Raw genomic sequence first — 115,343 nt, forward strand, 5'->3', positions numbered from 1 at the left:
AGGCGACGTGTTTCTGCTCTGCAGCGACGGGCTCACCGGCGTGGTCGACGACTCTCTCGCCGCAAGCCTACTCAGCACGCTGTCCCCGACCGACGCCGCCGAGGCTCTGGTCAATTTGGCGAACCTGCGGGGCGGTCCTGACAACATCTCGGTGATCGTCGCCCAAATCGAAACCGCCACCGGCGACACCGCGTCGGGAACCCCGGCCGCAAACCGACCGAAGCTGCAGATTTCATCGTTCGGGGTGGGGATTGCCGCCGTTTGCGCCGTGGCGTGCGCCGTGTTCTTCTACGGCGGCAACCCGGTCGGCGCCTTGGCGTCGGCGATCGGGTTGGGGGTCGCCTTGGCGCTCTCCTTTGTCAAACGACCGGCGTCGCGACCCGCAGTGCTGTCGCCGCTGCTGGGGGACGCGCTCGGCAACGGGCCTTACCGACGCACCGAATGCGGCGACCATGCCGCGGCGGCGGGGGACCTCCGGGATTTGGTCAGCGAACTCTCGAACCTCAAGTCGGAAGAAGAGACCGTGCGGCCGGAGGACATCCCCTTGCAAAACGGCAACGGGACTCCCGCAGCGGTGATGCTCGATTGGTCGCCTCTGAAAGAGCGGCAGCAAGCCGCCGACGAGGCGTTTGATCGCGGCGACTACGTCGGCTCGATCACACGCTATTCCGAGATCATTGCCCAGGCGATGGCGGCGATCCGCAACGACGACGACACGCACCGTTTTTCGGCGCACACCGAAGTGATCAGCTAGCACGGCAGGCGATTGACGGGCAATCGTTGTTCCCGCGACGCGGGCGGCTTGGTAGGGTTCTCGGTCTCGCTTGTTACAGGCCGTCACCGTCCCTCCGTCGCCAGTCCCGCCACGTCCGTGAAGATTCTCACTCGGTACGTGCTCATCGAGCTGCTGCAGGTCTTCCTGCTGACTCTCGCCGGCCTGACGGCGCTGATCTTCGTCGGTCTGATCGGCAAAGAAGCGGTCGACAAAGGCCTCGGGCTGGGGCCGCTGCTGAGGATGACCCCCTACATGTTGCCGCAGGCGATGCAGTTCGCTGTGCCGGCGACAATGCTCCTGGCGACCACGAGCGTCTACGGGCGGCTCTCGTCGACCAACGAAGTGATCGCCGTTAAAGCGCTCGGCATCTCGCCCTGGGTGCTGGCGCGTCCGACCCTTATTCTGGCGGCGATCACCAGCTTCGGCGCCGTCGCGCTGAACGATCTGGCGGTCTCGTGGGGCCGGATCGGGGTGCAGCGTGTCTTCGTCGAATCGCTCGAAGAAGTGATCTATAGCCAGCTGTCGCTCCACCGCAGCTACGCCGAAGGGGGACTGCAGATCAGCGTCCAACGCGTCGTCGGGCGCAAGTTGGTCCACCCGATCGTTACGGTGCAATCCGCCACGGACGACGAGTCTTGGAAGCTCGAGTCGGCGTCGGCGGAGATCCGCTCGTCGCCCGATAAACGCAAGCTGATCGTCCGCTTCGAGGGGATCCATCTCGAAGGCGAGTTGAACGCGGCGATCGCCTCGACGATCGAACGCGAGATCGACCTGGAGCGGCTCTTCGGCGAGTCGACCAGCGCCCGGAGCCCCTCCAACTACGCCCTCAGCGAGATCAGCCAAGAGCAGAGGCTCGTCGCCCAGCGGTTGGCGGACCTGCGGCGTAGCCAATCGACCGAGCGGGCGATGGCGTTGATGACCGGCGACTTCGATCGGCTGTCGAGCGACTCCTGGTCGCGGTTCGAGCGGGGCGTCGCTGGCGAGACATACCGCGGCCGCCGGCTGTCGGTCGAGCCGTTCCGCCGCTGGGCGAATGGCTTCAGCTGCCTCTGCTTCGTGATGGTCGGCGTGCCGATGGCGATCTGGCGACAGAAGGGAGAGTTCCTCGCGAGTTTCTTCCTCTGCTTCTTACCGATCTTACTGGTCTACTACCCGCTGTTGATGGTGAGCCTCGACCACGCCAAAGCGGGCGATGTCCCCCCCTACGCCGTGTGGCTTGGCAACGCGGTGCTAGCGTTGTGGGGCGTCTGGATGATGCGCCGCGTGGTGCGCAACTGACGGAACAGCGGCGAGCCGGGAGCGTCAGCGACCCGAGTGGTGGCGGTGAACGCGCCGCTACTCCGGTCGCTGACGCTCCCGGCGCTCACCTCTTTCTGTCGTTGCCGCCCGTTCGGTGGTCCTGCTATGCTCGGCCGGTGTGGGGTGAAGGTCGCCCCGCCATCCGCGTTCACGGCGACAAGGAGGTCGCACGTGCTCTCGCATCGATCGATCGGCGTCAAACTGCGCATCGGCGTCGGCCTGTTGGGGGCCAGCACGATCGTGCTGTTCTTCGCCGCGCTCTACGGGCTCTATGCCTACCGCGGGCTGGTCAAGACGCTCAGCGCCCGTGCCGCCGAGCTGCCGCTCGCCAACGAACTGAGCCAGCATGTCGCTGACTTGCGAGTCGTCTTCGGCAAGGCCCGCGAGCGATCGCTCGTCCACCGCCAACAGGCGGACAACCATATCGATCCTCCCTACTCGTTCACCGACGACGACCCGGAGGCGGCTCCCGAAGACGTCGCCGACCCCTACGACCTCAAGCTGCTGTGTGTGGAGTACCGAATCGAGTTTGAACGGTTCGCTGATACGCTCAAGCATTATCGAGAGCGGCTCGACGCCAACCGCGAGGCCGAAGACTCGCGGATCAGCAACGACGAGCCCGAGCGCGAGACGCTTGCCGAAATCGACAAGGTTCTCAAACGCATCCGCCGCGAGGGGATGTCGGACAATCTGCTCTACGACGAACTACGGGTCGAGACCGACTCGCTCGAAGTGGCCTTGGAGCGGCTCCGCGAACTGGCGGCGCAGCTTCCCAGTCACCTCCACAACCGGCTCGGCGATCTCTCCGGCGAAGTCCGCTCGCAGTATCACGTGGCGCTGGTGCTCGCCTGGGTGACGTTTGTCTCCGCCTTGGCGCTACTGGCGGTGGCGATGCAGGTGTTTAGGGAGTCGGTCGCCCGGCCGATCGGTTTGCTTGTTGGCGCCGCCCGCCGCGTGGCCGCCGGCGACTACAACCACCGCGTCGCCCTCGATTCACGGGACGAGATGGGCGAACTCGCCGAAGCCATGAACCGGATGATGGCGAGTTTCAAGCACACCCGCGACGACCTCGACAAGCAGGTGCAGGACCGCACCAACCAGGTGATCCGGAGCGAGCAGCTGGCGAGCGTCGGCTTCCTCGCCGCCGGCGTCGCCCATGAGATCAACAACCCGCTCGCCGCGATCGCCATGTGCAGCGAATCGCTCGAGAGCCGTTTGCTCGACCTCCGCGACGAGGACCCCGCCAACGCGGCCGAGTGGCACATCGTTCAGAGCTACCTGGAAACGATCGGTAAAGAGTCTTTCCGCTGCAAGCAGATTACGGAAAAGCTGCTCGACTTCTCCCGCATGGGCGACCGCGAACGCCGGCCGACCGAGCTGCGTGAGTTGGTCGAGGGCGTGATCGAGATGGTCCGCCACCTCGGCAAGTACAAGCACAAGGAAGTCGAACTCCTCGACGGAAGCCCCGTCGTCGCCGAGGTCGACGCGCAAGAGATGAAGCAGGTGCTGCTCAACCTCGTGACGAACGGTCTGGACAGTCTCGAGGCCGGCGGGCGCGTGACCGTCGACGTGGCCGCGATCAACGCGTCCGAGGGCCAGCGCGCCCGGATCGTCGTGCGCGACGACGGGTGCGGGATGAGCGCCGAGGTGAAGAAGCATCTCTTCGAGCCGTTCTTCACCCGTCGCCGCGGCGGGCAGGGGACCGGCCTGGGGCTCTCGATCACCTACCGAATTATCGAAGAACACCACGGCGAACTGGCCGCCGACAGCCCCGGACCGGGGCAAGGCTCGTCGTTCACCGTGACGCTGCCGACCGAACAACCCGTTGCCGCGATGGCGGCTTAAGAGAGTTGACCACCGAGACACCGAGGGCACTGAGGAAATCACAGAGACTGGATTCTGTAGGAGTCGTCTCCAGACGCCGATGACGCGCACCATACCGTTTCGGTATGGAGACCGTCATCGGCGTCTGGAGACGCCTCCCACAGATGTTGTTCATCTCGTCTCAGCGTCTTCCTCCGCGCCCTCTGTGCCTCCGTGGTGAAGTTATTAAAGCACCGGCCAAGGAAGGCCGCCGACGACCGTAAGGAAGCGTGATGCCCGCCGTCGATAAGAAAAAAACCGCCCCGCTGTCGCTGCTCTTCGCCGACGACGAAAGGTCGCTGCAAGAGCTAATGAAGCTCGAGTTGCCGCGGATGGGGCACACCGTCACCGTCTGCCCCGACGGCCTGACGGCGGTCGCCGCCATCGAGAAGAACAACTACGACGCAATCATCGTCGACCTCGATATGCCCGGCATGACGGGCGTCGAGGTGATCGGCCGGCTCAAGGAGATGTCCCCCGCCACCGAGGCGGTGGTCCTCACCGGCAAGAGCACGACCGAGAGCGCAATCGCCGCGCTCCGCTACGGGGCGTTCGACTACCTGACGAAGCCGTGCAAGTTGGTCGAGATCGAGGCGCTGCTGCGCCGCATCGCCGACAAACGCGAACTGACCCAGAAGTTCCACGCCCTTGAGCGGCGGCTCGAGCGGATCGAGGGGGCGCCGAAACTCGTCGGCGAGAGCCGGCCGATGGCCCGCGTCAAATCGCTGATCGACAAGGTGGCGCCAACCGAGTCGACCGTGCTCATTCTTGGCGAGACCGGCACCGGCAAAGAGCTCGTCGCCCGTGCCGTGCACGACCAGAGCCCGCGGGCCGATAAGCCGTTCGTCGCGATCAATTGCGGCGCGCTGCCGGAGAACCTAATCGAGAGCGAGCTGTTCGGCCACGCCAAGGGCGCTTTCACCGGCGCGGACGACCACCGCGTTGGTCTCTTCGAGGTCGCGTCGGGCGGCACGATCTTCCTGGACGAGATCGGCGAGCTCCCGAAGGCGATGCAGGCCAAACTGCTCCGTGTGCTGGAGAGCCGCGAAATCCGCCGCGTCGGCGAGAACAAGACGCTGACGGTCGATGTCCGCGTCGTCTGCGCGACGCACCGCAATCTGGCCGAGATGGTCGCGACCGACGGGTTCCGTGAGGACCTGATGTACCGCATCAACACGTTCGAGATTCTGCTGCCGGCGCTCCGCGACCGGATCGAAGACTTGCCGCCGCTCGCCGAGCACCTGCTGCGGCGTTTCCGTCCGCACGCTAAACCGATCGAACAGCAGCTGACCGACGACGCGGTCACCGCCCTCAAGGCGCACGTCTGGCCGGGCAACGTCCGTGAACTGGCGAACGTCATTGAGCACGCCACGATCCTCTGCGACGCGGGGCCGATCACCGCGGAAGACCTTCCGCAACACTTCAACCGCCGCCAGCTGAGCGTCGCGGCGCGGACGTCACGTGGCCCGACCACGCTCCGCGACCTCGAGATGGAGGCGATCCACGAGGCGCTCGACCGCAACGACGGCGCCAAGCCGAAGGCCGCCGCCGAACTCGGCATCAGCCTCAAGACGCTCTACAACAAGTTGAACCAAGAAACGGGCTTAAAGGTCGCCTGAGGGTTAGAATGCGACGTAAAGCGTCGGCGCCAGGGACCCGTTGTCAGGAGGCTCTGGTGGCGAGCGCTGAGCACGTCATTCGATCTTGGTAGGCGTTCATGAGCGTACTTCTCGAAAGCCCGCTTGCTGTGGGCGCGATCGGGCTCTTGCTCGTCACGATGGCGGCGATCCCGTTCTTTCAGACACGTTCGCGTGGCGCCTTGGGGCTCCTCGGCGCGGCGGTGCTGTTGACGATTGGCGGCGTCGCATTCGAGCGGGCGTACCTGACGCCACGCGAACAAGTACGAGACGCCCTCTCCGGGCTCTTCGGCGCGATCCGTAGCAACGATCTGCCGGGGGTGCTACGGTCGATCGATGTCGCCGCAACCGACGTGCAGGCCGACGCCCAGACGCTGATGCCGATGTTCCGCGTCGACGGCGCCGGCGAAGGGGGCGAAGTCGCCGTTGATTTTTCTACCGATCCCCCGGTGGACGGGACCATCGCAACGGCGACCTTAAAGCCGCTGATCCGGGTGCGGCACACCAAGTCCGGCGCTACGGGGGCTTATTTTGACAAGCTTGAGATCGACCTTGTACGGCGGGGCGATCGCTGGCTGGTGAGCGCCTATCGGCCCGCCAAGAACTGGCGTGACGGGGCGAGTCAGCTCGGTCGCTGAGCGGGTTGGTGCTTCGACTCCCGGCGCTGGCGCTTAGGGCTCCCGACCCACTTTGGATCAACCACTCCTTAGGCGGGAGCCCTAAGCGCCAGCGCCGGGAGTTGCGCCGCATAGCGTCTCACCACCCGCCGCCCTGATAGTACGACTTCCGCCCGGGACCGTATCCCCACCACGGCTGTTGGTGGCCGCCGCCGTAGCCGGGGCGCCCGCCGTAGCCCGGGCCGTAACCTCCGCCATAGCCAAAACCTGGGCCGTAACCGAAGCCGTAGTAAGGCATCGGAATCGGCGCCACGAAGCCGCTCGGCGGGGCGTAGGGGTAAGCGGTCCCCGGCATGCCGGGATAGGGCGTCGGGGTTGGGGCGTAAGCGGGCGGCGATTCGACGCAGCCTTCCCCTTCGCAGTCACCCGGCTGGGGCGCCGCCAGCGGAGCTTGCCAGGCACCTTGCGGGGCGTAACCGTAGGGGGTCGCGCCTTGCGGGCCAGGGACCGGCGTGCCGGGCGTCGCGGCCGGGTAGCCGGGCGTGCCATACCCAAACCCCTGCATGCCGCCGAAGAACAGATACGGGTTATGCCGGAACGGCGTCAGCGCGTTGAGCGTCTGTAGCTGGGCGTCGAAGCCACGCTCGCGCTGGGCGTCGAAGCCACCGAGCGAGTTGCCGAAACTGCGAACCTCGTAGATCGTATCGCTCGATCCGTCGGCGCCGCGGACATTGGTGCGGGTGCGCCAGTAGCGGCTCACCGTCTGTCGCGGATCGGGCAGGCCCTCGACCGGCTCGTGCTCGGCGTACTGCACGACGCGGACGCCCGACTGCGGGTCGTGCGTGTAGGCGCCCGGCGCGAAGGCCCAACTCGCTTCGGCAACGGCGTCAGCCGCGCCGAAGAGCGAACAGGCCAGTACGATCGCGAGCCGCGGAGGGCTCAGGAGGGAAGTGCAAGTGTTCATCGAAGTGTCGCTGCGAAGAGGAGGGGGCAGCAGGGGAGGAGAAGAGGTGGGAAGTGGGAAGTGGGAAGTGGGAAGTGGGAAGTGGGAAGTGGGAAGTGGGAAGTGGGAAGTGGGAAGTGGGAAGTGGGAAGTGGGAATCGTAGCCGTTGGGCAGCGAGCCCCGAGACGTCAGTCCGGGGAGTGCAGCGGAAAACGCCTTCCTACTCAGCCGTTTCAGCTTTCGCCGCTTCAGCTTCGGCGTTCGCCGCGTCGATCGCCTCTTGCTTAACGACCTTGTAAAGCTGGTGATCTTCGCCGTTGTAGTAGTACTCGTAAGGTTCCTGCAGCGGCTCAAGGACGAGTCCATTGGCCTCAACGATCTTCGCCATGAACTCGTCGTGGTCCTTCGGGTAGCGGCCTTCGAGGCCCCAGAAGAGGTCCAAAGCGTGCTGCACTTGGAACAGGTTCAGCTTCTGTTCGGCGCGGATGCCCCCTTTGAGGACGGTCTGCAAGTAGCCGCCGCGGGTCATCTTGCTGCCGCGTTGCATGTCGTTGGCGCTGACGGCGGACGCGCCCTGGTTGGCGAGGTCCGCCGCCGCGGCCGCTTTGGCGTCGGCCGCGGCCTTGGCGTCGGCGATGGCTTTGTCTTTGGCGGCTTGGGCGTCGGCGTCGGCCTTCTGGTTGAGCTTCTCGGCCATCGCGTCGAGGCTCGACTTGCCGCCGCTGCTGTTCGATCCGCCACAACCCGCCAGCGTCAGCGTCGATAGCACTACAACGCTAAGCGCCCACGAATGAGCGCGAATCAACACGAATGACGATGCGCGTCGCTTCGTGGCGATTCGTGGGCAGTTTTTCAATGAGAGCAGGCTGGCCATCTTGGACTCCGTTCGATTAGTGGTTGGAAGAGGTGGAAGCGCCGGCGGCGAGTCCGAGATTCCAAGCGTGCATCTGGCTGAGCATCGCGTCGCGGGTCCGGTCGACCGCCAGCGGCGAGAGCGAGAGCGCGCCGTCGCGGATGGCGACCACGTCGGTGTCGGCGCCGGGCGGGTCGGTGGGGGGCGTGCCGATCGTCCAGAAGTAACGACGCCCCTTCGGGTCGAGCCGCTCTTCGAACGCCGCATCCCAGCGGGTCGAACCCATCCGCGTGATCCGCACCTCGGGCTTGCCAGCGCTCGGCATCGTCGACGCAGTGGGGATGTTCAGGTTGTAGAGCCGGTGGTCACGCCAGGCGTCACGCTCAAGCATTTGTTCGATTACGGCGACCGACATCGCCGCGGCGGCGTCGAAGCGGGTGTGGTCTTCCCACTCCAGCGACACAGCGATCGACGGCAGGTCGTTTAACGCGGCCTCGGTGGCGGCGGCGACGGTGCCCGAGTAGAGGACGTTGACGCCGACATTGAGGCCCCAGTTGATTCCGCTCACGACAAGGTCGGGGCGGAACGCTTCGCCGTTCTCATCAAGACAGAGTTTTGCCAGGGCGAGCTTCACGCAATCGGCCGGCGAACCCTCGACGGCCCAGCCTTGCGCCGTGTCGCCATCGAAGACTTGGTTCGCCATCAGCGGCGTCAAGAACGTGATGCCGTGACCGACGCCGGACTGCTCGGTCGCGGGCGCCACGACATGGACCTCGCCCAATCGCTCCAGCGCAGCCCGCATCGCCGCCAAGCCGGGGGCGTAGATGCCGTCGTCGTTGGTGAGCAGGATCCGCATGGAAGGCTGCGGCCTCAATGGTTCTTGTGGGAGGGGTCTCCGACCCCGATTACGTGCTGCCAACCGCCAAGGCTTGGTCCGCGTCATCGGGGTCGGAGACCCCTCCCACACAGGACGAATGCCTAGGGGTCATCATAAGCGCGTCTTGCCAACGGGCGAAACCATCCGGCGACCGCTGCTGGGCGGGGCCGGCTGTGGCCGTTAGAATCCGCCCTTTCGACCGCACAACCGGCGCCACCCCAACCGGGGTGCCGCCCGATCGTCACGGAACGACCGCATGGCAGCGACCACGGACCCCCACGTGAACTACGAGACTCCCGCCTCGGGCGGCAGCGCCCTGGCCGCCGAGAAGGTCCTGGTGCTCGATTTCGGCTCGCAGTTTGCGCAGTTGATCGCCCGCCGGGTCCGCGACGAGCACGTCTACTGCGAGATCGTCCGCCACGACCTGACGGCCGACCGGATCGCCGAACTGGCGCCACGCGGGATCATCCTCTCGGGCGGGCCGAGCAGCGTCTATGAGGCGGGCGCCCCGCGTTGCGACCCGAAGATTTTTGAGCTCGGCATCCCCGTGCTCGGCATCTGCTACGGCATGCAGCTGGCGTGCGAGGCGCTCGGCGGCCGCGTTGAGAGCCACACCGTCCGCGAATACGGCCGCGCCCACTGCGAGGTGGTCGACGCGGGCGACCTGTTCCGCGACGTGCAGCCCCAGACCGAAGTCTGGATGAGCCACGGCGACCAGGTCACCCAAGTCGCCGAGGACTTCTCGCCGCTCGCAAAGACGAGCACCTGCCCGTTCGCCGCGGTGCGGCACAATCGCCTGCCGGTTTATGGCCTGCAGTTTCACCCGGAGGTGACGCACACCGTCGAAGGCAAGACGATCCTCGGCAATTTTTTGAGGGAGGTGTGCAAGACGACGGGGCAATGGCGGCTGGGCGACTTCGCCGACGAGACGATCGCCGCGGTGCGCGAACGGGTCGGCACGAGCCGTGTGATCTGCGGCCTGTCGGGTGGCGTCGACTCGGCGGTCGTGGCGGCGCTGCTTGCAAAAGCGATCGGCCCGCAGCTCACCTGCATCTTAGTCGACAACGGCCTCTTGCGCAAGGACGAAGCGACGGCCGTCGTCCGTGAGTTCACCGAGCACTTCAAAGCCGACCTCCACGTGGTCGACGCCGAGGAGCGTTTCCTTGCCAAACTGGCCGGCGTGACCGAGCCGCAGACCAAGCGAAAAATCATTGGCGGCGAGTTCATCGAGTGCTTCAAGCAAGAGGCCGCGAAGGTCACCGACGCGCGGTTCCTCGCCCAGGGGACGCTCTACCCCGACGTGATCGAGAGCGGCGGCAGCCCCGACGGCCCGGCCGCCTCGATCAAGCTGCACCACAACGTGGGCGGCCTGCCGGAAGAGTTAGGCTTTGAGCTTATCGAACCGCTCCGCGACCTCTTCAAAGACGAGGTCCGACGGCTCGGCCTGCAACTCGGCCTGCCGGAAGAAATTGTCTGGCGGCATCCGTTCCCCGGCCCGGGGCTCGCCGTTCGTTGCCTCGGCGAAGTGACCGCCGAGAAGTGCCGCACGTTGCGTGAGGCGGACGCAATCGTCGTTGGCGAGATCAAGGCGGCCGGCCTCTATCGCCAAACCTCACAAGCGTTCGCCGTGCTGCTGCCGGTGCAAAGCGTCGGCGTGATGGGCGACGGCCGGACCTACGAGAACGCCCTAGCGGTCCGCTGCGTGAACACGGACGACTTCATGACCGCCGACTGGAGCCACCTGCCGCACGACCTGTTGAGCCGCATCAGCACACGGGTGATCAACGAGGTGAAGGGCGTTAATCGGGTGGTTTACGATATTAGTAGTAAGCCGCCGGCTACGATTGAGTGGGAGTGACGCGATGCTTATCCGAATGCTGCTCGGAGCTTTTCTTGGAATCGTGGTTGGCGTGGCAATTCCGATTGTTTGGAGCTCTGTTGCGGGGGGAGAAGGAGCTATCAATGTTGCGGGATGGTTCTGGTTCGTCACAGTTCCCGGCGGGTTGATGCTTGGGATCATTCTCGGGGCGGTTAGTTCGCTCTTCGAATAAATTCAAAGGCGAGCCGACGACGCAAGTCGTCGGAGGAACCCTGGTGCCCGCGTCACTCCGACGACTTGCGTCGTCGGCTCGCCACTAACCGTGGTGGTGAGAATCGCTCCAGGTGAAGAGTGGGTTGGGTTGCTTGTGGAGGACGTAGTTGACCGCTGCTGTGACGGCAGCTTCGTCCTTCAACTTGCGTTTGGAGCCGCTCTTGGTCCACCACGTTCCCGAAGCCGGCTTTGGGAACTTATGATTCAATGCACGACTTCCATTTCCTTTGAATTCTTGCAGCATCTTGGCGGGGTCGAAGTCGATCGCGATTGCGACGACGAGGTGGAAGTGGTTCGGCATGATCGCGACGGCGAGTAATCGCCAATCACGGAACGCTGCCGAAGCCTTGAACTGCTCAAGAAGTATGTCTGCCTGCTCGACCGTTAGCCACACTGCTTCGCCTTTCATCTGCGCGATGGCGCTACGCTGCAATCCTGGAACCGGCGCCTCCCATGCTTCGCCGAGTTGATCGTGCTCGACACGAATGCGAGTGTTAGTGTCGGTGGACCGATAGTCACGCACCGACGTGACGCTACCTCGCGCATCGCCCGGGAGCCACGTGCCGTAAGTCGTGCTAGTCAGAAGCCAGTGCCACATGCTTCGCACGCTAATTCGGAGCGAAGCGCGATTCCAGCCACATTTCCAGACAGTGGCGAGCCGGCGACGGCAGTCGTCGGTGGAGAGTGGGTACTCAGCGCCCACCGACGACTGCCGTCGCCGGCTCGCCAATTCTGCTACACTCCAGCAGTCCGCTTCTCTCACTCGTCCACGGAGGAACCCACGCTATGTCGGACAACCAAGGCGTCGCCTACGTCAAGCCAGGCGTCGTTGAGATCCAGTCGATCGACGACCCGAAGCTTGAACTCGAGTACCGCGGCAAGACCCGCAAGTGCAACCACGGGGTGATCCTCAAGATCGTCTCGACGAACATCTGTGGAAGCGACCAGCACATGGTCCGTGGCCGCACGACCGCCCCGGCCGGGATCATCCTCGGCCACGAGATCACCGGCGAGGTGATCGAAGTCGGCAGCGATGTTGAGTTCATCAAGAAGGGCGACATCTGCAGCGTCCCGTTCAACATCGCCTGCGGTCGCTGCCGCTGCTGCAAGGAACGCGACACGGGCGTCTGCCTGAACGTGAACCCCGATCGCCCGGGCGCCGCCTACGGCTACGTCGACATGGGGGGCTGGATCGGCGGCCAGGCGCGCTACGTCATGGTGCCGTACGCCGACTGGAACCTGCTGGCGTTCCCGGACCGCGACGCCGCGCTGGCGAAGATCCGCGACCTGACGCTGCTGTCGGACATCCTGCCGACAGGCTACCACGGCGCTTGGACGGCGGGCGTCACGACCGGCAGCACGGTCTACGTCGCCGGCGCCGGACCGGTTGGTTTGGCGTGCGCCTATAGCTGCCAGATCCTCGGCGCTTCGGTTGTGATCGTCGGCGACATGATTCAGGAGCGGCTCGATCAAGCGAAGTCGTTTGGCTGCGAGACGATCAACCTCGCCAAGCACGGCGACCTGGCCGAGCAGATCGAGCAGATCCTCGGCGTGCCGGAAGTGGACTGTGCGGTGGACTGCGTCGGCTTCGAGGCCCGCGGCCATGGCGGCGACGCCGACACCGAGAAGCCCGCCACGGTGCTCAACAGCGTGATGGACATCACCCGCGCTGCGGGCGGCATCGGCATCCCGGGCCTCTATGTCACGGGCGACCCGGGCGGCGTCGATGAGAACGCGAAGATTGGCATGCTCGGCATCCGCATCGGTCTCGGTTGGGCGAAGAGCCATCACTTCACGACCGGCCAGTGCCCGGTGATGAAGTACAACCGCGGCCTGATGATGTCGATCCTCCACGACAAGGCCCACCCGGCCAAGGCGTGCAACGTCGAGGTGATCTCGCTCGAAGACGCCCCCAAGGGCTACATGGACTTCGATAAGGGCGCGGCGAAGAAGTTCGTCATCGACCCACACGGGATGATCCCCGCGACTTCGGCCTAACGCGACTTAGGCAAGTAAAAAGAGGGCCCACGAATCGAACGAATCCTCGCGAATCATTAAAGGATTCGTGTCGATTCGTAAGATTCGTGGGCTCCTTCTTTACTCGCCCGACACGTCGAAGCTGAACAGCAGGTCTTGGTCGCGGAGGTACATGCGGCCATCGACGATCACCGGGTGAACCCAGATCTTGCCCTTATCCTTGCGGATCTCGGTCTGGGGCTCGAGCGTGAAGCGGCCGTGCTCGGCCCAGCCGGCGGGCGAGGCCTCGATGAGGACCAGGTCGCCTTCGTCCTCGCTCTGACAGTAGAAGCGGCCGTCGGCGTAGGCGATGGCGCCCTTGCCGAGCGCGCTGCGCTCGCGCCAGACGCGTTCGCCGGTGGCGAAGTCTTGGCACAGCCAACCGACGCCGTCCGAGTGGCCATAGAGCTTGTCGCCCAGCAGCAAGACGCCGCCGTGATGGTTCTTCATGAGTTTGTTGTCGTAGACCACCGTGGCGTTGTTGTCGGCGTCGATCTCGACCAGCATGCAGCCCGCGCCGTAGCCGCTGGTTACATAGACTTGATTGTCACGGACGATCGGCGTCGGGATGACGGCGACCTTGCCCGGCCAATCGACGCTCCAGAGGACCGAGCCATCGGCCGGATCGACGCCCACGAGGTGCTCGGGCAGCAGTTGGACGTACTGCTTGTTGCCGTGCGGTTCGGCGATGACGATCGACGAGTAATTCGCCCCGTCGGTGGCGCCGGTTGACTGCCAGAGCAATTCGCCCGTCGACTTGTCGAGAGCGACGATCGCTCCTTGGGGTCCGCCGGGAGTTACGATCACTTGATCGCCGTCGACGAGCGGCGATTCGGCATAGCCCCAGCTGGGGATGCTGCCGCCGAAGTCTTGCATCGCGACCTTCCAGACAACGTCGCCCGTCTTAGCCGAAACGCAGGCGAGCGTCCCCTTGGCGGCCAAGCAGTAGACGCGGTCGCCATCGACGGTGGGCGTATTGCGAGGCCCGTTGCCCCAATCGTTGGTGTACTCTTCGCCGAGGGGAGCGGACCAGATCTCCTTGCCCGACTCGGTGTCGATGGCGATCAGCTGTTCGGTCCCGTCACGCGCGCCGAGGATATAGAGCTTGCCGTCGGCGATCGCGGGGCCGCCGTAGCCGGCGCCCGTGTCACTAAACAGCCAGACCCGCTCGGGGCCCCCCTCGGGCCACTCCTGCAGGAGGCCCATTTCCGACGTGAGGCCGTCCCGGTCGGGGCCGAGCCACTGTGGCCATTCATAGGCCGTCGCCACGGAAGTGATGAACAAGGCGAAAACGGCGAGTGGTGTAGCGAACCGTGGCATCGGGCAAGTCTCGCTGGGGTCCGGGAGGAAGCCGCTGTGTCGAGCGCGGCCCGACCGAACTTAGACCCCGACGCCACCGCCGGCAAGCAACCGCGACAGCCTCAGGACGAGTTTTTGTTCTGGGCGCGGAAGGCGTCGATCGCGATGACGGTCGCTAGCACCACGGCGTCGAGCGACGGGTCGTGCACCTCAATGCCGTAGGTGTCACGGATCGACCACGCTTGTCGAGCGACGACGGCGACCACCTCTTCGCCCCGCCGGAACTGGTAGTTGTGCTCCCAGAACGATCCGGTGATCGCCAACGGCTGGCCGTCGGCCAGATCGATGCTGTAGACGGGCCGCAGCGTGAAACGCCGCATTACGGTCGCGAGCGGCTCGCCCTGCTGAGTGATGTCGAACCGCGGGCGGAGCGACCACAGCTTCTGCCGCAGCCGGACAAACTCGCGGCCGTCGAGCGCGCGGATCACGTAGTCGGGCCGCAACGCCATCAGCCGGACCGCTACGAGGATCGGTTCGCCCGCCTCGTTGGCGATGTCGAAGCGGGGGGTCAGGCTCAGGAGCCGCTGTTTGACTTGGTATCGCATGGCGGCTATTCGCTACATCGGTCGTGGTCTTGCCCGATTATTTCAACCGAGGCCGGTGGGGCCCGCCTGCCCAGAAGCGGCCGGACCGGTAATAATCGGCGATCTGCCGGCGACGCCGCCGGTCCCGCCCCCTTTCGCGACGCGACTCCCCCCAAGCGTATGCCGCCCAATCAGAAGTACATCTACCAGATCGCCGGCCTCAACAAGAAGCACGGCCAACGGGAGATCCTCAAGGACATCGACCTCGCCTTCTACCCGGGGGCGAAGATCGGCGTGCTGGGCCGCAACGGCGCCGGCAAGAGCACGCTGCTGAAGATCATGGCCGGCTTCGACAAGGAGTTCGAGGGCTCCGCCAAGTTGAGCGAAGGTTTCACGGTCGGCATGCTTCAGCAAGAGCCGCCGCTGAACGCCGACAAGGACGTTATGGGAAACGTCATGGAGGCGGTCGCCGCGACCCAGGCGTTGCTCGACGAGTACAACGCCAGCTGGGAAAAAATGGCCGAGGTCGCCGACGACGAGGCGGCCACCGCCAAGCTGATGGCCCGGCAGGCCGAACTGCAGGACAAGATCGACGCGGCCAACGCCTGGGAGCTCGAACGGCAGATCGAGATCGCCATGGACGTCATGAATCTGCCGCCGGGCGACGCGGGCATCACCAACCTGTCAGGCGGCGAGAAACGCCGCGTGGCGCTCTGCAAGCTGCTGCTCGAGAAGCCCGACCTGCTGCTCCTCGACGAGCCGACCAACCACCTCGACGCCGAGAGCATCAATTGGCTCGAACGGTACCTGGCCGATTACAACGGCACGATCGTCGCGGTGACGCACGACCGGTACTTCCTCGACAACGTGGCGAGCTGGATCCTTGAGATCGAGTACGGCAAGGCGTTCCCGTTCGAGGGGAACTACACCGCCTGGCTCGAGCAGAAGGCCAAGCGGCTGGAGATGGACGAGAAGAAGAAGTCGGCCCGCCAGAAGACGCTCACCAAAGAGCTGGAGTGGATCCGCAGCTCGCCCAAGGCCCGTCAGGCGAAGAGCAAGGCGCGGATCAGCTCTTACGAGAAGATGGCGTCGGAGGAGTACGAAGAGCGTCCCGAGGAGCTGGAAATCCAGATCCCACCCGGCCCGCGGTTGGGCGACAGCGTTATCGAAGCGGTCAACCTCTCCAAGAGCTTCGGCGACAAGGTGCTGTTCGAGAACGTCAACTTCCGCCTGCCTGCCGGCGGCATCGTCGGCATCATCGGCCCCAACGGCGCCGGCAAGACGACCTTGCTCAAGATGTTCATGGGCAAGGAGGAGCCGACCAGCGGTTCCCTCAACTTTGGACCGACCGTGGCGCTCGGCTACGTCGACCAGAGCCGTGACCACCTCGACCCCGACAAGACGGTCTGGCAAGAGATTTCGGACGGCCTCGACCTTATCGAGATGGGTAAGAAGCAGGTCAACAGCCGCGCCTACGTCGCCAAGTTCAACTTCCAGAAGGCGGACCAGCAGAAGAAGGTCGGCGTCCTCTCCGGCGGTGAACGCAACCGCGTCCACTTGGCGAAGCTGCTACGTGGCGGCTCGAACGTGCTGATGCTCGACGAACCGACAAACGACCTCGACGTCGACACGCTGCGGTCGCTGGAAGAGGCGGTCGCGACGTTCGTCGGCTGTGCGATCGTGGTGAGCCACGACCGCTGGTTCCTCGACCGGCTGGCGACGCACATCCTCGCCTTCGAGGGGGACGGCTACGTCCACTGGTGTGAAGGCAACTTCTACACCTACGAGCAGCAACGCCGCGAGCGTCTGGGGATCGACGCCGACCAGCCGCACCGCTTCCGCTACAAGAAGCTCGATCAGAGTTGATGTGAGTTCTTGAAAGGAGATAGTGGGATGTTGGTGAGAGGGGGGATCGCAAGCGGACGGCACGTTGTGTTGTTGTTGCGAACCGTCGTGTCGCAGGATGTCCTCCGTATCGCCTTTCAAGAGATCTCGCACTGATCTGGGTCAGGCACCGACCTGCGTCAGGCACGGACCTGTGGGAGGCGTCTCCAGACGCCGATAACGCGCTCCACGCCATTTCGGTAGGGAGCGCGTAATCGGCGTCTGGAGACGCCTCCCACAAACAACAATAAAACCACAAGCAACAATAATTTTAAGGTGATAGCCCCCTTCGCCGCGTCGCGTCGCCAATCACTGACGGCGTCGGCATCGCCCGCGATCGCCCCCTATCACCAACATCCCCCTATCTCCTTTCAATAAGCGAGCCCCAAGTGAGCGTTATCCGCGTCGGTTCCAACGAGAAGTACGCCAGCGGCTGGGACAAGGCCTTCGGCGGCGGCAAGAAGGCCGCGTCGAAGAAGTCCACCAAGAAGTCCACCCCGAAGAAGGCCGCTAAAAAGAAAGGGAAGAAATAGCCCCGTCTTTACGGTCATTCCGGAGCCCCCGTCGCCAGTCGGCGGAGTGCAGCCCGAAAAAAGAGTTGCAAACCAAGCGGCGATTCGGCCACAGTTGGGGTACGGAAATCTCTCTTCTCTCCGGTGGAGGTGACCACGATGCGCCATCGTTTGACGGTCTCAGTGCTGGCCCTACTTCTGACCGCGGCCGTTCCCACCGCCGGTTGGGCCGACCCACCCGATTGGCTGAGCCACTACCGCATCGTTCCGCGTAAGAGCACGCTGATCGAGAGCGGGGGCTTCACCGGTTGGACGCAGCGCTACCGGGTGCACGGGCAGTTCGACTTCCTCCAGCTTTGGACCCCCGGCGTTCCGGGGGACCCCCAGCAGCGGGTCGTCGAGTTCGACAACGCCAACGTCTACGCCCCGTTGGGCGAGATGCTGCCGGCGTTCTACGACGTCGACGACCTCTTCAATCTGGAAGGCCTCGCTGGCAAATTGCTCCCGCTGGGCGCGCCGTTCGATGTCTACCACTTCCAAGGCCTGGGAAACACGAGCGCCGCCGCGTCGCCGCTAGAGCAGTCGACGGTCAATCTCTATGCCGCACTGCTCGGTCCCTGGATGTACCTCTACGGTGAGACCACGCCGCCTCCCTACTCGGCCGACTACCCCGTCTACCAGTTCCAGGCGCTTGCCTACCAGGGCCGCTGGGCCGACTGGAACGAGGACGGCGTCGTCGACGCGGCCGACTACACGGTGATGCGTGATCAGCAAGCAACGCTGGCGGCGTCGGACTTCGACGAGACGGTCGCCATAGATGACTGGCGCAGCCAATACGGCGAGCGCGAGCCGGACGTCGCGGCGTTCCAGGCGGCGTTCAGCGCCGCGCGGGCGACTGCAGTGGCGGTTCCGGAGCCGGGTTGCGCCGTGCTCGTAGCGATCGGCATCGCGTTACTCCCAGCACGCCGCGGACGCACCCAAACGGCGCGGCACCAAGGTGACCTGAGCCCCCGGCGCGAGCCGGGGGAGTGACGTGACGCGACTCCCCCGGCGCGAGCCGGGGGCTCAGGGCCGATCGCTAGAAGAAACGCTCGTGTCGTTACGCCCGTCCCAAGAAGTCGCCGGTGCGGGTGTCGACTTTGATCGACTCGCCCTGGGACAGGTACTCGGGGCCGTGGACGACGGCGCCGGTCTCAAGCGTCAGCGACTTGGTGCGGCCCGTGGCGCTGTTGCCTTTCACGCCCGGCTCGCACTCGGTGATCTTGAGGGTCGCCGAGGCGGGGATCGTGATCCCGACGCACTCGTCGTTGTAGATCATCGCGATGATGCCGGTGGTCCCCTCGGTGATCCACTGCATCTCGTTGGCGACGTCTTCGCGGTCGACGGTGTACTGCTCGAACGACTCGGCGTCCATCAGGTGCACCGACTCGAGGTCGCTGTACATGATAGTGACGTCGCGGCGGCTGAAGTCGGCTTCGGCGAGGGGCTCGGTCCCCTTGAGCGTGATGTCGACCTTGTTCTTGGTGACGACGTTGCGGGCGCGGAACTTGTAGAGCGTGGCGCCGCCGCGGGCGGAGGGCGACTGGACGCTGATGTTCTCGATCACGCAGGGGGCGTCGTTGTAGACGACCATGACGCCGGTCTTGACTTCTTTGGCGAGCATCGGAGAGGAGTTTGAAGTGGGAATTCGGAAGGGGGATGTCGGAAGACGGGAGGGCCAGAATCGTACCTCATGGGAAGCCATTCCAACTATTCCCCCCTCGTCCCCAGCCCCCCGTCCCGAATCCCTCAGATCAGCACTTCGCCCGCTTCGGGATCGATCGGCAGGCCCCCCGTCAGGTGCGCCAAGGCCTCGACGACGGTGATCAGGGTCGCCGGGTCGAGCCCGCCGGGGCCCAGCAGGTCGTCCTCCGGTTCGGCGTCGTCCCCGTCGGGGGAAGCGGCAACCCGCTCGAAGTGCATGACCTCAAGCCATGCGTCGGCCAGCACGAGGCGCCCCATCTGATCCTCGTCGAGCTCGTCGCGGAGCTTCTTCGCCAAGGCCATCGCCCGGTCGCTGACCGCTTCGCCCGCCTCGAAACGGATGTCGAGGGCCGCGTTGTCGTCGGGCGCTTGGACTAAGACCGACTTAAAGAGCCCGTCGTCGTCGGCCTTGAGGCGTTCCATCCGGAGACGCGGACCGGCGTTGCCGATCGCCGCCTCGACCTGGGTCAGCGTCGGCCGGTCACCCGCCTCGAAGAGGACGACATAGGTCTCGCGCCAGGCGAGGTCGTCGCCCGTCGGGGCGTTATCGAATCCGAAGGGATCATCCATGGCGGAGGGGGGAGGTTCCGAGGTTGGCGGTTCGTTGGGCGTCCGATTCTACCAGTTTGGGTCCTGCTCGGGACCGAGTCCGCCCTGCCAGGTCTCGAGCATGGCGATGAGGTCGTCCCGCTCGGTGACGCTCGCCCAGACCGACTCGTCCTGTTCGAGACGCACCTCGTAGAAGCCTTCACGGAGGCAGTCTTCTTCGCCGCAAAAGTGGGGCGTCGCGGCCACCCACATGACGCGATAGAGAGGGATGTGTTTGTCGTCGACCCGGCAGAGTATGGACATCGACGGGGCTCCTGTAAAAGGAAAGATAGGGAGAGGGAGGTCAGGACTTCCCGAGTTCTGCCGAGCGGCGCGCCGCGGTGGTCACCGCCTCGATCAGCGCCGAACGGACGCCGTGACGCTCGAGCTCGGCCAGCCCGGCGATGGTCGTGCCGCCGGGGCTCGCGACGGCGTCGCGGAGCGCGGCGGGGTGCTCGCCGGTGGTCGCCACCATGCCGGCGGCGCCCGCCACCGTGTGGGCGGCGAGCTCGGCGGCGAGGGCCCTCGGCAGCCCCGCCCGGACGCCGCCGTCGGCGAGCGCTTCGATGATTGTGTAGACGAACGCCGGCCCGGAGCCCGAGAGGCCCGTGACCGCGTCGAGCAGCTTCTCGGGCGTCTCGCTGGCGAAGCCGACCGCCGAGAGCAGCCGCTGGACGTCGGCGCCTTGGTCGGCGGTGGCGTGCTCACCAAGCGCGTAGCAGCAGGCGCCCTTGCCGATCAGGCACGGCGTGTTGGGCATGACGCGGACGATCGCCGCTCCCTTGGGCAGCGGTTTTGCTAACGCCTCGAGCGTCACGCCGGCGGCGACCGACACCAGCAGCTGTTTGTCCGATTGCCATTCGTCTGCCGCGGCGGCGAGCGCTTCGGCCGCGTTGTACGGTTTGACCGCCAGGAAGACGATCCGGGCGGACTTCACAACCTCCGAGGCGCTCGCCGCGCGCTTGGCTCCGGGGCCCACGGCGGCTTCGAACGCCTCGCTAGCAGCCGGCGACGGGTTGTAGGCGATCACCTCGGCGGGGGGGACGAGCCCCCCCCGGACAAAGCCGGCCGCCAGCGCCTGGGCCATCCGGCCGGCGCCTAAGAAGCCAATTCCGCCAGTGATTGTCTCGTTTTTCGGCACAAGGAGCCTTGTTGGGAGCGGTCACGGTTCTGTCGAGCAAGCTTTGATGCTAGGTCAACGCCGCCCGGGCCTCAATCCAAGCCCCGAATTGATGTAGGGACAGGGCGGCCGGATCGGGCCGGTTCGCTATGGACACGTCACCGGGAATCTGGGAACTCTCCCCACGGACTGAAAGCTGCGGGCATGTGCCCTTTGGCCTCGACCCAATCTGAAGAAGATCCAACCTTACGACGTGGAGCCGACGCACGATGCGAGCCCTTCGCCTCAATCGTCCCCAATGGCTGGCGATGGCTGTCGCCGCCTTTTTGACGCTGACCGGCGCCAACGCCTTCGCCGAGGGCTTTTGGCCCGGGGGCGATAAGGACGAAGCCACGACCGAAGCACAAAGCGACGAGGCGGCCCTGGTCGACTCGCCGATGTTCAAGCTCGGCTGGCCGAAAATCGAGATGCCCAAGTTTGCCTGGAAGCCCGGCTTCGGCGGCGGTGAGGACGCAACCCCCTCGGCCGTCACGCCCGAGGGGAACCCGATCTCACGGGCCCTCGACAAGGTCTCCGACTCGTCGAAGCGGGCCGCCGACAATGTCCGTGGCGCTTGGGGCGCCGCCCTCAATAAGCTGTCGTTCGGCGACTCGAAAGAGACGCAGCTCGCCCAGAAGGAGAAGCCCGGCTTCTTCTCGCGTCTGTTCACGCCGGTGGAAGAAGGCGACGACGTCGAGACCGTACAGCAGTTCATCGCCCAGGATCGCGTCGGCACAACTCGCTAATCGCGGCGATGGCTAGGACAGCGGGGCGGTGGGGTCTACAACCGAGAGAGATCGGCTAGCCGTCTCCTCGCAGGACCCGCGCCCCTGATGTCACGCCCCGACTTTCTGTCGCAGCTCCCCTCGTTGGAAGAACTGCTCGAGCACCCGCGCGTCGCGTCGACAATCGACCGCCTGAACCGCTCCACCGCCGCGGTGCAACTGCGCGGCGCGATCCAGAGCCTCGGCGCCGAAGTCTCACGCCGCGCCGAAGGGCTCCAGTCGCTTGGCGCTGGGGAGCTCCTCGACCGGTTGATCCGGCAGCTGGAGTTTCCACGGCCGACCACGCCCAGCCGCTGCGTCAACGCAACGGGGCAGTTCTTCTTGGCGCCGACGCTGCGGCCCCCTTTGGCCGCAACGGCGATCGACGCCGCCCGCGCCGCCTCCGAAGGCTTTTGCCAAGCGAGCGAAGCCGCCACGAAGACCGCGGCCACGCTGCTCGGCGCCGACGCCGCGTGGGTAGGCTGCTCGCACCCGCGGGCTCTCGCCACGGTGCTCGAAGCCCTCGCCGGCGGCGGGACGTGCGTCGTGGCGCGTGGCGACATGACCGAGGTGGCCCCCGGACTGCGCCTCGACGAGATCGCTCGACGTGCCGGGGTGACGCTCCGCGAAGTTGGCGCCGCCAATACGGCGACCGCCGACGACTTCGCCGGGGCGCTGGCCCCGCTCCAATCGGCCCAGCTCCAATCGGCCGACGCGCCGCGACTTGCCGTCTTGGTGCGTGACCGAGTCGGTTCGTCCGACGCGGCGCTGCTGAGCAGTTTGGCCCAGACGGCCCACCACGCTGGGGCGAAGCTCCTCTTCGACTGCGGTCGCGCTCGGCTGCGAAACGACACGCCCGCCTACGGCGACACGGCCCTGAGTGTCGAAGCGTCGCTCAGCGCCGGCGCCGACCTTGTGATCTTCGACGCCGCCGGGCTGGTCGGCGGCCCGGTCGCGGGCGTCGTCGCCGGGCGACGGGCCGCGATCGAGGCGGTCGCCTCGTCAGGGGCGGCGAAGCTCGACACGATCGATCCGGCCGTCGAGGCGGCGCTCGCCGCCACGCTGCAGCTGTTTCAGCGTCCGGGCGATCTGCGGTTCAACCATCCGTTGCACCAGCTTCTCGACGCGCCGATCGAAAACTTGCGGACGCGGGCCGAACGGCTTGCCCTGCGGATCGCCGCGGGTCAGGGGGTCGGCGCCGCATCGGCCGTCGAGCGCCCCAGCGCCGCCCGCGGCGGGGCCAGTTGGGCCATCCGTGTCGAGCCTGCCGCCGGGACACCGGCTGAGGTCCGTGAGCGGCTGGCCTCCTTGGAGCCGGCTCTGTTGGTTGAAGTCGAAGCGGACGCCGTCCTGCTCGATTTGGCCACCGTTTTCCCGCGTCAGGACGCGGTCCTGGTCGACTCGTGGGGGGGAGAGCCGGCCGCTGAGATGGATCCCCCCTGATTCTTCGCAACGCGAAAATGCGGAGGGCGCCTCGCTGCCGCCTCAACGGCGGGGCCGGGGGCGGGTACAATGCGGGTTTCAGGTAACCGCACACGCATGGCCGCGATGCGCCGAAGTTTCGCTCTCACCGCCAGCTATCGACTCGCGTTCGTCGGCGCCCTCGGCGTGACGGCGCTGGCGACCCGTGTGGTGTTCGGCGTGACGGACGCCGATGCGTCGAGGGATGTTCCTAGCGAAGCGCCCGCCTTTCAGCCGGCGCCGCTGATCGACCCGCAGCCCGCCTCTGCGCCTGCCCTCGGCCTCAGCGATTCGCTGCCGGGAGACGTGATTCCCAGTGAAGGGGGTGGGCCCGATGACGCCTTGTCGGACGAAGAGATCGCCCCACCCGAAGTTCCCAGCGAACTCCTCGACCAACTCCGTGCGGGGCATCCGTGGGCCCGTTTTGAGCGGGGCGCTTGGCGTCGCGTGCGGGTGATTACCGAGTCGTTCGACGCGGCGGGAGATTTCGCCGGTCGCACCAACACCGAGCGGGTCGAACGCCTCGAGGCGACTGACGACCGCTCCTACACGCTGCAGTCCGAGAATCGTGTCGCGTTCGCCGGCCGTCCCGCGCCGGGCGCCGCCGAGACCCAACGGCTCTGGCTGCTGACCGATCGGCCGACCGACCTGGGCGTTCCCGCGGCGATCGAAGAAGAACCGACGTCGATCAGCCTCGGCGAGGTCGTGGTCTCTTGCCAGACGTGGCGCGTCACCACCGAGTTCGAGGGGGCGCTGGCCGATGAACGGATCTGCGTCGCTCCCGAGAGGGTCCCGTCGGTGCTCCGCCGCCAACTCGTTTCAACCAGCGGCGAGGGGCCCGGTACGATTCAAACGCAGGCGGTCACCCGCCTCGACTTGCCGGCGATCTACGGGGAGGAGCTCACGCGATCGTGGCACGTCTCGACGACGATCACCCAGCCGGACGGCTCCCGCACCGAGCGATCGGCGGTCTACTCGGCGGACGCCCCGGGCGGCCTGCACTGGGAGGCGACCTCCGTTTACGACTCCCAGGGACGTCGCACGCACTGGTCGGTGGCCGAACTGGTCGAATCGGGCCGGACGCCGATCGAGCGGATCGAAGTCAGCGAGGCCACCGGCCTGCCGGAAGTCGCGATCGAAGTGAGGCCCCGGCGATTCATGCGGTTACTGCGACGCGAAGAAAGACGCGACGAAGACGCCCCCGCCGAGCAGCCCTGACGAACCACCCGCCGCACCGCGGCGTATCGCGGGGGAAGGGGTCGCCAATCGAGAGCCAGCAGAATCGCTAAAGTAACGCGATCTTGCCCCGTTTGCCGAGCCCCGATAAGCTGCAAGTCGTTTGTGCGTTTTGGCTTAAGTCACAAGCCGTTGGGCGCAAGCCGATGCAAGGATCTGCTTGGCGTGGCGATCCACGCTGATGCCCCTCCCGGGGGGACGCCGAAACAGACCTTTACGCCCTGTGCCTCTTCCCCGAATTGGCTTTTCGAAACCCTTCGAGTTCCTCGGAATGACCGACCTCGCCCGCCCCGTGACCACTTCTTCTTTCTCCAAGTCACTCGCGGCTGCCGCCGCTTCGTGGTTCCGGCGATGCGGACACCTCGGCGTCGTCGCCGCGATGCTCGTTGCGGTCGCCGCGCCCGCTTGGGCCCGGCCCAACGCGCCCTCTCGGACCGATCACACGATCGCGATCCTGGTCCGTCGACTGATGGAGCAGAAGCACATCTCGAAGCACCCGATCGACGACGAGATGTCGCAGCGGTGCCTCGAGGCGTTCCTCGACACGCTCGACCCGTTGAAGCTGTACTTCTACCAGTCGGACGTCAACGAGTTCGCTCAGCAGCGCAACCAGCTCGACGACCTGTTCCGCGACGGCAGCGTTGATTTCGCCCATCAGGTCTTTGCCCGGTTCCTCGCCCGCGTCGAAGAGCGCGCCGAGACAGCCCTCAAGTGGGTCGACGCGGACCACGACTTCACCGTCAAAGAGAGCATGGTGACCGATCGGGACGCCGCCCAGTACGCCAAGGACGCCGCCGAGGCGGACGAGCGCTGGCGCAAGCGGGTCAAGTTCGACCTGATGCTCAAACTCGCCGAGGCGGAGCCCGAACTCATTGACGTTCCTGACGTCGGGACCCGGCGGATTGGTTGGAACGTTGGCGACCACATCAAGTTCCCGGAGGACGCCGGCCCCAAACTCACCGAAGCCAAGGACCGTCTCCGCAAGCGTTACAGCAGCCTGCGGAAGCGTTGGAACCAGACATCGAGCGACGAGCTGCTTGAGCTCTACGTCACGGCGATGACCAGCGGCTTCGATCCGCACTCCAGCTACATGTCGCCGGAGACGCTCGACAATTTCAACATCCAGATGCGGTTGGAGCTGGACGGCATCGGCGCGTCGCTCCGTAGCGAAGACGGCTACACCGAGGTCGCCGACGTCATCGCCGGCGGCGCCGCTGACCAGGAGGGCTCGCTCAAGAAGGGAGACGTCATCATCGGCGTCGGTCAGGACTCGGACGGGCCGATGGAAGACATCGTCGACATGAAGCTCAACGAAGTCGTCAAGCTGATCCGCGGCAAGCGGGGCCGTCTGGTCCGCCTGCAGGTCAAGCCGGTTGAGAACCCGAACAAGATCGTTGAGTACATCATCACGCGCGACCGCATCGAACTAAAGAACCAAGAGGCGCGCAGCGCGATTATCGAGACCGGCGAGAAGCCGACCGGACAGCCTTACCGGATTGGCGTGATCGACCTGCCGAGCTTCTACCTCGATATGGATGGCGCGCGTCAGGGCCTGCCCGATTTTAAGAGCGCCACCCGCGACGTCCGCCGGCTGCTCGACGATTTCGAGCGCGAGCGCCAGGCCGGTCGCCCGATCGACGCGGTCGTCTTCGACCTCCGCTTCAACGGCGGCGGGTCGCTGACCGAAGCCGTGACGCTCACCGGCCTGTTCATCGATCAGGGCCCGGTCGTCCAGGTGAAGGGAACCGACGGCCGCACCGTTCCGTACGCCGACGAGGCCCCCGGCATGATGTGGGACGGCCCGCTGGTGGTCCTCACCAACCGCTTCAGCGCCTCGGCGAGCGAGATCTTCGCCGGCGCCATCCAAGATTACGGCCGCGGCCTGGTGGTTGGCGACGAGTCGACCCACGGCAAGGGCACCGTCCAGCAGCTCTTCGACCTGGGGGACCGCCTCATGGGACGCTCCAACCTGGGCGCGCTGAAGATGACGATCCAGCAGTTCTACCGCCCCGGCGGCGACAGCACCCAGAACCGTGGCGTGCTCGCCGACGTGAAGATCCCGGCCCTCACGGACCACCTCAAGGGGATCACCGAGGCGGAGATGGACTACGCCCTCGCCTTCGACCGAGTCAATCCGCTCCGGCACGACTTCCACGGCATGTCCGGCTCGGAAATCGCCACCCAGCTGCAGCGGATGTCGAACGACCGCGTCACCAGCTCGAAGGAGTTCAACGAGGACATCCGCCAGATCGATCGCTACGAGACTCAGAAAGACCGCACCTCGGTGACGCTCAACCTGGAAGAGTTCCTCACCGAGCGCAAGCAGCTCGACACGGAGAAAGAGACCGAGGAGATCAGTGAAGAGCTGAGCGACTCCGACCGGCCGGTCTTCGACATCGAGGATCACTACAACAAGGAAGCGATCGCGATCACGGTCGATTACATCCGGATGCTGCTAGCGAGCAAGCTGGCCGTGGCTCGGTAGGTTTTTCATGCTGACCGCACCACGACGAGTCGACTTGCCTACGAAGCCGCTGCTACGCCTTAATTTCACGCTCCTCATAAGTGCGGCAACGCTTGCGGTCGTTGCCGTGTTGGTTGTTGCCTGGGCGAGAGAAGCGGCAATCCAGCATTCTTCAGTTACCGAGATCAAACGCCTTGGCGGTTCGGTCTATTACGATGATGGGCCATGGTTTCTTCCCGGCGGAGTAACCGTGGCATTGGGGGAGTGGCTAGGAGACGATTATGTCCGAGCAGTGGTTGTTGTATGTCCGGATGAGAATCGACTCGCAGATTCGATGCCCCAACTAAAGCGTCTGCGTCATTTGCGAATGGTGTATTTTTGGGCCATCACTTCAGGCGAGACAATTGATTTGATTAAAGCGTCGCTCCCTGGCGTTGAGCTCAGCGCGAAGATGATGCGGTGACGGCAGGTGGCTGACCTTACGACAGCGGGATCCGCAGGCCGTCGTAGGCGAGGTCCATCCCCTCGGGTAGCGCGGCGCAGGTCGCCTCGTGTTCGAGGTCGTGGGCCATGTGCGTGAAATAGACCCGCTTGGCGCCGAGCTCCTCGGCGAGCGACACCGCTTCGGCGAGATTCAAATGCGTCGTGTGTCCCTTCTCTCGCAGGGCGTCGAGCACCAGCACGTCGAGCCCCTGGAGCCGCTCTTTGCTCTCGTCGGGCATCGCGTTGAGGTCGGTGCAGTAGGCGACGTTGCCGAAACGGAATCCGAGCGTGCTGAAATTAGGGCCGTGCTGCTGGCGGACCGCCGTGATCCGGGCGCCGAGCACGTCGATCTCGGGCCAGCCGCGGTCGGCGGGACCGATCCGCTCGAACCGCAGTTCGGGCACAGCGCCGCGGTGCAGGTTCGGGCGGCGCTCGAACGCGTAGTCGAACGACTTACGGATCCGCTGTTCGGTCCATTCCTCGCAATACAGCGGGACCGGACCGCCCAGGTAGAACTGCATCAGCCGCAGGTCGTCGAGCCCGAACAAGTGGTCGGCGTGCTCGTGCGTGTAGAGCACCGCGTGCACCAGGCCGATCCCCTCACGCAGCAACTGCTGGCGCATGTCGGGCGCGGTGTCGATCAAGAGGTTGCCCTCGGGGAGCCCCAGGATGACGCTGCAGCGGGTCCGCTTGTTCTTCGGGTTGGTGCTTGTGCAGACGTGACACCCACAGCCGATTGAGGGCACACCGACGCTCGTGCCGGTGCCCAGGACCACCATTTGTCCGGTGATGTCAACGGTGGCGACTTCGAGTGACACGGCGGGTGTAGCAGAGGCGAGCGGCGAGGGGGAAGGGCTGCCAACGAGTCTGGTTCATCGTACCGCGAGCGTCCAGGTCGGCGTCTTTTTTCGCGGAGGGCTGTAACACTTCGTCAGTTCGCGCCATGTTCTGGTAGACCGACTTCGCCCTCGGCGCCCGACGCATGCCCGATCCGACGCCAACCCGGCTAACGCCCCTCGGGGACGGTCTGCCCGACCCGCTCCCCAAACCGCTGGTGGTTCGAGCACGGTCCGATCGCGAGGCTTTCGGCGAGCTCTACGACCGCACGCACGGGGCGATCTACCGCTATTGCCGCCGGCGGATCGGCGAGCGGGCCGCCGCGGAGGACGCCTGCTCGGCGGTCTTCCTGGCGATCGCCGAGCAGATGCCGAGCTTCTCCGGAGACTCCGAGGTCGACTTCCGCCGCTGGGCTTTTGCGATTGCTCGCAAGCAGACGGCGTCGCTGCTACGCGGGACCGGCCGACGCGCCAGACTGCTCGCCGCTGCTGCGGAGGGTGGCGTCGTTGGCGCCGCCCCCGCCGATGAGGCCGAGACGGAGGGCGATGCGTTGCGCGCTGCTCTGGCGCATCTCGGTGAGCGAGAGCAAACACTAATTGACCTCCGCTACACGGAGGGGATGACCCACCAAGAGATCGCCCGCGTCCTCGGCTTGCGGAGCGGGGCGGTCCGCACGGCGATCAGCCGCGCGATCGCCAAGCTTCGGCAAGACCTAACGCCCTCCCACTCAGCGACACGATGACGGACATCGAACAATTGCTAAGCGGCGATGTCAATGCCGCCGCCGGCCCCGAAAGCGCAGAGCAAGAGTCGCACCGACTCGCCGCGCGGGGGAGCATTCTGGCCCGATACAACACGCCGTCGGCTTGTGCGGCGACGGAGCGTCTCGATTCCAATTGGTCCCTATGGAGGTTTATCATGACGCACCCCGCGCTTGGTCTATCGGCGGCTTCGCTCGTTCTGTTGTGCGGCGTCGCGGCCATGTGGAGCGTTCTGGGCGGCCCCGCGACGCCCGCTTACGCGCAGCTGGTTGAGCCGCTGCTGGAGGCAAAGAGCGGAAGTTTCTCGCTCGTTGTGCTGAGTCGCGGTAAGGAGGTGGCACGCGGCAAAGGATACTTCCGTGGTCCGATGTCACGCATCGAGAAGCCTGGCGACGCGGGGTCGTTCACCATTTTCGACGGCGTGAACGGGAAAAGTCTCGACCTTTCCTCGACTGAAAAGACGGCGACTCTCGCCGACATCCCCTTCTTCGAAAGGGACAAGAAAGTGGCGCCCGAGCTGATGAAAAAGTACGGGGGAGGAATGCTCGGCGCTTTCCGGATGTACCTCGATCCGGCTTGCAACCTCAAAGCCTTCGGAGCGGGGTGCTCGCGCGACGTCGTTGAAGAGTCGGCGCCGGGGGGCGGTAAGCGTCGCGGCGTGAGGCTATCCACCCCCGGAATGGTTCAGACCCTCTGGGCGGACCCGGAGACAGGCGAGCCGGACCGCGTCGAGATCGAGATCAAACGGATCGACGGCGTGAAGACGGTGCTCGCCGACTTCGATTTCAATGCCGAACCCGAAGAATCGCTCTTCGAGATGTCGCCGCCTGGTGGCTACACCCTCGACGACCGTACGGAGTAAAGTCGGTCGGTTAACGGGTCCGGACCCGTTCCGTCCGCAACGTTGACTGCGAGCTCAACGTCTTTCCCCGAGTGAAGCGGGGGACGACCCAGCCGTTCCGGTCGAGCGGGATGCTGACGGAGACCGTCACTTGCTGCGTATCGCGGGTGATCGTCGCCGGGTTGAAGTTGATCTGGGCGCCCCGGGCGCCGACGACGGTCAACAGGCGCTGCCCTTCGGCGCGGGCGTCGGCCGTGGTGGCGCCGGGGACGATCGCGGCGCGGGCCGCCTCGTAAGCGGCGTTGTCGGCCGTGTGGCGTAAGACGTTCAGCCGGCTGAACTCGAACATCGCCATCAGCACCAGGAAGAAAACCGGCGCGACGAGGGCGAACTCGACGGTCGTGGCGCCGCGGCGTGAGGCGGGGCGATGTCGAATCATGCTATTCGGTAACCAGGACAGGGAGCGTGCGGGCGATCTCACGAAACGCCTCCGCTAAGTCGGCGGCGGTGTCGGCGTGGAAGCTGCGGCCGCCGGTTGCGTTGGCGACGGCCCGCATCCGGTTGATATCGGCGTTGGGGCTGAACGTGACGGTGTGGACCGTGACGTCGGCGCGCGACGCCTCCGGGGCGACCGTCTCGGGGGTGACGCCCAGGTTGTGCCGGCCGTCGGTCATCAGGACGATCGTCTTGACGGCGAAAGGCCTGGCGTTGCGTAGCGAGTCGATCCCCTCACGAAGACCCTCGCCAATCGCGGTGCTGCCGCCGATGCCGTTTTGGAGGAACGCGTCCATCGAGCCGGAGATCCGCGCGTAATCCGATGTGAGCGAGTTGTGCAGTTGAGCGGTCCGATAGTTGAGCCGGACGCGTCCGCAGTTTTGCCTGAAATTGCTGCTGTAGCTCGCCAACGCGACCCGTTCGTCAGGGATCGTGGTCTGCAATTCAGCGAGGAACGCGTCGACTGCTTGAGCAAGCGCAAAGAAGCGGGTGTTGGACGGCAGGGGGCCGCAGTTAATGCCATTGCCCGTGCCGCTGAAATTGATGTTGAGCCCCATCGATCCCGAGCGGTCGATCACGAGGCAGATGTCACGGTCGAGCACCGTCGAGGTGGCTGACAGCACCGGTTGGAAGGTGCGTGTGCCGAGGACCGACCCAAAGAACAGGTTGACGCTGCCCGAGGCGGAGCCGGCGTCGCGGCGCCCTTGGACCCGGACCGCATTGCTGGGCGACCCGCCGGTTGCAAAGACGAAGCGGGCGTCGGAGTTGGCTTGTGTCGATTGGCCGAACGACACGTCGTTGCGAGCCAGTTGCAGGGGGGTCCCCGCGACTCGATTGCGTGAGGCGGCGTCGATCGCGGCGGCGAGGGCGGCCGCCTCGCTCTGTCGGAACGAGAGCGTCTTGGCGCCGGCTCGCGAGGAAGAGTCGGTGGCGGTCCGTAGTTCGGTCCGCACCAGCTGCATCCAGGCCAGATCGATCGCGAACGCCGCCATGATGACGAAGACGGGCATCAAGACGGCGATCAGCACGAGGATGGCTCCCCGGCGGTCGCGACGGCGTATCAGCGGGCGGCGTTGCACTGGCAGGCTCATCAGATCTCTTTCATGAAGACGGCGGACGCACTAAGCTGCCGGCCGCCGAAAAAGCTGAGCGGCAGGATGCGGTTGGCGTCGGTTGGGGCCGAGACACGGATTTCGAAGTACTCGCCTTCGTCGATCGATTGGATGCCCCCGGGGAGCACCTGGATGGCGCCGTTCTGTATCCGTCGGTCGGTCAACACGCCCTCGCCCGCCGTGCGGATATCGCTATCCGTGGCGTTGGGCAGTAGCGCGGTGTGGCCCGCCTCGTAGGCGGCGATCGATAGCGACTGCTTGAGGAAGATCATCGAGCAACTCTCGAGGGTCCCCAGCAGCAGGAGCATCAAGACCGGTAGGCAGATGGCGAACTCCGTCGCCGCGACGCCGCTGCGGTCGTTGGATTGATTTCGAAACACGGCGGGGGACCTCGTCGCGACGTAGAGGGGAGCGGACTTCAGGACGGCTGGTCGTCTTCGGCAGACGCTTTGTCGGCGTAGAGCCGATCAACCGCTTGGTTGAAGTTCTCGGCGAGGTCCTTCCAGAAGTCGCCTTCACGCAAGGTGATCCGCTCGGGCCTCTCGCCGGCGGCGAGCTGGCGCGTCGCGGCCCGGAGTCGCAGCATCGGGCCGGTGAAGCGGTTGCTGAGCCGGATCGCGTCGTGGATGAACACCGGCGCGAGGCAGAGCAGCACCAGCAGCACCGGGCCGTAGGTCCACCACGCCTCGGAGAGGTGGTCGCCGACCGGCATAAACGGTTGCGACATCCACTTCAGCCCAACGAGCAGCGAGCACGCCAGGACGGTGAACAGCAGCCAGTGGACCGAGAGGCGACGCGCCAACGCGCCTTGCACTTCGGGATCGATGTATTCGGCTTTCCTGCGTTGCTTCTTCACGACAGAGCCTCACGCTCGCGGTGGAGTCGGCGCGGCGTGGAAAAAAACCGCAGCGCTGCCTGAAACCTAGCTCAGCCTTGGCTTCGCTACGGCAGGACGCAGCCGCCGGCTTCGAACTAGGGACGGTACGACCGATACAATCGGACCGCTTACACCCTGAGAGCCGTCGGCGCTGGCCGCGGGCGGCGCCGCGAACGATCCACGCCCGTCTCAACCGCCAGCGCTGATCGGCAGTTCGGCGAAGTTCTTCAACAACCGCAACCCGGCCGCCTGGCTCTTCTCGGGGTGGAACTGCGTGGCGTAGAGATTGTCGCGCCAGACGCTCGAGCAGAACGGCCCGCCGTAGTCGGTCTCGGTCGCGACGCACGCCGGGTCGTCGTTAACGACGTGGTACGAGTGCACAAAGTAGAAGTAGGCGCCGTCGTCGATCCCCGCGAAAATCGGCGGCCGGTGGGCAAAGCGGACTTGGTTCCAGCCCATGTGGGGCACCTTGAGCCCCGCGGGGACGTCGAACCGCACCACTTTGCCGGGGAGGATCCCCAGGCCACGGTGCTCGCCGTCCTCGTAGCTCCAGTCGTAGAGCATCTGTAGCCCAAGGCAGACACCCAAGAACGGCCGGCCCGAGGCGATGAAGTCCTTGAGCGGCCCCTCAAGCCCTTGCGCCCGCACCGCGGCGAGGGCGTCGGCCGAGGCGCCCACGCCCGGCAGGATCACCCGCTCGGCCCGGGACAATTCGGCCGCGTCCGACGTGATCGTCGCGGCGTGCCCGACCTTCTCCAGCGCTTTCTGCACGCTGCGGAGGTTGCCGAGACCGTAGTCGACGATAGCGATCAAGAGAGACCGGAGGCTAGAGACGCGAGGCCTGAGGACACGCCGGGGCGTTGCTTGTGCCGAACAGCCGAAGGACCGCTATTCTGGCCGGCGGTTCGCCTGTTTGCCAGACGGCCCCGCGTCAGCGAGCTGCCGTGCGATCGTAAGAAGCCGCCGAAGCGACTACCGACGCCGCAGTGTCTCGGGATAAACGACCATTTCGAGCCGGCGGTTCTTCTGTCGGCCCGCTTCGGTGGCGTTGGAGACCAGCGGGTGGTTGGCGCCCTGGCCGACCGTGAAGAGCTGGGCCGCCGGGACGCCGGTGCGTCGCAGGGCGTCGTAGATGGCCGTCGCCTGGGCGACCGAGAGGTGCAGCGGCGTCGGGTACTGGGCCGACGCCACCGGGGCGCCGTCGGTGTGCCCTTCGATGCCAATCATGTGGCCCGGGTAGGCCTCCATGAGTTGCGTCGCGACGCTGGCGGCGAGCCGCTCGCCGGTCGGCTGGAGCTGGGCCGAATCGGAGTAGAAAATCTGATCGGCGGGCAGGGCGACACGGATCACGTCGCCGTCCTGACGGATATCGACCCCCGTGAGCCCGCGGAGCTGGATCGGCTCGAGCAGGGAGCTGTTCGGGGCGAACCCAATCGTGCGGGTTTGCTGCGTCGAAGCGAGCAACTTCTCGGTGCGGTTGCGGAGGTCGGAGTTGTCCGACTGGGTCGAAGCGAGCTGGTCGGCCGTCGCCCGGAGCTGCTGCTGCGTCGCCGTGACTTGGTCGCCGAGCAACTGCACCTGTTGCCGGGATTGGGCGAGCAGCGACTCGAGCTCTTGGTTGTCGCGGTCCATCTGCTCGGCCCGCCGCTGCAGGTCCTGCTCGCGCTGGGCGATCTGCTGCTGCTGGTCGTAGTTGAGCGTCACCGGCTGGGGCTGGCCGGTCGGGGTCCCGCTCGGTCGGAACACAACCCGACCGCACCCTGTTGAGAGCAACAGGCCAACGAGCAGGCAGTGGATCAAAAGGCGCGGCATAACGCTCGGGGGGACCGGCGACGGGGAGCGAGCGGCGCGAAGACTAGCAACCGTCCGCCGGGGGGCCAAGAGCGGTGCGTTGTGAGGCTTGAGGCGTCAGTCCTGAGGGTTGGTGTTGCTAGCAATTCCCTCCGGACTCACGCCTCAAGCCTCACGACGCGAAGCGTCGAATAAAGTTCCGCCGCCCCCACATCGGGGCGTGCGGCTCCCAGCCCATCCGCCGCATAAACCGCTCCGAAAGTCGCTGGTTGGCGGCGTCGCAGACAAGGGCCCGGCTTCCCTTGATGGCGGCGATCTCGTCGAGCGCCCGCAGGGCGGCCCGAAAAGTTGCGTAGCTGGCGCCAGCGGTGCAGGCGACGTAGCGGAGGGCGAGGAAGTCCTCGTGCCCCTGCGGCTGGTTGTAGTAGAGCCGGCAGCGGTCGGGCGGTCCGGCAGGCCGCCACGCGTCGCCCAGGGGCCACAGCTCGCGTAGTGACACGAGGTGCGGCCAGGGACGCAGGGTGACGCTCACCAGCTCGCCGGCGTGGGTCTCGATCACCCCGTATCGCCGCTGACGCAGGGCGTCGTCGGCGGCGGCGATGTCGGTGATGGCTTCTAGCAGGGGCATCGGCAACAGGGGCATCGGCAGCAGCGGCATCGGCGTCGCGGGGGGGTCAGGCGTCTTCGTCCGCCCAATCCTCGCTCATGCCGAGCACACGGAGCTTGAATTGCCGCCAAATCGCCAGCAGGACCCCGAGCAGCAGCAGGCAGATAATCAGCACGGCCGGCAAAACCGTCCCCATCCCGAACAGCCCTTCCGCCCGTGGCCAAACGTCCGCCCAGCGGACGACCACGAACGAGACCCCCAGGCAGAGGAACGGCCCGTAAGGGATCACGTCGTCGCGCCGCAGCACCAGCTGCAGCACCCCGATCACGAGCGCCGCGAAGGGCGCCAGGAAGAACACCAAGAGGCCCGCCTGCCAGCCGAGGAAGGCGCCGACCATCATCATCAGCGTCACGTCGCCGAAGCCCATCGCCTCTTTGCCAAGGGCGAGCGACCCGACGATCCGCACGGCCCAGACCATGCCGCCCGCGACGATCATCCCCACCAGCGCCGAGAGCAGCCCCCGCCACGCGTCGCCGCCGGTGAACCAGGCCATGGTGACGCCGAGCACGCCCAGGATCAGGATCTCGCGCAGCGGCCTCCGCACCAGCTCGCGACCAACCCGTTGGAGCAGCATCCCGAGCCCCTGCAGCACGCCGTGACGCGTCCGCCAGATGCGGGGCGTCAGCGCGAAACACCACAAGCCGAAGCAGCCCAAGCCGAGCAGCAGCGAGCGGTGGTTGTTCGGACCGCCCTCGAGCGACACCGGCCAATCGTTGGGCGCGGCGACATGGGTCGTCTCGAGCCAGACCGGAGCGAATGGCCCGACGAGTTGCCGCCCGTCCACCCCCTCGAGCGCCACCCCCGTCGTGGGACGGAGGTCGCGTTCTTCGACGTTCGGCAGCAGTCCCATCGGCAGGAGCGTGGCGAGCACCAGCCCGAGCAGCGTGCCGGGGACGGTGATCTCGTCGGGGATCGTCTTCTCATCGAGGTCGATCAGGGACGCGACCAGCATCAGCCACGACAGCACGAAGTGCAGGACGAACGTCGACCACAACCAGCCCTCGGGTGGGGCGGCAATGAGCGGGGCGATCTGGCCCGCAAGGAGCCCCTGACGGTCGACTTCCCACCAGCAGAGCGCGGCCATCGCGGCGGCGAACAGTAGCTCGACCGCCATCGGTCGGACCCAGAAACCGCGGCCGAGCGCGCCCGCGTCGCGGCGCAGACGCAGCCAACCGACGATCGGGAGCCGGTCGACCCAGCCGCGTGGGCGGACGCCGTCGGGGGTCGGCTGCCACGGCGAGAACCGGCGTTGGTTCCAGGCCCACTCGTAGGTCGCCGCGTTGGCGAGCGACGCCGCGACCGCCGCGACGACAAAAACGATGGCGAGCGGGAGGATCACGCGGCGTGGGGACGAGAGGGAGCGGTTAGTTACGAGAAAGATTGTGGGAGGGGTCTCCGACCCCGATAACGCGCACCCTACCGAGGCGGCTAGGATGCCGGAATCGGGGTTGGAGACCCCCCCCACAAGCAGCCAGCCGTTTATCGGCCGGCCAGCAGCCCGGCGATTTCTTCGGCGATCACCTCGGGCGAGCGGCCGTCGGCGTCGACCGAAAAGTTAGCACACTCTCGGTAGATCGGCTCCCGGGCGGCCAGAACCCGCTCGACTTCGGCCAGGCCGGTCAGGTCGGTCAGGTCGGTCAGGTTGGGGCGGCGGCTGGCGCTGGTTGCATCGCCGGAGATCCGGGCCGCGAGCGTCGTGGCCGGCGCCGTGAGCCAGACCACCGGCCCGGCTACGGCGAGTCGCGCGCGGGTCGCCTCTCTCAAGACGGCCCCGCCGCCGAGGGCGACGACCGTTCTCTCCAGGCCGCAGAGTCTCGTGACGACGCCTTCTTCGAGGTCACGGAACGCCGGCTCTCCGTCGTCGGCAAAAATCATCGCGATCGACTTGCCTGCGGCGTGTTCGATCTCGTCGTCCGAGTCGACGGCGTCCCAGCCCAGACGGTCGGCGAGCCGACGCGCGACAGTGCTCTTGCCGCACCCCCGATAGCCGATGAGGAACAGACGCGTCATCTAAGTTCCGCCATCCGTTGGGAACGCCCTCCGCGGCGTTCCATGATTCGATTCCATGCTCCGCATTTTATCACGCTGGGAACGCCACGGAGGGCGTTCCCTACGAGCCTCGCTAGTACTTCACGGGCCCGATGGCGCGCTTGAGCGTCTCGCGCATCACCTCGAACGGGGGTTCGTGCCCCGTGAACAGCAGGTACTGCAGCGACGCCTGGCGGATGAACATCTCGACGCCCGTCACCACCCGGCAGCCGTGCTCGCGGGCCTCTTTCACCAGCAGCGTCGACTCGGGGTTGTAGACCGTATCGAACACAACCATCGACGGCCGCAGGTGGGCCTTGCCGTAGGGGGACTCGTCGACGTTGGGGTGCATGCCGATCGGCGTGCCGTTGATGAGGACGTCGACATCGACATTGTGCCGAGCGGCCCACTCGACGGCGCGACCGCCAAACTCCTTGGCGAGCGCTTCGGCGCGCCCCTTCGTGCGGCTAGCGGCGACGACCTGCGCGCCCCGTTTCTGCAGCCCGTAGAGCAGCGCCCGGGCGACCCCCCCCGCGCCGAGCACCATCACCCGCTTGCCGTGCAGCGGGCTCGCGGCGCCGGCGACCGGCTGCTCGTTGGGCCCGCGGAGCCCGTGCTCGAGGGCGTCCATGGCGGCCTTGTAGTCGGTGTTGTAGCCGATGACCTGGCCGTCCCGGAACACGACGGTGTTGACCGCGGCGATCCCCTTGGCGGCGGGGTCGATCTTCGTCAGGTGGGCGGCGATCGCCTCCTTGTGGGGGATTGTCACGCTGAGCCCCTTCAGACCGAGTCGCGGCGCGTCCTCCATGAACTCCGCCAGCGAGTCGGGCGGCACGCGGAACGGCGTGTAGACGGCGTCGATCCCGTCGGCGCGGAACGCCGCGTTGTGGATGTGCGGGCTGAGGCTATGCGCCACCGGGTCGGCGACGACGCCGTAGACCGCCGTCTCGGCGCCGATCTTCTCATAGCCGTAGACCTCGCGCATCTGGTCGAAGCTCAGCTGCCCCGGGGCGAGCGTCCGCTCGTGGTGGAACGTCGCGTAGGTGAACGGCGCGCCGAACTTGGCGCCGAGGATCCGCGACGGCGTGCCGATGTCTCCCATGCACATGCCGGCGGTCGGCACTTCGGAAGACTTCACCAACTCGAGCATCCGCAAATTGTCGTGCGGCCGCTGCGCCATCGTGGCGATCTTGATGACGTCGGGGTCCATCCCCGCCATCCGGGCGTGGAGCTCCTCCAAATCATCCGGCGTGTTGCGGAAGTTGTGGTAGCTGACGATCCGCTTGGTCTTGCCGAACCGCGGCACGTTGGCGGCGATGTCCTCTTCGAGGTCGACATAGTCGGCCCCGAGGGCGATCGCCTCGCGGATGAACATCATCCGCTGCTCCTCCGAGCCGGCGAACTTGCCGCCGTCCTGCTCGCGGCGGTAAGTGACGATCACCGGCGTCGGCCGTTCGTTCAGCAGCCGGGCCAAGTTGACCCTTGAGCTGATGTAGTCGAGCCGTAGCTCGACCAGCTGGGCTCCCTGCTCCGCCAGGTGCTTGTGCTCGGCCAGCATGTGTTTATGCCGGCTGCGGCCGACGGAGACGCAGATCATGGGGGAGGGGCGAGGGGCTAGGGACGGGGGACGAGAGGGGGTGAGTCGCGGAACTCTGACGACGGATTGCCGGAGAAGGTTCACCAACCGAACCGTCGGAGCCTCGGGCGCTAGCCCGGGGAGTGACCCAACCCGCAGCTCCCCATTCTGTCTACCGCCCGACGATGTCGCCAGTCGCCGCCACCCGGCGCCAAAACTCCCTCATCCGCCGTCCCCTCGCCTCGAAGCCCTAGGGGCGTCATCTCCCCCGTCAAATCCGCTGGAACCGGCGGTCGAGCTCTTCCCGCGTAAAGATCAGCGAGGTCGGGCGGCCGTGGGGGCAGTGGTGGTGGTTCTCGGTCCCGGGGCGGGCGTCGAGCAGGGCGGCGATCTCGCCGTCGGTGAGCGGGTCGCCGTACTTGACCGCCGCCTTGCAGCTCATCGAGTGGAGCAGCTCGTCGAGCACGTCCCGCGCATCGGGCGCCTTGCCCGCCTCGGCGGCCAGCTCGCCCGCTAGCCCGCGGAGCGTTTCGCCCGGCGTGAGCCGACGGAGCATCGCCGGGAACGAATGGACCAGCACCGTGTCGCCCCCGAAGGGACGCACGTCGAGGCCGATCGACAGCAGCAAGTCGCGGGCGTCGAGCACGGCGGCCGCCTCGGCGGGCGACAGATCGACCGGCTCGGGCACCAACAGTTTCTGCGTCTCGAGCGGCCCGGCCAGCACCCGGGCGCGGAGCTGTTCGTAGAGGACCCGCTCGTGCAGCGCGTGCTGGTCGATGACTTCCATGCCGGCGTCGGTCTCGACGACCAGGTAGCGATTGTGGAGCTGCAGCGCGCGGGTCGGCGCAGCGACTTCAGTGCCGTGATCCTCGTCAGTGCAGGAGAGAGCCGCGTCGTCCCCGACCGCGGCGCGCGGAGCGACCGACAACGCATTGCCCGCGGTCGGGGACGACGCGGCTCTCGATCCGTCAAAACGGTGCATCGATAACGACTCACCCCCTGAGGGGAACGGACGAAACGCCGGCGCGCTGCCGCCGGTGTGCCGAGCGTAGGAGGGTGTCGCGGCGCCTTCGTCGAAACGCCGCTGCCGCTCGCCGAGTTCTCCCTTCGCCCAATCGACTAGTTGGGTGGTCGAGTCGCCCAGCGCTTCGTCGTCTTCGCTCGGGGCCTGCTCCGGAGCGCCGACCCGCAGGTCGGACGACAAGAACCGCGACCGCAGGGTCCCCAGCAGCTGGCTGTAGAGCGGCCCCGAGTCGGCGAAACGCACCTCGAGCTTTTGGGGGTGGACGTTCACGTCGACCAACGCCGGCGGCATCTCGAGCCGGAGGAAGCAGATCGGTTTGCGGCCGGTGAGGATCAGCCCGCGGTACGCCTCGCCGAGGGCGTGCTGCAGCGACCGGTCGCGGATGGCCCGGCCGTTCACCAGCAGGTACTGCATCCGCGTGTGGGTGCGGGTCTGTTTGGGGTCGGCGACAAAGCCCGAAAGCCGGATGACGCCCTCTTCGCGCTCGTCGCGGCTCTCTACGGCGATCAACGCCCCGGCCAGGTCCTCGCCAAAGAGGGCGGCGATGCGGTCGCGCCACGCCCGGTCCTCGCCTTGCGCTGGCGGAGCGGGGCAGGGGGGCAGGTCGTGCAGCACCCGGCCGTTGTGCGACAGCGTGAAGTGGACCGCCGGGTGCGCCAGCGCCACGCGGGCGAACGCCTCGCTGGTGTGCCCCGCCTCGGTCTGGGCCGTCCGCAAGAACTTGCGCCGCACCGGCGTGTTAAAGAACAGGTCGCGGACCTCGATGGTCGTGCCGACCGGGCAACCGGCGGGCGAGGCCGCCGCCTCGGCCGAGCCGGCCATCGACAGCTCGGCGCCCTCGGCGCCCTCTTGGCGACTGCGGATCACGAGGCGGCTCACCGAGGCGATCGACGCGAGCGCCTCGCCGCGGAACCCGAGCGTGCCGACACGGAACAACTCTTCGGCCGACGCGATCTTGCTGGTGGCGTGGTTCGTCACCGCCAGCGGCAGCTCGTCCGCGGCGATGCCCGAGCCGTTATCGACGACCCGCACCAGCTGGGCGCCCCCTTGCTCGATGGCGACGTCGATCCGCGTCGCGCCCGAGTCGACGGCGTTCTCGAGCAGCTCCTTCACGACGCTCGCCGGGCGCTCCACCACCTCGCCAGCGGCGATCTGGTTGACGACAAGGTCGGGGAGTTGCTTGATCGCGGGCATCGAACCGTCCTGTGGTTCGAAGTCGGAGGCTGGAAGTGAGAAGTGGGAAGAACGCCTGCATGGCGACCTTCCGACTTCCCACCTCCTACTTCCCACTTCAATTCAATCCGTACTCTTTGATCTTCCGGTACAGCGTCCGTTCGCCGATGCCGAGCATTGTGGCCGCCTCTTCGCGGTTGCCGCCGGTGACTTTGAGCGTTTCGGCGATGAAGATGCCTTCGATATCGGACATGCTCTTGCCTACCAGCTCGGCGAGCGAGCCCCCGACGGGGGCCGACGCGGCCGTCTCGTCGCCGGCGAAGCCGCCCGTGAACTGTTCGGGCAGGTCATCGAGGTCGAGCACGCCGTCGAGGTCGACGACGACCATACTCTCGATCGCGTTCTTCAGCTCGCGGACGTTGCCGGGCCAGTCGTACGCCAACAGCCGCCGCCGGGCCGCCGGCGAGACGCTCTTCACCTTCTTGCCGTGCCGTTTGCTGTGCAGCCGCAGGAAGTGCTCGATCAAGAGCGGGATGTCCTCGCGGCGCTCCATCAGCCGCGGCAGCCGCACGGTCACGACCTTCAGCCGGTGGTAGAGGTCTTCGCGGAAAGTCCCCGCGGCGATCGCCGCCTCGAGGTCACGGTTGGTGGCCGAGAGGATCCGCACGTCGACCTTCTTGGCCTCGTTCGAGCCGACGCGGGTGATCTCGCCACTCTCGAGCACCCGCAGCAGTTTGATCTGCGTTGGGAGGGGCATGTCGCCCACCTCGTCGAGGAACAGCGTGCCGCCGTCGGCGTACTCGAACTTGCCGATCCGGTCGTGCGACGCGTCGGTGAAGGCGCCTTTGATGTGGCCGAACAGCTCGCTCTCGAGGATGTTCTCGCTGAGGGCGCCGCAGTTGAGGGCGACGAACGGCCGCGTCTTCCGCGGGCTGTTCTGGTGGATCGCCTGGGCGACCAGTTCCTTGCCGCTGCCGGTGTCGCCCTGGATCAGCACGGTGGCGTCGGTCGGCGCGATGCGGCTGAGCCGTTCGATGGCGCTGCGCATCGCCTCCGACTCGCCGATGACCCCCTCGAAGCCGAACTTCTCGTCGAGCCGCTTCCGCAGCTCGGCGTTGGCGCGGCGTAGGTGCTGGCTGCGGGCCGCGTTGTCGACCACCGCCCGCAATTGCCCCAGGTCGAGCGGCTTCAGCAGGTAGTTGAACGCCCCGCGGCGCATCGCCTCGACGGCCGACTCGATCGTGCCGTGACCCGTGACGAGGATCACCTCGGCGTCGGGGAGCCGCTCGCGCGACTCGGCCAGCACCTCGAGACCGCCGGCGCCGCCCGGCATCACCAAGTCGGTGACGACGATCTCGTAGCCCCCCGTGTCCATCCGCTCGACGGCTTCTTTGCCGCTGTGGGCCGTGTCGCAGGCGTAGCCGATCTTGCCGAGCGACTCGCTCATCGCCTCGGCGTGGCCATGGTCGTTGTCGACCACGAGCACGCGGATCGGCGGTCCGGCAGCGGCGCGGGTGTTGGGGCTCGGCATGCCGCAAGTATGAAGGGGGAAGGGGGATGTCGGAAGTGGGAAGGCCGGTCGCCGAGCCGCGACCGTCAGGGAGCGACCGAGCGGGTTCGCTAGCCGTTCTGGACGCTCCCTGACGGTCGCGGCTCGGCACAGGTCCCACTCCCGACTTCCCACTTCCCTCAGGCGATCGTATCGACGATGCCCCCGTCGACCCGCAGGGCGGCCCCGGTCGTCGCGCTGGCCCGCTCCGAGCAGACGTACGCCACCAAGGAGGCGACCTCGGCCGGCTCGGCGAAGCGCTCGATCAGCGAACCGGGCCGGTTCCTGGGGACGAACTCTTCCTTCATCTGCTGTTCGCTGATCCCTTCGGACTCCGCCATTTCGCGGACAAACTGCTCGACCCCTTCCGACCAGGTCGGGCCCGGCAGCACGCTGTTGACCGTCACCCCCGTGCCGCTGAGCGTCTTCGCCAAGCCGCGGGCGACCGACAGCTGGGCGGTCTTCGTCATGCCGTAATGGACCATCTCGACCGGGATGTTGAGGGCCGACTCGCTGGCGATGAACACGACGCGGCCCCAACCCCGGTCCTTCATGCCGGGGGCGAGCAGCCGGCTCATCCGCACGCCGCTCATGACGTTCACCTTGAACATGGTTTCCCAGTCGTCGTCGGTGATCTCGAAGAACGGCTTGGGGGTGAAGACTCCCGCGTTATTCACAAGAATGTCCACTTCGCCGACTCGCCGGGCAGCCTCGACGACCTGCTGCGCGCCCTCGGCGGTCGAGACGTCGCCCGCCGCGGCGTGGGCGTCGCCGTAGGCCTTTAGCTTCTCGGCCGCCTCCGCGGTCCGCGATTCGTCACGACCATTCACCAGAACCGTCGCTCCCTCTTCGAGCAGCGTCTGGGCGATGGCGGCGCCGATGCCGCTGGTGGAGCCGGTCACCAGGGCGATGCGGCCCTTGAGTTTGAGATCCATGGGAAGCCTCGTGGGGATCGAGGGAGGGACGTTCGCCGGTCGGCGGGAAGCCCTAAAGAGGTGGGAGCCGTTGTTACGCAGCTACTCCGGCGGCAGTTCGCGAAGGAGAGGCTCGCGGCGTCATGGAAGCGGCGTGGTGGCCGACTTGTCGCCCTTCCCACTCCCGCCTTCCGACCTCGCCAATCTCGCCACGCCCGGCAGCTCGATCGCGAACCGCGTGCCGCGGCCCAGTTCACTCTGGACGCTGATCGCCCCGCCGTGGGCCTCGATGATCTTCATCGTCATCGGGAGGCCGAGACCCGAGCCGCCCGACTTGGTGCTGAAGAAGGCCTCGAACATCTTGCCCGCCGTGGCGTCGTCCATGCCGACGCCGGTGTCCGTCAGGTAGACCGCCGCCCGATCGCCGAGGGCGCGGGTCTGGACGACGATCTGACCCCCGTCGGGCATCGCCTGGACGGCGTTGAGCAGCAGGTTGGTGAGGGCGCCGCGGAACGCCTCGCGGTCGAGCCGCACCGTCGGCAGGTCGGGGTCGAGGTACGGGACGATCTCGACGCCCGCCTTGTCAGCCTCGGGCTCGAAGAAGTCGAGCGCGTCGGCGATCTCGTGGTTGAGGTCGCGGGGCGTGAGCTCGACGCGCCGCACCTTGGCGTAATTGAGGAAGTCGTCCAGCAGGTCGTGCAGCCGCGTACACTCCCGCTGCACCGCCGCGATCCGCTTGGCGGCCCGTTGCTGCGGGGGGCTGAGGATCACCGGTTCCTCGCCGTCGTCCGCCGGGTCGGGCAGCACGTCCTCGGCGAGCAGCTGCATGTTGAGCCGGATCGTCGAGAGCGGGTTCTTGATCTCGTGCGCAAGCCCCCCGGCGAGCCGAGCGATCTCGGCGTACTGGTCCATCAACCGCTGGACCGTCTCGTCGGTGGTGGGATCGGCCATGGGCTTGATTGAACCGCCAAGACGCCAAGAGCGCCAAGGATCGCCAGGGAATTATGAAGGGAGGGGCCGTCCTGTCACCATCTCGAAGTGATGCGCCAGACAAAGGACGCTTTTGTCCACGCAGCCACCCTCACAACCCTCACGGCGGCAATTTCGCGCAGGGTTCTCGGGACCCAATTTCGCGATAAGTTCCCTGTCGTTCCGCAATTGCTGGCTCTCTTCCTCCGGTGGGTCGGCCGCCCAGAGGATCGGCATGCTTGCGACGCCGCTCGGATGCTCGTCGTCGTTAAGCGAGGCGAACGCTGTCCCAACCGCGACGGGTGGTAACCCAAGCTCTTTTGCCATGTCCCGATGCCTATCGGTCTCGAACGCGTACTTTGTCGATGAGAGGATTCGTTCGAGGTCTTTTGGACTGCCATGATCAAAGATTTGGCAGAGCGCATGAGCATCGACTCCGCTGGGGCTGGGCCGGCGCTTTACTTTAGGATCAAAGTACGACGAGTTCGAGTTGTACTCCGCGATCAGTCGCCCTGATTCGTAACATAGATGCCAAAAGACATCGTCGTCGTGCACCAACACCGCTAGGGCGACGCACCCGAGCTCTCGGGAGAGTACTTCGGTGAGTTTCGATATCGACTCCGTGTCTTGCTCGTCACAGACCTTGTCGTAAGCAACACCTATCTTGGGGCCTGCCGGCACAACTGCGGCGCGACGTCTCGCCAGTAGTTCAACGACTTTATCTCCGGTCGTTCCCTTGAACGTAATATTTCCGTAGAACGCGCCCATTATTGCAAGACCTGTAAATCCTGTTGATCCAGTCTCAACCTTCTTGGCGACCCCTGGCGCTCTTGGCGTCTTGGCGGTTCCAAATAAGAAGAGCCGGGCCCCGCAAGCGGGACCCGGCTTCGATTGGTTAGCAACTCACCGCTTCGCTCAGGCCTTCGAGTCGGCCGGGGCGGCGTCGCCCGCGGCGTCGGCCATCGCGGCCTTGCGGCTGAGCTTCACACGGTCTTGGTCATCGACGGCGATCACCTTCACCTCGAGGATGTCACCGACCTTGCAGATGTCGCCGACGCTGGCGACGTAGCCGTCGGACAGCTCCGAGATGTGGCAGAGGCCATCCTTGCCGGGGAGGATCTCGACGAACGCGCCGAAGTCCTTGACGCTCGAGACCTTACCCTTGTAGATGCGGCCGACTTGGACGCTGGCCGTGAGGGCCTCGACGCGGCCGAGGCCCGCCGTGACGGTCTCTTGGTCGGGGCCGGCGATCGTGATCGTGCCGTCCTCGTCGACGTCGATCTGGACGCCGCAGTCCTCTTGGATGCCACGGATCGTCTTGCCGCCGGGGCCGATTAACAGGCCGATCTTCTGCGGGTCGATCGAGGTGCGGACCAGACGCGGCGCCGACGCGGCGGTCGCTTCACGCGGCCGCTGGATCGCCGAGAGCATGCTGCGGAGGATCTCGATGCGGGCCTCGCGGCTCTGCTGCAGCGTGGCGCGGATGATCTCCTCGCTGATGCCCATGATCTTCAGGTCGAGCTGGATGCCCGTGATGCCGTTTTGGGTGCCGGCAATCTTGAAGTCCATGTCACCGAAGTGGTCCTCGTCGCCGAGGATGTCGGTGAGCAGCGTCCAGTCGTCGCCTTCCTTCACGAGACCGACCGAGATGCCCGCCACCGGGTTGGTGATCGGCACGCCGGCGGCCATCAGGCCGAGGGTGGCGCCGCAGACCGAGGCCATCGAGCTCGAGCCGTTCGACTCGAGGATGTCCGAGATCACGCGGATCGTGTAGGGGAACGTGTCGTGGTCCGGCAGCACCGGGTTGACCGACCGCTCGGCGAGCATGCCGTGGCCGATCTCGCGGCGACCGGGTCCCCGGATCGGGCGGCACTCGCCGACCGAGAAGCTGGGGAAGTTGTAGTCGAGCATGAATCGCTTGCTGTACTCTTCGAACAGCCCGTCGACACGCTGCTCGTCGCGGCCGGTGCCCAGGGTGATGGTCACCAGGGCCTGGGTCTCGCCACGCTGGAACATGGCCGAGCCGTGGACGCGGGGCAGCAGGTCAACGGCGCACTCGATGCCGCGGAGGTCCTTGCCGCCACGGCCGTCGGGACGCTTGCCTTCGAGGATCGTCTGGCGAACCACCTTCGCTTCGAGGTCGTGCCAGGCGGTCTTGAAGGCGCCGATCGAGATGGCGTCGTCGGCCTTGGGGTCGGGGATCAGCTCGGCCATCGCCTCGGCCTTGAGGGCGCCGCACTTCTCGGCGCGGTCCTGCTTGCCGGGGGTCTGCTTGGCTTCCTTGAGCTTGGCGCCGTAGGCGGCGTCGAGCTTGTCGAGGATGCCGTCCGACTCGGGCGAGACGAACGACGTGGCCGGCGTGCCGACCTTCTTACGCAGCTCCAACTGCAGGTCGCACAGCTCGCCGATGAGCTTGTGGGCGTACAGCAGGGCCTCGGTCATCTCGTCTTCAGGCATCTCGCGGGCGAAGCCCTCGATCATCAAGATCGCGTCCTTCGTGCCGGAGACCATCAGGTCGAGCTCGCTGAACTCGAGCTGCTCGGCCGTCGGGAACGCGACCAGCTTGCCGTCGATCTTGCCGACGCGGACCGAGCCGAGGGGGCCTTCGAACGGCAGCGTCGAGATCGTGAGCGCGGCCGACGCGCCGTTCATGGCCAGCACGTCGCCGTCGGTCTGGCGGTCGCTCGACAGGACGAACGCCTGGATCTGGACTTCGTCGTTGAAGCCCGGGGCGAACATCGGGCGGATCGGGCGGTCGATCAGGCGGCTGGTGAGCGTCTCCTTGGTGGTGGGACGCCCCTCGCGCTTCATGAAGCCGCCGGGGAACTTGCCCGCCGCGGCGGTCCGCTCGCGGTAGTCGCAAGTGAGCGGGAAAAAGTCGATGCCGGGACGCGGGTCGCTGGTCGCCACGGCGGTCAGCACGACCGTGTCGCGGAGGGTGACCAGCACGCAACCGGCGGCTTGCTTGCCGAGGATGCCGGTCTCGATCTTGATCGTCTCGCCGCCGATCTGCTTTTCAACGATGTGTTTCTGCAACTTAGGATTTCCTTGTAGTGACGGGCCGACGACGCGGCCCCAGTGGCGGGCGATTCGCTGCGCAGGGGCTGGCGGGCACGCCGAGGAGCAGTGGCAGCACCGATACACCACGTAGAAAAAGCGTCCCACACGGGCGTGGGCGCCGACTTCGTGGCGTGACGACAGGGCGCGGCAGAGAACATGACAGCGCCCGGGTGGGGCGTCGGTCGGCCGCTGCTAAGAAAGAAGACTTTCGGCGAGAGAAGCCGCGCCCCGCGGTGGGGCGACGACCGGCCGTAGCAACAAAGCTACTTCCGGATCCCCAACCGCTGCAACAGATCGAGATACATCTGCGGATTCTTGCTCTTCACGTAGTCCAACAGACGGCGACGGCGGCTCACCATCCGCAGCAGACCACGACGGCTCGAGAAGTCCTGCTTATGGACTTGCATGTGCTGCGTCATCTGCTGGATGCGATTCGTGAGCAGGGCGATCTGGACCTCGGGCGAACCGGTGTCGCCGCTCTTGCGGCCAAACTCGGCCGCGACTTCGCTGGTCTTCTCGGTCGTCAACGCCATTGCCTGGTACTGCCTGCGTGTCTCGTGTTGGGCCGCGACGCCCGGAACGGGGGTCGCTGTCGCCGCGTGTCTCGGTCTGGAGCCTGCTTCCCTCCGCGGCCTGGTTCCCTACTCGGGATGTCGGCGAGGGCTGCACCTGCTCCTGGGCGGGGTCCACCGTTGGCCCCGGCTCCTACGAACCTTACGGATGTCAATAAACGCTTCGCAAGCCGCGTAGGGTAGCAGAAGGCCTGCGATTTGCAACAGGGGTTGAAGCTTGTTTGCGCAGAAGGAGCTTTGGCGAGCCGGCGATGTTAATCGTCGGTGGGAAGCGGGCAACCGGCGCCCACCGACGATTAACGTCGCCGGCTCGCCTTTCCCTCGTCCCTAACCCCGCGCACCTAGCCCCTCCCGGCCGTCAGGCCGGCGGCGTCCCCTTGGGCATGTCGCGGAGGCGGACAACGTTCCAGGCCAGCCCGACCTTCTCCATCGCCAGGATGAACCAGTAGGTGACGTCGACCTCCCACCATTTGTGGCCCTGCGACGCGATCCGCTGGTAGGCGTGGTGGTTATTGTGCCACCCCTCGCCGAACGCCAGCAGAGCGACCCACCAGAGGTTCTTGCTGTCGTCGGTCGTCTCGTAGTTGCGGTAACCCCAAATGTGGGTCGCCGAGTTGATCAGCCAGGTCACGTGCATGACGTAGACCATCCGGAGGGCGAGGCCCCAGAAGAACATCGAGCAGCCGTACCAGACGGCGTGCTCGCCCCCCATGCCCAGCGCCGTGCCGTAGTAGCCGATCGCGAAGAGGATGGCTCCAAGGGCGAAATGCGAGGGGAGGAACAGCTTGTGGAGCAGCACCATGCCGCGGTCTTTGGCCATGTCGGGCGCGTAGCGGGCGAGCAGCTCTTTTTGCCACTTCATGCCGCGGTTGGGCATGAACCAGAACATGTGCGACCACCACTTGCCGTGGCGGGGGGAGTGCGGGTCGCCGTCTTTGTCGCTGAATTTGTGGTGCTTGCGGTGGTTGGCGACCCACGTGAGGGCCGACCCCTCGCCCGATAGACCGCCCAATAGGGCCAGCAGCCAGCGGACCGGCTTGTAAGTCTGGAAGGCGCCGTGCGTCAGCAGCCGGTGGTACCCCATGCAGATGCCGAGGGAGCCGGTGGCGACGTAGAGCACCAGGAAGGTGACAAACGCCTGCCAGCTAAAGAAGAACGGGGCGGCGAGCGCCGCGATATGCGCCACGCCGATCCAGATGACGGTGGGCCAATCGACGCCGCGGCGCCAGAGAGCCCAGCTGTTGGCTGGCGGGACCTCTTCGTCCATCGAGCACTTTGCTTTACGGTCGCTCGCCGGGCGGGCGACGGGACGAGTCTTGGGGCGGGACGGAGGAGAGACAACGGTCGCTTCCACCGGGGGGAGATCGGAAGACTGCAACGACATGCGAACAAACCTTCGCGGGGGTGTTGTGATAGAGGCAGTCCCGCCTTCGTGGCGGGAGCGACTTCTGTAGCTACGCAGAAAACAGGCGTGTTTCTTGAGACAAGCTCTCAAATAGTAGAAAACCTCACGTAAAGCTAGGCACGCCGGCTTCGGCTGCCTACCCCAACAAGGCCAAATGCGGCGATTGGTCGCACGTAAGGACCATCCTGGCCGCTCAGGGCGTGAAAGCCGCCACCCGCACCCCGCCACGGCTGATTGAGGTGGTCACCAGCCCCACCTGGTGGGTGCTCCAGACTCGGGCGCCGGCGGCCATGTACGACAGCCCGGCGGCGTTGCGGGGCTCGCCGCTGCTGACCACAACCTGTTCGGGCCGACACCAAGCGGCAAAACCGGCCGGGTCGCTGCGGCGGCTGCCGTGATGGGGCGCCAGCAACACGTCGCAATCGTAAGGCTCCTGAGCGAGGAGCAGTTCAATGCCGGGCGACTCGAGATCGCCTGGCAGCAGCACCCGCCGCCCGGCGTGCTCGATCCCCAGGACCAAGCTGTTGGCGTTGTCCGACCCCACGACGCCGATGTCGTCGGGGTGGAGCACCTCGAACTCGGCTCTGCCGACACGCCAGCGATCGCCAAGTTGAACCGACCGCACCGGGATGCCGGCCGTGGCGAGCCGGCGTGACAATTCCGCCGGACCGCTAGCGTCTTGGGGGTCGTCCCACGACGGAAACATCAGCGTCGTGGTGAGGACCGCTCTGATCGGCATCCGCTCGAGCAGGCCCGGGACGGCGTTGTAATGGTCGGTGTCGGGGTGGGTGAGCACAACGGCGTCGAGGCGATGGACGCCGCGAGCCCACAGCGCCCGGGCGATCACGTCCGCGACCCGCTCGGGGGCGGTCAGCGCGCCGGCGTCGACCAGCACCGCCCCGCCGCCTGGCGTCTCGATCAACGTTGACGAGCCGTGACCGACCGCGATGAACGAACAACGGAGTTCGTCGCTGGCAGTCGCCGCCTCCCAAAGGGTGGGAACAAAAGCGGCCGCGACGAGGGCCAGCCCCAGCCGCCATACCGCCCCCGCAGCACGCGGCCAGTAGGCGCCGCTCGCCGCGGCGAGCGCGACCCACCCGGTCCAGGCGGCGACCCACCACGGCGCCGGCCCGCCGGTCCAGAAGCCGGCGCCCGGCGACGCGGCGCCGAACTCAATCGCGTCACTTAGCGCGTTGGTCGCCAGCGAGCTCACGCCGGCCGCCCCGTCGGCGAGCGGTCCGAAGACCCCCCAGAGGCCGTTGAGCATTTCGGCAAAAAGCGTCGCGAGACCACCGCCGATTAGCAGCATCAATAGCGGCGAGACGCAGAGCGACAGGGGCGCCGCGGCCGGCGAGACGAGGTGGAACTCGCTCGCCACGAGCGGCCCCGTCACGAGTTGCACCGCCAACGTGGCGCCGACGCCCCAAACGGCCCATCCGGCGGCGCCGCGGGCGATTCGCTCGCGTGGCGACCGCGTCGATCGGACGAGCCGCTCGAGCGGCGGCGTCCACGCGGCGCGCCGCTTGGCCGCGAATCCGGCGACGCCGAGCAGGGTCGCCGCGGAGAGGAAGCTGAGTCGGGTTCCCGCCGCTGCCCACGCCCCCGGCGCGACGGCGAACACCACGATCGCCGCCGCGGCAAGAGAGTTCGCGCTGATCGGTCGCCTCCCGGCCAACGCCGCCACACAAATCGACGACGCAACGATCCCCGCCCGCAGCGCCGGCGGCCGCGCTCCGACGAGGGCTACGTAGCCGGTGACCAACACCAAGCTAAGGGCCCAAGCGCTCCGTCGCGGCAGCAGCCCCAACGCCGCGAGCGCAATCGGCGCCGCGGCGACGAGGCCCACATGGAGCCCCGAGACGACGAGCAAGTGCACCGTCCCCGTCCGTCGAAACACGTCATAGTCTTCGTCCGATAGCCCCGACGCGTCGCCGAGCAACATCGCCCGCACCAGCGGCGCGGCGCGGGGGGAGAGCCGCTGATCGATCGATTGGATGGCGCTGTTACGGACACCAGCGAGCGTTCGCGACACGGGCCGCGGTGCGCCTCCGCCCCGCCGTGTGACACAGGCGGGGGACGCACACCAGACGGTCGCCAGCCGGCGTTCGGAGCGTTCCGCTGCGGCGGCGTCGCGCTCGCCCGGGTTGAGCGCCGGGTGTGGTTGCCGGAGCTGCCCGAAGACGGTCAGCCGGTCGCCCGGTGCGATGTCTTCAACGCGGCCGGCGATGGTTACTTCGCAGCGGCCGCTCGTCGCGCGCCACGACTCGGCGTCGCGGAGCCGGTTCGCCTCGACTTCGATCACCGTGCGGTCGGTCGAAGGAATCGCACGGAACGGTGTCGGCGCGGCGGCCGGGTAGTGGACGGGCGCCGTCACGGCGATGGCCTCAAGGCAAACCGGCTCGGCGTCCCGCGGCGCCGAACGTCCGAGGTCGTCCACGGCAAACAACCGCCAAGCGGCGCCCGACCAAGCGGCGCTGCTCAGCGCGACCGCGGCGAGCAACCAGCCGACGGCGAGATGGTTGGTGCGGCGCCGCCAAGCGAATCCCCAGCTAGCAAGGGCGACGAGCGCCGGCGCCATCGCCGCCTCAGCGGGCAGCCCGGCAAGCAGCGGCGCGACCACAGCACCCAACGCAACCGCCGCGGCGGTCCAGACCAGCGGCGTGTCGGCGGGGCGGGCCGGCTGCTGGCGCCGCGCGGCGAGCCGCTGCTCGGCGGCGCGGCGGCTGGGTGTAGGGCGGCTCGGTGCAGGCTGGCTGGGGGCGGCGGCGGGCGGGCTAGCTGGCATCGCAGCGGGCAGGGTAATTCAGGGGCTTCCGGGAAGCTACGAACTTGTGGGCCCAAGCTCGCGTAGCCAAGTCGGGCCAATCGGCGGTAGGATCGCTAGCGTCGGACTCGTCAGTCGGTAGCCCTACCCGCAGACGATCGACGCCGTCCGCTGGACCCATCTTCGCGGCGGTCAAGGAAGACCCGCTCTCACACAACGCCGCCGGCCAAGAAGGCCCCCAGCGCAGCCCGCCGCTTCAGGGAGGACTTTCTCGCCATGTCTCGCCGTCCCGCTCGTAAACCACGCCGCCGTGCGTCTTCTTCTATGCGAACGCTCACCGAACTCGCTTTTTTTGTCGCCCTCCTCGCCATCTTTGCGTCCGGCTGTGACAGCTTAGGGGTCGGAGTTTACGACCCCGAGATATCGAGCACGCCGCCCAGCGCGAAGGCGACCCAGAAGGCTCCTACCCAGAACCAGGTCGCCGCTGTGCGCGAAACAAAGAACGACGCCGCCGCCTCGCCGCTGATCCCCCGCGACGTGCTGTTCGGCAACCCCGACCGGGCCCAGGCCCGTCTGAGCCCCGACGGGAAGTTCCTCAGCTACCTCAAGCCGGTCGATGGCGTGCTCAACGTCTGGGTCGGCCCCGCGGACGACGTCGACGCCGCCAAGCCCGTCACCGACGACAAGCTCCGCGGCATCCGCTCGCACGGCTGGGCCTACAACAGCCAGTACATCGTCTACACCCAGGACAAGGGGGGTGACGAGAACTGGCACGTCTACGCCACCAATGTCGAGACCAAAGCGACCCGCGACCTCACGCCGATCGACGGCGTCCGCGGCGAGCTCGCCGGCGCTAGCGAGCGCTTCCCCGATGAGTTGCTCGTCGGCTTTAACGACCGCGACCCACGCTTCCACGACCTCTACCGCGTCAACCTGCTGACCGGCGAGAAGACGCTCGTCCAAGAGAATCCCGGCTTCGCCGGTTTCGTCACCGACGACGACTTCAAGGTGCGCCTGGCGGTGAACTTCACCCCCGCCGCCGGCCAGGTGTGGCTCAAGCCGAAGACCGACGAGCCGGGCGAGAAGGGCTACGCCGAGGGCGACTGGGAGCCGATGGAGGAGTTCTCGAGCGTCGATGCGATGACTAGCGGACCATCGGGTTTTGACAAGGCCGGCGCCGTGCTCTTCTTCGAAGACAGCCGCGACCGCAACACAGCCGGCCTCTTCTCCCGCAACCTCGAGACGGGCGACACGAAGCTCGTCGCCGACGACCCCCGCGTCGATGTCGGCGGCGTCATGTCGCACCCGACCGAGAAGACTTTGCAGGCGGTCTCGTTCACTTACAGCAAGACCGAGTGGAAGATCCTCGACGAGGCGATCCGCGCCGACATCGAGTTCCTTCAGCAGTTTCCCAAAGAAAGCGGCTCGGACGGCGAGTTCGTCGTCAGCGGCCGGACGCTCGACGACTCGAAGTGGACCGTGGCCTACCTGCTCGACGATGGTCCGATGAAGTTCTACATCTACGACCGCAAGGCCGAAGATGGCGAAAAGATGCGGTTCCTCTTCAACAGCCGCGACGACCTGTCGGGCTACAAGCTGGCGAAGATGCACACGCCCGTCATCGAGAGCCGCGACGGGATGAAGCTCGTCAGTTACCTGACGCTCCCGGTCGGCAGCGACCCGGACGGCGACGGCGTGCCCGCCAAGCCGCTGCCGATGGTGCTCGACGTGCACGGCGGCCCGTGGTCGCGCGACGGCTGGGGCTTCAACGCGTCGCACCAGTGGCTCGCCAACCGTGGCTACGCCGTGCTGAGCGTCAACTACCGCGGCTCGACCGGCTTCGGCAAGGCGTTCCTCAACGCGGCCAACGGCCAGTGGGCCGGCAAGATGCACGACGATTTGCTCGACGCCGTCCAGTGGGCGGAGGACCGTGGCGTCGCCGATCAAGACAAGGTCTGCATCATGGGCGGCTCCTACGGCGGCTACGCGACGCTGGTTGGGCTGACGTTCACGCCCGATGTCTTCGCTTGCGGCGTCGACATCGTCGGCCCGTCGAGCCTCGTGACGTTGATGAACAACGTGCCGCCCTACTGGTACCAGTTCATGCCGGTGATGAAAGAGCGCGTCGGCGACTGGGAGACGGAGGAAGGCAAGGCGGGCCTGCTCGCCAAGTCGCCCCTCTCGAAGGTCGATCAGATCGAGCGACCACTGCTCATCGGCCAGGGCGCCAACGACCCGCGCGTCACCCAACTCGAGGCGGACCAGATCGTCGAGGCGATGCAGGAGAAAGAGATCCCCGTCACCTACGCCCTCTTCCCGGACGAGGGTCACGGCTTCGCCCGCCCCGAGAACCGCATGAGCTTCAACGCGGTGACCGAGATGTTCCTGGCCAAGAACCTGGGGGGCCGCTACGAGCCGCTCGCGGCCGAGGACCTCAAGGGCTCGAGCCTGCACGTCCCGGCCGGCGCCAGCGACGTGCCGGGCCTCGCCGAGGTGCTGCCGGCGGAGCGGAAGGAGATGCCGAAGGTGGAGCCGGAGCCAGCAGCCGACGCGTCTTGAGACGGCCGAGTGTCCGATCGCTCGTCCGTCGGCGTGGCGACTCTGGTTGCGAGACCGCTACCGGTTTAGCGATCATACGGCGATGAAAAGCGACTCTCCTCGCCGTCTGCGGATTCTCCTGTTGGGCGTGACGTTCGGCGCGCTGGCGACGCTCGCCGCGCGCCAGATTGTCACGCATCTGGCGCCCGAGCCGGCGCCGAAGGTCGCTGCGAGCCAAGACGACACGCCGCCCGCCAAGGTATGGCCGCCGGCTGAGCTGCGTGCCGACCCCAACTGGCAGCTTCTCCGCTACGACGCCGAGGGGTGGTCGACGCAGTATGTCGGCACCTACAAGAACCTCGGCGAGTACCTCGGCCCTCCCCCGGCAGGGGTCACCCAGCTCGCGATCCCGATCCTGCCGACCGTCTACCAGCCCGACATCCAAGACAAGCTGTACTACGACGCGATCGCCCAGGGAGAGATTGCGGAAGGGGACAAGGTGTTGGTGATCGGCGCCGGGTCGGGCGCCGACTCGTGGGCGGTCTCGCTAAAGACGCGCGCGAAGGTCTACGCCGTGGATATCAACCCCCTGGCCGTGATGAACGCCCAGGTGACAGCGCGCCTTGGCGGATTCGAGATCGAGGCCGTCGTCGGCGACTTTCAAGAGATTGAGTTGCCAGACACGTTCCGCGACTTCGACTACGTGCTCTGGAACATGCCATTCGTCGAAGCGGGCGCCACGGCGGAGAACTTCCAAGACCGCAATTTCTACGACGGCGACGACGGGACGGTCGCGACGCGGTTTCTCAAGCGGCTGCCCTCTCTGCTAAAGCCCGATGGAAGAGCGATCGCGCTCAACTACGCCTTGGCCAAGCGGTACCTCACAACGCCCGGGACCGAGACGCGGGTCGCCTCGGGTGACGACCCGGCAGACCCGCTTACCTACATGCTCTTTGTGATCCCCAACCCGGCGACGGCCGCCGCGGCCGATTGACGCCCGAGAGGTGCGCGGAAGTTCGCTGATCCGGCAATCCTTGCAGGATGCGAACTCGGGTCCGATCAGCGTCCGCAGCGTGGTTGATTCATCGGGCCCTCTTGGGAGTCGAGGGGGGATGTCGAAAAAGCCAGCTTGACTGGTTCTCCCGCAGGCAGACTGGTTCCTTTTCCGCCATGACGGATCGCCCTGCAAGGCTGTGGGAACTGCATGCTTGATCCGATGTCGCATAAGCCGCCCTGCCAGGCTTCTTTGGCGGAGCGATCCACATGGGCACGCCCTTTGCTTTCACTACGGCGTCGCCAAGCCGTCGGCTTGGCGTCGGGCCCGTCGAGCGGCGGCGCCGTTTCGATGCGTAAAGTGCGACGGCGGTTTCTTGCCGCGTATGGCGTGTCGTCCCCCTCAACTCACGAACAGGAATCTTAATCATGGCCATGGAATCCCTCGCCGACGCATTCTATGACGAGCTACGCGACGTCCTCAGCGCCGAGCGTCAGCTCACCAAGGCGTTGCCGAAGATGGTGAAGAAGGCGACGTCGCCGAAGCTTCGTGACGCCTTCCAGAGCCATCTGGCCGAGACCGAAACCCACGTTGAGCGGGTTGAGCAAGCCTTCGAAGAGACCGGCAAGGCGGCCCGCGCCAAGACGTGCGAGGCGATGAAGGGCCTGCTCAAGGAAGCCGAGGAACTGCTCGCGGAAGACGCGACGGACGAAGTCAAAGACGCCGTGATGATCGCCGCCGCGCAGAAGGTCGAGCACTATGAGATCGCCACCTACGGCACGCTCTGCTGCTGGGCCGAGGCGTTGGGCTATGAGAAGGCGCTGAAGCTCCTGAAGCAAAATATCGCTCAGGAGGAAGCCGCCGATAAGAAGCTCACGCAAATCTCCAAGGCGGTCAACGCGGCCGCTGCCGAGGATGCGGTCGCCGCGAAATAACGGGAAGCTCCGACCACTAGCTGACCGGCCGACACGCGTATACGGCGGGCGTTTTCTCTTTGGAAAGCGCCCGCCGTGTCGCTGCGCGGCAAGCCATAGAGATTCGCCACTTCGCTATTGTTATCTTGCTTGTCGCGGTCGCCTTCGGTTCGGGAGTCGAGACCGAGTCTTCGTCGTCGTCGGCAGGTTATCGCGACGACGATTCGTCGCTGAGGACGCGGTTCAGCAGGGACTTGATCTGCGCCGACCACAACTCATAGCCCGGCCGGTTCAGGTGCAGGCCGTCATCGCGGTAGACGTCCGAGCGGGCGTCGCCGTCGGCGGTGAGGTAGGCGTCGGCGGTGTCGAGATAGAAGACGCCTTCACGCTTCTCGCATTCCGCCTGGAGCGCGGCGTTGACCGCCTTGGTCTGGTCCCAGACGTGTTGCCGTAGCGGCGTCGGGCGGACGTCGCAGCAGATAACGACAGCGTCGGGCTGGTGGCTTCGTAGCAGGTCGGCGACGTAGCCAAACCACTCGGCCACTTGTTCCGGCGAGCGGTCGTCGTCGCCGCCGGTGACGTCGTTGGCGACAAAGACCACGGCCGCGCGGTAGTGGTGCGGCGTGATCAGCCGCTTGGCGTAGTGGGCCAGGTCGCTGAATCGGGCCCCGCCAAAGCCGCGGCGGATGACGGGATAGGGCGCCAAGTCTTCCGCCGCGTTATCCCAGAGGCGGATGCTCGAGCTGCCGATCAGCAGCACGGCGCCTTCCGGATCGGGCTCGGCTTCGTCGAGCGCCTCAAGCCGTGATATCTCTGCTTCCCAGCCGGCGATCTGCTCGGCGTAGGGGCTTAGGTCGGGCAGGCGCGGCTCTGCGGCCGAGGCGGCGACGCCCGTCATAACGAGGGCGGTCAGGAGCAGTCGAAGAGTCATGACAAGGCAGGTCTAGCAGGGAAACGATGTTTGAGCCGCAGGCACGGCCGTTCGATCAGCCGATAGCTTAACACGCCCGCTAGCCAACAAAGGGGGGCACACACCGCTAGAAACGCCAGCAAGGCGGGCAGCTGTGTCCCCGCGACCTCGGGGAACGCGATCCAGGGGGTGGCTCCGCCGTCGCCTGGCCCATAAACGTAATCGCGCACCACCGCCCGCACCGGGCTATGCGTCAGGTAAATGCCGTAGCTATAGAGGCCGAACGATCGCAGCCAACGCGCCTCGAACCAGCGCGTCAGCGTTGGCGCCGCGGCCGGGTCGGCGAGGAGCAGCAGCACGGCGCCGCCGGCGATCGCGCCGAGCGTGATCCCAGGGCCGAGCGACCAATCGGTGACCACATCGCCGCCGGCGAGGGTCTCGACAAGGTCGCCCCCCGCCGCGAGCCCGAAGGCGACCGCCGCGGTGGCGATCAAGGCCGTCCGCCACCGTCGAGGGTCGAACCCGTCGCGGGTCGCGACCGCCGCGGCGGCGCCGATCGCCAACGCGTCGAGTCGGGTCGTCGTCAGCACGTAGAGCGCGATCGGGTTCCAGCCAAGCTGTTGCCCGGCGAGTCGTGTTCCCAAACAAGCAAGCCCGACGATGAGGCAGAACATGGCAAGCCGGCGACGGTCGCGGAACCAACCAACGACCCAAGGCCACACCAGGTAGAACTGCTCTTCGATCGCCACGCTCCACGTGACGGCGAGCGGGCCCACGAGGTAGGAGCCCGCCTCGGCCATCGTCCAGTTGCCCAGCAGGAGCCAGAAGCTCGCGGCCTGCAGCGTCGTCAAGGTCTCGGCGCCCAGCGCGCCGCCGGCGAGCGCCGAGACGCCAAAAACCGCCGCCACCAAGACGAAGTAGAGCGGCAAGATCCGCAGCGCCCGACGGGCGTAGAAGCTGCTGAGTCGGTTCGGGGCGTCCCGCGTGTCGAGGAGCACCCCCGTGATCAGGTAGCCCGACAGGACAAAGAAGAGCGTCACCCCGTACCAGCCGAACTGCAGCGGCCACAGGGCGAGGCGTTCCCACGTCGATGACGCCGGGATCACGACCAACTGGTGCAACAGCACCCAGACAATCGCCAGCCCGCGCAGGCCGTCCAATGCGGCGACGCGTTCGCGCTGGCCGCCGGCTCGGGGGGGGCCGCCGCTCAGCGGATCGCGTCCTCGGGCGGACGCCGCCCGATTGGCACCATCGCATGGATACGGGCGCCGTTGCGGATGAGCTCGATATCGACCCGATCGCCTACCTCGGTGAGGTTCACCAGATTGAACAGGTGGTCGAAGTCCTCGATCGGCGTGCCGTTGTAGGTGAGCAGGATGTCGTCCTCGCGCAGGGCCGCTTGCTGAGCGGGAGAGTCGTCCTTCACGACGGTGATCCGGGCGCCGAACAGCCGCGGCAGGCCGGCGGCGCGGGCGCGCTGCTCGTTGAACATCGGGTCGAACTCGACGCCGAGGTAGCCGCGGGTCGCCTCGCCATTCTCGATCAGCTGGCCGGCGATGCGAGTCGCCAGGTTGATGGGGATCGAGAACCCGATCCCCTCGTTGCCGCCGCTCGAGCTGGCGATCGCTGTGTTCAGGCCGACGACCTCGCCGCGGAGATTCACCAGCGGCCCGCCCGAGTTGCCCGGGTTGATGGCGGCGTCGGTCTGCAAGAAGTTCTGCAGCTCGACCTCGCCGTCACCCAGGTCGAGGTTGTAGCGGCCTTTGGCGCTGACGATGCCGCGGGTGACGCTGTGGCTGAGTCCGAACGGGCTGCCGAACGCCAACACCTGTTCGCCGATCTCGAGTCGCGAGCTATCCCCCAGGACGGCTGGCGCCAGGCCGACGCTGTCCGAGGCGGTGATTGACATCACGGCCACATCGGTCTGGCTGTCGCTCCAAAGCCGGTCGGGCCGGAAGGGCCGGCCATCGACCAGTTGCACGCGGATGTGCGACGGCGACGAATGCTTAATAACGTGGCGGTTGGTGAGGATGTACGGCTTGCCACGGAAGTGAACGATCACCCCCGAGCCGGCTTCTTGGCCGCCCGAGCGGATGCGGTGCTCGCGGATGGGGCGCGCCTCGATGTGGACGACACTCGGCGCCACCAGCCGGGCGACCCGCTTGTAGATGCCGAGCTGGGCTTCGAGGGCGGCGACATCTTCCGACAGGGCGCGGAACTCGGCGGCCCGGTTCTCGAGCGTGAGGGGCTGGAGGCCCGGGTCGCCGGCGTCGACCGCCACCAGGCGGGGCGACTCGGCCGGCTGGGCGAGCGACCGACCGGCGGCCAGCAGCGAAGCCGCGACCGCGGCGACGAGGAGCGGCGTGCGGAGGGGACTCGTCATACAGCGTTGGTCGGCGGTCGGGCCCCCCGCGGAGGGCCGGTTAAACGAAACGGGGCCGAGACGCTCAGGCGTCCCGACCCCGTAAGTTTAGCGGATCATCGGTGGCGGTTCACTCTCGAGACGCGTTACTGCAGCTCGAAGTCGTTCGCCCGACTGTTGGCTTCGGAATAACCGGTGTCGACGACGCGACTCCAATCCTCCGGCATCCGGTCCTCGAGGGTGCCGTCCTCGGCCGCCTGCTGGCATTCGATACACATCGTGGCGTAAGGCAGGGCGTTCAGCCGAGCCATCGGGATCGTCTTGTTGCAGATCTCGCAGTCGCCGTAGGCGCCCGAGCGGATCCGCACCAGGGCCTTCTCGATGCTGCCCAGTTCGCGGCTCTCGACCTCCGCTAGCTGCGAGCTGATCTCGTCTTGGGCCGTGTCGAGGGCGGCGTCGACGACGTCGCTGCCCGATTGCTCACGGAGTTGCATCAACAGGCTGAGGTCGCCCTCAAGTGCTTTGCGTAGCGCGTCGCGGCGCGTGACCAGCAATTGCTGGATCTTTGTAATGGAGTCTTTACGGGCGCGGGACATGATCGTGGGGCCTCATCAAAATGCTCGGTCGACGCCGCCGCGTGGGGCGGAGGGGCGTCTTCTCGAGCTGCCAAGGTCTGCTGTTCCGGGTGCGGGGCGACCCGTCGGCAGCCGCAGGGGACCCGCCGTGTCGCTTTGCAAGCTTAGTACGCGAAGACCCGCAATCCGGTTGCCGAGTTCGGTTCGGAATCTGCAATTCCGTTTATTCCCCTCCTGAGGGTGGTAGGGAGGGCAGGTACGGCCTGCCGTGTGCCGACCCGTTGATCCCGGTGGGATAGGGGGTTTGGGCCCATTTGGGCCTGCTTTGTGCTTGAACTCGCGGGGCGTTCACTTTGACCGACCCCCATCGGCGAGCTACATGCTGGTGGCCGTTGTGCCCCGACCCAACCCGACGGAACCGTCTGCACGCCCGTCTCAACGGCCCGACTCGCTCCCCGAAACTGCACCATGTCGACAACCACCTTCTGCGTCGCCGAAGCCAAAACTGGCCCAACCCCGCCCCGCGACTGCACCGATCCGGTGCTGGCCCGGCTGGGATTGTTGGGCCAAGACGGGTCCTGTGTGGCGTACTTGGACGAGTCGGCGCACACGATCGGCGGTGGCCCCCGGTGCTCGGTGCGTCTCGACGGTCCCGGTCTGCGGCCGCTGCATTGCGTCGTCACGCCGGGCGAAAGCGGCCCGGTTGTCCGTCGCTGGGCGTCCGAAACCCGGCTCAACGGCGCCGATTTCAGCGAGGCGCGTCTCGCCCCCGGCGACTGCCTGCGGGTTGGCTCGGTCGACCTCGAGGTGGTTTCGATCGATGTCATCGAGAAGACCGAACCGACCGAGCCGGCTGCCGCGGTCCCCACGACCGCCGACTTGCCCGCTGACGCCGATTTGCCCGCCACGGCCGAATTGCCAGTCGCTCCGACCGAAATCGGCGACGAGCTTGTTGTCGTTTCCCCAGAAGTCGATGCGCCAACGTCACTTGCCGAGGTCACTTCGGAGTGGCTCGACAACAGCGTCGACCTGCTGGAAAAGGCGCGGGCCATCGATTTGGCGTCGGGGGATGACCCAGCGATCCCAAGCCATTTGCTAAAGCCTTGGACCCCGGCTGCGACTGCCTCGACGCCGCCCGCGGAGGAAGTTGACGACCCCTTCCGGTTGGACGAGCCCTCCCCGTGGGACGCGTTGCTCTCGACGCCCGAGACCTCGACGCCCGAAGCGGAGTTGCCGTCCGATCCAAACGAACTCAACGAAGCGGCCGCGCCGCGGCTGCCTGGCTTTGTCGAAGCAGCGCCGGCATCGGAAGAGTCCGACCCGTGGCGATTGGAGGCGGTGACGCCCCATCCTGTCGAACCGACCCCGTCGTTCGACCCCAGCGCGGCGGCCTTGTTCAGCGCCGCTGCGGAGGAGAAAGACGTCGTTGACGAGTCGCTCTTCGACTCGCTTCCCGTCATCGAAGAATCGCTGGAAGAGGTGAGCGCGGTAGAAGACGCCGACTCCGTCGAGACGGCGGCTATGCCGGCATTTGCCGCAGACGGACACGCCGCCGATGTCGCCCGGCTACGCCAGCGGCTCAGCAGCTATCGACCACGCGTCCGCCGTATGGTCGCGGCGCTACGCAACGAGCGTCAGCAAGCGGACGGCCTCGGCGCGACCCTCGCTGAACTCCAGGAGCGGGCGGAGCAGGCCGTCGCCGCAGCGGATGAGGCGAACGGCGAGACGGAACGACTCGCCGAACAACTCCACCTCTCGCAGACGAAACGTGTCGACGCCGAAGCCGCCCTGCAGAACGCCTTGCAGCGCGCCGAGGAACTGCAATACCGGGTCGATGACCTCGAAGCCGCCCTCGCCGAAGCGAGCTTTGCCCTCGCCGAACAAGTTGAATCGTCGGTCATTGCGCCGTCGCCCGAACCTCTCGCCGCGCCGGAGCCCAGCGCCCTGCTTGAGGCCGACGTCGTTAGCGCTCCGTCGAATGCCGAGGACGAGCCGACCGACGCTGTCTGGCCGGAGCAATCCGATAGCCCCGCGTCATCGAGCCCGTGGGCTAGCACGGAGACGATGAACGCGGCGTCCGAACCGACCAAATCGGCGACCCGATACGAGGACGCCGAGTCGTTCATCGAGCCGGCGCCGGAGGCCACGGCCGAGTCCCTGTGGGGCATCGAGCGTCTCGGCGGCGAGTCGGAAGAAGTGGCCCCCGAATCGCTCTGGGAGACTTCACTAGAAGCGTCGGTCGAGGCGCCGTCAGATCCACTCGAAAGCCCCGCGACGCTGCTGGACCTCGCCGACACGGCCCCGAGCGAAGCCACGGCAGAGACCGAGCCGCAGTCCCTGGCTGCAGCGGACGGAAACGACTCCGACGAATCAGCGGAGGCGCCCGAACCTGGGCTCGTGGCCGGACTCGTCAAGGACCCGTTCGCCGCGCCGGTGAGGGACGAGGCGGAAGCCGCGGAGGCTCCCGAGCCCGAGTCGTTCATCGATCGCTTCGCGCACATGGTGCCCGACGAGGACGAGCCTGTGGAGGCGCCCGCTCCGCTCGCCGATCCCGAGCCGACCGCTTCAAACGGTTCGGTCGAAGACGAGTCGATCGACGACTACATGCGGAAGCTCATGCAGCGTGTCCGTGGCGGGTCGGAATGTGAGCCCCAGAGCCTGAGCACCCCGGCGACACAGCAGCCGACCCGTCCCTTGGCGGTTGCTCCCGTCGTAGCGGAAGCCCAATCGAATGCCGAACTGGAAGTCATCGCGCCCGAGCAACTGCTCAGCGACTTGTCCGAAATGCGACGCGAACCGACGCGAACCGTGACAACCGACATGGACGCGTTGCGGCAACTCGCCAACCAGTCGGCCCGCCACGCGATCGACGTCGCCGAGACCCGCACCAGCCGCGAAAAGGCGACGCTCCGCTTGACGGTCTCGGCGGTCGCCTTGGGATGCGGCGCGTTGTCGGCGATCACCGCCGCCAGCCCGTTCGATCTGCAGTTCGCCGGTGGACTCACTTCGGCCCTCGGCGGCGGCTGGTTCGGCTTCCGGACGCTCCGCTCTTGTCAGGCGACCGACTTCGACACCGAGCTGAAGGCGGCGGTGCACGGCAAGCGAGCGCGCTAAAGCGAGCCGGTCGCTAGATCCCCGAACTGGCGAACTGGGCGGTGACGGTCTCGGTGATGCCGCCGCGCGCATTGAACGCGATCTCGACCTTCAGCCACTGTGGGCTGACAACCGCGACGAGGTCATCGAGGATCGTGTTGGTGACGTGCTCGTAGAAGATGCCGTTGTCACGGAACGCCTGGAGGTAGAACTTCAGGCTCTTCAGCTCGACGCACTTCTTGCGCGGCGTGTAGGTGATCGTCACCACGCCAAAATCGGGCTGCCCCGTCTTCGGGCAGAGCGACGTGAACTCTGGCTGGCGGATCTCGATCCGGTAGTCGCGATCGGGGAATTGGTTGTCGAAGGTCTCGAGCAGGTCGCGCGACATCGGTCGTGATCGGTGGGAATGGGGGCGGGGCGTTGTGTCAGGGCACGAGTTTGGCATGATGGGTTGCGGCGGGGTAGGGGAGCCATGCGGGGCTTCCGCCGCCGACGAACCCACCCACCCCACCGCCGACTTGCCGTCCCTGTGCCCGATTCCCCTCCCAAAGCGGTCGTTCTCCTCTCCGGAGGGCTCGACTCAGCGACGGTCGCCGCGATCGCCAAAGCGGCAGGCTTCGACGTCTACGCCCTCAGCATCGATTACGGCCAGCGGCACCGCTTCGAGCTGCAGTCGGCGGCCCGCGTCGCCGCCGCGGTGGGGGTCGCCGAGCACCGCACCGTGGGGATCGACCTGGGCTCGTTCGGCGGCAGCGCCCTGACGGCCGATATCGACGTTCCCCAGGACCGCAGCGACGAGGAGATGGCCGGCGGCGTCCCGATCACGTACGTGCCGGCCCGCAACACGGTGATGCTATCGCTGGCGCTCGGCTGGGCCGAGGTGCTGGGCGCCGTGGACCTGTTCGTCGGCGTCAATGCCGTCGACTACAGCGGCTACCCCGACTGCCGGCCCGAGTTTGTCGAGGCGTTCGAGCGGCTGGCGAACCTCGCCACCAAGGCCGGGGTCGACGCGGCCGCGGGCGTCACGGGCGCCCGCCCCCTCCGGGTCCACGCGCCGTTGATTAAACTGACGAAGGCCGAGATCGTCCGCCGTGGCGTCGAGCTCGGCGTCGACTACAGCCTGACGCACACCTGCTACAGCCCCAACGAGAACGGCGTCCCCTGCGGCCGCTGCGACGCGTGCCAACTGCGGTTGAAGGGCTTCGCCGACGCGGGGCTCACCGATCCGGTTGCATACTCGGATTGATTTACCGCGGAGACGCGGAGAACGCGGAAAGGGGGGAGGCAAATTGAATAGGGAAGAAATCGATCGGATAGCTGGCGAAATCGTTGATGCTTCGATCGCCGTGCACAGAGCTCTGGGTCCGGGCCTTCTAGAGTCGGCCTACGAGGTTTGCCTAGCTTATGAGCTGCGTGAACGTGGTTTCGGAGTGGATCAACAGATTGAGCTTCCCGTCAACTATCGTGGCATGACACTTGATGCTTCTTACCGCCTCGACCTGCTAGTTGCGGGGGAGGTAATTATTGAGTTGAAGTCAGTCGATGAGCTTGCGCCAATCCACACCGCTCAACTGCTCTCGTACTTGCGGCTGAGCGACAAGCGGCTTGGCTTGCTGATCAATTTCAACGTCGATCTGCTTAAGAACGGCGTGAAACGTATTGCGAATAAACTCTAACAAACTCTGCGTCCTCCGCGTCTCCGCGGTGAACCTTCATGCGGATTGCTGAAGTCTACAAATCGATCCAAGGCGAAGGCCTCCTCACGGGGACGGCTTCGGTCTTCGTGCGCGCCAGCGGCTGCAACTTGCGCTGCTGGTTTTGCGACACGCCGCACGCCTCGTGGGCGCCAGAGGGGCAGGACCTGTCGGTCGACGAAATCGTCGCCGCGATTGAGGAATGGGACTGCCGGCACGTGGTGCTCACCGGCGGCGAGCCGATGCTCTTCGCCGAGTTGATCCCGCTGTGCGAGCGACTGCGGCGGATGCGGCGGCACATCACGATCGAGACCGCCGGCACGCTGTTCCTCCCCGTGACTTGCAACCTGATCTCGATCAGCCCCAAGCTGTCGGGTTCGACGCCCGATATCGAGCAGCACGCCCACTGGGCCCGCCGGCACGAGCGGTCGCGGCTGCGGGTCGACATCGTGCGGCGGTTGATCGCCCGGCACGTCTACCAACTCAAGTTCGTCGTCGACGCGCCGGAAGAACTTCCGGAGGTCGAACAGTTCCTCGGTGAACTGGGTGAGATCGATCCCGAACGGGTCCTGCTCATGCCGCAGGGGACGACGCCGGCGGAACTCGACGAGCGGGCCACGTGGCTTCGACCGCACTGCGAAGAGCGGGGCTATACGTACTGCCCGCGGAAGCAGATCGAGTGGTTCGGCGCGGCGCGCGGGACGTAAGCGGTTGGGTTGCGATTCGTGACGTCACCCGCGGCTAGCGCCGACGGCTCACGCGCAGCGATCTATTTGAGCCGTCGGCGCTAGTGTCCCGAGTTAGAAGTTCGTTCCCAAATTGGGCGGCTTTGGAATGAGGCTGGGATCAGAGATTTCACCACGACGGACACGACGGACACGACGGACTGCTCGCCGGGGCTTCGTTGAATCAAGAGACAATCCGTCGTGCTCTTTGTGCCCGTCGTGGTTCTCACTACTTATTACTCATCCGAGTAGCGGCAAGCACTCTGAGTGGGTAAGAACTTCCAACTCAGCACGCTAGCCGCGGGTGGGGCTCACTTCAGAATTCAGACCGTGAACCCGGTGTCGATCATCACGAAATGGCTTCAGCGGGCGGCGTCTCTTGCGGCTTGACGACAGGCTCCGCGACGGGCTTGGCTGGCGGCGCTCCCTTGGGCGCGAAGACCAGCACGATCGCCGCCCCGACGATCACCAGCAGCAACCCGGCGAAGAAGCCGCCGAGCGTCACCGACGAGACCCCCTCGAAGCCGCCGCGGACCCAGAGCGCTTCGAGCGTTGTCACGACCGGCGCCCCGCCGAACACGAGCGGCATGACGTACATCGGTTTGCCGCCGTAGTTGAAGGCCAGGATGATCCCCAGCGCGCCGATCGCCCCCGCGGCGCCGCCTGCGAGGCTCCAGAACGCGCCGCTGAAGTTGTACGTGCTCGCTTCTTCGAAGCTGCCGATGAGCAGCAGTTGCGGCACCACCACGGCGATCGCAAAGTAGGCGAGGCCGACGCACAACAACGGACGGAGGCGGCTGTGATGCATCGCGGCTTGGCCCTGGTGCAGGACCGGGCCGTAGGCGCCCCAGCAGGCGATCACGCTGGCGATCGATAGCACTTGCAGCAAGAAGTTGCCGCTCGCGGCGCCCGCCTTCTCGACGTTGCTCTCGACCGCTTCGGCGAGCGTCTCGTCAGCCGGCGCCTCCACCGCAGGCGTTTCGTCGGCCTCGACAGCGGCCGCCACGGGGGGGGCGTGCTTCGCCGGCGCCGGCTTGCAGACGAGCACCGTCACCGCCCCCATCACCACCATCAGCAACCCGGCGATGAAGATCGGGCCGATGTCCTTGAGCCGTTTGGCCCAGTAGATCGTCAAAAACGAGTTCACGACCGGCGCCCCGCCGAACACCAGCGGCATCACGACCGACGGCTTGCCGCCGTACGTAAAGGCCATGATGATCCCCAGCGCGCCGATCGCGCCAAAAACGCCCGCCAGGAGGCTCATCACGGCGCCGCGCGTTGTCCAGTTCCCTTTTTCGCCCTTAGTGTAGAGCAAGACCGCCGGCACGATGACGCCGATCGCAAAGTACGCCAGCCCGACACAGACAAACGGCCGGAGCCGGGCGAACTGGCCATCGACCAGCGACATCGCCGCTTGGCCCCGGTGCAAGACCGGGCCGTAGAGACCCCAGCTGACGACGGTGAGGGCGATCGAAGCGACGACTAGCAGCAGGCCACGCATGGCGGGTCTCACGGGGGGCGGTGTCTGTGGAGCCTCACTCTAGACGACGGCTCGCCAGCCAACCACCTCCGCTGAGCGCTGGGCGAGCCGGCAAGCGTCAGCTCCCGGAGGGCGAATGGATTCAACTAAACAAAGAGCCGGGAGACGTAAGTCCCCGGAGTGAAGTGGGTACCCGCCGCACTCCGGGGACTTACGTCTCCCGGCTCTTTGCGTTTTCGTCTACTCGCCACGGAGGGCGGCGGTTAGCGGAGCCGAGAGGGCGCGGCCCGAGGCGATCCGTGACGCGACGAGGCCGATCGCAACTGTTGCCGCAATGAGGGCGATCGCCATCAGCCAGGGGAGCTGCGCGTCGCTCTGCGCCGAGAGCGGGCCAAGGGTCGCCGCCGCCGCGATCGCCCCGGCGGCGAGTCCCGCCGCGAGGAGCGTGAGGTTCTCGAGCAGCACCAGTCGGCGGAGCCGGTCTTTGGTGAAGCCCGCGGCCCGGAGCAGGGCGAGCTCGCCGCGGCGTTCCAGCAAGTTGCGGAACTGTGCGACCGCGAGGCCAATAGCGCCGAGCGCGAGGCCCAACCCGCCGAGCGCCTGGAACGTCGAGAGGTAGGTGTTCTGCACCGCCAAGAAGTCGGCAAGCCGCGCCGAGGCGCTTTGGGCGTCGAAACCGTAGTCGGCGAGCGTGTCTTCGAGTCGATCGGCGAGCGCCGCCGGGTCGTCGCCGGCGATCAGGAAGAACCGGTAGCCCGACGCCGAGGGGAAGAGCCGCAAGAAGTCCGCCTCGCCCATCAACAAGTCGCCCTGCAGGACGCTGTTTTTCAGCAGCCCGGCGACCTCGACCGTCACCTCCTCGCCGACCTCGTCGCGAATCGTGAACTGCGAACCGACGCCGCCGTAGAGCTTCAGCGAGTACATCGCCGTATTGAAATCGAGAACCACGGGGACCGGCATATCGGCTGCCACGGCGCGGTTCGCCAGGACGGTCCAGGGCGCCGCGGGGTTGGCGTTGTCGGCCCACTCCATCGGCGTCGGGCGGTTGTCGGCCACTTCGGCGAAGCGTGGCGTCACGCCGAGCACGCGCGGCTGCTTGGTTTGGTAAAGGTTCCGGCAACTGGCGTCCTCGCCGTCCTGGACGCGGAAGCCGTAGACCGTGGCGCCGGCGAGCGCCGCTTCGCCGTCGCTGGAGAAGCCGAGCTCACGCCGGCCGTCGGCGGTCGCCAGATCGTAGTGCAGTGGCTGGTCAGACTGGGCGATGAGATCGAAGCCGCCCGTTCCCGCATCGGTGGGAGGCAATCGGAACGCGCTGGTGGCGAGCAGCAGAAAACTCGCGGCGGCGACGAGGCCGATCGTCAGCAGCGACCGCCCGGGGCGGCGGCGGACGTTCATCGCCGCTAGACGGGGTAGGGCGAGGCCGGCAGAGTTCGCCCCTTCGCGGCGGCTGAACCGATAAATCGTCGCCAGCAACGCAACGAGCGTCAGCCCTCCCACCGCGAAAAAGACGCCGGCGGCTGCTTCCCCGCGGAGCGAGCCGCCCGACATAGCCGCAACGCCGGCAAGCGTCGCGCAACCGAGCGCGACGCCAGTCGCGAGGCGTGACTTGCCAGCGCCTCCCGACGGTGGCTGTGCGGAGCCCCCTGCCAACAGCGTGCGTGGCGGCGTCTTCGTGGCGCTGCGGACGGCCCAGGCGATCGTCGCGATCGCCACCACCCAAGCGCCGACGGTGGAAGCGACCAGCGTCAGCGGGCCGACGTGTAAGCGGAGGAACGGCGCCCCCACGGCGGCGACCCAAACGGTCCGCAACAGGTAGAGCAGCCCGGCGGCATAGGCGACGCCGACCGCGGCGCCAACGAGCGCGCCCAACCCTGCGACGGGCGCCATCTCTCGCAGTTGACCGCGTCGCACCCGGCGGCGGTCGAAACCGATCGCCCCGAGCAGGCCGACCTCACGCCGCCGCTCGTCGATCGCTAGCCACACCAACAGCACAATCAGCAGCAACGCGGCGCCGATGAGGAACATGCTGAATAACAGAAATAGCACGTCGAACGGCGTGCTGCCCGACGACGCGGCGAGCCCCTGCGCGCGGATCGCTAGCGGCGCGAAGCCGAGGTCGGCCGGATCGATCGTGTCGAGCAGTCTTTGGGTGAGGTCGGCCCCATCGGCTTCGGGCGCAGCGACTCGTAGCAGGCTGACATCGCCCCAGCGTGAGCCCCAGAGCTTCTCCGCCAGCGCGAAGCTGACGAACGCCTTGGGGGTCGTTCGGTAGTCGTCCCAGTAGGTCTCGTCTTGGTCGCGGATCGTCTCGGTGAGCTCGAACGGCAGGTCCCAGTTGTCGATCGACTCGGCGTCGGTCACCCCCTCGAGTTGCGGCGTCCAGCGCGGGTCGTTCGCCGCGGTCGACTCGCCGTCGGCGTCGCTCAGCTCGACGATCGCCGACAGCTTGAGCGTCACCGGCGGCGCTTCGCGCAGCTCGCCGTGGGTGCTCTCGGGCTCGTAGTAGGTGAGCGTCACCGGGTCGCCGACTTTTGCATTGAGATCGTCCGCCGCCCAGCGGTTGAGCACGATGGCGCCGTTGTCGGTCGGAGCGATCGACGGCTGGGCGGGCGTCGCTTCGATTCCCGCGACGGTCGAGTACGGGATCGTCCGGTCGCCGACGCGGATCGTGTCGGCCAGGTAGGTCGTCGACGCGGTGACCGGCAGCGTGGCCCACGCGCGCCGCGCCGCGGCGACGACCTGGTCGGTGAGCACCAGCTCGCGCGACTCGAGCTGCCAGACGTCCGGACGCGGCTGGTCGAACGAGAGGCCGTAGTCGGCGAGCTTCGGCGCAACCGTTGGCGTCGTTTCGGCGTCAATAATCAGCGCGGTGCACTCGCCTTCTAGGCCAATCAGCCGCTGGGCAACGGCGAGCGGCACGAAGGCGTTGCGGGGTGCGCCCTGCGTCGGCGCGAGGCCAAATCGGGCGAGTCCCTCGGCGGGAAGCACCGCCGTCACGCGCAGACGCTGTGACGCGACGGTGTCGGCTTTCTCCCCCAACGCACTGTCGGCTGGCAGGGCGCTGGCGGACTTGGTGCGGAGCAGCACCGAGTCGCCCGCCACGACGCCAAGCTCGGCGGCGACCGCCGCGGTTAGCAGGACGCCCCGCTCTTGGAGCGGCCAATCCTCGGCGCCCATCGCGAGGAACCGCTCGTCGCAGCCGACGAGCGTCAGCCGGCTCGCGTTGCGGGTCTTGCCGTCGACCCGCACCGAGACCGACGCGGGGGCGAGCAGCAGCGGCGCGACCCGCGCGCCGTCGTTCTGCTGCTGCATCTCGTCGGCGAGCTCTGCGCGGAACGAGCGGCCGGGGGCGAGGGCGTAGTCAATGGCGCCGAGCCGCTGGAGCGTGAGATCGCGGAGGCTGCCGCGGACCGAATCGCCGACCACCAGCGCGCCGACGAGCACCGCCGTGGCGATGGCGACGCCGGCGGCGGTGGCCGCATGAGCGCGGCGCCAGCCCCAGAGTCCACGTCGGGCGAGTCGCCAAGGGGTGAAAGCTTCCATCCCCGCAGCAGAACATGGCGTCGAGCGCCGGGCCAGCCCCGCCACTGCGCACTAACGAGCCCTGCCGCGCACGGAAAAACCCCCCGGCCCGTGGGGGGCCGAGGGGCTCGTCATTTCTCAATCGCAAAGCGGTTGTGCTTTAGAGGGTGTCCGCCAGAGCGGCGGCGTCACCCGAGCAGCAATCGCCCGCTTCGCAGCAGCCGCTGGTGACGCAGCAGCAGTCGTCGCCACCGGGGCACGTCGAGTCGCACGTGCAGTCTTCGCAGGTGCACTCGTCGCCACAGCAGCAGCCGGCGCTAGCCGACGCAGCAGTGAGCTTCGCAGCGCAGCAGGCGCCAGCCGCGAGGCCCGCTTCCGCTTCGCAGCACGCGCCGTCCGAGCAGCAGTCGCCCTCGGCACAGCACTCACCGCTGACGCAGCAACAATCGTCGCCACCGGGGCAGGCCGCGTCGCACGCGCACTCGTCACACGCACAGACCTCTCCGCAACAACAGCCGGCGTCAGCGACAGCGACCTCGGTCGTGACCATCTTGCCGGCAAAAGCGACTGCGGCGGTCAGGCCGAACAGAGCAATAATTCGTAACATGGATTGATCCCCTTAACGGGGCTCCTTGTGAAGGTCCGCCGCGCCCAAGAAGGCGTCGGCGTAGAAATGAATCGCAGAAAGAACCGGATGCCGCGACGCCAAAGGGGGCGTCGAGACGGGTAATTCAACCGCGACGCCAACGGCGTCGGGGCGGGCGATTCAAATGACCCACACGCAGAATAGCGCCTGCCGGTCGGGTGGCGGGCGGTTGAGAGAGACCCGTTCGATAACACCACGAGGCCCATCGAGCGAGCCGGCGTGCGGTGGTTCGAGGGGGCCGGCGCCGAAGGCCGGCGGGAGGTCGTCAGGGTGGGGCGCTTCGGGAACCGTCGGGGGGCCTGCCAGCGGGCTCGCCGGTTTGGAGGAGAGGCAGCCGTCGCAGCCGCACTGCGTTGGCAGCGGGGCCGTCTCGACGCTCGTCTGGGCGTTCCGGCAGCAGGGGGGGAGGGCCGCTTCCGTCTGGCAGCAGGCGGGCTTGTCGGCCGCTTCTTCAGCAATCCGACAGGTAGAATTAGCCGCCAAACAGCAACAGGGTGGCGCAACGATCGCCGGGACGGCAAGCGTGAGCGTCATCAGCAGGGCTAGCAGCCGATCGAACAACGAGGGGGGCTCCAGAAGAAGGCTCTCTCAATTCTAACGCAATACGCAGGGGGTCTCGCAACAGTTCTTGGCCGATTCGCCGCAAAAGGGCTCAGCGGGGGGCGATTGCGATCGTCAATTCGTCGTGGCCGATCTTCTCGCCGAGGCGGTCCGTCACAAACAATTCGAGGCGATAATCGCCCGCCGCCAGCGACGCCGGCAGCGTGACGCCGTACTGGATATGGAAGTCGCGCCGCATCGTCAGGCAAAGATCGTCGACGTCCGGGAAGTCCCCCGAGGCGACTTCCTTGCCGGTCTCGTTCACGAGGCGGTAGGTGCTCGAGAGCATCGTGCGGTACCCCTCGGAGGAGGCGTCACTGCGGTAGTTGTCGATCTCCGCATAGAGGATCACCTGGTCGCCGGGGGCGTAGCGGGCGTCGGAGAGCGGGTCGTAGGCGCCGAAGCCGTAAACTTCGCGGCACGTCACAAAGTTGCGGACCTGGAGGCTCCCCATCGCGCGGAGCTTGGCGGTCGCCTCGGCTTGATGGCGGGCGGCGGCGTCGATGCGGGCGCGTTGGTCGTTCGAACCGGTCTCGTCGAGCATCGTCGAGAGGGCGTAGATCTGATTCGACCAGTATCCCTGCTCGGCGGCGGATAGACCCGGCGCGGGGGCGACCGCGCTGTCGGTCTTGCCGGCGACCAACTGCAGCAGTTGCAGCCGGAGCCGCTCGCGGGCCTCATCGACCGATTGGGGCGGCGTCGAGTTCGCTTCGCCCAGCTGCGTGATCGCCGAGTCGACGTGGCCACGCCAGTCGGTCGGCGGCGGGGGAGTCGGCGGGAACAACGCCTTCGCCTGCGGCGCGCCGTCGACGGCGGCGGATGTCGCGGCCGGCGCTTTGGCGGCGGCCAGCATGTGTTGGTTCTGGATCATCGCCGGGGGCTCCGAACCGCCGATCACCATCGGCAGCGACGGATCAGGCGGGGCGATATCGACCGACGCGCTCACTTGCATCACGCGGCTCTCCTCGGCGGGCGCGGCGACCAGCGGCGGGGACGCCGGGGCGGTCTTGGCGACCTGCGAGGCGGCCGGCTTCGCTTCGACGCCGGCCAGCTGCCGTTTGTAAGCGAGCGTGTGCTGCGCCCGCTGCACGGTGAGCGACCACATCGACGGCTTGGTGGCGGCGAGTTGCTCGAGCACCTCGGCGTGCAGCACGGGGTCGGCGATCGCCAGATCGGCCAGCTGCGGCGCGACCTCGGCCATCGCTTCTTGTTGCGACTTGTCGGCGTAAGGGCCGGCGTGGGCGGCGACGGCGGTCACCGGCGTCGTGTTCGGGGAGCTGGTCGCGTCGCGCAGCGCGGCCGGCGTCGGACCGAGCGACGCGCAGCCGGCGGCCGTCAGCAGCGTCAACGGCGCCAATCGCATAAGCATGGCCAATCCTTGGCGTTACGAAACTCCGGGGCAGCGGGCGTCCCGTTGCTAGCAGTCGGGTGCCCGTCAAGCGGCGGGATAGTAAGCAACCGGGGCCTCGGCTAGCAACGGCAGTCGCGCGGCGACACGCAATTCCTTCGTCGCAGACACCCTCGGCTCGCTAGCAGTGTAGACGGCGAGCCGTGAGCGTCAGCGACCGGAGCAGCGCCACAGTTGGCTTCCTCCACCTACCGCGCTGCCGCCGCCTCGCGCGACAACCGCAAGAGCAGGCGTTCGAGCTCAATCCGGGCGCGGGCCGGGGCGCTGTTGTGGCCCTTCATGGCGAGGTCCGCCTCGAGCACCCAGTCGGCGAGCTGTACGGCGCGGGCGCGGCCAATCTGGCGGAGCTGTCGCTCGGCGTCGCCGAGTTTGAACGGGGCGAAACCGGCCGATTTGAGCGCCGCCGACAGCGAGGGCCGTTGCCCAGAGCGCTCCGCCGCCTCGATGTGCGACGCCGCCGCCGAGAACTTGCGGAGTGTCGAGCCGAGCTGCGCCAGCACGCCGATCGGTTGCTCTCCGGCGAGTAGCAAACGGTCGAGCTGCGCCAACGCGTCGGCGGCCCGGCCATCGGCGGCGGCGTCAACCAAGTCCCAAGCCGTCCGCGTCCGCCAGCCGCCGACGTTCTCCTTCGCCAGCACGCCGTCGATGCGGCCGCCATCGCCCGCCAGCAGGGCGAGCCGGGCGACCTCTTGGTCGATCACGCCGAGGCTCATCGGCAAGAGGTCGAACAGCACCTCGACGGCGTCGGCCGAGATTTGCGTCTGGTGAACCGACGCGGCGCGAGCGGTGAGCCACTTGGCCGCGTCGCGCCGGTGCTTGGCGACCTCCGGACCGCGGTCGGGCGTTTTGCAACTAACGACCAGCCCGCTCGCGGCGACCGCCTTCGCGAGCCGCGTATTGCCGGGCAGCGTCTTCACGTCGAGCACGACAACACCGGCCGACGGCGCGGCGGCGAAGTCCTCGAGCTTGTCGCGGTAGCGCGTCACAAATGTGTCGGCGTCGTCAACGAGAGCGACCTGCTTGCCCCCCCCGCCGAACAGCGACCGCTGGCCGACGGCGTCGATAATGTCACGCCATTCGGTCGCGGGGCCCTCGAAGGCGTGCCAGTCGAGGTCGCCGTCGGCGCCACAGAGCTGGGCGCGGACCGCGCCAAGGACCTCGCGTTTGAGGAATCCGTCGTCCCCCACGAGCGCAACGACCGAGCCGGCCGGCTCGCTGGGGGCGAGCAGGTACTCCAAGCCGGTGGTTGTCGCGGACGTTTTCGCCATGGGGGCAAGTTTATCGCGACGAAGGTCCGGGCGTCAGCGGTCTTCGCCTTGCTCCAATCAGCCAGGAGGGTTGCTCGACCCGTTTCACAGATCTTGCGGCCGCGTGGCGCCGTCGAGTCGCCGATCGACACGAAAGCGGTCACTGCCAGGAAGCTTTGAGATAAGTTCGGTAGCGGGCTGCGGTAATGATGATGCAGTGTAGAGGCAGCCGAATTCAAAGCGACGAGTTAGCAGCCCATGAACGACTTGAACGAGAAGCGAATCGCCATTGCCGGGGGTAGCGGGTTCCTTGGAACTTCCATGGCGGCGCACTTCGCCAGCCGCGGCGCCAAGGTAACCGTTCTCTCGAGATCGACACCCCCGGTATTGGGAGATTGGACCAACTTGCTTTGGGACGGCCGAACTCTCGGCGAATGGGCGAAGGCGATTGACGGCGCCGACGCGGTTGTGAATCTGGCGGGTCGGACGGTCAACTGCATCAAGACGCCCGATCACCAAGACGAGATTCTGCGGTCACGCGTCGAATCGACCCGCGTCCTTGGCGAAGCAATGCGAGCCGCTAACTCGCCGCCGCCCGTTTGGGTGCAGATGAGCACCGCCCACATCTACGGCGATCCTCCGACGGCGGTGTGTGACGAAGACTCCGCCGAAGGCATGGGTCTCGCTCCGACAATCGCCCGCGCCTGGGAGTCAGCCTTCGCCGCCAGCAAGTTGCCGGACCAACGCGGCGTGATCCTACGAACCAGTTTCGTCATAGGACGCAACCGCGGCGCCGGCGGGGGAGCCTTGGGCACACTCGGTTGGCTCGCCCGTCTCGGACTCGGCGGCCGCGTCGGCGGCCGCGTCGGCGGCGGCGCCCAAGGCATGTCATGGATTCACGAGACCGACCTCAACAATCTCTTCGCCCGAGCCATCACCGACGAATCGATGTCCGGCATGTATATCGCCTCCACCCCCAACCCGGTCGCGCAAGCCGACTTCATGCGGACGCTGCGTCGCGTCGTCAAAATGCCGCTGGGTCTACCCGCGTACGAATGGATGGTGAGAATCGGCGCGCCGCTCTTCTTGCGAACGGATCCCGAACTCGTTCTCTACGGGCGCTATGTCGTATCGCGGCGACTGGCTGCCGAAGGCTTCGATTTTCAGTTCGCGGATCTTGAGCCGGCGCTACGGGACCTTTATCGCAAAGCAAACTGAGACGACGTCGTACCGCGGTCGTCGCCAAATTTTAAAATTGACAGCGAGCCCCCGATGTTAATCGGAGGAGTTATTGCGCTGCACACCCCCGATTAACATCGGGGGCTCGCCAGAGACGCGAGCTTAGTTCCCGCTCGGGCGCACGCCCTTCAGCGACCCGCTCGCCACCGCCACGTCGACCTCGATCGCCTGCGGCGTGGTCATCGCGGCGACATTGCCCGCTTCGTCGCGGGCCTCGGCCCGCAAGAAGAGCTGCCGGGGCAGGTGCCGTTGGAGGCGCCACGAGTGGCGGCCGTTGTTCGGCAGGTTGGTGGCGATCGGGATCCAGGGCCCCGTCTCGCGATTGGAGTAGAAAAGGTCGATCGGCCGCTCGGTGAGGTGCTCGTCGTTGGCGCGCCACTCAATCACCAGCTGGTCGGCGAAGTAGCCGACGCCTTGCCGCACGTCGCCGAGCAGCACCTGCGGCTTGGTGAGGTCGACGCCGACGACCGCCTCGGGGGCGTCGCCGGGGCGCGGCGTCGTCGCTTCGAGGCCGCCGATCGATTCGACGACCAGGCGGAATCCGTAGGTCCCTTCGCCCGGCGTGGTGACGTGGATCGGGCTCTCACGGTCGCTATCGATCGCGAAACGCCGCCAGCTGCGGCCGCCGTCGTCGGTCCCCCACAGCTCAACCTTCGCCACGCCCCAGCGGCCGGTGCGGTTGAGCTCGTAATCGAAGTCGAATTCGGTGCTGTTGACCATCCGGCTCGGCGGAGCGGCGTCGGGCGATGACGCGGCGCTCTCTCGATCGGCGAACGGGTCGGCCGGCGAGCGGCCGAAGCTGGCCGAGCTAAACGGTGTCGAGCTGAAGGCGGGTTGCGAGCGATCGACGCTCCCCGTCAGACCGCCGGCGACCAGCGGTCGTGACGCGGCCGACTCCGAGGGCCACGGCGTCGACTTCGCCATGGAATTGATACCCGAAGAGTTGAAACCCGGCGTGGCGGCCGAAGCGAAGGGTGGCGCGGCGAACGGCTTCGCTGCGGCCGGCTGGCGCCGCTCGGCGTCGGCGAACGGATCGAGCGACGGCGCGCCGGTGGCCAGCGGGGCGGGCGGCGTGGCGGTTGTCGAAGGCCAAGCCGTACCGAACGCGGCCGGCGCCGCCGGCGTGCGGGGCGCCAGCGCCGCTAAGCCTTGCGCCGCTTCGGCAGTCGCCGAACGCTCGACGCGGTTGCCGGCGCGGTCCTCAACGGTCGCCCGTACGTCGATGCGTGTCACCCCAGCTGGCGGACGCCACTGCGCGACCACGCGCGCCGATCGGTTGTCGGCCGAGGGCTGGGCGGACGTCACCGGCACGGGGGTCCAACCGGGCTGGCCGGTGGGTTGGGCGTAGAGCGTCAGCGGCTGAGCGGCGAAGCCGGTCGTGTCGCTGAGTTCCAACTCGACGGTCAGCAGGCCGGCGTTCAGCTGCGCGTCGAGCCGATCGATGGTGGGGGCGGCGGTATCGACGACGACCCGCATCTCGGGCCCCAGCGGTCCCGGCGGGGTGGCCACGCCGGCCCGGTCGTAGGTGCGGACCGCGAACCAGTGCTCGCCATCGGCCGGCGCTTGGAAGCGGAACGAGCGGACATGCGGCGCCGCCGAACCGGCGACCCGCCAGGCGCGCCCCTGATCGGAGGAGTGGTAGAGGACCACCTCGGCCGCGCCGGTCGCCGTCCCGGCCCAGCGGTAGGGGATCATCAGCTCGGTCCGCGACCAGAAGACGGGCTCGGAGGTCGGCGCCTGGGCCCTGGCCGGGGCGATCGGCGCGCACAGCAAGACCAACGCGACGAGGCGTCGCGCCGTTCGAGTTAGGCCGGCTGGTGGCTGAAGGCCCGGCATTCGCTCCCGCTGCGTTCCTGGGCTGACTAAAAAAGCGCTGGCGAAAAAAAGCTGGTCGTGGGGCCGCTGGCTTCCGAGGAAGAACCGACCGCCCCGTCTCGATCGGTATCGACGCGGCCGGCCTGCCCGCTTGACCGGGTACGCTTGCTACGATGATTGGGTAAGGTGGGTGGCGTGTGGGAAGGCCCGTTAGCAGGGTTTCCCAAGCCGATCCGACCGGGCGACTCCGGAAGGTCGCGCGAATAATCGGGACTGGTCTGCACGATTGGGCAGGTGTCGGGCTATGCTAGCCCTGTCGGGCCCGATGTGAGATTTTCCCGATCGCGAGGCGTCACGCGTGTCGATTCCCCCGCTCGCTGCCGCCACGTTTTGGATCGCCTTGATCCTGGGGATCACGGCTGGGTTCTTCGTAGTGGTGCGGAAATGGGCGAAGCGGCGGCAGCGGAGCTACGCCCGCAGCGCCAACGACCTGATGGCGGAGTTCCGCGAGCTGCACGCCCGCGGCGAACTGACGGACACGGAGTTTCAGCGGATCAGAGAAAAACTCGCCCCGGCGCTGACGTACGAGCTGCATCGGCCGGGTGAGGCGGCGAACGTCACCGAAGCGGCGGAGGTCCTGAAACAGACGGCCCGTACCCTGCTGGCGGGATGGAGCGGCACGGAGGGTGAGCGAGACACGAACGACGCCGCGGGCGGCGCCGCCCAGGAGGGTTGTGACGCGAAGCCCCCCATAGGTGGCGATAGCACAAAAGAAAGCCGATGAACGATTCTCGTCGGCGCACCGTATCCACGGACGCTTACACTGCTCGAACTGATGAGCGTGGACAAGGAAGCCCCGCCTGGCGTGAGGTGAGCAATTCGGAACGGACTGGCTGCAGCGAGACAACAGTGTTCGGGGCTTGGCGTCGGGAAGAACGCCGCCGCCACCCGGGCGCGATCGCGGCCAATCCGTCCCGAGGAGCGAGCATCGAGCGGCACCACGAGTCGCGGCTGAAAGACCTACCGGCTAACGAGCCTGGTGTCTGACGTCGCCACGCATGACGGGTTAAGGAGAATTGTCCATGCCTTCGGGTAAAGAGATCACCGGCACGCGGCGCACCGGCGCCACGAAGAAAAACGCCTTCTGTTCGTTCTGCCGCAAGAGCTATCGTGACGTCGGTCCTCTCGTCGAAGGACCGGGCGACGTCTATGTCTGCGGCGAGTGCATCGAGCTCTGCCAGAGCATTCTGGATCAAGAGCGGAAACGGCGGGGCTCTAGCCAGCAGCTGTTCGCCAAGGTCCCGTCACCCCGGGAGATCGTCGCCCAGCTCGACAGCTACGTCATTGGCCAAGAGTCCGCCAAGCGGGTGCTGGCCGTCGCGGTGCATAGCCACTACAAGCGGCTGATGGCGGCCGAGGACGAGTCCGACGTCGATATCGACAAGTCGAACATCCTGCTTGTCGGCCCCACCGGCTGTGGCAAGACGTTGCTCGCGAAGACGCTCGCCCGCAGCCTCAACGTGCCGTTCGCCATCGGCGACGCCACGACCCTGACCGAGGCGGGCTACGTCGGCGAAGACGTCGAGAACCTCCTGCTGAAGCTGCTGCACGCCGCTGATTTCGATGTCGAGTCCGCCCAGCGGGGCATCCTCTACATCGACGAGATCGACAAGATCGGCAAGACGAGCCAGAACGTCTCGATCACCCGCGACGTGTCGGGCGAAGGCGTTCAGCAGGCTTTGCTGAAGATGCTCGAAGGGACCATGGCGAACGTCCCCCCGCAAGGCGGACGCAAGCACCCCGAGCAGCAGTACATCCAGATCGACACGACCAACATCCTTTTCATCTGTGGCGGCACCTTTGCCGGCGTCGAGGACGTGGTCCGCAAGCGGCTCGGCAAGCGCTCGATCGGCTTTAGCCAAGACGGCGAGCGGAACGAAGAGGTCTCGTTCTCCGAGGCGATCGGACAGGTCACCGCCGACGACCTGGTCGAGTACGGCATGATCCCTGAGCTGGTCGGCCGTCTGCCGGTCGTCAGCAGTCTCCGTCCGCTGGACGAATCGGCTCTCGTTCGGGTCCTCACCGAGCCGAACAATGCTTTGACGCGGCAGTACCAGCGGCTGTTCAGCATGGAAGAGGCCGACCTGCAGTTCACGCCGGGCGCCCTCGACGCGATCGCCCGCCGGGCTCACGAGCGAGAGACCGGCGCCCGCGGCCTGCGGTCGATCATCGAGAGCGTGATGCTCGACATCATGTTCGAACTGCCCGACCAACCGCGTGGCCAACGCTACACCGTCAGCGAGGCGGTGGTCGACGGTCGCGAGAAGCTGTTCACCGAAACGCCGGAGAAGAAGTCGGCCTGACGGCCAATGAGGCTTGAGACCTGAGGGAGTGAGGGGCGCGCTGGCGAACCGATTGGTTTTGCCCAACGTCCCTCAAGCCTGTCACCTCAAGCCTCATCCCTTTCACAAGGCGACGTTCAACCTCGGGGCGGGGGCGCTAGACGCTGCCGCCGCTGGGGGTCCAGTCGCCTTCTTACGACACGGGCCCGGCGAACCTCGTTCGCCGGGCCCGTTTTGTTCTTGTACACCGCTTGTTCTTGTACACCGCTTGTTTTTGTACACCGCGCGGACAAGCCGCTGCGCCGGCTTCCGGTGCCAGAGCAACCGTCAGCAAAGCACAAGAGCAAGAGAGCACCGCCGCAAAAGAAGAACAGGGCCCGGCGGAGCTGATGGCTCCGCCGGGCCCTGGGGTGGGCTTTCTTAAGCTTTCGCGCGGATCAGGCGTCTTCGCCCGAGCGGCGGCGGCTGCCGACCTTGACGAGGCCAAACGCCGTCGCGAACCAGACCGCGGCCAGCGGCTCGGGGATCGCCGCGACGGTGTAGCTCAGTCCGGAGAAGTGCGTCTGGTCGCCGCTAAAGGCCGCGTTGTAGTCGAACTCGATCGTCGGGTTCGAGACCGCCGAGGCGAAGGTCCAAACGATCTCACCCTGGATCGAGTTGCTGGCGTTGCCGGTCACGTCGGAGCCGCTAAACGAGAGGCCACCCGTCACCGAACTGGGAACGCCGGCCGATGTCGACGACGAGAACGACAAGGCGCCGGCCGTCTCGAGGTCCGCGACGCTGAGGCGGATCTCCGTGACGGGATTCGCTGTGGTGAACTGGATAGTCGTCGTAGCCGAGTTATTGAAGAACCCGGCGAACATCGTGACGAAACCGGGGATTGACGCCGGGCTACTGGTGCCGCGGAAGAAGCGTCCGTCCGTCGAAAAGCCGATCGAATCGCCGGCGGGGACGCTATTGCCGCCGCTGGCGACGACGTCGAAGCTCGAGACCGGGCTGCCGAAGAAAATCGCCACGTCGTCTGCGTGGTTCGGCAGCGGCGCGCTGAGGTTCCCGTTTGAAAAGTCACTCGTGTAGGTGTCGGTGACGAGGACAGCGTCTGCGTTCGAGCAAACGATCAAACCGGCGCCGAAGGCCGATAGCAGCAGTGCAAAACGCATCATGTGATTCATCAAGGGGGGTCCCGCCTGGGCGCAAATCATGTTGTGGGTCATCGGCCTCCCGGAGACGCCTGCGACGGTCGCCGGGGAGATGAGCAACTGGGCAAGCTAAACGCCCCGCATGAGTTGTTCAACCAAGAAATTCAAAAAAGAGCCGCCGTAGCGCTTGGCGACGGACGGAGCCATCCCCCAGCACGGAACTGGTGTGGGCACCGCGAGGCCAGGGAGCTAGCCCTTGGGTCGGGAGACTACTTCGCGAAGAGCTGCCCCGCGATATCGCGGAAGGCCTTAAACTCGATCGCCGTGCCGCTGGGGTCGCGGAGGAACATCGTCGATTGCTCTCCCGGCTCGCCTTTGAAACGGGTGTAGGGCTCGATCACCCACGCCACGTGGTGCGACGCCAGCCGGTCGCGCAGCGCCTCCCAGTCGGCCATCTCGAGCACGACACCGTAATGCGGGATCGGCACGCCGTGGCCGTCGACGGCGTTGTTCGCCGCGTCGGCCTTCGCCGGGTCGCGCGACGGGTCGAGGTGGACGACGAACTGGTGACCGAACAGGTCGAAGTCAATCCACTGCGCGGTGCTGCGTCCTTCGGGACAGCCAAGAACGCCGCCGTAGAAGACCCGGGCGGCGTCGATGTCGTGGACCGGAACGGCGACGTGGAAGGGAGTAAGGCTGGGCATGCGCATTCCGTGTACTGAAAGGGGGGGGCGGCGCGGGACTGACGCCAACATAGCGTTTCGGTGGCGGTGTGTTCGCTCGAGTTCTCGCGAACCTTTCAGTGGGGCCCGCTGTCGGTCCCTGCGAGAGGGGCCGCCACCGATGCATTCTCGCGTGATTCAATCATTGCTCGGTAGAGCGATCAACTCAGGAGGTGGGAGTGATCCGCGTTTACGAGGCATCCGACCTGGAAGACTTGCTTGACGTGTGGATGGCGGCGTCGCTGGTCGCGCACCCGTTCTTGACCGCAGATTTTCTCGCGTCGGAGCGGGAGAACATCCCGAAACTCTATCTCCCCAACGCCGAGACCTGGATCGACGAAGCCGCGGGGCGGGTCGTCGGGTTCATCGCCCTGATCGGCGCCGCGGTGGGTGCTCTTTTTGTTCACCCTTCGCAACAGCGGCGAGGGATCGGCCGCCGGCTGATGAACAAGGCGAAGGCGTTGTACCCGGAACTCGAGGTCGACGTCTTCACGGCCAACCCGATCGGGCGGGCGTTCTATGCCAAGAACGGATTCCAACCGGTGAAAGAGAGCGTTCACGAACCAACCGGTCAGCGGGTGATGCGACTCCGCTTCGCTCCGAAGCGTGGATCGGAAGCAGGTTAACCTCGCTGACTGGTCTGGGACCGACGCCAATTCTCAACGCTTTGCCAGTCGCCGTAGCACCTCGAGCCCGCGGTCGAGCGTCGCCATCGGCGCCGCGTAGCTAATACGAAAATGCGTGTCGCGACGGCTGAAGATGCCGCCGGGGATCACCAACAACTCGTGCTCGATCGCGCGGGCGACGAACTCGCTGGCGGAACCTTGGCCGGCGGGCGCCTTGGGGAACACATAGAACGCGCCGCCGGTGGGGGCGACTTCGTAGCCCGCGTCGCGGAGGCCGGCGACGACGTGGTCGCGGCGCTCGCGGTAGGCGTCGACTTGGGCCGACATGTCGGTGTGGAACGCCTCGATCGCCGCGTGCTGCAACGGGTGCGGCGCGCAGACGAACGTGTACTGCTGCAGGGCGGCCATCTTGTCGATGAGCGCCGACGGCCCGTGGATCCAGCCGATCCGCCAGCCGGTGACGCCATACGATTTGCTGAAGCCGTCGACGACGATCGTCTGATCGTTCCAGCGCGCGGGCGAGGGGAGGGCGCCGTCGTAGCAGAACTCGCGGTAGATCTCGTCCGAGAGCAACGCGATGTTGTGCTTCTTCGCCAGTTCCGCCAAGCCGCGGGTCGACTCGGCGCTGGCGACGACGCCGGTCGGGTTCGCCGGGCTGTTGAAGAGGATCAGCTTGGTCTTCGGTGTGATGGCGGCCTCGACCTTCGCTAGGTTGATCTGAAAGTCATCCTCGTAGGTGTCGATCACCACCGGGACGCCGCCGACCATCTCGCAGAGCGTCGGGTACATGACGAAGTAAGGGTCGAAGACGATCACCTCGTCGCCGGGGTTCACGAGCGCCCACATCGCGAGGTTCAGCGCGCCGCTGGTGCCGCTGGTGACCAGCAGCTTGCGGCCTTCGTGGCCCCACTCTTCATCGACGCGTGCTTGCAGCCGATCGCGCAACGCCGCGGCGCCTTGCGTGGGGCTGTAGCCGTTGAGGTCGTCGTGGATCGCCTTGCAGGCCGCTTCTTTCAGCGCCGGCGGCGCGGGGAAGTCGGGCTGGCCGATCGACAGGTTGATCGGGTCCTTGAGCTTCGCGGCGAGGTCGAAGACCTTACGGATTCCGGACGAGTCGAAGCGATCGGTGCGGTCGGCGAGCCAAGGATGGGCGGGCATTGGATTGCGGAATTCGGATTTCGGATTGCGGAAGGGCACTTAACCACAAAGGAACGAAGGAACCAAGGACACCTAATTGACTCGTCCTTTGTTCCTTTGTGGTTCAGAAACCTTGTTGTAGGAAGAGTTAGGCGTCGACCGGGAGCGGTTCGCCGCGCCAACTTTCGTCGTCGGCGAGCGTCTCCGTTGATGTTTCGACGGGCTTACGGGACGGGGCTTGGACGAGCGTCACCATCGCCAGGATGCCGGCGATCGCGATGATTTGTTGCGTGGTGATCTTCTCATTGTCGAAGAGGCCCCACAGCATCGCGATCACGGGGACGACGTAAGTCACCATCCCGGCGAAGAGCGGGCCCTGCGACTGCACCATGCGGACGAACGCCCAGATACACGCGCCCGTGCCGGTGACGCCGAGCATCGTCAGGCCCATCGCAGCGAGGGCGAAGTCGTGTCGCGGCTCGGGCGGCGTGGCGCCGAGCGTCGCTTGCAACGCCGGCGACGCAGCGACCGGCCCCAGCAGCACCGTCGAGGTCGCCAGCATCAGGAATGCCAGAGCGGTCGGCGGCGTGTCGTTGAGGCTGCGTCGGATCCAGGTGTTGCCGATCGCGTAGCTGAGCGGCACCGTGACCGCCGCCGCCAGCATGCCGAGGTGGATTCCGCGGAGGTTGCCGTCGTACATCAGCAAGAAGACGAACGCCAGACCGCCGAGCACGCCAATCAGCTGCCGCTTGGTGGGTTGGATCCCCAGCAGCGGGATCGAGACGAGGATCGTCAACAGCGGGTTTAGCGCGACCGTCATGCCGAAGAAGCTGTGGCCGAAGCCGCTGGAGATAAGCGTCGGCTGGACGACGTACGGATAGCCGTTGGCGAGCACCCCGATGGCGAGAATCGCCGGCAATTCGCGCCACTTCACGCGCTGACGGCGGTCGATCGTCATCCACAACAGGCCCAACAGCAGCGCGGCGCTAGCGACCCGGCCGAACCCGACCTCAAAGGGGCCGAACCACCGTGTGGCCCGGTCCATCAGGATGAAGTTGGAGCCGAAGAAGAGGCAAACGAAGGCGAACTGGACGTAGGCCATGCGGCGTGGGGAAGGCGGGGGCGAGGTAGGAGCCCGATTGTAGGCCCGTGGCCACTGCCTGGACATCGCCCCATGACGCGAGGTTCAGGGGAACCGCCAAGACGCTAAGAACGCCAAGGAGATCTTAGTCAGGATTTACAGGATCGACTGGATGATCATGGGGGAAGGCAATTCTTCCTCGAATCCTGTCGATCCTGTTCATCCCGTCAAGAAATCTTATTGGCGAACCTTGGCGTCTTGGCGGTTCCTCACCGCACGCGGCACTTGAACGTTAGCAGGCCCCCTTCGCCGGCTTCCACCTTGCCGTCGATCGCCCAGCGCAGCACCAGCGAGCCGGCGTCGTTGCGGGCGGTCGTGAAGTCGGCGTCGCGCGACGACTTGGCGGAGCCGTCGACATACTCCAGGCGGGTCGTCAGGTTGTCGAGCAGCACGAGGTCCTCGAGCGCCGAATCGCCGACATTGTCGTAGCGGAGCGTGAACTCGACCTCTTCGCCCGGTTGGGCGGCGTCGGTCGACGCGCACTTCACCAGGCGGAGCCGCGGGCAGCCTTGGTCGACGTGGTAGAGCAGGCCGGGCTGCTTGGGCGAGAAAACGGCCGAGGCCGCTTGGCCGGAGATCGCGACCTGCACCTCTTGGTCGCCCGTCCAGGTGATCGCGGCGAGCGACAGCTCGGCGACGATTGGCCCTTCGGACATGACGACCTCGCCAAGGTGCATCAGCTGCAGGTTCACGTAGGGGCCGACGAGGCTGCGGATCTCGGCGGCGGCCAGGTGACGTTCGATGCCGCCCGCCTGTTGGCGACCCTTGTAGAGCCCGGGCGGCAACGGCAGCACCTGGCCCTTGAGGGCGAGGTTCTGGAGCGAGGTGGTCGCGACCTGGGTCCGGTCGGCTTGCGCGGCGCCGAAGAGGTCGCCGACAGCGTCAACGAACGTCCGCTGCTGGGCGCCCATCGGGTGGACGACTTGCCGCACCGAGGCGAACCGCGGCGCATAGATGCAGACCCGCGTGCTCGGCGCGACAAAGGTCTTGCCTTCGCAGCCGGTGTAGGTGGCGACGGTGTCTTCCTGATGCAGTCCGATGAGCCCGCCGTCGCGGAGCACGCCGGTCGAGTACTCGCCGTCGCCGCCGTCGCACAGGTATTCGTCGCCCGGCCCGGCGTAACGCTGGGGCTGGCAGACGGGGCAACCGACGACGACGCAGCCCCCGGCCGGGCAGCCTTGATCGCAAGCGCCCTGATCGCAGCCATCGCTATAGCCGTCGCCGCCGAGCGGGCACGACGGGCAGTCCTGGCCGTAGGCACGGCACGAGCACATCAGCAGCGCCGCGACGACGATGAGCGTCCGCCGGAACCAGGTCGGCATCAGCGGCGAGTTGGGCGGCGTGTCCACGGTCGTTTTTTTCCTTCAGAAGGTTAACCACGACGAAACGACGGGCACGACGGATCGTTCGTCGTGCCCGTCGTGTCGTCGTGGTTCAATTCTTTCACCTAGTCAGCGGCGGACGCCTGTCGTAGGGCGGAGTCTTTTGTGCTTGAAGCCAAGGGCGTTGGCGTGGCGTAGCAGCCGTTGGCGAGGACGCCCGTGTCGCGGGCGCCGATGCGGAGGATCGCCACGGGTCGGCCCAGTTGGTCGGCGAGCACCAGCGGGTCGTCGCCCGGGCGGGCCTCGAACCACTGCTGTCCGCCGGCTTCTTTCTCGCTGACCGGCAGCGCCGTCTTCGGGTCCTCGACATAGACAACCCGGGTGACGAACGCCCCTTCGGCGGCGAGCCGGAGGTCCTGAAGCGTCAGCTCGATCGCGATCGGGAACTCTGTTTCTCTGCCGTAGGGCGGGTAGGTCCGGTCGATCAGTTCGACGGTCGGGTAGACCGTCACCTCTTCCAGACCGGGGACGCCCTCGGCGCGGAACCGATAGAGCTGGCCGACGAGCAGGCCGACTTTGAGGCTTTCCGACCGGGCGGTCGTTTCGCCGTGGGCGCCGGTCGCCGCGATGCTCGTGCCCGAGGGCATCCGCAACTCGACCGGCTGGTTGTAACCGTGCAACGGTCCGCCTCTCAGAAGCCGCTGGCTTCCAATCGCTCCCGGAGGCATGGCGCCGGCATGTAGCCAGTGCTTGGGCGTCTGTGCTACGGAGCACTGAGGCGTGCTCAGCAGCAGTCCGCCCAGCGTCGCCATTAGCATCACGCTGCCGGCGGCAAGGCCCTGCTTACGCAAGGCACATCTGAGAGGGCGGACCGTTGTCATGGTTTCGTTCGCGTCTCGTACAAGGAGTCGTTCCGTGGTTGACCGACGCCGTGATCAATCGCAGTACTCTTCGCAGTCGCCGCCGCCGTGCGGGTACGCCTGGGCGCCCTGCACCGCGGTGCGGATCCCGACGCCTGGCTTCACCGTGCCGTGGATCAGGTCGATCGGAGCGCGGTTCACTTCGTCGACGTGGATCTTGTTCACCGGACGCGGGTAGTTCAGGCCCGGACGCTGCTTGACCGACACGTGAACGGCGTTGGTGGGCGGCGGCAGGTGAACCCGAGTGCGGTTCTTGATGGTGTGCTTCTGCAGGCCGGCGGGCGAACCCATCGGCAGGTGCGGCGGCCCGGGGATGCCGATCGGCGTGCCCGTGTGGGGCATGCCCCACTGCGGGGCGCCGGCCAGCATGTGCGGCGGCATCGGCTGCGGGGCGAAGCCGGCGGCCGGCATGCCTATCGGCATGTTGGCCTGTCCGCCGCCGCCGCCGTACATCGGACCGCTGAAGCTGGGCGACGAGGCGCCGCCGCCGCTCGGACCGCAGTTGTCGCACCCGGCGCCGTAGGCGGCGGGCATGACCTGATCGCCGTACGAGCCGCCAGCCGTGCTGAGGTCCTTGCTGCCCATCCGCAGCACCGCCAGGATCGAACCGCGACGGTCCGCCTCGGCGACCGGGTCCACACCCGGATCGAGCCGCGTGCTGACAAGCGTCTCGACGCCCGACAGAGCGAGCTCTTGGAACTCGGGGTCCGGTAGGTAGATGACCTTCGTGACGAAGTTGCCGCTCATCACCTGGTCGAAGTCTTCCTCGGTGAACTGGACCGGCACCGCGGCGTGCGCCAAGAAGGCGTCGGTGCGGGCCGTGACCGGGGCCACCTCGAGCGTCGGGTAGAGCGTCACGCCGGCGCGGCCGGGGATGTTGCTCACCTTCAGGCGGTAGATCGCGCCCTGGGGGAAGTCCTGACGGTCCGGCACAAAGAGCGGAGCCGAATCGAACATCCCGGGGCTCGCGACGTCCCAGGCGATGGTGAGGCCGTCCTCACCGACGAACTGGACCTGCGAGGTCGGGCCCGAAGCGGCGCCGCCACCCGCATAACAACCGCCGCCGCCGTTGATCGAGCAGCTACCGTCTTCGCAGTACTGGCACTGCTCGCCTTCGTAGTTGCATCGGCAGGCGCCGTAGTTGGCCGGCGGCGTGCCGCCGGGGCCGTACTGGGCCGGCATCGCCGGTCCCATCATCTGGTTGCCCACCGGGATGACACCCGGTCCGGGGCCATCGACCCCCGGGCCTGGATGCATCAGGCGTGAGGCGGGCGGCAGGTTGTAGGCCATTCGGCCTGCGCAGCCGGTGGCCGCTACAGCGGCTCCTAACAACGTGTTCACGATCAGAGTCTGGACACGCATCGCTTCCCCCCTCGGCGTGTTCGTCGCGCCCGTCGTCGCCGGCGTCGTGCCCGCGCGTCCGTGCGTCCCGTAATTGGCTTGTGTCTTTGCTTTTTTTGGCGACGCCCCAGTTGGGCGACAATTGCCGTGGACGCCTCCCGTAGGCGGCGCCTAGACTCCCGCCGCGACGCGTCGAGACGTGACGCGCGCCGCGGGGCTAGTGTTTCCCCAGGCTTAGGTTCGGCCCCGCACAACGCGTTTCTTTGGTGAAAGCGTCAAAACCCGCGTATGACGAGCAACCCGCCTAGCCCGACCCCCACGCGTCGGGCCACCGGCTGGCTGCTCCGCGGCGTCGTGCTGCTAGCAGTCGGCGTCGGCGCCTACTACGGCCTGGAAGTGGCCGACCGCGTCGTGATGGATCGGATCGCCGGTCCGGCCTCGGTCGGACCGATCGAAGTCCTCGACGTCCCGCCGCTGCCCAACACGCCGGCCCCGCCGCGGGTCGCCGTCTCGTCCGAGGGGCCGGGCAACCTCCTCCTCCGCCGCGCCGCCGTCGCCATTGAGGGGCACGGATCGATCGGCGTAAGGCTTGACCAACACGGCGTGATCGACGGCCTCGCCATCGACACCAGCGGCCGTTACTACCAACTCGGCGCCGGCAGTCAGCGGCAGTTCCTGCTTGAGCAGACCGGCCAGTTGGCCGGGACGCCGGCGAGGCTGCTACGCGTCTCCGACAGCCGGTTCCTCTGGACCGACATGGCGTGGGGCGACCCCTCGCAGCCCGAGCGGGAAGTGACTCGCATCGACCTCCGCCAGGTCCGCCGCGCAGTGACCCAAGCCGACGACGAAGGGGGCCCCCCGGCGGCGACCGATCCCAACGCATGGTCGCGTTTTGGCGGCCTGCCGATGCTGCTCAGCGGCCTCGACGAGTCGTTCACCTTCGGCGCGCCGCGGGTGATGCAGTTCCGCAACGAACGCGTCGCCGCGATGGTGGGACGCTGGCGTCCCGAACGCATGGCGGCGCTCGTCGGCGACGACCAGACGACGCTCCCGGAGCGCGTTCCGCAGCACGTTGTGGTCGCGCTAAGCGAGGCGACGCTGTTCCCGCTGCTGGTCGAGTACCGCAACGCCCAAGACGCCCTGTCGGCCCCCGGCCTCCCCGACGAGGCGCTGCTCACCGACAGCGCTCAGCCGCTGCTCAAGATGGACATCGGCGTCCCCGAGTTTGGCGAACGCCTCGACGCCCGACTCTTCTCGTACCGCCCGTCGGGCGACGACTGGGCCGACCAAACCGAGCGCGAAGTACGCCTCGCCAACCCGTACGACGCCGCGATACGGAAGTAACGCTGTTCGACACGGCCGACGCTAGCGTCAATCGAGCTGCCCGCTGCCCGACAGCAGCCGCCCTTCGATGAGCTGCGACATTTCGTTCATCTCACGCAGCAGGGCGAGCCGCTCGAGGCTCACCTGGAAGTACGTCCGCTGGACGGTGAGGAGTTCGAGGTAGCTGACCTCGCCCGCCGCGTATCCCTCGGTCGACAGGCCAAGGCTTTCCTTGGCGCGGGGGAGGACCTCGCTAGCAAGCGTTTCGGCCTGGGTCTTGGCCCGTTCGTAGCGGCCGAACGCGTCGGCCAGCTGCCGGTGGAGCGTTTGCTCGGTCGATTCGAGGCGGCGATGGGCGGCGACCAACTCGGCCTGCGCGCGGCCGACGCCCCCCTGGTTGCGGTTCCAGAGCATCAACGGCACGCCGATCTGCACGCCCGCAACCGTGTCGTCGGTGCTGTCGTCGTACTGCACAGAGACTTGCGCGGTCACGTCGGCGACCGCCTGCGACTTCTGGAGGGCGATATTGCAGCGTGCCCGCTCGATCTCGGCGACGCGGGCCGCGATCGCGGGGCTCGCGGCGATGAGGCGGCTGGCCGACGCTTGCCAGTCGGTCTGGCCGAGGAGCGCCGTCAGGTCGGCGTCGACCACCTGCGGCGTCTCGGCCGGCAGACCCGTCAGCGCGGCCAGACGGCGCCAGCCGGCGTCGCGACGGACCGTGGCCTGCCGTTTCGAGGCGCCGGCGCGCTGCGATTCGATCTCTGCCTGCAGGACGTCGGTGCGGCGACCCTCGCCCGCTTCGATCAGTTTGTTCGACGTATCGACGCCCTTGAGGCTCAGCCCCAACAGCTGGTCGGCGAGCTCGATTTCGAGCTGCGAGAGGTAGGTGTCGACGAAAACGGTCCGCACGTCGGTGAGCAGCCGTAGCCGCTCGACATCGTAGAGCTGTTCGCGGACCCGCGCCTCACGGGCGGCGACCGACTGGGCGTAGTCGAGCTTGCCACCACGGATGAATTGCTGCCCCAGGTAGGCGCCTTGCTGGCCAGCGCGGCCGTCGTTGCCGACCTCGCTCGCCAAGTAGCCCCCCGTGGGGTTGGGCGGCAAACCCGCCTGGACGCACTCCCAGCGGGCGGCCGTCACCTCGGCCCGTAACGCGGCCAGCGACGGGCTGATCGAGAGCGCACGGCTCTCGGCGTCCGCGAGCGTCAGAACGTTGGCGCCCGTCATGTCGGGCGTCAGGTCGTCCGGGAACGTCATAACGGCCGGCAGCGCTCGGACCGACGTCGGCTCAAGGAGCGGCTCCTGTCCCCTTGTGGAGGCCGCCGCCGCGCAGACAAGGACAAGCAGGATCGAGCGGATTGAGACCATGAGACGCCGATGCAGACGGGTAGCGGGTTGTGCCGAAGCTGCCCTTAGAATCGGTTGCACCGGCGAGGGACGCCCCCTTCGTCGAAACCACCGTTACAGTTTGTCAGCCGGAGCCGCTAGCATGCCGGGCTCGCTTAGTAGCCGGGATCGCTGGTCCCAGCCGGCAGGAGTTCGTCGCTAGCACTCCTTGCAGCGACTCGGGGACGCGTAAGATGGCGAACCTATGATCGACCTTCTGCTCGAAAACGCCGTCCTGCCGCTCGCCGATGCCCCCGCCGATGCGGTGGCGATCACCGCGGGGAGGATCGTGGCGGTGGGCCACGGCGCCCAGCTGCGGCGCGAGCTGGCGCCGAAGCGGACAATCGACCTTGCCGGACGCACCCTGCTGCCGGGCTTCAACGACGCCCACCTCCATGTCTGGAAGGTGGGACATCTGCTCACCTCGCTCGCCGACCTCCGCGACGCCGAGTCGCTGCCCGAAGTGCGCCGGCGGCTCACCGCCCCGATGCGTGCGGACGGTGAATGGGTGCTCGGCCGCGGCGTCAACGAGTTGCGACTCGCCGAAGGCCGGCTGCCGACACGCGGCGAGCTCGACGGGTGGTTCCCCGACCGGCCGGTCTGGGTCACCCGCGTTTGCAACCATTTCGGAATCGCGAACAGCGCGGCGCTACGGGTCGTCGGCGTCGATCGCAACACTTCGGCGCCGGCCGGAGGCGAGCTGCGGCGCGACGCCGCCGGCGAACCGACCGGCGTGCTGACCGAGACGGCCATGCGACTGGTGACCGACCGCCTCCCGCCGCCCAGCGACGCGGCGCTGCGCGACATGGTCCGCGCGGCGAACCAGCGGCTCCTGAGCCTCGGCGTCACGGCGGTGACCGACCCGGGCGTCGACGACCGGCTGCTTGCCGTCTACGAGGCGATGAGCGCCGCCGGCGAACTCGTCGGACGGTTCAACGTGATGCGGCTCGCGCCCGAAGACGCCGCTTCCGACGCGATGGCGGAGTGGACGCCGCCCCGCTGTGACGAGCGATTGCGTATCGACACGGCCAAGTTCTTCATGGACGGCGGGCTGAGCGGCGCCACGGCGGCGCTGTCGACGCCTTACCGCCACGCCGACACGCGCGGCGTGCTCCGCTACGACCGGGACGCCTACGCGGTGCTCTGCCGCAAGACCGAGGCGGCCGGCTACCGCACCGCGACGCACGTCATCGGCGACCGGGCGATCGCCACGGCGCTCGACGCCTACGAGGCGTTGCCGCGGATCGCCAAGCGGGCGCGGTTCGAGCACTTTGGTTTGCCGACCGGCCACGACCTCGTGCGGACCGCTCGGCTCGGGATTGGCGTCGCGACACAGGCGATCTTCTTGCCGGAGTTGGGCGCCAACTTCCGCGAGTATCTGCCGGAGGATTTTCCGGTGACGCCGTACCCGATCCGGACGATGCTCGAGGTGGGGCTCAACGTCGCTCTCTCGACCGACGCGCCGGTGGTCCGCGACGAACGCCCTCTCGCCGGAGTCGCCGCCGCGGTCGGCCGGCGGTGCGGCGACGGCGCGCCGATGGGGCCCGACGAAACGATCACCCTCCGTGACGGCCTGTTGGCCTACACGGCCGCCGGCGCCAAGCTGTCGGGCGACGACGACCGGTTCGGCGCGATCCGGACCGGCTTGTTGGCCGACTTGGTGGTGCTTGATCGTTCGCCGCTCGAAGAACCGGTCGATTCGTTAATGGAGATTGGCGTAACAATGACGCTCGTCAACGGCGAGGTCGTCTTTGAACGCGAATAATTAATTGTGGGACTACTAATTGTGGATTGTGGGAGGCGTCTCCGACGCCGATGACGGTCTCCATGCCGACGACGCAAGTCGCGCGTTATCGGCGTCGGAGACGCCTCCCACAGAACGAGATGCGATGTTCTTCTTCCAACTGCGAGCGGGGCTTTATGCTTGACTGTCGTAACCAGCAACTGATCGACGGCGAATGGGTCGACGCCCTCGGTGGCGATGTCGCGGACGTCGTCGATCCGGCGACGGAGAAAGCGATCGCCTCGGTCCCATTCGGCGGCGCCGCCGACGCGCAGGCCGCTATCGACGCCGCCGCGACAGCGTTCCCGGCCTGGTCGGGCAAGACCGCGTATCAGCGCGCCGACGTGCTCCGCACCGCCGCTTCGCTTCTGCGTGAGCGCCGCGACTCCCTCGCTTCGGTCACTACTGCCGAGAGCGGCAAGCCGCTTGCCGAGTCGAAAGGGGAGTGGACCGTCGTCGCGGACCTCTTCGACTGGTTCGCCGAAGAGGCTAAGCGCGCGTACGGCCGCACCATCCCCGCAAAAATGCCGGGCCGGCGGTTGATGACGATCGAGCAGCCGCTGGGCGTGGTCGGCGTCATCACCGCATGGAATTTCCCGGCCTACAACCCGGCCCGCTCGGTCGCGGCGGCGCTGGCGGCGGGCTGTACGGTTGTCTGCCGGCCCGCCGACGAGACGCCGCTATCGGCGTTCGGCCTTGGCGAAGCGCTCGTCGATGCGGGGCTTCCCGCTGGCGTCGTCAACGTCATCAACGGCGACCCCGCCGCGATGGCCGGCGCCATGATGGACGACCCGCGTTGTCGCAAAATGAGTTTCACCGGCAGCACCGAGGTCGGTCGCTTGTTGATCCGCCAATCGGCCGACACGGTGACCGGCGTGTCGCTCGAGCTGGGCGGCAACGCGCCGGTGATCATCGAGCCCGACGCCATCGAGCGTGCCGGCGCGGCGGCCTTCGCCAAGACGGCGGTGCTCGCCCGCTTCCGCAACGCGGGGCAGGTTTGCGTCGCGCCGCAGCGGTTCTATGTGCATCGCGACGTGTACGACGCCTTCGTCGAAGCCGCGACGCCGCTGGTCGCCGCCTACCGCGTCGGTCCCGGCGCTAACGCGACCAGCGACATCGGCCCGCTCATCAACGCCGCGCAGCGCGACCGGGTCGAACGCCTGCTCGCCGAGCCGCACGGCGGCCGCGTCCTGGCGGGCGGCAAACGCCCGGCCGACCGCCCCAAAGGCTTTTTCTTCGAGCCAACGCTGGTTGCCGATGTCGCGACTGATTCGGCGTTGTGGCGTGAGGAGACGTTCGGTCCGGTCTTGGCGGTGACGCCGTACGACGAACTCGACGCGGCGATCGCCGACGCCAACGCGCTGGAGAGCGGCCTCGCCGCGTTTGTGTTTAGCCACGACCTCGCCCGCGCGACGCATGCCTACGAGCGGCTCGAGTACGGCATGGTGGCGGTCAACGGCTGGGTTCCGCACGCCACCGAAGGGCCGTTCACCGGCTGGAAACAGAGCGGCGTCGGCGCCGAGTCGGGGCCCGAGGGGCTCAGCGAGTACCTCGAGACGAAGCTCGTTAGTCTTTTCGTGTAGCAGGCGGTTTCTATCGATCGCGACCAGTACGTGGCGCTGCCCGAGGCTAGCGCCTACGGCTCATAAAAAGCGATCGAATCTTGAGCCGAAGGCGCTAGCCTCGGGCAGCGCTACGAAAAAAGAAAAAGCTGGTGACCCGCGTCAACGTGCCGACGGCGGCGCCTCAAACAGCCGGCAAGCGTACGTCCCGTCTCGCAGCACCCGGCCGTCGTGGCCCGCGGCGCCGGCGAAGTACTCGGTCCGATCGCCGATACCATCGGTCAGTTTTTGCGAGCTGCGGTAACGGAAACCGACACGCTCGCCCTCTTCTTCGACCCAGTGGAGGAAGATGACGCTGTGCCCCGAGCCCCCTTCACGCCAGAGCTGAACAAAGTCGCCCGGCTGCGCTTCTTCAAAGGGGACCGCTCTGCCGATGCCGAGGTTCTCGACGGCCAGGACGACGAGGGTCTTGTCGCCCCCCGGCGCGCCGTACCAGTCCTTCAGGAACTGGCGCGCGTCCTCGACCGACTTGTCGGCGAGCAGGCCGCGCTCTTCGGCTGTACGCATCGCGACGGCAAAGGTGTAGCCGCAGCAAAAGCTGCCGTCGGGGTTGGCTTCGAGCAAGCAGGCGTCCTTAAAGACGACCGGCTCCTTCACCCCTGTCGCGCCAGCGGTCCAGTCGTAGCCACCGCCATCGGGGAACGACCGGGCGATCTCGATGACATCCGCCGCCGCAGCTGTGCCCGCACCACAGGTGATTTCTGCCGCGACGAGTAGTAGCAAAGCGAAGGCGATACGCATCAATCCGAGTGGGCTGGGGGCCAAGAGCCGTGATCTTTCTCCCAGCCTACTCTGAAGCGTCGGCCTTAAGCCAGCAGGTCGAGATGGTGCTCGTCTTCATCCGGTGGGCCGTTGTCGGGCGGCTCGCCTGCGGACGAGGCTTGCTCGGCGGCCGCTTCCTCCTCGGGCTCTGCCGACTCGTCGTTGCTGCGTTCCCACAGGCGCCGGCCGTCGGCGTCGCGGTCGGCGGTTCCTTGGTCCTCTTCGGTCTGGCCAATGCCGGCCGACTTCTCGGCCCGCAGGTCGAGTTGATCGGCGGTCTCCTTCACCGCAGAGTCGCGCGCCGCGCGCTCCGAGGTCGCTCCCTTGGTCTGCGACAGCGGCGATCCGGCCGTGCTGCCGATGATTCCTCCCAGCGGTCCCATGCTCATAGCGATGGTGGGGGTGAAGTGGCGACGTGTCTTGCGGGGTGACCTCTCGGTGAAGGGTAGCTTTCTTTAGACGCGGGGCGGCAACTTAACAGCGTCTTATCGGCGGGTTGCCGCCGGGGTGCGGACGGCGTTGGACGCGGCGGCGCGGGCCCCCAGGTCGGATTGGAGTTGTTCGAAGACGTTGCCGACGGCCGGGAGCACCTCACGGCGGACCTCGGGCGAGTCGATCGGCCCGACAACCCTTAGCCGCAGCAGTTGCTCGCTGGCGGAGCTGACGAACGCCTTTAGCACCGGCACCGCGAATTCGGTGCGGCCGACAATGCTGGCGAACGTCAAGTCAACGTCGCGCTGGAGCGTCGCCGTGCCGCGGCCGTAGAGGCTGACGGCGTCGCCCTTGAGGTCGAAGTTCTCGAAGTGGATGTCGTTCCCTTCGAGGCGGAACTTGGTCGAGAGCTGGTTGAACGCCGTGTTGTCGGGCGCGCGGTTCCGCAGGTACTTCAGCAGGCTGAGGAAGAGCGGCAGCTCGTAGAGGTCGGCGTCGTTGACCTCGAGGGCGCCCTCGCCGGTGAGGCCATAGATCGACGCGCCAACGCCTTGGAACTTCAGCTGCCCGTCGAGGCTGCCGTGCAGCGTCTCGGGGCGGCGGAGCCACTCCGTCGAGAGCCGCGTCACGTCGATGTTGTTCAAGCCGATCGCCAGACCGTAGCGGGTTTGGCCGCCGTGGCGGATCCAGCTGTTGAGCTCGACCGCGCCGCCGTACGCCTTGGCCTGGAGGGTGCGGGCTTCGCCGCTCTGTAGCTTCCGCGCCGCGCCCTCGCCGAGGAAGCAGTCGGAACCGTCGGCCCAGATCGGGCCGCGGACCTGCGTCAGCTGCAGGTCGTTCCAGAACAGCGAGTCGAGGTCGAGTTCGCCGGCGGTGGTCGCCGACGCGCCGTCGCTCTGCCCGCTCAGCCGGACGACCCCCGACACGCCGTCGATCGGCACGCCCGGGTTGAGCGACGCCTGATGACAATTGAGGCCGACCCGCCACCGCGCGGCGACCGGCCCGTTGGCGCCGGGCCCCTTGGTGACTTCGAACCGGCTGTCGAACAGGCCGAACGCCCCTTGGGGCTCGATCTCTTCGATCACGGCCCGCAACCCGGCGGGGGCGGCGAGCAAGAAGTCGCGGTTGAAGTCGAGCCGGTCGACGTTGAGTTCGGTGAGGTCGAGCTTCCACGCGCCCGCTTCCTGCGCCTCCCACGCGCCGTTCGCCATGTAGATGGTTCGGCCATGCTCGGCGCGGGCCTGCTGCATGGTGAGGCGGTCGTCGGCCCAGTAGAAGTCGCCGTCGACCCGTTCCAGGCGGTAGCGGTTGCCGCTCTCGGAGAGGGGGGGTTCGACCGCCAAGTTCTGCTGGTGCGGCGTCATTTTGAGTCGCACCGTCGGTTCGAGCTGGCCGCACTCGCGCGCGATATCGGCGACGAAGTCGATCTGCCCCCGCGGCCGCATCAAGGTCCACGCCTGTTGGGCGTTCTCGGGCAGGGCGTCGTACAGCGTCTGGTCGAGCGGCGCCGCTTCGCCGGAGAGCTGCAGGTCGAACCGGCACGACCCTTCGCGCGGTTCGAGGGATCCAAACCCTTCGGCCAGCGTACGCCCCTGGGTGTCGCGGCTACGGAGCTCGTAGAACTTCCATTCCTTGCCCCGCTGCTCGATCCAACCGGTGACGTGGCTCAGGGGGTAGGGAAAACGGTCGTAGAGCATCCGGCAATCGACGAGCCGCATGTTGAGGGCGATCGCCGGTTCGAGCTCTTCCTCGTTGATTCGCTCAGCGCGCCAGCGGACATCGATCCGGCCCGTCGGGTGGAGCGATTCCACGAAGCGGCGGGCCTCTTCGTCGGGGATCGCCGCCACCAGACGCTCGGAGATCGGCACGCTATTGCCCGCCACCTCGACCCAGCCGGGCGGCATCTTCGGCGGGGGGTCGGTCGAAGCCGACCGGCCGAATGAGACGCCGTGGAACGCGGCGGTGATGACGACCGGGGCGCCGTCGGCTTGGCCTTGCAAGCGGACGTCGATCGTCGCGTCGCCGGGCGCCGGTGGGGTGGGGTCCTCGCTGACGCCGCCGTTGACCAGGATTTGCCCCGTCGCGTTGGTGAGCCGGTAAGGGAACTTCTCGGCGTCCTCGAACGAAGCGTCGCGGGCGGTGATCGTAGCGCGGGGCGCCCACACGCGGCCATCAAACGAGACATCGACCGCCACGTCGGCGCGCCCCAGCGGGCGGAACCGCTGCCAGGCGTTGGCGGCCTTGGCGGGCAGCATGCCGGTAGGCGTGGCGGCGAGGTCGAAGTCGTCCATCCGGCAGCGGACGGCTAGCGGGGCGAAGAAGCCCCAGCCTTCGCGCCGTCCCGCCAGACGAATCACCGAGTCGCCCCAACGGGCGCCGGCGTTGTCGATCCGCAGGCCGCCGGGCGTCGCTTCGCCGACGATTTTGACTTCCGTGAGCGGTCGTTTCAGCGCGGCGAGTCGCGCCTCGCCGCCGGCGAAGTTGAAGGCGGTCCGCCAGTCGAGCTTCCCGCCGGCCGGCTGGCTCACTTCGCCGCTGAACGACACCGCGCCGCGGAGCGGCAACGCCATCGGGCGGATGAACCCGAAGTGCGCCAACGAGCCCATCAACTCGCTCGTCGTCTGAACCCCTTCGGCTTTGTACTCCAGGCGGAACTGCGACCCGTCCGCCGCGACGACGCCCCGCGCTTCGACGGTCCGGGCGATCGTGTCCCGCGCCGTGATAACGACATTCAGCTGTTTGTTGGAGTCCGCGACGGGGTCGATCGTGGCGTGGAGGTGGTGCAGGCCGAGCGTCTGTCCCTTGCCGCGCGCCTCGCTGGTGAGCAGCACGGTGGCGTTCTGCAAATCGACGCGCGGTATCGGCGCGCCACCGCTCCGGCGGAACTGGAAGTCGGCGACGTTCCACGTGCCGTCCTCGCGCTTGGTGATCGCGAGCCGCGGCGCCTTGGCGACGATCCGCGTGATCACCGGCTTGCCACGCATCAGCGAGGCGACGTCGAACTGGCCCTGGACGTGGAGCTCGTCGATCTGCAGCACGCCCCGCGGCGGGCGCCAGTTGAGCCGCTCGACGATCTCGACGTTGTACATCGTGACGCCTTGGCCGGGCGTGTACCGGGCGGCCCCGACGCGCGCCACAAACGACGGCTCACAGTGCCGGTTGAGCGCCGCCTCGCAGAGGCGCTGGGCCTCGTCGTCGAGGCGGAAGTAGAGAAACACCGCCAGCGCAGCGGCGAGCACCGCCACCAGCGTCAAGACGCCGCGGAACAACGACCAGCACGAGTTGACTACGCGTCCGAAAATAGCGAGACGTCCGTCCTTGGAGCGGTCCCGGCGTCGCGAGTCCCGACGATCCGTCGCCAGGCAGGAGTTCGCGTCGCTGGAGAGTGGCTTCCTTGCAACTCTTTTTCGACCGCCAGAGGGTAGGCCGCCCCTAGGAATACGGTCAACACGAGCCTTCGCTCGGCGGCCGTGCTAGCGTGAGCCGGTCGTCACGGCGTTCGACACGGACTTTGCCGGGGAGAATCACCGCCGCGGCGGGCGCGGATTGGGTCGCCAGATCGGTTAGCTGGCGCCAATGCCGCGCGGTCATCGCCTGCTGCGGCCACCGCGCGCGACGCCAGACGGCCCGCAGAGCCTCGGTGACTAAAGGCCGTGGGCTTTGGGCAAAAAGGGCGGTCTGCAGCGTGACGCTGTCCGCCGCGTTCTCCGCCATGGCCTCCGTCTCTAGCTCCCCCACCAGCAAGGCCCCGTCGAGCAGCGACTCGGCCAGCGTCGCAACGAGGTCGGCCGTCTCAGCGGCGCGCGTTGCGAACGCCGCCAAGTCCTGCCGCACGGCGGGAAATCGCTCTGCCAGCAGCGGCAGCACCGCGCCACGCAGCCAGTTGCGTGTGTAGGCGTCGTCGGCGTTGGACACGTCCTCACGGTATGGCTGGCGTAAATCGGCAAGATAGGCAAGCACGTCGTCACGCGTCGCCCCAAGTAGCGGCCGGACCAGCGTGCAGCTCTCCGACAGGGGCGCCGTCGCCCGGATGCCCGCCGCGCCACGGGGACCGGCGCCGCGGAGCAGGCGGAAGAGGACCGTCTCGGCCTGGTCGTCGGCGGTGTGGCCGGTCGCCAGGTAGCGGGCGCCGAGCTCGTCGGTCGCCCGTCGGTAGAAGCCGCGTCGCTCGTCGCGGAGCGCTTCCTCGCTGCGGGGGCCCACGATCGGGGCGGCTTCGGCAACGCAGCGGGCATCGTGGGCCGCCGCGAGTTTGGCGACCCAGCTAGCGTCGGCCTCGGATTGGTCGCCGCGGACCCGGTGGTCGTAGTGCAATACGACGACATCACCCCGACCGCCACCCGCCTGCTTTTCAGCGAGCAGCCAGCGGAAAAGGGCGACGCTATCGGCGCCTCCCGAGACGGCGACCGCGACCCGCACGTCACGCCAGAGTTCCGGTGGAGAAGCCTCCGCCGCTAGCGCCGACAAACGCGGTGACAGCAGCGTGTCACTGCTCGCGGAGAGGCTGGCCTGCGGCCTGGTTGGGGACGCCCTATCTTGCATCGTGCCAAGAGTTTCGGTAAACACGCGGGCTAGCCAAACCGGGTTGTCGCCACGCGGCGACCGGTGACTGGCAGCTTCGAGATAGCAGCGGCAGCGGCGTTGTTCCCCGGCGGGCAAGTGGTCTCGATTGCCCGGCGAAGCGACGCGGCGTCGCCATCACCAATACACCAAACCGCGTCTTCTCTCACCCCAGCGCGGGGCGTCGCCGTCCCGAAGCGTAATCTCCGCATCGCTGCAGGTTTAGGGATCGACCGCGGACCAGCAGGGCCCTCCATGGCAGGGGACGCCCGATGGGACTTGCCGATCCATGCAAAACTTGATCTATGCCGCGATAGCCCTTATCGCCGCCCTGATGGGGATGGGCGTGGTTTTGTGGCTGGGTCGACTCCGCAAGTGGGACGCCGAAAAGGAAGCCGCCCAGATCCTCGAACGGGCCGAGCTCGAAGCCAAGAGCCGCCTGAAAGACGCGGCGATCGAGGCCAAAGAACTCGCCATCGTCGAGAAATCGCGGATCGAGCAGCAGCTCTCCGACTCGCGCGAGAAGCTGCACGAGCGCGAGCGGCTGCTCGACAAACGCGACGACTCGCTCGCCTCGCGCGACGATCAACTCTCCAAGCAAGAGAAGATGGTCGAGAGCAACCAACGCCGGCTGACTGAAAAGCTCGCCGACGTTGACGTCCGCGCCAAAGAGCTCGAGAACCTGCTGGACGTCCAGCGGCAGGCCCTCCACAAGGCGAGCGGCCTCGGCCCCGACGAGGCCCGCAAGCTGTTGCTCGAACGGCTCGATTCGGAGCTCTCTCACGAGCAGGGCGTCCGCATCATGGAGGCCGAGAAGCAGCTGGTGCAGAAGGTCGACGCCAAGGCGAAAGAGTTGCTGATCACCTCGATACAGCGCTTCGCCGCCGCCCACACCGCCGAATCGACCACCAGCACGGTCGACATCCCCAGCGACGAGATGAAGGGCCGCATCATCGGCCGCGAAGGCCGCAACATCCGGACCTTCGAGAAAGAGACCGGCGTCGACGTCATCATCGACGACACGCCCGGCGTCGTGATCGTGAGCTCGTTCGACCCGGTGCGGCGGCAGATCGCCCAGCTGGCCCTGACAAAGCTGATCGCCGACGGCCGGATCCACCCCAGCCGCATCGAAGAGCTCGTCGCGGAGACCGGCGCCGAGGTCGAGAAGCTGCTCGTCCGCTACGGCGAGGAAGCCGCCCAAGAGGTCGATATCCGCGGGCTCCACCCGAAGGTGATCCAGCTGCTCGGCCGCTTGCACTACCGCACTAGCTATAGCCAGAACGTGCTGCGGCACTCGATCGAGGTGGCGTTCGTCACCGGCATGCTGGCCGAGGAACTCGGCTACGACGGCGACCTGGCCCGCCGCGCCGGCCTGCTGCACGACATCGGCAAGGCGGCCGACCACGACACCGAGGGGGGCCACCCCAAGATCGGCGCCGACCTGCTCAAGCGTTACGGCGAGAACGAGGTCGTCGTCCACGCCGCGCTCGGCCACCATGACGACATCCGTCCCGACATGCCGTACACCGTGATGTGCGCGGCGGCGGACGCCTGCAGCGCGTCGCGTCCCGGCGCCCGGCGCGAGACGCTCGACCGCTATATCAAGCGGATGCAAGAGCTCGAGTCGATCGCCTCGGCGTTCGACGGCGTCCACCAAGCGTTCGCCATCCAGGCGGGCCGCGAGGTGCGCGTCATCGCTAAGACCAACCAGACAACCGACGAGTCGGCCGCCAAGGTCTGCCGCGACATCGCGAAGGCGTTCGAGGCGCAGCTCACTTATCCCGGCGAGATCCGCGTCACGATGATCCGCGAAACGCGGTTCACCGAGATGGCGAAGTGAGGTGGATTGCGGATTGGAGATTTCGGATTGCGGATTGATTCGCAAGCAAATCCCCCCCGCCTTTTCTTGAATCCGCAATCCAAAATCCCCATTCCGCAATTGCATGCTTCTCCTCTTCATCGGTGACGTCGTCGGCAGGCCGGGGCGGGAGATCATCCAGCAGGCGCTGCCGGGGCTGCGGGCGGAGCGCAAGATTGACCTGGTCGTCTGCAACGCCGAGAACGCCGCCGCCGGGTCGGGCTACACGCCAAAGATCCACGCCTCGCTGATGAAGGCGGGCGTCGACGCCATCACGCTCGGCGACCACGTCTACCGTCGTCGTGAAGTGCTGCCCCTTCTCGAGTCGGCCGACAACGTCGTGCGGCCCAGCAATCTGCCGGCCGAGGCGACCGGCCGCCGCTGGGCGGTGGTGACGACGAAGTCCGGCGATCGCGCGTTCATCGCCTGCGCGCTGGGCCAGCTCTTCATGCGGCCGATCGACAGCCCGTTCCGAGCGCTCGACGCGGCGCTCGCCGAGGCGCCTTCCGACGTGAAGGTCCGCTTCGTCGACTTCCACGCCGAGGCGACCAGTGAGATGCAGTCGATGGGCCGCTACCTGGACGGCCGCGTCTCGGCCGTGCTCGGGACGCACACCCACGTGGCGACCGCCGACGAGTGCGTGCTGCCCGGCGGCACAGCGTTTCAATGCGATGTCGGCATGACCGGCCCGCACGACAGCATCCTCGGCCGCCGGGTCGACCGGGTGCTAGCGGCGACGCTCACCGGGATGCCGCACCCGTTCGACGTCGCCGAAGGGGACCCGCGGCTCAACGGCGCGCTGGTTGATATCGATCCCGAGACCGGCCTCGCCCGGTCGATCGAGCGCGTTTCGGTCAACGAGGTGGAAGCCAAGCGGCTAAGCCAGCTCTAGACCTGCCCTAGAGAAAATCAGCCGCAGGGCGCTAGCCCCGGTTCCCTGCAGGCCCGGCATGTCCAGAGAACCGGGGCTATCGCCCACCGGCTGATCGGGTCGTCGTATCGGCGTTGCGGCTTCCGCCGCCGCCCGCTACCCTCCCGCCGCCCTGCGTCACCGTGGGGCCCGCCGCTCTGCGTCACCCGTGGGGCGCTCCGCTTCTTGCACTCTACTAAGAGAACGACGCGATGGATCGCCCCGCTTCTCGCCTTCGGACGACGGCGCCCCGCTACGCCACGCGGCTGTCGCTCGCCCTGGCGGCGTTGACGCTGCTCCCCTCCGCCGGCTGCCTCCACATGCTGCTGGCGACTGGCATCTATATGTTCCAAGGGGGAAACATCAAGGACGCCGAGTGCGAGGCGCTCAACGGCAAACGCGTCGTGGTCTTCTGCAGCCAGCCGGCTTCGCAGGAGTTCCGCCACGCCGGCGCCTCGCGGCAGATCGCCCAGCGTGTTAGCGAGCTGCTCGAGGTCAATCTCCGCAAGAAAGAAAAAATCGACGTCGTCCCGCAGCGTCAAGTCGACGCCTGGATCGACGAGAACGACTCGGACGACTACCTCGAGCTCGGCAAGGCGGTGAAGGCCGACCTGATCGTCTACATCGATCTGGCTCACTTCGAGTTGTTCGCTGGCCAGACGGTCTACCAGGGCAACTCGGACGTCAAGCTCACGGTCTTCGACATGAACGACGGCGGACGCCGGGTCTGGGATAAGGAACTGGGCGAGATCCTGTACCCGGTGAACGCCCCGATCGCGATCCAGAGCAAGAGCCCCGCGACGTTCCAGAAGGAGTACGTCAACGTCCTCTCCGAGGCGGTTGGCAAGCACTTCTACCCGCACGACCCGACCGCCAACTGGGCGATGGACGCGATGGCGGCCCACTGAGCGACGCGTACCGACGCGCTTACAGCTTGGGCGTACGTCGTGGCTTGGGCTCCGGCTCGGGCCGCTCGGGACGGGGTCGGTTGTTCTGGCGCTCCCGTCGCTCCGCCAGGTTGCGGAACTCGTCGCGCCACTCCCAGCCGAGCGGGCGGGCAAGTTCGCGTTGGGCGAGTAGCGCCCAGGGCGTCCCTTCGTGTTCCTTGGTGACGCGCGTCAAGTAGGTCTTGGCTTCTTCCGCTTCGCGCGCGGCGAGGCTGCCGGTGGCGATGGCGTCGTTGGGCGAGATGATCCAGGTGTCTTTCTTCTCCGACGTGAACTCCATGCCTTGTTTGGCGCGGGCGAGCATGTCGTTGTAACCCTCGGCGCGGACCTTGGTCGCCAGCGCGCGGCCCATCGCCAGGTCGAACCCCGCCTCCCAACGGGCCGAGTCGAGCTTCGGGCGGTCCCCTTCGCCGCGACGGAGCGTTGTCACCAGTTGATCGAGCCGCGGCTCGAGCAGGGCGGCGGCGCGTTGGGCGCGGGTCAGGTCTTCGGCGAACTGCGCCTCGTCGAGCTTGGGAAACTCGCGGCGGACATTGTCGAGCGGCGCCGTCCAGCTCAACGACGCCGCCTCGACAAGCGCCTTCTTGGCCCCGTTCTGGTTCAGCCGCCGGCGGTACTCGGTTGTCGGCAGATAGTCGGGCCGGTACCGCCGCATCAGCCGTTCGTCGAAAAAGTAATCGAGGTTGGCGACCAACTGGCCGTCGCCCCCCTCGCGGTTCGCGCGGCCGGCGTCGACGCGGAACGGGTGGACCGCGATGAAGAACCCGCCTGACTCGGCCGTCAGCCGCGTCAGGCTGTAGGGGCCAAAGCCCGAGTCGAGCACCGGCCCGTCGAAGTCGCGGGCGCCGAAGTAGCCGAGCCGCAGCCGCTCGGGGAGCAGCGTCTCGGGGCCTTGGCGGACCGGCAGGTACTGCGGCGTCTGGTCGTACCTCGGGTCGGGGTCGACATAGCGGACGTAGGTCTCGAGCCGCCCGAACGGCGCCGGGGCGCCGACCACATAGACCGGCGTCTGCATCGTGCGGCACGCGTCGACGGCGCGGTCGAGCCGATCGAGGTCGTCGCCCGCCTCGTCGGTGACGACAACGATCATCACGTTGTGCTTGGGGCGGCGGAGGCGGTAGCGCTTGTGGCGTTCGACCGCTTCGAGCACCGCGCCGAAGACGTTCTCCTCGCCGCTGTCGTCGGGCTCGATCGAGCGGACCGCTGCTTTGATCGCGTCGATGTCGGCGGTCGGCTTCGGCGTGACGAACTCAACGCCCGAGCCAAACGCGGCGACCGTCGTCAGCAGCGGCGCGTCGTCATCGTCTGGCTCGTCGGAGGAGGCGTCCTCGCCGTCCGCGCGACGCGGCGACGCGACGCCGAGTTCTTCGTAGACGCGGTCGAAGCGGCTGACGATCGCTTCGCGCTGGCCGCTGAGGCTGCCGGAACGGTCGAAGAGCCAGACGACCACCGTCGGCCGCTGCTCGAGCGACAGCAGGATCTCGCCGGTGAGGCGATCGACGGCGCCGTTGCTGCCGGTCGTGCCAACGGCGCCGACGCCGCGTACGAGCAACAGGTTGTCGGGGTCGGGGCTGGTGAGCAGCGGCGTCGCCGACTCGAGCGAAGGGAGCTGCCCCACATCGGTGACCGCTTGCAGGTCGAGCGACACCTCGGAGATCACCGCCTCGATCGGGGCCGACGCGGCCGCGTCGCCGGCGCCGCCGTCCGACAGCGCGCCGATGTCGATCATCAGTTGCTCCGAGACGCGGAACGCCTCGTCGAGGTCTTCGGGCTCCTCCGGCGGAGGCGACGAGAACAGCAGCGGGGCCTTGTCGATCGGGACGATCTGCGTGAACACGCCGAGCAGCAGCAACGCCATGGCGTGCATCGCGAGGCTCGAGAGCCAAGCGAGCGGTTCCCCCGCCAGCGTCGCGAGGGGCGACGGGGCGGTCGATCGGTCGTCGTGAGGATCGGACAAGAGGCGTTTGTTGGGGGGGAGACACCGCCGAGGTCGTCGGGCCTGCGACCTCGGCCGGTTACTCAACTATACTAGAGATGGCTTGATTGTCCTTCGTTAGGAGTTGTCCCCCGATGCCGCTGCTACCTAGCCGCTCGCCCAGCCGCCAGAACGCCTTGAGCCGGTTCCTGCCGCGAGCCGCTTGGCGCCTCGCGTCGCTGGCCGCCGTGGCGGCGTCGCCGCTGTGGGCCCAGGAGGCCCCCACTTCGCTGCCGATCGAGCTCGAGACCGCCGACGGGGTGATCTTGAGCGGCACGTACTACCCGGCGACCGACGCCGGACGCGACACGCCGATCGTCGTCATGCTGGCCGACGAAGACGAGTCGCCCGCCGTCTTCAAAAACCTAGCGGAGCGGCTGCAGTCAGTGGCCGAGGGGGAAGCCGAGAGGACCCCAATCTCGGTGCTGACCGTGGCGCTACGCGGCCAGGGGGACAGCACCCGCGTCCGGACCGCCGACGGCGAGGTCATCGACCGCCGCGGCGCCCGCCTTCAGCCGGCCGACGCCGCGGCGATGGTGAAGGCCGACATGGAAGCGGTCCGCCGATTGTTGGTCGCCAAGAACGACGCGGGTGAGCTGAACCTCAACCGGCTTGGCTACTTGGGCGTCGGTCTCGGCGCGATCGTCGCCACCAACGCCGCCGCGCTCGACTGGGCCGTGCCGATCCTCAACCGGGGCAAGCAAGGCCGCGACGTGAAAGCCCTGGTGCTTGTGTCGCCCCCCTGGCGCCAGTTGGGGCTCGAGATGCTCCCGGTGCTGCGCCAGCCGGGCGTGCAGTCGGAGATCGAGGTGCTGCTCACTTACGGCGGCGAAGACAAGGCGGTCGCCGGCGATGTCGAGCGGATCGTCCGCCAACTCGAAAAGGGCCGCCCGGCGCCGGTTGATTCAACCGAAGAGCCGGCCGCCGAGGGCGAAGAGCCGACGCCGCCATCCGTGGTCGATGCGCCGGGCAAGTCGCGGCTGCAAGGTTCCGCGTGGCTCAAGCAAGCGGGCCGCGCGGGCGAGACGGCGATCATCCGTTTCCTCGACCGCACACTCGCCGGGCCCGACTACGCCTGGACGCAGCGCCGGCTCGATTGAGGACGCCCTTCCGCCGGCACAACCATCAGGCGTCGCCGAGGCTTTCGCTGAACGGCTTGGCGCTGCGGGGCATCCACTTACAGAGCAGGATGCCGCCGAAGTACAGCGGCGTCAGGCAGCCCGCCATCGCCAGCAGGCTCTGCGGGTCGGCGGGTGTCAGGATCATCGACACGACGAAGATGATCAGCACGGCGTAACGCCAGTACTTGATGTACATCGCGGTGGAGGCGACGCCGATCCGGTCGAGGAACAGCATCACCAGCGGCATCTGGAAGGCGACGCCGAACATCAGCGGCAGGATCAGCACGAAGGAGAGCCACTCGTTGATCCGTGGCGTTGCTTCGATGCCCATCCACTCGTTGAAGCCGAGCAGGAAGCTGATCACGTACTTCAGCACCACATAGAACGCGACGACGGCGCCGAGCAGAAACAGCCCGATGCTGAACGGCATGAAGACGTGGACGTAGCGCTTCTCGTGCGGGTAGAGCCCCGCCGCGACGAAGGCCCACAGGAAGTAAAAGACCGCCGGACTCGCGAGCACCGTCCCCAAGACGAGCGACGCCTTCACGTAAACCGAAAACACATCGGGCGTGCCGGTCGAGATCAGCTGGGCGTCACGCGGCTTGGTCCACATCCACAGGTCAACCTGTCCGGGCGCGTCGGCGGGAGGATCGACCGTGACGCCCGACCCGCGGAGCGCGGTGATCAGCGATTCGGCGTCGAGCACGTAGTGCTCGGGGACGAGCCCTCGCTTGGCGAACGACTGTTCGGTGGGCGAGCTCTCGCCTTCGTCACGGTTGAAGACGGCCTGCTTGCGGTTCTGTTCGAGCTCCTTGAGCCCCTGTTCGAGCGGCGCCTTCACGAAGCGGACGAACTTGTCGCCGACCAGCAGGCCGACGAGGAACCCCAAGAAGATCGCGATGACCGCCTTCCACAGCGCCGATCGCAGCTCCTCGAGGTGCTCGCCGAAGGACATCTTCGAGTCCTCTAAGCGGTCGGCAGACGTCAGGAGCTTCACAGGCGGACGACGCGGGGCAGGGGGGATGGGGGCGGGTGGCGGACAGCACGGGCGGCGCGATAATAACCGTCACCGCCGCGGCCGAGAACCCGGCCCGCGACCGACGCAAAGATCGCCCCGCTAACAGTTTACGCTCCCCCAACCGACGATGGCGTCGATGTCCCTGAATTACCCGCTCCAGTTGCGTCCGATCCTGCAGGAATACCTTTGGGGAGGCCGGCTCCTGGGCGAGCTCCTCGGCAAACCAATCGGTGACGGTCCGACTTACGCCGAGAGTTGGGAGGTGGTCGACCACCCCGATGGCCAGAGCGTCGTCGAGAACGGCCCGCTCGCCGGGCGGACGCTCGGCGATCTGGCCAAGGAGTTCCCGGAAGACTTGTACGGCGACCGGCCGGCGCCGCCGCGGTTCCCGCTGCTCTTTAAGTACCTCGACGCCCAGAAGACGTTGTCGGTCCAGGTCCACCCGAACGACGAGCAAGCGGCTCAGCAATCGCCCCCCGACTTGGGCAAGACCGAGGCGTGGCTCGTTGTCGCCGCCGAGCCGGGTGGCAAGATCTACGCCGGGCTGAAGGAGGGGGTCGACCGCGACGCGCTCGCCGCGGCGATCGAGGCCGGGGAGTGCGACCAGTGTCTGCACGCGTTTGAGCCGCAGCCGGGTGACTGCGTCTTTATCCCCGCGGGGACGGTCCACGCGCTCGGCGCGGGGCTGGTGATCGCCGAGATCCAGCAGGCCAGCAACACGACGTTCCGCCTCTTCGACTGGAACCGTCTCGACAAGGACGGTAAACCGCGGCCCCTGCACATCGAGCCATCGCTGGCGGTGAGCGACTACGGGCGTGGCCCCGTGGCTCCGCAAACGCCTCAGCCGGGCGACGCCGGCTGGGAACGGCTCGTGACGTGCGACAAGTTCCTGTTCAGCCGGGCCCACGTCGCCCCCCACCAGAGCGTCGAGCTGCCGGGCGTGGGCGGCTTCCGGATCGCCTCCCTGGTCGAAGGGTCGGGGACAATGCTGAGCGACGGGTTCGAGCAGGCGATGCACCCGGGCGAGACGCTACTGCTGCCAGCAGCCTGCCCCACCGCGACCTTCACCGCGACGGAGCCGTCGACCCTGCTCGATATGCGCCTGCCGTAGGGCGCTTGCCGCCGCCGATTGGCGTAGGGCGATTCCGCGGGGGTTGGTACGCTTCGGCCACGCAAATCCCCCTGCCGGCGTGCTCCTATGTCCTGTCTCCGACCGCTCGCTTGCCTCGGTCTCTCGGCGTTGCTCACGCTCGCCGCGGGGTGCGGTCCCAATGTGCGTAAGCCGAGTCTCTTCGATCCGGGCAACGCCGCGACGCAGCAGTACAACGCGATCTACCACGACCCGTACCCGATGCCGGACGTGGCGCCGGAGATCGTCGGCGGCCGACCGCGCGAGTACGCCCAGCCGGTCCCCGAGGCGGCCCGGGCCCGTGGGCTGCACCCGATGCAAACGGTCGCCCCGCCGCGATAGGGCGGGCGGCGAGGCGGGCGGGGTTTTCTGGCGGTTTACGCCGGCGTTTTGGCGTCCGCCCCTACGGCGCGATTGCCTGGGCGACTACGCTAGAGGGTTCCCTTCGACCCTCGAGTCCGTCCGATGCCCAAGAAATTCGTCAAGCGTTCAAAACCCACCGGTAAGCCGGGCGGGCAGGGCAAGGGGGCGAAAGGCGCCGGCCGTCCCACTAAGAAGGGGCCTAAAGGCCCCCCCAACAAGCGCGTCTTCCGCAAACGCCCCCCGCGGCCCGGCTCCCAACCGGCCGACACTGGGCCGCGTGAGGACGGCGAACGACTGCAGAAAGTCCTCGCCGCCGCCGGCATCGCGAGCCGCCGCGACTGCGAAGAGCTGATCCTTGAGGGCCGCGTCCTCATCGATGGCGAGGTCGTCAGCGAGCTCGGCGCCCGCGTCGATCTCGACAAGCAGACCGTCCACGTCGACGGCGAAGCGCTCGCCAAGCCGAAGCTCGTCTACTTCGCGGTCAACAAGCCGACCGGCGTCGTCTGCACGGCGCGCGACCCGTCGGGACGGCCCCGTGTGACCGACCTGTTGCCGCCGAGCGTCGGCCGGGTCTTTGCGGTCGGTCGGCTCGACATGTCGAGCGAGGGACTGATCCTCCTGACCAACGACGGCGACCTCGCCAACCGCCTCACCCACCCGCGGCACGGGGTCGAGAAGCTGTACCACGTCCAGGTGGCCGGCAAGCCGACCGCCGAGGCGCTCAGCGAGGTCCGCAAGGGCGTCTACCTCGACGAAGGGCGCGTCGCCTTCGCCAACATCAAGGTGAAGTCGACGAAGAAGAGTTCGGCGATCCTCGAGGTCATTCTCGACGAGGGCCGCAACCGCGAGATCCGCCGCGTGCTGGCCCGCGTCGGCCACAAGGTCCAGAAGCTCGAACGGATCGCCGTCGGCCCGGTGCGGCTGGGCGAGATGCCCTCCGGCGCCTACCGCCCGCTGACCCGCGAAGAGATCACCGCGCTGGTCGAAGCGACCCAGCCCAAAGCGAAGGCGGCCAAGGCGAAGCCGCCCAAGCGGAAGCCCGCCGCGAGCAAGCCCTCCGCAAGCAAATCGGTCGCCGAAGACAAGCGGACCGCCGGCCCGCGCCCCAACCGCAAACGCCCGCCCCACAAAGACGGGGCGCCGCCGAAGGTCGAGTCGAGCCGCCGCATCATCGGCGACGTGGCCGAAGAGAAGCCCCCCGCCAAGGCTCGCCCCGTCGAGAAGGCCGATCCCGAACGGGCCCCCAAGCGGATCCGGCGTAAGCCCGCCGGCCCGGGCAATCGCAGCGGCGGCGATTCACGGGGCGGCAAAGGGAAACCGAGCGGCTCCGGCAAACGCATCGGCTCGGGCAAACCGGCCGTCAAAAAACACCGCGGTGGCGGCAAGCCGAAAGGGAAACCGTAGTCAGGCCAACGTGAGACACGGAGGTTTTCTCGCCAAATAGGTAGGGTCTCGACCATCCCCCTCCCTTTTAGGGAGGGGCTAGGGGAGGGTGAGACGTCTCGGCACAGGTAGATTGTCTTGTGATGAACGCGATGACCCTCCCCTAACCCCTCCCTACAAGGGAGGGGGATCATTCGCAGAGACCTCTACCAAAAAACAACCCCTCCAATCACTCGCGGGCTCTTCAGAAAACGAAGCACGATGACGGATCGCCCAGCGCTCGACGCCACCCCGCTCCACGCCAAGCACTACGCCGACGGCGCCGCGTTCGTCTCGGCGCCCATCGTCGAAAACGTACGGCTGGCGCGCGACACCTACCGCCTCCGGTTCGAGGCGCCGGCGATCGCCGCGACGATCACGCCGGGGCAGTTCGTCATGGTCCGCCTCGCCGGCATCGACGACCCACTGCTCGGCCGCGCCTTCGCGTTATACGACGTCAGCGACGACCGCGCCGCCGTCGACGTGGTCTACCTCGCCCACGGCAAGCTGACGACAGCGCTCGCCTCGCGACAGCCGGGCGACCGTGTCGAGGTCTGGGGCCCCCTGGGCAACGGCTTCGACGGCGATGAACGAGAGATTGACGCCCTCCTCCTGGTGGCGGGCGGCATCGGCTACACGCCGTTCCTAGCCTGCGGCGCCGAGGCCCTCGGCCTCAAGGAATACGGACTAGTGGGAGGCGTCTCCGACGCCGATGACGCCTCGCCCCCGCAAAAGACGACGCGCCCCCGGCTCGCCGCCAAGTCGGTCACGTTCTGCTACGGCGTCCGCACGCTCGACTACCTGGCGGGCGCCGACGCCTTCCGCGCCGCGGGGATCGACCTCCGCATCGCCAGCAACGACGGTTCGGTGGGCCATCACGGCCTCGTGACCGACCTGCTCACGCAAGCGCTCGAAGAGAGCTCGGACCGCCGCCGCCGCGTCCTCTGCTGCGGCCCCGAGCCGATGATGGAGGCGGTCGCCGAGATCTGTCTCGCCGAACAGGTGCGCTGCGACGTGTCGCTCGAAACGCCGATGGCGTGCGGCCTGGGGATCTGCTTCAGCTGCGTCGCCAAAGTAAAGCAACCCGACGGCGAGTGGGATTACAAACGGACCTGCGTCGACGGCCCGATCTTCGACGCGTCGCAGATCGAGTGGTAAGCGGCGATCGGAATCAATGTGGGAGGGGTCTCCTGACCCCGATTGCGCGCTGCGTGCCGATTCGGTTTGGAGCGCGTCATCGGCGTCGGGAGACGCCTCCCACAATCTTGGCGCGCCTTGCTCTTGTGGCGCCCGCGGCTCGCGCCCACGGCTCAGGCGTTTCCTGGCGATTCGAACGTTGCGGGCGCGAAGCAATAGCGTTGTAGCCACAGGGCGACGCTCACCAACCCGATCATTACGGGGACCTCAACCAGAGGCCCGATCACGGCGGCGAACGCGACGCCGGAGTCGATGCCGAACACGGCGACCGCCACCGCGATCGCGAGTTCGAAGTTGTTGCTGGCGGCCGTGAAGGCGAGCGTCGTGGTCTTCGGGTAGTCGGCGCCGACTTGGCGGCCCATCAGGAAGCTCACCAGGAACATCACGACGAAGTAGACCACCAGCGGCACGGCGATCAACAGCACGTCGCCCGGGATGCGGACGATCTGGTCCCCCTTGAGGCTGAACATCACGAAGATCGTGAAGAGCAACGCCAGCAAGGTCAGCGGGCTGATCCGCGGAATGAAGACGCGATCGTACCACTCGGCGCCCTTGGCCCCCCGAAGCATAAAACGCGTGGCCATGCCGGCGATGAAAGGGATGCCGAGGTAAATGAAGACGCTCTGGGCGACCGCGGCCATGCCGATCGGGACGACGCTGCCGACGAGTCCCAGCTTTGGCGGCAGCCAAGTGACGAAAAACCAGGCGTAGAGACTGTAGAACAGCACCTGGAAGACGCTGTTGAACGCCACAAGGCCCGCGGCGTACTCCGAGTCGCCCTTCGCCAGCTCGTTCCAGACGATCACCATCGCGATGCACCGCGCCAGACCGATCAGGATCAGGCCTGTCATGTACTCGGGGTAGTCGCGGAGGAACAGCACCGCGAGGCCAAACATCAGCACCGGTCCGATCAACCAGTTCTGCGCCAGCGAAAGGCCGAGCACCTTCCAATTGCGGAACACGCCGCCCAGTTCTTCGTAACGCACCTTCGCCAGCGGCGGGTACATCATCAGGATCAGGCCGACCGCGATCGGGATACTCGTCGCGCCGACCTGGAAGCGGTTGATGAAGGTCTCGATCCCCGGCACGAAATAGCCAGCGGCGACTCCCGCCGCCATAGCTAAGAAGATCCAGAGCGTCAGGTATCGATCGAGGAAGCCAAGCCGACCCGGCGGGCAGGTCGGCGTGGCGCAGGCGCCTGGCGGGTTACTCGACATCGCCATCCCCCTCCAACGCTTGGGGGAGTGTCGCGACATAGTCACGGATCTCGTCGCGGACACGGCGATAAGAGCTCAGGGCTTCGTCTTCGCTGGCCGCTTCTCGCGCCAGTCGTGGCGGATCGTCGAACGGGCGATGCACCACTTTGGCGGCGCCACGGAAGGTCGGGCACGACTCGGCCGCGTTGTCGCAGACAGTGACGACATAGTCGAACTCGACATCCGCTAACGCATCGACATGCTTGCTGTGTTGCCGCGTGATGTCGACGCCAGCCTCGGCCATAACGGCCACCGCGTGCGGATTCATCCCGTGCGTGGCGACGCCCGCCGAGTAGGCCTCGATCGAGTCGGATTTCAGGTGACGGGCCCAGCCCTCGGCCATCTGGCTGCGGCAGGAGTTCCCCGTGCAGAGAAAAAGCACCTTTAGCATTTGCAGTTCGCCTGTTTTCGGCAGAGTTCTTCGGCGGACATCTTGAGGACCGCCTTGAGGGCGCGTCGGTCGGCCTTGGCCTGCTTGTCGCGGTCGAGGCTCGCTAGCGCCAGTTCCAGCGCCCCCAACGCCTCGGTGGGGGCCTCGTCGTCAGCGAGACGGAAATAGGCCCACCGGCCCTCCTTCCGCGACTCGACGAGCCGGGCTTGCTGGAGCACCGACATGTGCTTCGAGACCGTCGAGGTCGCCAGTCCGAGCACCTCAACGATCTGGCAAAGGCACAGCTCGCGTTCCCGCAACAGACCGAGCGCCCGGAGTCGGCTCTCGTCCGACAAGGCTTTCATGGTCGCAAGCAGAGTACGCATCGGTCTCGGTTGGTTGCTACGTCGTTTCGCCAATTAACGAAATGTAGAGGCCGTGCGTCGGCCCGTCAATAGAGGGCCGACGGCCGTAGGGGAGCAAGTTTCCGACCGAGAAACGACCCCGCGGTGGCCCAACGCCGAGCGTAGCGATTGTGCCGGCCCTCGTTCTCTCGGTGACTCCGCGGTCGAGCATCCGAAACTGACCGAGGTGAGCTGCACCGACGCGGCCTAGGGACCTCAGAAGAGTGGTCCACGCTCTCCGTCCGGGTGCAGACTATCCTCAGAGGTCGTCACGACCTCAGCAGATTTGGCCTTGCTTATCAGCGCCGCGGGTGAGGCAACCGCCATCTCGAACGAAAGTCTAAATTGCCAGCGGTCGGTCCGACCGATGCGGATCGCTGACCATCTGCTCTACCGCTCTAGACACGCCACTCAAGACTTTTGCTCGGAGTGAGCTGTATGTCATCGAAGCCATTCCTGCTACCGATGACCGTTGCGATTGCAATCAGGTGCCTTGAGGCCTTCTGACAAAGAACTCGACACCCAGCCGTTGACGCGCAGCCGCCTTGCTGTTACAAAACGTAGCGTTACGCAATGAAACACTAGGAGGAATGGCTGTGCCAGCCAAACCGAACACTCCGCTCAGCGACCTTGAAAACAAGGTGATGGAAGTCGTCTGGGGCGCTGGTCAGGTCACCGCCGACGCCGTCCGTGTCGCATTGGAGGCGTGGCGGCCCCTCAAGGACTCAACAATCCGAACCGTCCTGCGGCGGCTCGCCGAAAAGGGGTACGTGCGCCACGTCACCGAGGGGCGTACGTACGTCTATTCGCCTACGCAGCCCGCGCCGACCGTGGCCGCCGACGCCGTTCGGGGCATCATCGACAAACTCTGCAACGGCTCGATCGAGGCCTTGCTTGTCGGCATGGTCGATCAGGAAGTGGTCTCGCCCGAGAAGTTGGAACAGCTCGCTAAGCGAATTGCGGCCAAAAGAAAGTCTTCGAATCAACGCCGAACACGTCGCAACCAAGGGGACTGAGCCATGCTCGCGATCTCGCCCGACTTGCTGCTGTGGGACCTGACCGGCCTCTATTTGAAGGCCCTGCTGATAGGGACGATTGCCTGGACCGCGGTGCGGGCCGTGCGGCTGCGCGATAGCGGCGTTTTGCACCGCGTCTGGTCGATCGTCGCGGGCGGAATGCTCGCACTACCCGTGCTGGCCGCCTGCTCGCCCCCCATCCCGGCGCTGCCACCTCTCTTGCCGACTCTCGTCAGCGAAGAGAGTGCACCGCGACCGGTAGCGATCCCACCGTTTCAGCCCACCATCGCCGATCGGACCGCAGCGACTGGACTCGCCCCGTTGCTGTCGGTTGAGGTGCCTCCGTCCGTGGCCCGTGGGCGAGAACCTGCACTGGGAACATTGGCGCCGGCGCCCCTGTCGATTGCAAACCCACCGCGGCAAATCGCGGACGTCGCGCCGGACTTCGCGACGGGCGGCACGACACGCTGGA

100 protein-coding genes (2 of these 100 running past the window's edge) are annotated in these 115,343 nt (G+C 66.9%); 41 read left to right on the forward strand and 59 right to left on the reverse strand.

Going from position 1 to position 115,343, the window contains the following annotated elements; all coding sequences use genetic code 11:
* The 5 genes from Pla108_RS02590 to Pla108_RS02610 form a co-directional block, all read left to right on the forward strand.
* Nucleotides 1-754, forward strand: the 3' portion of a protein-coding gene (locus tag Pla108_RS02590; protein ID WP_197526188.1) for a PP2C family protein-serine/threonine phosphatase. Its footprint begins 596 nt before the window's first position; only the last 754 of its 1,350 coding nucleotides appear in the window; the start codon falls outside the window, past its left edge; its stop codon occupies nt 752-754.
* Nucleotides 755-871: 117 nt separating this feature from the next.
* Nucleotides 872-2,053, forward strand: coding sequence for an LptF/LptG family permease (locus Pla108_RS02595; RefSeq protein WP_197526189.1), 1,182 nt, complete (start codon nt 872-874; stop codon nt 2,051-2,053).
* 192 nt (nt 2,054-2,245) lie between these two features.
* On the forward strand, nt 2,246-3,919 hold the full coding sequence (locus Pla108_RS02600) for a sensor histidine kinase (RefSeq protein ID WP_197526190.1): 1,674 nt from the start codon (nt 2,246-2,248) through the stop codon (nt 3,917-3,919).
* Nucleotides 3,920-4,170: 251 nt separating this feature from the next.
* On the forward strand, nt 4,171-5,556 hold the full coding sequence (locus tag Pla108_RS02605) for a sigma-54-dependent transcriptional regulator (RefSeq protein WP_390615027.1): 1,386 nt from the start codon (nt 4,171-4,173) through the stop codon (nt 5,554-5,556).
* 98 nt (nt 5,557-5,654) lie between these two features.
* On the forward strand, nt 5,655-6,212 hold the full coding sequence (locus Pla108_RS02610; RefSeq protein ID WP_146442558.1) for a hypothetical protein: 558 nt from the start codon (nt 5,655-5,657) through the stop codon (nt 6,210-6,212).
* A gap of 118 nt (nt 6,213-6,330) precedes the next feature.
* Here Pla108_RS02610 and Pla108_RS02615 read toward each other — a convergent pair whose 3' ends face one another.
* The 3 genes from Pla108_RS02615 to surE form a co-directional block, all read right to left on the reverse strand.
* Nucleotides 6,331-7,155 (reverse strand): hypothetical protein, encoded by an 825-nt coding sequence (locus tag Pla108_RS02615; RefSeq protein WP_146442562.1) that lies wholly within the window; start codon nt 7,153-7,155, stop codon nt 6,331-6,333.
* A 200-nt stretch (nt 7,156-7,355) separates the two neighbouring features.
* Complete coding sequence (locus Pla108_RS02625) at nt 7,356-7,904, reverse strand: hypothetical protein (RefSeq protein ID WP_146442568.1); 549 nt, start codon at nt 7,902-7,904, stop codon at nt 7,356-7,358.
* Nucleotides 7,905-8,025: 121 nt separating this feature from the next.
* Entirely contained in the window at nt 8,026-8,844 is an 819-nt protein-coding gene (gene surE, locus Pla108_RS02630; RefSeq protein ID WP_146442572.1) for a 5'/3'-nucleotidase SurE, read from the reverse strand.
* 277 nt (nt 8,845-9,121) lie between these two features.
* On the opposite strand from surE, the gene guaA reads away from it, so the two are divergent.
* Entirely contained in the window at nt 9,122-10,723 is a 1,602-nt protein-coding gene (gene guaA, locus Pla108_RS02635; protein ID WP_146442575.1) for a glutamine-hydrolyzing GMP synthase, read from the forward strand.
* A 277-nt stretch (nt 10,724-11,000) separates the two neighbouring features.
* Here the strand turns inward: guaA and Pla108_RS02640 are convergent, their stop codons facing one another.
* Complete coding sequence (locus Pla108_RS02640) at nt 11,001-11,555, reverse strand: transposase (RefSeq protein WP_146442578.1); 555 nt, start codon at nt 11,553-11,555, stop codon at nt 11,001-11,003.
* 188 nt (nt 11,556-11,743) lie between these two features.
* Between Pla108_RS02640 and fdhA the strand changes: the two genes are divergently transcribed.
* A complete protein-coding gene (gene fdhA / locus Pla108_RS02645) occupies nt 11,744-12,955 on the forward strand; it encodes a formaldehyde dehydrogenase, glutathione-independent (RefSeq protein ID WP_146442581.1) in 1,212 nt (403 codons plus the stop codon).
* Between the two features lie 99 nt (nt 12,956-13,054).
* Here the strand turns inward: fdhA and Pla108_RS02650 are convergent, their stop codons facing one another.
* Nucleotides 13,055-14,293, reverse strand: coding sequence for a PQQ-binding-like beta-propeller repeat protein (locus Pla108_RS02650; protein WP_146442583.1), 1,239 nt, complete (start codon nt 14,291-14,293; stop codon nt 13,055-13,057).
* A gap of 101 nt (nt 14,294-14,394) precedes the next feature.
* Nucleotides 14,395-14,877 carry an LURP-one-related/scramblase family protein gene (locus tag Pla108_RS02655; protein ID WP_146442586.1) on the reverse strand — a complete coding sequence of 161 codons (483 nt, stop codon included), beginning with the start codon at nt 14,875-14,877 and terminating at the stop codon, nt 14,395-14,397.
* 159 nt (nt 14,878-15,036) lie between these two features.
* On the opposite strand from Pla108_RS02655, the gene ettA reads away from it, so the two are divergent.
* The 3 genes from ettA to Pla108_RS02665 all read left to right on the forward strand — a co-directional run bounded on the left by ettA (nt 15,037) and on the right by Pla108_RS02665 (nt 18,284).
* Complete coding sequence (gene ettA / locus Pla108_RS02660; protein ID WP_146442589.1) at nt 15,037-16,722, forward strand: energy-dependent translational throttle protein EttA; 1,686 nt, start codon at nt 15,037-15,039, stop codon at nt 16,720-16,722.
* A 407-nt stretch (nt 16,723-17,129) separates the two neighbouring features.
* Nucleotides 17,130-17,273, forward strand: coding sequence for a hypothetical protein (locus Pla108_RS20780; RefSeq protein WP_197526191.1), 144 nt, complete (start codon nt 17,130-17,132; stop codon nt 17,271-17,273).
* Between the two features lie 138 nt (nt 17,274-17,411).
* Nucleotides 17,412-18,284 (forward strand): hypothetical protein, encoded by an 873-nt coding sequence (locus Pla108_RS02665; RefSeq protein WP_146442592.1) that lies wholly within the window; start codon nt 17,412-17,414, stop codon nt 18,282-18,284.
* Between the two features lie 67 nt (nt 18,285-18,351).
* On the opposite strand, the gene Pla108_RS02670 is transcribed toward Pla108_RS02665, so the two are convergent.
* The 4 genes from Pla108_RS02670 to proC all read right to left on the reverse strand — a co-directional run bounded on the left by Pla108_RS02670 (nt 18,352) and on the right by proC (nt 20,724).
* A complete protein-coding gene (locus Pla108_RS02670; RefSeq protein WP_146442595.1) occupies nt 18,352-18,915 on the reverse strand; it encodes an elongation factor P in 564 nt (187 codons plus the stop codon).
* A gap of 125 nt (nt 18,916-19,040) precedes the next feature.
* Entirely contained in the window at nt 19,041-19,565 is a 525-nt protein-coding gene (locus Pla108_RS02675; protein WP_146442599.1) for a hypothetical protein, read from the reverse strand.
* 48 nt (nt 19,566-19,613) lie between these two features.
* A complete protein-coding gene (locus Pla108_RS02680; protein WP_146442602.1) occupies nt 19,614-19,847 on the reverse strand; it encodes a hypothetical protein in 234 nt (77 codons plus the stop codon).
* A 40-nt stretch (nt 19,848-19,887) separates the two neighbouring features.
* Nucleotides 19,888-20,724, reverse strand: coding sequence for a pyrroline-5-carboxylate reductase (gene proC / locus Pla108_RS02685; protein WP_231934261.1), 837 nt, complete (start codon nt 20,722-20,724; stop codon nt 19,888-19,890).
* Between the two features lie 248 nt (nt 20,725-20,972).
* On the opposite strand from proC, the gene Pla108_RS02690 reads away from it, so the two are divergent.
* From Pla108_RS02690 to Pla108_RS02710, 5 genes are all read left to right on the forward strand, one after another.
* Nucleotides 20,973-21,488 (forward strand): hypothetical protein, encoded by a 516-nt coding sequence (locus tag Pla108_RS02690; RefSeq protein ID WP_146442605.1) that lies wholly within the window; start codon nt 20,973-20,975, stop codon nt 21,486-21,488.
* A gap of 87 nt (nt 21,489-21,575) precedes the next feature.
* Nucleotides 21,576-22,949: a hypothetical protein gene (locus Pla108_RS02695; RefSeq protein ID WP_146442607.1), complete on the forward strand. Its 1,374-nt coding sequence runs from the start codon at nt 21,576-21,578 to the stop codon at nt 22,947-22,949.
* Between the two features lie 105 nt (nt 22,950-23,054).
* Nucleotides 23,055-24,185 carry a hypothetical protein gene (locus Pla108_RS02700; RefSeq protein ID WP_197526192.1) on the forward strand — a complete coding sequence of 377 codons (1,131 nt, stop codon included), beginning with the start codon at nt 23,055-23,057 and terminating at the stop codon, nt 24,183-24,185.
* A gap of 289 nt (nt 24,186-24,474) precedes the next feature.
* Nucleotides 24,475-26,688 carry a carboxy terminal-processing peptidase gene (locus Pla108_RS02705; RefSeq protein WP_197526193.1) on the forward strand — a complete coding sequence of 738 codons (2,214 nt, stop codon included), beginning with the start codon at nt 24,475-24,477 and terminating at the stop codon, nt 26,686-26,688.
* Nucleotides 26,689-26,722: 34 nt separating this feature from the next.
* Entirely contained in the window at nt 26,723-27,130 is a 408-nt protein-coding gene (locus Pla108_RS02710) for a hypothetical protein (RefSeq protein ID WP_146442617.1), read from the forward strand.
* Nucleotides 27,131-27,146: 16 nt separating this feature from the next.
* Here Pla108_RS02710 and Pla108_RS02715 read toward each other — a convergent pair whose 3' ends face one another.
* Nucleotides 27,147-27,968: an MBL fold metallo-hydrolase gene (locus Pla108_RS02715; RefSeq protein WP_231934263.1), complete on the reverse strand. Its 822-nt coding sequence runs from the start codon at nt 27,966-27,968 to the stop codon at nt 27,147-27,149.
* Nucleotides 27,969-28,132: 164 nt separating this feature from the next.
* Between Pla108_RS02715 and Pla108_RS02720 the strand changes: the two genes are divergently transcribed.
* Both Pla108_RS02720 and Pla108_RS02725 read left to right on the forward strand, forming a co-directional pair.
* Entirely contained in the window at nt 28,133-28,729 is a 597-nt protein-coding gene (locus tag Pla108_RS02720) for an RNA polymerase sigma factor (protein ID WP_146442620.1), read from the forward strand.
* A 176-nt stretch (nt 28,730-28,905) separates the two neighbouring features.
* Entirely contained in the window at nt 28,906-29,610 is a 705-nt protein-coding gene (locus Pla108_RS02725; RefSeq protein WP_146442623.1) for a hypothetical protein, read from the forward strand.
* Nucleotides 29,611-29,620: 10 nt separating this feature from the next.
* On the opposite strand, the gene Pla108_RS02730 is transcribed toward Pla108_RS02725, so the two are convergent.
* From Pla108_RS02730 to Pla108_RS02820, 19 genes are all read right to left on the reverse strand, one after another.
* On the reverse strand, nt 29,621-30,028 hold the full coding sequence (locus tag Pla108_RS02730; RefSeq protein WP_146442625.1) for a TadE family protein: 408 nt from the start codon (nt 30,026-30,028) through the stop codon (nt 29,621-29,623).
* A 1-nt stretch (nt 30,029) separates the two neighbouring features.
* A complete protein-coding gene (locus Pla108_RS02735) occupies nt 30,030-31,175 on the reverse strand; it encodes a VWA domain-containing protein (RefSeq protein ID WP_146442628.1) in 1,146 nt (381 codons plus the stop codon).
* Nucleotides 31,175-31,576 (reverse strand): TadE/TadG family type IV pilus assembly protein, encoded by a 402-nt coding sequence (locus Pla108_RS02740; RefSeq protein ID WP_231934264.1) that lies wholly within the window; start codon nt 31,574-31,576, stop codon nt 31,175-31,177. Before Pla108_RS02740 ends, Pla108_RS02735 begins: the two co-directional genes overlap by 1 nt.
* A gap of 38 nt (nt 31,577-31,614) precedes the next feature.
* A complete protein-coding gene (locus tag Pla108_RS02745) occupies nt 31,615-32,052 on the reverse strand; it encodes a hypothetical protein (protein WP_146442634.1) in 438 nt (145 codons plus the stop codon).
* Nucleotides 32,053-32,262: 210 nt separating this feature from the next.
* Entirely contained in the window at nt 32,263-32,886 is a 624-nt protein-coding gene (gene hisH, locus Pla108_RS02750; protein WP_146442637.1) for an imidazole glycerol phosphate synthase subunit HisH, read from the reverse strand.
* 159 nt (nt 32,887-33,045) lie between these two features.
* Complete coding sequence (locus tag Pla108_RS02755; protein WP_146442640.1) at nt 33,046-33,885, reverse strand: OmpA/MotB family protein; 840 nt, start codon at nt 33,883-33,885, stop codon at nt 33,046-33,048.
* A 151-nt stretch (nt 33,886-34,036) separates the two neighbouring features.
* Nucleotides 34,037-34,522 carry a hypothetical protein gene (locus Pla108_RS02760; protein ID WP_146442643.1) on the reverse strand — a complete coding sequence of 162 codons (486 nt, stop codon included), beginning with the start codon at nt 34,520-34,522 and terminating at the stop codon, nt 34,037-34,039.
* 16 nt (nt 34,523-34,538) lie between these two features.
* Nucleotides 34,539-35,870 (reverse strand): prepilin peptidase, encoded by a 1,332-nt coding sequence (locus tag Pla108_RS02765; RefSeq protein ID WP_146442646.1) that lies wholly within the window; start codon nt 35,868-35,870, stop codon nt 34,539-34,541.
* Nucleotides 35,871-36,010: 140 nt separating this feature from the next.
* Nucleotides 36,011-36,541 (reverse strand): shikimate kinase, encoded by a 531-nt coding sequence (locus Pla108_RS02770; protein ID WP_146442649.1) that lies wholly within the window; start codon nt 36,539-36,541, stop codon nt 36,011-36,013.
* Nucleotides 36,542-36,653: 112 nt separating this feature from the next.
* On the reverse strand, nt 36,654-38,156 hold the full coding sequence (gene aroE, locus Pla108_RS02775) for a shikimate dehydrogenase (protein WP_146442652.1): 1,503 nt from the start codon (nt 38,154-38,156) through the stop codon (nt 36,654-36,656).
* 250 nt (nt 38,157-38,406) lie between these two features.
* Complete coding sequence (mutL, locus tag Pla108_RS02780) at nt 38,407-40,353, reverse strand: DNA mismatch repair endonuclease MutL (RefSeq protein WP_146442655.1); 1,947 nt, start codon at nt 40,351-40,353, stop codon at nt 38,407-38,409.
* Between the two features lie 97 nt (nt 40,354-40,450).
* Nucleotides 40,451-41,863 (reverse strand): sigma-54-dependent transcriptional regulator, encoded by a 1,413-nt coding sequence (locus tag Pla108_RS02785; protein ID WP_146442658.1) that lies wholly within the window; start codon nt 41,861-41,863, stop codon nt 40,451-40,453.
* A 158-nt stretch (nt 41,864-42,021) separates the two neighbouring features.
* Entirely contained in the window at nt 42,022-42,816 is a 795-nt protein-coding gene (locus tag Pla108_RS02790) for an SDR family NAD(P)-dependent oxidoreductase (RefSeq protein WP_146442661.1), read from the reverse strand.
* A 120-nt stretch (nt 42,817-42,936) separates the two neighbouring features.
* Complete coding sequence (locus tag Pla108_RS02795) at nt 42,937-43,746, reverse strand: sensor histidine kinase (RefSeq protein WP_146442664.1); 810 nt, start codon at nt 43,744-43,746, stop codon at nt 42,937-42,939.
* 51 nt (nt 43,747-43,797) lie between these two features.
* Complete coding sequence (locus Pla108_RS02800; protein WP_146442667.1) at nt 43,798-44,532, reverse strand: hypothetical protein; 735 nt, start codon at nt 44,530-44,532, stop codon at nt 43,798-43,800.
* Between the two features lie 147 nt (nt 44,533-44,679).
* Nucleotides 44,680-46,800 (reverse strand): polyribonucleotide nucleotidyltransferase, encoded by a 2,121-nt coding sequence (locus Pla108_RS02805; RefSeq protein WP_146442670.1) that lies wholly within the window; start codon nt 46,798-46,800, stop codon nt 44,680-44,682.
* A 287-nt stretch (nt 46,801-47,087) separates the two neighbouring features.
* A complete protein-coding gene (gene rpsO / locus Pla108_RS02810) occupies nt 47,088-47,357 on the reverse strand; it encodes a 30S ribosomal protein S15 (protein ID WP_146442673.1) in 270 nt (89 codons plus the stop codon).
* Between the two features lie 397 nt (nt 47,358-47,754).
* Nucleotides 47,755-48,663, reverse strand: coding sequence for an acyl-CoA desaturase (locus tag Pla108_RS02815; protein WP_197526194.1), 909 nt, complete (start codon nt 48,661-48,663; stop codon nt 47,755-47,757).
* Nucleotides 48,664-48,994: 331 nt separating this feature from the next.
* Nucleotides 48,995-51,586, reverse strand: coding sequence for a ComEC/Rec2 family competence protein (locus Pla108_RS02820; RefSeq protein ID WP_146442679.1), 2,592 nt, complete (start codon nt 51,584-51,586; stop codon nt 48,995-48,997).
* A gap of 303 nt (nt 51,587-51,889) precedes the next feature.
* On the opposite strand from Pla108_RS02820, the gene Pla108_RS02825 reads away from it, so the two are divergent.
* From Pla108_RS02825 to Pla108_RS02835, 3 genes are all read left to right on the forward strand, one after another.
* On the forward strand, nt 51,890-54,124 hold the full coding sequence (locus Pla108_RS02825; protein WP_146442681.1) for a S9 family peptidase: 2,235 nt from the start codon (nt 51,890-51,892) through the stop codon (nt 54,122-54,124).
* An 82-nt stretch (nt 54,125-54,206) separates the two neighbouring features.
* Nucleotides 54,207-55,097, forward strand: a complete 891-nt coding sequence (locus tag Pla108_RS02830) for a methyltransferase domain-containing protein (RefSeq protein WP_146442683.1) — start codon at nt 54,207-54,209, stop codon at nt 55,095-55,097.
* Nucleotides 55,098-55,525: 428 nt separating this feature from the next.
* Nucleotides 55,526-56,032 (forward strand): YciE/YciF ferroxidase family protein, encoded by a 507-nt coding sequence (locus Pla108_RS02835; RefSeq protein WP_146442686.1) that lies wholly within the window; start codon nt 55,526-55,528, stop codon nt 56,030-56,032.
* A 187-nt stretch (nt 56,033-56,219) separates the two neighbouring features.
* On the opposite strand, the gene Pla108_RS02840 is transcribed toward Pla108_RS02835, so the two are convergent.
* From Pla108_RS02840 to Pla108_RS02855, 4 genes are all read right to left on the reverse strand, one after another.
* Entirely contained in the window at nt 56,220-56,942 is a 723-nt protein-coding gene (locus Pla108_RS02840; protein WP_146442688.1) for a GDSL-type esterase/lipase family protein, read from the reverse strand.
* The gene (locus tag Pla108_RS02845; RefSeq protein ID WP_197526195.1) at nt 56,939-58,081 is read right to left on the reverse strand and encodes an acyltransferase family protein; all 1,143 of its coding nucleotides are present in this window, start codon (nt 58,079-58,081) and stop codon (nt 56,939-56,941) included. The genes Pla108_RS02840 and Pla108_RS02845 overlap by 4 nt, the downstream gene beginning before the upstream one ends.
* A gap of 47 nt (nt 58,082-58,128) precedes the next feature.
* Nucleotides 58,129-59,304 (reverse strand): S1C family serine protease, encoded by a 1,176-nt coding sequence (locus Pla108_RS02850; protein ID WP_146442693.1) that lies wholly within the window; start codon nt 59,302-59,304, stop codon nt 58,129-58,131.
* Between the two features lie 125 nt (nt 59,305-59,429).
* Nucleotides 59,430-59,879 carry a TraR/DksA family transcriptional regulator gene (locus Pla108_RS02855; RefSeq protein WP_146442696.1) on the reverse strand — a complete coding sequence of 150 codons (450 nt, stop codon included), beginning with the start codon at nt 59,877-59,879 and terminating at the stop codon, nt 59,430-59,432.
* 447 nt (nt 59,880-60,326) lie between these two features.
* Between Pla108_RS02855 and Pla108_RS02860 the strand changes: the two genes are divergently transcribed.
* Complete coding sequence (locus tag Pla108_RS02860; protein WP_146442698.1) at nt 60,327-62,972, forward strand: hypothetical protein; 2,646 nt, start codon at nt 60,327-60,329, stop codon at nt 62,970-62,972.
* Between the two features lie 13 nt (nt 62,973-62,985).
* Here the strand turns inward: Pla108_RS02860 and queF are convergent, their stop codons facing one another.
* Entirely contained in the window at nt 62,986-63,339 is a 354-nt protein-coding gene (gene queF, locus Pla108_RS02865; protein ID WP_231934265.1) for a preQ(1) synthase, read from the reverse strand.
* Nucleotides 63,340-63,480: 141 nt separating this feature from the next.
* Here queF and queC point away from each other — a divergent pair, with 141 nt between their 5' ends.
* The 3 genes from queC to Pla108_RS02880 are packed head-to-tail and all read left to right on the forward strand — an operon-like array spanning nt 63,481 to nt 65,352.
* Nucleotides 63,481-64,197 carry a 7-cyano-7-deazaguanine synthase QueC gene (gene queC, locus Pla108_RS02870; RefSeq protein WP_231934266.1) on the forward strand — a complete coding sequence of 239 codons (717 nt, stop codon included), beginning with the start codon at nt 63,481-63,483 and terminating at the stop codon, nt 64,195-64,197.
* Between the two features lie 43 nt (nt 64,198-64,240).
* A complete protein-coding gene (locus tag Pla108_RS02875) occupies nt 64,241-64,627 on the forward strand; it encodes a GxxExxY protein (protein ID WP_146442706.1) in 387 nt (128 codons plus the stop codon).
* Nucleotides 64,628-64,665: 38 nt separating this feature from the next.
* The gene (locus Pla108_RS02880; RefSeq protein ID WP_146442709.1) at nt 64,666-65,352 is read left to right on the forward strand and encodes a 7-carboxy-7-deazaguanine synthase QueE; all 687 of its coding nucleotides are present in this window, start codon (nt 64,666-64,668) and stop codon (nt 65,350-65,352) included.
* Between the two features lie 367 nt (nt 65,353-65,719).
* Here Pla108_RS02880 and Pla108_RS02885 read toward each other — a convergent pair whose 3' ends face one another.
* From Pla108_RS02885 to holA, 6 genes are all read right to left on the reverse strand, one after another.
* A complete protein-coding gene (locus Pla108_RS02885; protein ID WP_146442711.1) occupies nt 65,720-66,871 on the reverse strand; it encodes a hypothetical protein in 1,152 nt (383 codons plus the stop codon).
* 219 nt (nt 66,872-67,090) lie between these two features.
* On the reverse strand, nt 67,091-70,393 hold the full coding sequence (locus Pla108_RS02890; protein WP_146442714.1) for an FtsX-like permease family protein: 3,303 nt from the start codon (nt 70,391-70,393) through the stop codon (nt 67,091-67,093).
* A gap of 139 nt (nt 70,394-70,532) precedes the next feature.
* A complete protein-coding gene (locus Pla108_RS02895) occupies nt 70,533-70,979 on the reverse strand; it encodes a hypothetical protein (RefSeq protein WP_146442716.1) in 447 nt (148 codons plus the stop codon).
* Between the two features lie 159 nt (nt 70,980-71,138).
* Nucleotides 71,139-71,579 carry a hypothetical protein gene (locus tag Pla108_RS02900; RefSeq protein WP_146442719.1) on the reverse strand — a complete coding sequence of 147 codons (441 nt, stop codon included), beginning with the start codon at nt 71,577-71,579 and terminating at the stop codon, nt 71,139-71,141.
* A gap of 91 nt (nt 71,580-71,670) precedes the next feature.
* Nucleotides 71,671-72,987: a hypothetical protein gene (locus Pla108_RS02905; RefSeq protein ID WP_146442721.1), complete on the reverse strand. Its 1,317-nt coding sequence runs from the start codon at nt 72,985-72,987 to the stop codon at nt 71,671-71,673.
* Nucleotides 72,988-73,214: 227 nt separating this feature from the next.
* The gene (gene holA, locus Pla108_RS02910; protein WP_146442723.1) at nt 73,215-74,294 is read right to left on the reverse strand and encodes a DNA polymerase III subunit delta; all 1,080 of its coding nucleotides are present in this window, start codon (nt 74,292-74,294) and stop codon (nt 73,215-73,217) included.
* 237 nt (nt 74,295-74,531) lie between these two features.
* On the opposite strand from holA, the gene Pla108_RS02915 reads away from it, so the two are divergent.
* On the forward strand, nt 74,532-75,491 hold the full coding sequence (locus Pla108_RS02915; RefSeq protein ID WP_146442726.1) for an epimerase: 960 nt from the start codon (nt 74,532-74,534) through the stop codon (nt 75,489-75,491).
* Between the two features lie 123 nt (nt 75,492-75,614).
* Here the strand turns inward: Pla108_RS02915 and Pla108_RS02920 are convergent, their stop codons facing one another.
* Nucleotides 75,615-77,348: a hypothetical protein gene (locus Pla108_RS02920; protein WP_146442729.1), complete on the reverse strand. Its 1,734-nt coding sequence runs from the start codon at nt 77,346-77,348 to the stop codon at nt 75,615-75,617.
* A gap of 337 nt (nt 77,349-77,685) precedes the next feature.
* Here Pla108_RS02920 and Pla108_RS02925 point away from each other — a divergent pair, with 337 nt between their 5' ends.
* Together Pla108_RS02925 and clpX are read left to right on the forward strand one after the other, a co-directional pair.
* Entirely contained in the window at nt 77,686-78,111 is a 426-nt protein-coding gene (locus Pla108_RS02925) for an SHOCT domain-containing protein (protein WP_146442732.1), read from the forward strand.
* 298 nt (nt 78,112-78,409) lie between these two features.
* On the forward strand, nt 78,410-79,690 hold the full coding sequence (gene clpX, locus Pla108_RS02930; RefSeq protein WP_146442736.1) for an ATP-dependent Clp protease ATP-binding subunit ClpX: 1,281 nt from the start codon (nt 78,410-78,412) through the stop codon (nt 79,688-79,690).
* A 416-nt stretch (nt 79,691-80,106) separates the two neighbouring features.
* On the opposite strand, the gene Pla108_RS02935 is transcribed toward clpX, so the two are convergent.
* Nucleotides 80,107-80,829 carry a hypothetical protein gene (locus Pla108_RS02935; RefSeq protein WP_197526196.1) on the reverse strand — a complete coding sequence of 241 codons (723 nt, stop codon included), beginning with the start codon at nt 80,827-80,829 and terminating at the stop codon, nt 80,107-80,109.
* Between the two features lie 248 nt (nt 80,830-81,077).
* Complete coding sequence (locus Pla108_RS02940; protein WP_146442742.1) at nt 81,078-81,512, reverse strand: VOC family protein; 435 nt, start codon at nt 81,510-81,512, stop codon at nt 81,078-81,080.
* Between the two features lie 197 nt (nt 81,513-81,709).
* Here Pla108_RS02940 and Pla108_RS02945 point away from each other — a divergent pair, with 197 nt between their 5' ends.
* On the forward strand, nt 81,710-82,156 hold the full coding sequence (locus Pla108_RS02945; protein WP_231934267.1) for a GNAT family N-acetyltransferase: 447 nt from the start codon (nt 81,710-81,712) through the stop codon (nt 82,154-82,156).
* Nucleotides 82,157-82,189: 33 nt separating this feature from the next.
* On the opposite strand, the gene Pla108_RS02950 is transcribed toward Pla108_RS02945, so the two are convergent.
* The 5 genes from Pla108_RS02950 to Pla108_RS02970 form a co-directional block, all read right to left on the reverse strand.
* Complete coding sequence (locus tag Pla108_RS02950) at nt 82,190-83,314, reverse strand: pyridoxal phosphate-dependent aminotransferase (RefSeq protein ID WP_146442747.1); 1,125 nt, start codon at nt 83,312-83,314, stop codon at nt 82,190-82,192.
* A gap of 127 nt (nt 83,315-83,441) precedes the next feature.
* Nucleotides 83,442-84,395, reverse strand: coding sequence for a DMT family transporter (locus tag Pla108_RS02955; RefSeq protein ID WP_197526197.1), 954 nt, complete (start codon nt 84,393-84,395; stop codon nt 83,442-83,444).
* A gap of 248 nt (nt 84,396-84,643) precedes the next feature.
* Nucleotides 84,644-85,783, reverse strand: coding sequence for a DUF11 domain-containing protein (locus Pla108_RS02960; protein ID WP_146442753.1), 1,140 nt, complete (start codon nt 85,781-85,783; stop codon nt 84,644-84,646).
* 98 nt (nt 85,784-85,881) lie between these two features.
* Nucleotides 85,882-86,607, reverse strand: coding sequence for a hypothetical protein (locus Pla108_RS02965; RefSeq protein WP_146442756.1), 726 nt, complete (start codon nt 86,605-86,607; stop codon nt 85,882-85,884).
* Nucleotides 86,608-86,691: 84 nt separating this feature from the next.
* Nucleotides 86,692-88,038 carry a hypothetical protein gene (locus Pla108_RS02970; protein WP_146442760.1) on the reverse strand — a complete coding sequence of 449 codons (1,347 nt, stop codon included), beginning with the start codon at nt 88,036-88,038 and terminating at the stop codon, nt 86,692-86,694.
* A gap of 267 nt (nt 88,039-88,305) precedes the next feature.
* On the opposite strand from Pla108_RS02970, the gene Pla108_RS02975 reads away from it, so the two are divergent.
* On the forward strand, nt 88,306-89,361 hold the full coding sequence (locus Pla108_RS02975; RefSeq protein ID WP_146442763.1) for a hypothetical protein: 1,056 nt from the start codon (nt 88,306-88,308) through the stop codon (nt 89,359-89,361).
* Between the two features lie 27 nt (nt 89,362-89,388).
* On the opposite strand, the gene Pla108_RS02980 is transcribed toward Pla108_RS02975, so the two are convergent.
* Nucleotides 89,389-90,708: a TolC family protein gene (locus Pla108_RS02980; protein WP_146442766.1), complete on the reverse strand. Its 1,320-nt coding sequence runs from the start codon at nt 90,706-90,708 to the stop codon at nt 89,389-89,391.
* Between the two features lie 223 nt (nt 90,709-90,931).
* Here Pla108_RS02980 and Pla108_RS02985 point away from each other — a divergent pair, with 223 nt between their 5' ends.
* Entirely contained in the window at nt 90,932-92,491 is a 1,560-nt protein-coding gene (locus Pla108_RS02985) for an amidohydrolase (protein WP_146442769.1), read from the forward strand.
* A gap of 155 nt (nt 92,492-92,646) precedes the next feature.
* Nucleotides 92,647-94,092, forward strand: a complete 1,446-nt coding sequence (locus tag Pla108_RS02990; protein ID WP_197526198.1) for an NAD-dependent succinate-semialdehyde dehydrogenase — start codon at nt 92,647-92,649, stop codon at nt 94,090-94,092.
* A gap of 141 nt (nt 94,093-94,233) precedes the next feature.
* On the opposite strand, the gene Pla108_RS02995 is transcribed toward Pla108_RS02990, so the two are convergent.
* The 4 genes from Pla108_RS02995 to tilS all read right to left on the reverse strand — a co-directional run bounded on the left by Pla108_RS02995 (nt 94,234) and on the right by tilS (nt 99,891).
* Nucleotides 94,234-94,872: a hypothetical protein gene (locus tag Pla108_RS02995; RefSeq protein WP_146442776.1), complete on the reverse strand. Its 639-nt coding sequence runs from the start codon at nt 94,870-94,872 to the stop codon at nt 94,234-94,236.
* Between the two features lie 65 nt (nt 94,873-94,937).
* Nucleotides 94,938-95,282, reverse strand: a complete 345-nt coding sequence (locus tag Pla108_RS03000) for a hypothetical protein (protein ID WP_146442780.1) — start codon at nt 95,280-95,282, stop codon at nt 94,938-94,940.
* 96 nt (nt 95,283-95,378) lie between these two features.
* Nucleotides 95,379-98,594: an AsmA-like C-terminal region-containing protein gene (locus tag Pla108_RS03005; RefSeq protein WP_146442785.1), complete on the reverse strand. Its 3,216-nt coding sequence runs from the start codon at nt 98,592-98,594 to the stop codon at nt 95,379-95,381.
* A gap of 175 nt (nt 98,595-98,769) precedes the next feature.
* Nucleotides 98,770-99,891: a tRNA lysidine(34) synthetase TilS gene (tilS, locus tag Pla108_RS03010; RefSeq protein ID WP_197526199.1), complete on the reverse strand. Its 1,122-nt coding sequence runs from the start codon at nt 99,889-99,891 to the stop codon at nt 98,770-98,772.
* 283 nt (nt 99,892-100,174) lie between these two features.
* Here tilS and rny point away from each other — a divergent pair, with 283 nt between their 5' ends.
* The 3 genes from rny to Pla108_RS03025 all read left to right on the forward strand — a co-directional run bounded on the left by rny (nt 100,175) and on the right by Pla108_RS03025 (nt 103,561).
* Nucleotides 100,175-101,725: a ribonuclease Y gene (gene rny, locus Pla108_RS03015; RefSeq protein WP_146442794.1), complete on the forward strand. Its 1,551-nt coding sequence runs from the start codon at nt 100,175-100,177 to the stop codon at nt 101,723-101,725.
* A 103-nt stretch (nt 101,726-101,828) separates the two neighbouring features.
* Nucleotides 101,829-102,635, forward strand: a complete 807-nt coding sequence (locus Pla108_RS03020; RefSeq protein WP_146442797.1) for a TIGR00282 family metallophosphoesterase — start codon at nt 101,829-101,831, stop codon at nt 102,633-102,635.
* A 230-nt stretch (nt 102,636-102,865) separates the two neighbouring features.
* Nucleotides 102,866-103,561, forward strand: coding sequence for a hypothetical protein (locus tag Pla108_RS03025; RefSeq protein ID WP_146442800.1), 696 nt, complete (start codon nt 102,866-102,868; stop codon nt 103,559-103,561).
* A gap of 19 nt (nt 103,562-103,580) precedes the next feature.
* Here the strand turns inward: Pla108_RS03025 and Pla108_RS03030 are convergent, their stop codons facing one another.
* A complete protein-coding gene (locus Pla108_RS03030) occupies nt 103,581-105,557 on the reverse strand; it encodes a vWA domain-containing protein (protein WP_146442805.1) in 1,977 nt (658 codons plus the stop codon).
* Nucleotides 105,558-105,670: 113 nt separating this feature from the next.
* Between Pla108_RS03030 and Pla108_RS03035 the strand changes: the two genes are divergently transcribed.
* Nucleotides 105,671-106,675, forward strand: a complete 1,005-nt coding sequence (locus Pla108_RS03035; RefSeq protein WP_146442809.1) for an alpha/beta hydrolase — start codon at nt 105,671-105,673, stop codon at nt 106,673-106,675.
* 25 nt (nt 106,676-106,700) lie between these two features.
* Here the strand turns inward: Pla108_RS03035 and tatC are convergent, their stop codons facing one another.
* Nucleotides 106,701-107,651, reverse strand: coding sequence for a twin-arginine translocase subunit TatC (tatC, locus tag Pla108_RS03040; protein ID WP_146442814.1), 951 nt, complete (start codon nt 107,649-107,651; stop codon nt 106,701-106,703).
* 199 nt (nt 107,652-107,850) lie between these two features.
* Here tatC and Pla108_RS03045 point away from each other — a divergent pair, with 199 nt between their 5' ends.
* The 4 genes from Pla108_RS03045 (at nt 107,851) to Pla108_RS03060 (ending at nt 111,786) form a co-directional block, all read left to right on the forward strand.
* Nucleotides 107,851-108,825: a type I phosphomannose isomerase catalytic subunit gene (locus Pla108_RS03045; protein ID WP_146444413.1), complete on the forward strand. Its 975-nt coding sequence runs from the start codon at nt 107,851-107,853 to the stop codon at nt 108,823-108,825.
* A gap of 87 nt (nt 108,826-108,912) precedes the next feature.
* A complete protein-coding gene (locus Pla108_RS03050; protein ID WP_146442817.1) occupies nt 108,913-109,185 on the forward strand; it encodes a membrane or secreted protein in 273 nt (90 codons plus the stop codon).
* Between the two features lie 123 nt (nt 109,186-109,308).
* Nucleotides 109,309-110,610, forward strand: a complete 1,302-nt coding sequence (locus Pla108_RS03055) for a pseudouridine synthase (protein WP_146442821.1) — start codon at nt 109,309-109,311, stop codon at nt 110,608-110,610.
* 240 nt (nt 110,611-110,850) lie between these two features.
* Nucleotides 110,851-111,786, forward strand: a complete 936-nt coding sequence (locus Pla108_RS03060; protein WP_146442824.1) for a dihydroorotate dehydrogenase electron transfer subunit — start codon at nt 110,851-110,853, stop codon at nt 111,784-111,786.
* A gap of 152 nt (nt 111,787-111,938) precedes the next feature.
* Here the strand turns inward: Pla108_RS03060 and arsB are convergent, their stop codons facing one another.
* The 3 genes from arsB to Pla108_RS03075 are packed head-to-tail and all read right to left on the reverse strand — an operon-like array spanning nt 111,939 to nt 113,837.
* A complete protein-coding gene (gene arsB / locus Pla108_RS03065; protein ID WP_315851601.1) occupies nt 111,939-113,081 on the reverse strand; it encodes an ACR3 family arsenite efflux transporter in 1,143 nt (380 codons plus the stop codon).
* Nucleotides 113,032-113,472 (reverse strand): arsenate reductase ArsC, encoded by a 441-nt coding sequence (locus Pla108_RS03070; RefSeq protein ID WP_146442830.1) that lies wholly within the window; start codon nt 113,470-113,472, stop codon nt 113,032-113,034. The genes arsB and Pla108_RS03070 overlap by 50 nt, the downstream gene beginning before the upstream one ends.
* Nucleotides 113,466-113,837 (reverse strand): ArsR/SmtB family transcription factor, encoded by a 372-nt coding sequence (locus tag Pla108_RS03075; RefSeq protein ID WP_146442833.1) that lies wholly within the window; start codon nt 113,835-113,837, stop codon nt 113,466-113,468. Before Pla108_RS03075 ends, Pla108_RS03070 begins: the two co-directional genes overlap by 7 nt.
* A gap of 614 nt (nt 113,838-114,451) precedes the next feature.
* Here Pla108_RS03075 and Pla108_RS03080 point away from each other — a divergent pair.
* Nucleotides 114,452-114,871 (forward strand): BlaI/MecI/CopY family transcriptional regulator, encoded by a 420-nt coding sequence (locus Pla108_RS03080; protein WP_197526200.1) that lies wholly within the window; start codon nt 114,452-114,454, stop codon nt 114,869-114,871.
* Nucleotides 114,872-114,874: 3 nt separating this feature from the next.
* A protein-coding gene (locus Pla108_RS03085; protein WP_146442840.1) for a M56 family metallopeptidase crosses the window boundary here: on the forward strand, nt 114,875-115,343 show its beginning. 4,535 nt of this gene lie beyond the right edge of the window; the window shows 469 of its 5,004 coding nt (coding positions 1-469); its start codon is at nt 114,875-114,877; its stop codon lies off the right edge, out of view.

This window comes from Botrimarina colliarenosi (assembly GCF_007859955.1).
Classification (GTDB): Bacteria; Planctomycetota; Planctomycetia; order Pirellulales; family Lacipirellulaceae; genus Botrimarina; species Botrimarina colliarenosi.

Bases quoted from the DNA above. Each gene is read 5' to 3' on its own strand.
- Pla108_RS02605 (WP_390615027.1), top strand. From the start codon at position 4,171: ATGCCCGCCGTCGATAAGAAAAAAACCGCCCCGCTGTCGCTGCTCTTC.
- Pla108_RS02610 (WP_146442558.1), top strand. From the start codon at position 5,655: ATGAGCGTACTTCTCGAAAGCCCGCTTGCTGTGGGCGCGATCGGGCTC.
- Pla108_RS02615 (WP_146442562.1), bottom strand. From the start codon at position 7,155: ATGAACACTTGCACTTCCCTCCTGAGCCCTCCGCGGCTCGCGATCGTA.
- surE (WP_146442572.1), bottom strand. From the start codon at position 8,844: ATGCGGATCCTGCTCACCAACGACGACGGCATCTACGCCCCCGGCTTG.
- guaA (WP_146442575.1), top strand. From the start codon at position 9,122: ATGGCAGCGACCACGGACCCCCACGTGAACTACGAGACTCCCGCCTCG.
- Pla108_RS02640 (WP_146442578.1), bottom strand. From the start codon at position 11,555: ATGTGGCACTGGCTTCTGACTAGCACGACTTACGGCACGTGGCTCCCG.
- fdhA (WP_146442581.1), top strand. From the start codon at position 11,744: ATGTCGGACAACCAAGGCGTCGCCTACGTCAAGCCAGGCGTCGTTGAG.
- Pla108_RS02650 (WP_146442583.1), bottom strand. From the start codon at position 14,293: ATGCCACGGTTCGCTACACCACTCGCCGTTTTCGCCTTGTTCATCACT.
- Pla108_RS02655 (WP_146442586.1), bottom strand. From the start codon at position 14,877: ATGCGATACCAAGTCAAACAGCGGCTCCTGAGCCTGACCCCCCGCTTC.
- ettA (WP_146442589.1), top strand. From the start codon at position 15,037: ATGCCGCCCAATCAGAAGTACATCTACCAGATCGCCGGCCTCAACAAG.
- Pla108_RS02665 (WP_146442592.1), top strand. From the start codon at position 17,412: ATGCGCCATCGTTTGACGGTCTCAGTGCTGGCCCTACTTCTGACCGCG.
- Pla108_RS02670 (WP_146442595.1), bottom strand. From the start codon at position 18,915: ATGCTCGCCAAAGAAGTCAAGACCGGCGTCATGGTCGTCTACAACGAC.
- Pla108_RS02675 (WP_146442599.1), bottom strand. From the start codon at position 19,565: ATGGATGATCCCTTCGGATTCGATAACGCCCCGACGGGCGACGACCTC.
- Pla108_RS02680 (WP_146442602.1), bottom strand. From the start codon at position 19,847: ATGTCCATACTCTGCCGGGTCGACGACAAACACATCCCTCTCTATCGC.
- Pla108_RS02690 (WP_146442605.1), top strand. From the start codon at position 20,973: ATGCGAGCCCTTCGCCTCAATCGTCCCCAATGGCTGGCGATGGCTGTC.
- Pla108_RS02695 (WP_146442607.1), top strand. From the start codon at position 21,576: ATGTCACGCCCCGACTTTCTGTCGCAGCTCCCCTCGTTGGAAGAACTG.
- Pla108_RS02700 (WP_197526192.1), top strand. From the start codon at position 23,055: ATGCGCCGAAGTTTCGCTCTCACCGCCAGCTATCGACTCGCGTTCGTC.
- Pla108_RS02705 (WP_197526193.1), top strand. From the start codon at position 24,475: ATGACCGACCTCGCCCGCCCCGTGACCACTTCTTCTTTCTCCAAGTCA.
- Pla108_RS02720 (WP_146442620.1), top strand. From the start codon at position 28,133: ATGCCCGATCCGACGCCAACCCGGCTAACGCCCCTCGGGGACGGTCTG.
- Pla108_RS02725 (WP_146442623.1), top strand. From the start codon at position 28,906: ATGACGCACCCCGCGCTTGGTCTATCGGCGGCTTCGCTCGTTCTGTTG.
- Pla108_RS02730 (WP_146442625.1), bottom strand. From the start codon at position 30,028: ATGATTCGACATCGCCCCGCCTCACGCCGCGGCGCCACGACCGTCGAG.
- Pla108_RS02735 (WP_146442628.1), bottom strand. From the start codon at position 31,175: ATGAGCCTGCCAGTGCAACGCCGCCCGCTGATACGCCGTCGCGACCGC.
- Pla108_RS02755 (WP_146442640.1), bottom strand. From the start codon at position 33,885: ATGCCGCGCCTTTTGATCCACTGCCTGCTCGTTGGCCTGTTGCTCTCA.
- Pla108_RS02760 (WP_146442643.1), bottom strand. From the start codon at position 34,522: ATGCCGCTGCTGCCGATGCCCCTGTTGCCGATGCCCCTGCTAGAAGCC.
- Pla108_RS02770 (WP_146442649.1), bottom strand. From the start codon at position 36,541: ATGACGCGTCTGTTCCTCATCGGCTATCGGGGGTGCGGCAAGAGCACT.
- aroE (WP_146442652.1), bottom strand. From the start codon at position 38,156: ATGATCTGCGTCTCCGTCGGCCGCAGCCGGCATAAACACATGCTGGCC.
- mutL (WP_146442655.1), bottom strand. From the start codon at position 40,353: ATGCCCGCGATCAAGCAACTCCCCGACCTTGTCGTCAACCAGATCGCC.
- Pla108_RS02785 (WP_146442658.1), bottom strand. From the start codon at position 41,863: ATGCCGAGCCCCAACACCCGCGCCGCTGCCGGACCGCCGATCCGCGTG.
- Pla108_RS02790 (WP_146442661.1), bottom strand. From the start codon at position 42,816: ATGGATCTCAAACTCAAGGGCCGCATCGCCCTGGTGACCGGCTCCACC.
- Pla108_RS02795 (WP_146442664.1), bottom strand. From the start codon at position 43,746: ATGGCCGATCCCACCACCGACGAGACGGTCCAGCGGTTGATGGACCAG.
- Pla108_RS02800 (WP_146442667.1), bottom strand. From the start codon at position 44,532: ATGGGCGCGTTCTACGGAAATATTACGTTCAAGGGAACGACCGGAGAT.
- rpsO (WP_146442673.1), bottom strand. From the start codon at position 47,357: ATGGCGTTGACGACCGAGAAGACCAGCGAAGTCGCGGCCGAGTTTGGC.
- Pla108_RS02815 (WP_197526194.1), bottom strand. From the start codon at position 48,663: ATGGACGAAGAGGTCCCGCCAGCCAACAGCTGGGCTCTCTGGCGCCGC.
- Pla108_RS02820 (WP_146442679.1), bottom strand. From the start codon at position 51,586: ATGCCAGCTAGCCCGCCCGCCGCCGCCCCCAGCCAGCCTGCACCGAGC.
- Pla108_RS02825 (WP_146442681.1), top strand. From the start codon at position 51,890: ATGCGAACGCTCACCGAACTCGCTTTTTTTGTCGCCCTCCTCGCCATC.
- Pla108_RS02830 (WP_146442683.1), top strand. From the start codon at position 54,207: ATGAAAAGCGACTCTCCTCGCCGTCTGCGGATTCTCCTGTTGGGCGTG.
- Pla108_RS02835 (WP_146442686.1), top strand. From the start codon at position 55,526: ATGGCCATGGAATCCCTCGCCGACGCATTCTATGACGAGCTACGCGAC.
- Pla108_RS02840 (WP_146442688.1), bottom strand. From the start codon at position 56,942: ATGACTCTTCGACTGCTCCTGACCGCCCTCGTTATGACGGGCGTCGCC.
- Pla108_RS02850 (WP_146442693.1), bottom strand. From the start codon at position 59,304: ATGACGAGTCCCCTCCGCACGCCGCTCCTCGTCGCCGCGGTCGCGGCT.
- Pla108_RS02855 (WP_146442696.1), bottom strand. From the start codon at position 59,879: ATGTCCCGCGCCCGTAAAGACTCCATTACAAAGATCCAGCAATTGCTG.
- Pla108_RS02860 (WP_146442698.1), top strand. From the start codon at position 60,327: ATGTCGACAACCACCTTCTGCGTCGCCGAAGCCAAAACTGGCCCAACC.
- queF (WP_231934265.1), bottom strand. From the start codon at position 63,339: ATGTCGCGCGACCTGCTCGAGACCTTCGACAACCAATTCCCCGATCGC.
- Pla108_RS02880 (WP_146442709.1), top strand. From the start codon at position 64,666: ATGCGGATTGCTGAAGTCTACAAATCGATCCAAGGCGAAGGCCTCCTC.
- Pla108_RS02885 (WP_146442711.1), bottom strand. From the start codon at position 66,871: ATGCGTGGCCTGCTGCTAGTCGTCGCTTCGATCGCCCTCACCGTCGTC.
- Pla108_RS02890 (WP_146442714.1), bottom strand. From the start codon at position 70,393: ATGGAAGCTTTCACCCCTTGGCGACTCGCCCGACGTGGACTCTGGGGC.
- Pla108_RS02895 (WP_146442716.1), bottom strand. From the start codon at position 70,979: ATGTTACGAATTATTGCTCTGTTCGGCCTGACCGCCGCAGTCGCTTTT.
- Pla108_RS02905 (WP_146442721.1), bottom strand. From the start codon at position 72,987: ATGCTTATGCGATTGGCGCCGTTGACGCTGCTGACGGCCGCCGGCTGC.
- holA (WP_146442723.1), bottom strand. From the start codon at position 74,294: ATGGCGAAAACGTCCGCGACAACCACCGGCTTGGAGTACCTGCTCGCC.
- Pla108_RS02915 (WP_146442726.1), top strand. From the start codon at position 74,532: ATGAACGACTTGAACGAGAAGCGAATCGCCATTGCCGGGGGTAGCGGG.
- Pla108_RS02920 (WP_146442729.1), bottom strand. From the start codon at position 77,348: ATGCCGGGCCTTCAGCCACCAGCCGGCCTAACTCGAACGGCGCGACGC.
- clpX (WP_146442736.1), top strand. From the start codon at position 78,410: ATGCCTTCGGGTAAAGAGATCACCGGCACGCGGCGCACCGGCGCCACG.
- Pla108_RS02935 (WP_197526196.1), bottom strand. From the start codon at position 80,829: ATGCGTTTTGCACTGCTGCTATCGGCCTTCGGCGCCGGTTTGATCGTT.
- Pla108_RS02940 (WP_146442742.1), bottom strand. From the start codon at position 81,512: ATGCCCAGCCTTACTCCCTTCCACGTCGCCGTTCCGGTCCACGACATC.
- Pla108_RS02950 (WP_146442747.1), bottom strand. From the start codon at position 83,314: ATGCCCGCCCATCCTTGGCTCGCCGACCGCACCGATCGCTTCGACTCG.
- Pla108_RS02955 (WP_197526197.1), bottom strand. From the start codon at position 84,395: ATGGCCTACGTCCAGTTCGCCTTCGTTTGCCTCTTCTTCGGCTCCAAC.
- Pla108_RS02970 (WP_146442760.1), bottom strand. From the start codon at position 88,038: ATGCGTGTCCAGACTCTGATCGTGAACACGTTGTTAGGAGCCGCTGTA.
- Pla108_RS02975 (WP_146442763.1), top strand. From the start codon at position 88,306: ATGACGAGCAACCCGCCTAGCCCGACCCCCACGCGTCGGGCCACCGGC.
- Pla108_RS02980 (WP_146442766.1), bottom strand. From the start codon at position 90,708: ATGGTCTCAATCCGCTCGATCCTGCTTGTCCTTGTCTGCGCGGCGGCG.
- Pla108_RS02985 (WP_146442769.1), top strand. From the start codon at position 90,932: ATGATCGACCTTCTGCTCGAAAACGCCGTCCTGCCGCTCGCCGATGCC.
- Pla108_RS02990 (WP_197526198.1), top strand. From the start codon at position 92,647: ATGCTTGACTGTCGTAACCAGCAACTGATCGACGGCGAATGGGTCGAC.
- Pla108_RS02995 (WP_146442776.1), bottom strand. From the start codon at position 94,872: ATGCGTATCGCCTTCGCTTTGCTACTACTCGTCGCGGCAGAAATCACC.
- Pla108_RS03000 (WP_146442780.1), bottom strand. From the start codon at position 95,282: ATGAGCATGGGACCGCTGGGAGGAATCATCGGCAGCACGGCCGGATCG.
- rny (WP_146442794.1), top strand. From the start codon at position 100,175: ATGCAAAACTTGATCTATGCCGCGATAGCCCTTATCGCCGCCCTGATG.
- Pla108_RS03020 (WP_146442797.1), top strand. From the start codon at position 101,829: ATGCTTCTCCTCTTCATCGGTGACGTCGTCGGCAGGCCGGGGCGGGAG.
- Pla108_RS03025 (WP_146442800.1), top strand. From the start codon at position 102,866: ATGGATCGCCCCGCTTCTCGCCTTCGGACGACGGCGCCCCGCTACGCC.
- Pla108_RS03035 (WP_146442809.1), top strand. From the start codon at position 105,671: ATGCCGCTGCTACCTAGCCGCTCGCCCAGCCGCCAGAACGCCTTGAGC.
- tatC (WP_146442814.1), bottom strand. From the start codon at position 107,651: ATGTCCTTCGGCGAGCACCTCGAGGAGCTGCGATCGGCGCTGTGGAAG.
- Pla108_RS03045 (WP_146444413.1), top strand. From the start codon at position 107,851: ATGTCCCTGAATTACCCGCTCCAGTTGCGTCCGATCCTGCAGGAATAC.
- Pla108_RS03050 (WP_146442817.1), top strand. From the start codon at position 108,913: ATGTCCTGTCTCCGACCGCTCGCTTGCCTCGGTCTCTCGGCGTTGCTC.
- Pla108_RS03055 (WP_146442821.1), top strand. From the start codon at position 109,309: ATGCCCAAGAAATTCGTCAAGCGTTCAAAACCCACCGGTAAGCCGGGC.
- Pla108_RS03060 (WP_146442824.1), top strand. From the start codon at position 110,851: ATGACGGATCGCCCAGCGCTCGACGCCACCCCGCTCCACGCCAAGCAC.
- arsB (WP_315851601.1), bottom strand. From the start codon at position 113,081: ATGTCGCGACACTCCCCCAAGCGTTGGAGGGGGATGGCGATGTCGAGT.
- Pla108_RS03070 (WP_146442830.1), bottom strand. From the start codon at position 113,472: ATGCTAAAGGTGCTTTTTCTCTGCACGGGGAACTCCTGCCGCAGCCAG.
- Pla108_RS03075 (WP_146442833.1), bottom strand. From the start codon at position 113,837: ATGCGTACTCTGCTTGCGACCATGAAAGCCTTGTCGGACGAGAGCCGA.